This window comes from Streptomyces sp. NPDC001568, assembly GCF_042893755.1.
Classification (GTDB): domain Bacteria; phylum Actinomycetota; class Actinomycetes; order Streptomycetales; family Streptomycetaceae; genus Streptomyces.
Window position 1 is genome coordinate 283,828 of sequence record NZ_JBIAVF010000004.1, and the last position, 112,679, is coordinate 396,506.

The following is a 112,679-nucleotide window of genomic DNA, read 5'->3' on the forward strand; positions in this document are numbered from 1 at the left end:
GGCCGCGACGGCCCGGCTCGCCGGGCGGCTGGTCGGGCTGGACGGAGTCGTCGAACAGCAGGACAACTACCGTGCGTCCGGCTTCCGTTCGGCGTGGACCAACATGCGCTACCAGGGGGTTCCGGGCGGCGGTGACGAGCCGGACGCGGGTGCCGGCGACGGAATCGGGATCATCGACGCGGCGGCCCTCCCCTTCGTCCGGCTCGCCGCCTACGACCGCCGCTTCTTCCCCGAGTCCCGCGACGCCTTCCTCTCGCTCTGGACGGGACTCCCCGGCCACACCGCCCGCGCCGCCGTGCGCGACGGGCGGATCGAGGGCCTCGGCGTGATCCGCCCGTGCGGTTCCGGCGCCCCCCGGATCGGACCGCTCTACGCCGAGACCCCCGAGGTGGCCGCCGCTCTGCTGCGGCGGCTCGCCGGGTACGCCCCGGACGGGGAGGTCGTCCTGGACGTACCCGACGCGAACCCGGCGGCAACCGCCCTGGCGGCCGGTCTGGGCCTGGCCCCGGTCTTCGAGACCGCCCGCATGTACACGGGCCCCGTACCGGAGCTCGACCTGGCCCACCTGTACGGGATCACCAGCCTCGAACTGGGCTGATGGCCGGGAGGGTGGGCCGGGCGGACGGGCCGGGCAGTCGGGTCGGGCAGTCGGGTCGGGGCGATGGTGGGGCCCCGTCGCCCCGGCCCGTACGGCCGGCCGGGCCTCAGATGCCGAACAGCACGCCGTTGCTGGCGCGCAGGCCGCACGGGTTGCCGAAGGTGTAGGTGTAGCTCAGCTTGCGGCCCTCCCACACCCCGACCGCGGTGACGGTCACCGGGTCCCACTCCCTGGTACACGCCGCGTCCGGCCGGGGCTCGGCGAGTGCGTCCAACACGGGTCCGTTCGCCCGCAGTTCGGCGCATGCGGCAGCCGGGTCGGGGTGCGTGCCGCCGGGCGTCGGCGAGCACGTCAGCGTCGCCGCGCGCAGCACCGTGCCGCTATCCACGTCCTCGCCGGCCGTCAGGCTGACCACGAGCGCGGACGGCGCGAACAGGCTCTGCGTCCCGGCCGGCGCCGCACCGGCGGCACCCGTTCCGGCGAGCGCGGTGACGGCGGTGAGCGCCATGGCGCCGGAGGCCAGCCCCAGACTCCTGGTGATGGACCGCATTTCGAACACTCCTCGGGTCGGCGTTTCGGATAACGGACGGGAGTCTTGCCCATCCGCGACCGGAACGCCCGTGCGTACCCCCATTTCTCGTCACTGATCGTAAGCGCATGTGTGCACTCCGCAGCGGTGGCGGCATGCGTGACCTGTGGGGGAGCGGCCCCGTGAATCGGCCGAACACCCACCCCGAAACCTTTCTTCTACGGGTTCCGGGGGCTCACCGGGTCGCACCGGTGCGCGGGGCGTAGAGGTCCAGGAGCCGGGTGCGGGTCTGCTGGAGCCGGACGGCGAGGACGCGTCCGACCCAGTGTCCGACGGCGGACCCGAAGGCCGGATCGGCGTCCATGAGCAGGCGCACGGTCGGTCCGTCGAACTCGTACGCCCGCACCGGGGTCATCGCCTCGGCGCTCAACTGCCAGACGTACGGCGGGAACAGCCAGGACCAGCCGACGAGTTCGCCGGGTCCGAGGCTCTCCACGGGAGCGGCTCGGTGACCCGGCATCGGTATCTCCAGGGTCACCGTGCCCGAGCGCACGATCCAGAAGGAATCGGCCCGACCGCCCTCGTCGAAGATCCGTGAACCCTCGGGGAAATTGACCTGCCGGGCGTGGGACATCAACCGTCCCCGGTACTCGGTGGACAGGACGGCGGCGATTCGAATAGGGGAAGGTGTGCTCACGACGGCCTCCGATCACGACCCCCCAGAGCCTTCTGCTCATCCCAGTGTCGCCGAAGCGGGCCGGGATGGCGCCGACGCGTCGTGGCGGATGTGCGCGGGCCCGCGGTGGCCGCCGCCCGCAGGGGCCGTGGACACCGCGGGCAGCGGGCCGTCACCGCTCGGCTACTCCTCCGCGGCGGCCTCCAGGCAGGCCAGCTCCATGGCGTCGAGCACCGCCTCGTGGCTGCGCCGGCTCAGCTCGGCGACGTTCTCGATCTGTGCCGTCGCCCAGGCGGCCAGGGTCATCGCCAGGACCCGCAGACCGTCGGTGCCGTGGTCGGCGAGGATCCCGTCCGCGACGATCATGGCGTCCTCCGGCACCTGCTCCGGTGGCTCCAGCCCGGCGAGGCCGCGCAGCATCGTGAGGGTGCGCCGGGAGATCTCCGGAGTCATCCTCGCCAGCCGCATGTCTTCTTCTTCGTCCATCCGCCCCGCCCTTCGGTGCCATGGCCCGTCCCCCGCATTGAGGGCACGTTAGAGGGGCGCGGCGCCGCACGGGGCTGTTTTCGGCGGGTGACCGTGTGCGAAGGGGTGGCCCGTGATTCGCGCGGTTGACGCGCCCCGCCGACCGCCGCCGACCGCCGCCGCGCGGGGCCGGCATGGGGCCCGGCCGGATCCGCCGCCGGGCCGTGCGTCCCCCGTGGCATGACCGCACCCGGGCGTGGAGGACGCCCGGGACGGCTCGCGGCTGAGGATTTTCGACCGGTTCTGCGCCTGATAGGTCAATTCTGATGACCGGCCCGCGGATTCGCCCTAAGGTGCGCCCGTACGTACGTCCGCTCGGCCGTCCCGCGGTCACGCGGGCGTACGGCCGTGCCCCGGGCACCCCGCGCGGCGCACGGGCAGTACCACGCGCGAAGAACTGGGGGGTTCATGCACAGATCCAGAGGGCCGGCGGCCGCTCTCGCCCTGTCCCTTGCCGGTACCGGGGCGCTCGTCGGCCTCGGGCTCGCCCCGCCGGCCGCGGCCGTCACCCCGCCCGTGGCCTTCACCGCCGACGCGCTGCCCACCTGGCAGCCCAACGGTGTGGTCTGGGCCCTCGCGGAGGCCGGCGGCACGGTCTTCGTCGGCGGCACCTTCTCCGCCGTACGCCCGCCCGCGGGCGCCGGGGGCAGCGAGAAACCGGTGGTGAACTTCGCGGCCCTCGACGCCGCGACCGGCGCCCCGACCGCCTGCAACCTGTCGTTCACGGTCGGTTCGGGAACCGCCACCGTCCGCGCGCTCACCGTCTCGCCGGACAAGAAGACCCTGTACGCGGGCGGCTACTTCGGCGCCGTCAACGGCACACCGGTCTCCAGCATGGCCGCGATCGACGTGGCGACCTGCACGGTGAAGCAGTCCTTCCGCCCCGCGTTCGCGGCCACGGTCCGCGCCATCGCCGTCACCGGCGACACGGTCTACGCGGGCGGCGACTTCCTCGCCGTCGCCGGCCAGTCCCGGCAGCGCTTCGCGGCCGTCGCCGCCGCCGACGGCGCCCTGCGCCCCTTCACGGCCAACGCCGACGAGCCGGGGCGCGCCGTCGAGGTCACCCCGGACGGCCGGAACGTCCTGCTGGGCGGGGACTTCTTCACCGTCAACGGGACGAACACGCACGCGCTGGCCGTCGTCGACGCCGACAGCGGCGCCCTGACCAAGTCCTACGCGGGTTTCATCGAGACCAACTCGGTGGTCAAGGACATCGCCACCGACGGGACGGGCTTCTACACCGCGAACGAGGGCACCGGCGGCGGTGTCTTCGACGGCCGCATCGCCCTCGACCTCGCGGGCTTCGGCCAGCGCTGGCGCGACACCTGCCTGGGCGCCACCCAGGCCGTGCTGCCGTACCAGGACGTGCTCTACAGCGCCTCGCACGCGCACGACTGCGCCAGCGTCGGGGAGTTCCCCGACGGTCAGCGCCACCACCTGCTGGCACAGCCGACCGCCGGTGTCGGCAAACTGGGTTGGGCCCCCGACACCAACGACGGCATCGGCGAGGGCATCGGCCCGCGCGTGATGACGGTCGGCTCCAAGGGCGGCGCGCAGTACCTGTGGGTCGGCGGTGAGTTCACCACCGTCAACGGGGCGGCGCAGCAGAGCCTGACGCGCTTCTCCTCCACCGGTGACACCGGCGCTCCGACGGTGCCCGTCGCGAGCGCCTCCGCCTTCGGACCGGGCGGGGTCCAGGTGCGCTGGCGCACCAGCCTCGACCTGGACGACAGCGCCCTGACCTACCGGATATACCGCAACGGTTCCGCGTCGCCGATCGCGACGGTGACCGCCGACTCGCTGTTCTTCCGGCGGCCGCAGGCCTCCTGGACGGACACCACCGCCCAGGCCGGCCAGTCGTACACCTACCGGGTCACCGCCACCGACGCGGCGGGCAACACCAGCGCCCTGTCGGCGACGGCGGCCGTCACGGTACCGACGTCGGCGCAGGCGTACCCGAGCCGGGTCCGCGCGGACGGCGCCCAGCTGTACTGGCGTTACGACGAATCGGCGGCGCCCTACGTCGCGGACTCCTCGGACGGCGGGAACCAGGCCGGAGTGCACCAGAACGGGCCGGCCCTGCGCCAGACGCCGGCCGCGGTGACCGGCGCGAGCACGGCGATCGGCTTCAACGGCACGAACGCCCACGTGTACGGCGACCAGCGGCAGTCGGTGGGCAGCGCCTACAGCGTGGAGACCTGGTTCAGGACGAACACCACCCGCGGCGGCAAGCTCGTCGGCTTCGGCAACCAGCAGGTCAACGGCAGCAACCGGTACGACAAGCACGTCTACATGACCAACGACGGCCGGCTGGTCTTCGGCGTGTACACGGGCGCCACCCGCACCATCACCACCCCCGGCGCCTACAACGACAACCAGTGGCACCACGTCGTCGCCACCCAGGGTCCGGGCGGCATGACCCTGTACGTCGACGGCGTCCGGCGCGGCACCCTCAACGTCACGACGCACGAGAACTTCTCGGGCTTCTGGCGCGTGGGCGGTGACGGGCTCGGCAACTGGCCGGACCGTCCCACCAGCGATCACTGGGCGGGTCAGCTGGACGAGACCGCCGTGTACCCGTCCGTCCTGAGCGCGGCGCAGGTGCAGAACCACCACGCTCTCGCCTCCGCCCCGGCGGACTCGGTGGTCCGCGTGACCGCCGCCGAGGACACGTACGCCAACGCGGGCGCCCCGGCCACTAACTACGGCGCCTCGGGCTCCCTCGCCGTCCGCGGGACCTCGGCGTACGCGAGCTACCTGCGCTTCGACCTGCCCGCCGCGCCCGCGGGCACGGTGCTGAAGTCGGCCACGCTCGGCGTGAAGACCAGCACCATGGCCGGCGCGGGCACCACGGACGCCGTCCAGGTCGTCCCGGTCACCGGGGCGTGGACGGAGGGCGGGACCACGTACAACAACCGTCCGACCCTCGGCTCCCCGGCGCTCGGCACCTTCGCAGGCATCCCGGACGGTTCGGCCGTGCACACCACCGGGCTGAACACGGCCGCGGTCGCGGGCGCGCTCGGCGGCGGTTACGGCCTGGCGCTGACCGCCTCCGGCAGCGACGCGCTGTGGTTGTGGTCGTCGGAGGCGGCGGCGAACGAAGGGACGCCGCAGCTGACGCTGACCTTCGGCACGCCGTAACCGGCCCGCGGTCACGGGAGGGGCGCGGACCGATCGGGTCCGCGCCCCTTGGCGTGCCGCTCACGTGGCGTGTTCCGCCGCTGGTCCCGCTCAGTGTGTCCCGTCCGGGTCGTGTCCCGTTCAGGCCCCGGGGCCGTGGTGGACGTGCGCCAGTACCTGGCGGAGCAGGTCGCCGACGTGCGCGTCGTGCAGTTCGTAGACCACGCTGCGACCGTCCCGGCGGCCCGTGACGAGGTCGAGGTGGCGCAGCAACCGCAGGTGGTTGGAGACGGTGGGCTGGCCGAGGCCGAGGTCGTCGGCCAGTTCGCCGACGGAGCAGGGCGCGTGCAGCAGGCGGGCCAGGATGCGGATCCTGGCGGGCGAGGCGAGGCCCTGCATGACCTCCGCGGCCGCGGCCGCGGCGGGCTCGGTGAGCAGGCGGGGCGCTGCGGCGGGGTCCATGGCCGGTTCCATGGTCGTCACCCTAGATCAGAAGATCAGGATGTGCACAGGTTCACATATTTAGAAGTCTTGATATATTGATGTCATGAAGAACGTCATGCGGAACGCCATGCGGAACCTCATTCAGCAGGCCGGAGAGCGCGCGGAGCTGGTCAGCGCCCTGCTCGCCCTCACCGTCTACCTCACCGGACTGACCCTCCAGCTGACCGGCAACGGCGGCGCCGCGTCCCTGGCCCTCTTCCTGGCCGCCTACGTCTTCGGCGGCCTCTTCACCCTCCGCGAAGCCGTCGCCACCCTGCGCCGGGGCCGGTTCCAGGTCGACTTCCTCATGCTCGTCGCCGCCGCCGGCGCCGCCGTGATCGGCCGCTGGGAGGAGGGCGCCGTGCTCCTCGTGCTGTTCAGCCTCGGCCACGCCCTGGAGGAGTACGCGATGGGCCGCGCCCGGCGCTCCATCGAGGCCCTCGGCGAACTCGCCCCCCGCACCGCCCTCGTCCGCCGCACCGGCGGGGAGCCCGTCGAGGTGCCGGTGGAGGAACTCGTCGTCGGCGACACCGTCCTGATCCGCCCGCACACCCGCGTCCCCGCCGACGGATTCGTCGCCGCGGGCCGGAGCAGCGTCGACCAGTCGCCCATCACCGGCGAGAGCGTCCCCGCCGACAAGGAGCCCGTTCCCGACCCGGCCGCCGCCCTCGCCGACCCGGCGGGCGTCGACGCGGCGGCCCGGGCCTACGCCGGCACCGTCAACGGCTCCGGCACCCTCGACGTGGTCGTGACCCGCCTCCACCAGGACAACACCCTGGCCCGCGTGGTGCGCATGGTCCAGGACGCCGAGGAGCGCACCTCACCCACCCAGCGCTTCACCGACCGCTTCCAGCGGGTGTTCGTCCCCGGCGTCCTCGTCCTCGTCGCCGGCCTGTCTGCCTACGGCGCCCTCAGCGGCGAGCCCTTCGCCGACACCCTCTACCGGGCCATGGCCGTCCTCGTCGCCGCCAGCCCCTGCGCGCTCGCCATCGCCACCCCCGCCGCCGTGCTCAGCGCCGTCGGCCGGGCGGCGCGCGGCGGAGTCCTCGTCAAGGGCGGGGCCCCGCTGGAGGAGTTCGGCCGGCTGCGCACCATCGCCTTCGACAAGACCGGCACCCTCACCGAGGGCCGCCCCCGCCTCACCGAGGTCGAGACCGCCGACGGCGCCTCCCGCGAGGACCTCCTGCACACCGCCGTCGCCGCCCAGCGCCTCAGCGACCACCCGCTCGCCCAGGCCGTCGTCCGCGACGCCCCCGCCCTCCTGACGGGCGCCGGCCCGGCACCCGCCGAGGCCGTCAACCTGCGCGCCGTCATCGGCCGCGGCGTCAGCGCCGAGGTCGACGGCGAGACCGTCCACATCGGCAGCCTCTCCTACGCCGACACCCTCCCGGGCGTCCCCGTACCCGCCGCCCTGCGCGCACGCACGGAGGCACTCTCCAGCACCGGCCGCACCACCATGGTCGTCCGCCGCGGGGACCGCTGGCTCGGCACCCTCGGCCTGATGGACGCGCCCCGCGCCGAGGCCGCCGCGACGGTGGCGGCCCTGCGCGCCCTCGGCGTCACCCGCACCGTGATGCTCTCCGGCGACGACCAGCGGGTCGCCGACGCCGTCGGCCGGACCCTCGGCATGGACGAGGTCCGCGGCGGCCTGATGCCGCAGGACAAGGTCACCGAGGTGACCCGGCTGCGCCGCACGGCCCGTACGGCCATGATCGGCGACGGGGTGAACGACGCCCCCGCGATGGCCGGTGCCACCGTGGGCGTGGCCATGGGAGCCGCCGGCTCGGCGGTGGCCCTGGAGACAGCGGACATCGCCCTGATGTCCGACGACCTGCGCCGGCTGCCGTTCATCACCGGACTCAGTCGCCGCGCCGCCCGCGTGATCCGGCAGAACCTGTGGCTGAGCCTCGGCATCGTGGCCGTGCTCGTACCGGCCACCGCCCTGGGCATGGGCATCGGCCCCGCCGTCCTCGTCCACGAGGGTTCCACGCTCGTCGTCGTCGCCAACGCCCTACGACTGCTGCGCCACCGCGACGAGGCCTGACGGCGCGGCGACCGGGGGGTGGGCCGAGGGCGAGGGGCGGCCGTGGGTCAGCGGGGTGGTTCGACCTCCAGGAAGCGTCGGCCGCGCGGCCCCCGGTACAGCAGGCACTCCCACCCGTGCCGTTCCAGTTCCGCCGCGCAGGCCGTCAGGCGCTCCCGTTCCTCCTCGGCGGCGCCCGAACCCGGCGGACCGGGCCAGGTCACCGTCACCGTCGTCGGGGCGGAGGTCGGGCCGCCCGCGCCGGCGCCACTGCCGACCGGACCATCGGCGACCCGGTATCCCGTTCGGCTGCGCCGGCCCTCGGCGTCCACTGCCGACGGCGGGAAACCCGCAGCCTCCAACACCAGGGCCACCGCCCGCGGCGCGGCCCGCAGCTCCCACGGGGCGGGGGAGTCCGCGCCGTCGCCCAGCAGGCGGCGGATCTGCAACAGCCCTTCGTACGCGGTGCGCAGCTCGCCCGCCCGCGCCCGTGGATCCGTCGGCGGACCGTCGCCGTCCGCCGGTTCGAAGCCCTCCCCGTGCGGACCGGCCATCGCGCACCCCTCTCCACCCACGTCCGAATGAGTACCTCACGCGCAACGGCCTGAGTATCCGCCCCGATTCCCCGGAGCGCCGCCGTTGATGGAATGACGGCATGACCTCAGCACTCCCTTCGGACGCCGTGACCACCGTGTGGCGTCCCCGCATGCGGCACGTGACCACCGCCGGCTCGGCGCTCGCCGTGGCGTTGGTGCCGCTCGTGGTGGGCGTGCTCGTCGCCAAGGGCGTCGCCGCCGATCCGCACGCCCCGGTCAACGCCCTGATCAGCGGCGGCGGCCAGCGCGCGGGGCTGCCGGTCACCGAGTGGCGGCGGCGCGGGCACGGGGCGCTGCGCCGGCTGCGGACCGCCCGCGAGGGAACGGCCCGGCGCTGCGCGTCCGTCCGCGACCGCCGCCGTCCCGTCAGGAGGCCAGCGGTTCCTGCAGCTCGGTGACCCACTGCTCCGGATCGTCCGGGCAGGCCAGGGTCAGCTCGCGGGCGTAACCGGCCGAGCGGTGGCCGTGCGCGTCGATCCACCGCGCCAGGACCTGCGCGGTCGGCAGTACGCCGTCCATCGGACCCCGGTGCACGACCGTCGCCGCCCGCTCGACCCCGGGCAGCTCCACGATCAGCACCCCGGCCCCGAGGTGTTCGCGGCGGACGCCCGCCGCGACGGGCAGCCCGGCGTGCACCAGGACGGTGCCGGGCTCGGCGTCCGGAGCGTCCTCGTAGCGGGCCAGACCCGGCCCCGTCGGGGCGACTCCGGCGCTCTCCAGGCGGCGGCACAGTTCCTCGTACAGGGGGCCGATCACCGGCCCGATGTCCTGGGGGGCGTAGCTCGCCGCGACCCCGGTCAGTTCGGCCAGCCGGACGGGCGGCAGGCTCTTGACGACGATTTCGTCCGTGGGCATCGTTCCCTCGCTCTCGATGGTCCGGAGCCTCGTCCCGACCCGGTTCAGACGGGCGGTCGCCTCGGCCACGGCGCTCTCCAGCTCCGCCCGGCGCAGTCGCAGCATGCCGCGCAACTGCTCCGGGGTCACCTTCTCGTCGAGGACCGCTCCCACCTGTTCCAGGGTGAAGCCGAGGTCCTTGAGCGCGATGACGCGGTTGAGGCGGGCCAGCTGGCCCGCTTCGTAGAAGCGGTAGCCGCTGGACGGGTCGACACGTGCCGGGCGCAGCAGTCCGAGGGCGTCGTAGTGACGCAGCATGCGGACCGATACCCGGCCGTGCTTGGCGAAGTCTCCGATGGTGAACATGACGCCTCCACTGCACGGCCTGACACGGTGTGAGGGTCAAGTCTGCGGGGCGGGCGCGCCGGCGGGTGCGGTGGGGCGGGCGTCGCGGGGGGTGCGGTCAGTGGCCGTACTGGCGGACGCACAGGTCGACGACCGACGGAGGGACGGCGCCCTCCGCGGCCGCGCACAGTTCCTCGCCCCGGGGCAGCCGCGGCGCCGCGGGGCGGGGCGCGCGCGGCGGTGTGGGCTTCGCCGGCCGCACGCGCCGGGGCGTGGCCGGCTTCGCGTGCCGGCGGGCGGGCGGGTCCGCCTTGCGGGCGCGGGGGGTGGCCGCCGGGGCGTCGCGGGTGTCGTCGCGCACGTCGTCCGGCGCGTCCCGCTGCTGCCGGTCGTCCGGCCCGGTGCCGGAGGGCGGGGTATCGGACTCCGCGTCGGGCAGCACGCTCAGGGGGAGGGGCGGTTCGGCCGGCCCGTCGTCGGAGAGCCTCCCCTCGGCGGCGTCCTGGCGACCGAGCGGCGGCGTGGAGCCGCGTACGGGGTCGGCGGCGCCGGACTCCGGGCCGACGGAGACGCAGCCGGCGCTCGCGAGGAGGGCCAGCAGGGAGAGGGGCAGGGCGGCCCGGCGTAACTGCATCCGACCACCATGCCGTAGTCGGCGGCCCGCCGGAGCCGAACCTCACGCGTCCGGGTGAGCCCGGGGCGGAGGGGTTCCGGCGAGGGGTCGTTGCCGAATCGATTCCGCACAGGGTGACCCGAGCCGGTGGTGGTCGTCGCAGAATGAGCCCGAACGCGAGCGGTACGGCAGGGCAGTGCGGGTGACGGGGGAGGCGCGACCTCCGGCGCCCGGTGCCGCCGTGCCGCGTTCACCCCGCCGGACCGCCCACCCGTACGGAGCCCCGCACATGCCCTTCGCCGCCGCCGCGCCCAACAGCCCCGACCCGGAGCCCGATTCCGGGCCCGACCCCGATACCGCCGGCGGGCCCGGTCCCGATTCGGGCCTTGCCCCCGACGCCGACCTCGGCCCGGCTCCTGGCCTCGACGTCGGCCCCGACCCGGCACCCGGCCCCGACTCTGCTCCGGCCCCCGGCCCTGCCCCGGCACCGGTCGAGCCGGATTCCGGGGCCGGGGCGGTGAAGGGGTGGGCGGCCGTGGCGGCCGTGTCCCTGGGGATCTTCGGGCTGATCACCTCCGAGTTGTTGCCCGTCGGCCTCCTCACGCCGGTCGGGGACTCGCTCGGGGTGTCCGACGGGACAGCCGGACTGATGGTCACCGTCCCCGGCCTCGTCGCCGGCTTCTGCGCCCCGCTCGTCACCGTCGGCGCCGCCCGCGTCGACCGGCGTCACGTGCTGTGCGTGCTCATCGCCCTGATGGCCGTCGCCAACCTGGTCGCCGCCGTCGCGCCGAGCTTCGCCGTGGTCCTGGCCGCCCGGGTCCTCGTCGGCATCAGCGTCGGCGGATTCTGGGCCGTGGCGGGCGGACTCGCCGTCCGGCTGGTTCCCGCCCGCCACGTCGGCCGGGCCATGGCTGTGATCTTCGGCGGCGTCCCGACCGCTTCGGTGCTCGGCGTGCCCGCGGGGACCCTGCTCGGCGAACTCGGCGGCTGGCGCACGGCCTTCGCCGCCATCGGCGCCCTCGGCGTCGTCACCCTGGCCGCCCTGCTCCTCCTGCTGCCCGCGCTGCCCCCGACCCGGCCCGTCGCCCTGGCCGAACTGCCCTTCCTGCTCCGCCGCAACCGCGGCGTCCGCGCCGGGGTCATCGTCACCTTCCTGTTGGTCACCGGCCAGTTCGCCGCCTACACGTTCGTCACCCCGGTGCTGCGGGACGTCTCCGGCGTCGCGCCGGGATCCGTCAGTACCCTGCTCCTGGGCTACGGAGTCGCCGGGGTCGCCGGGAACTTCCTGGCCGGGCCGCGCGACGCGCGTCGTACGCTGCTCGCCGTCAGCGCCGGCCTGACCGTCGTCCTCACGCTGATCGCCCTGCTGCCCGGTGCCGCCGCCGGAACCGCCCTGTTGCTCGTCTGGGGCCTCGTGTACGGCGGGGTCTCCGTGAGTCTCCAGGGCTGGATGCTCAAGGCCGCGCCGCAGGCGTCCGAGGCGGCCTCCTCCTTGATGGTCGCCATGTTCAACTTCGCCATCGCCGCGGGCGCGCTCGCCGGCGGCTTCGCGGTGGACGGCGTCTCCGTCGCCGCCGCGCCGCTGACGGGAGCCGCCCTCATGCTGCTCGCGGCGCTGACCGTCGCCGGTGCCCTCCGCCACCCGGCGGCCCCCGTGGCCGAGGTCCCCGACCACCGGCTCGGCGCAGCGGCCGATCCGGTGCGCGAGCGGCCCGGGAAGGAGTCGCCGGCCGACCGTTGACGAACCCCGCCGACAGGCAACTGGGCGTCCGGGCGGTGGAATCGGGACGCCGACGGCAGGTGTCGGAGTCGGGTCCGTCCCCCACACAACGGATGAATCGGGTGGATCGGGCATCCGGCTTGACCGGAGCGGTCCCGGAGGGAAAGAGTCCGATCAAGAACCGCCGTAAGGGCTGCCCTCGGAGATACCCCAGATGTCGATATCCGTCCGTTCCACGCTCACCTCCACCCTCCTCGGCGGCTCCCTCGTCCTCGCTCCGACCGGCGCGCGGGCGGCCACCCCCCTGGACGGGGCCGGCCGGGCGGTCCGGTCGGGTGCCCAGTGCCCCGACGTGCTCGGGGTAGCCCGCCTCCACGCCGAGTTCATCGAGGACGACGCCCGGCACGCCCCCGGCGCTGACGGCGCCGTCGAACCGAACGCGGGCCCCTCGGCCACCGAGTTCACGGCTCTGCGGGAGGCCTCGGCGGCTCTGGCCGGGGTGCGCGCGGACGAGGTCGGCCCGAGTCCGCGCGGTGGACACCTGTGGCTGATCGGAACGGACGCGCGGTACAACGCGTTCTCGGTCCCGGCGGCCGAGTTGGAGAAGTCCCGGAAGGTGCATCTCGACGTCCCGGAGGGCGCGGTCACGGTGGTCAACGTCACCGGAGCGACGTACGACCAGGGCGCGACGCGCGTCGGCGGATTCCTCTTCCTGGACGAGAACGCCGACGCGGCCGAAGGCGCGAGAGCCGAGGCCGACGGCGGAGCGGACTCGTTCCGGTCGAGGCTGCTCTGGAACTTCCCCGCGGCCACGAAGATCGTCAAGCGGGGTGCCAACTCCTGGCCCGGTACCGTCCTGGCACCCCACGCCGCCGTCGACCTCGGCGAGGGCGGGCCGCTCGAAGGCGGTGTCATCGCCCGCTCGCTCAGCGGCCAAGGCTCCGCCGGGACGCGCCACCACCCCTTCACGGGCTGCCTGCCCACGGCCCCGGGCCCCACCGGCGACGCCGGCGGATCCCGCACCCGGGCGGAATCCGGCCCGCCGCGCCCGCCGACTCCCGTGTCCAGCGCCGCGCCGACTTCCGGTCCCACCGCCGCTCCGACTCCCGTGTCCAGCGCCGTGCCGACTCCCGGTCCCACCGCCGGGTCGAGCACCTCCGTCGCACCGACGGGCCCCGGGCCCGCCGCGCCGACCGCCTCCCGGGATCGGGGGCCCTCCGCGGTGCCGGCAACCGGGGCCGCCGGCCCGGGCGGGCCCGACGGCGGTCTCGCGCTGACCGGCGCGGGCAAGGCGGTCCCCCTCGCCATCGGCGGGGCCGCGGTACTGGCCGCCGGTGCGGCCATGGTCCTCGTCGCCCGGCGGCGCAGGGCCTGACAGGCCGGACGGGGGTCGGTACCGCACCGCCGCGCCGACCCCCGTCCTCCTTCTCCTCCCTTCCCCCGCTGCCGGGGCAACCGCCCGGGCAACGCCCCGGCGGGCCCCCGTCGGCCCGTCGGCAAGACGCCCCCCAGTCCGGAGACCAGCGTGTCGCACCACACCGAGGAGAGCGGGACCGTTCCCGACGACCGCCTCCTCGTACGCCCGTACGTCACCCCGCCCGCGCACCCCGCCCCCTTCACGACCCCCGCCTGGCCGCTCGGCCCGTCGGCGGTCGCGGTACGGGCGCCGGCCCCGGCGGCGGGCGCCCCGGCGGCTCCCGCGTCCCCCCTCGAGGGGCGGCGCGGGAGCCGCCGGCCGCTGGTGGTGCTCGCGTTGCTCGCGCTCGCCGCCGCGGGCACCCTCGTCGTGCTGCTCCGTTCCCCCGAACCGGAGCCCGCACGGGCCGTCCCGCCGCCGGAGCTGTCCGTACCCGTACTGCCGGCCCGCAGCCCGGGCACCGACGACACCACCGATCCGCACACCCCCGCCGGGACCGCTCCTTCCCGATCCGCGTCCGGAACCCCCACCCCCGCCACCACCCCGGTCGGATCCCCGACGCCGACGCCGACGCCGCCCGCGCCGACGCCCACCCCGACCCCTACGACGCCCCCGACGCCGCCCGCCCCGGCGGCGAAGCCGTCGCCCGCGACCTCCGGCACTCTGCGCCCGGGCGACCGGGGGGGCGACGTGCGGCACCTTCAGGAACGGCTCCACGGGCAGGGGTTCACGTACGTCTCGACGACCGGCGTCTACGACGCGCAGACCGAACGCGGCGTGGCCCAGTTGCAGCGGGACCGCAGCATCAAGGGCGACCCGTACGGTGTCTACGGCCCGGCGACCCGCGCGGCCTTCGGCTGACCGCCGCCGGCCGGTCCTACGCGGCCGGTGCGGTCGCCCCGGTGCCGCACAGGGCTTGGCGGTGCAGCGCCGACAGGGGGGCCGGTGGGGCGGGGGAGCGGCCGGGGACCGGGGCTCAGTCGGTCAGGGCGCGGCGCAGGACGGCGCCGAGTTCGGCGTTCTGCCGCTGGGAGACGTCGGCGGACAGGATCGCCTGCGAGCCGTGGAAGGTGCCGGGCCACTGGTGGACCTCCACCGACACGCCCGCCTGGAGCAGGCGCAGCGCGTGGGTGAGGCCCTCGTCCCGGTCCGGGTCGACGCCGAGGTCGGCCGCGTGCTCGACGGCCCAGGACAGTACCGCGCAGGCGTCGTCCAGGGCGGCCGGGAAGGGGTGTTCGGGGGCGAGCGGTAGTCGACCGAGATCACGACGGCCCCGGAGCCGGCGGCGATCCGACCGGCCCACGGGTGCTCGGTGTCCAGGTCGCCCAGGAGGAATCCGCCGCCGTGCATCCGGACGACGGCGCCCCGGGCCCGGCGCGGGCGGTGGATCCGCACCCGCACCGGCGGATCGGCGGGCACCGTACGGTCCTCGACGTCCATGTCCGCGAGGTCCGCCGCGGGTACGGCCGCGGCCGGTTCGGCGAAGTTCTTGCGCGCGGCCACCGGATCGGTGAGGTCGGTGCGCGGGAACAGCGGTAGGAACGCTTCGAGTTCGGGGTCCATGGCGACCATCCTCACGGGGCCGCCGGCCCCGCGTCGCCCGCCGTCCGTCGGGCATCGGCCGCCGCGCACGCGCCGAACGGCGCCCGCTCGCCGGGAGCACCCCGGCGCGGTCGCCGGCGCCGGCGCGGTGGGCGCCGGCCGCGCGGCGACGCGGTGGTCATTGCTGGGCGATGAGGCCCGGCAGGTCGCGCATGTCGTCGAAGACGACGGTGCCGGGGCCCTCGAGCTGCTCGGCCCGGGTCAGCCCGCCGGCGTAGCCGAAGGAGCGCATGCCCGCGGCGCGGGCCGCGAGGACACCCGGCCGACTGTCCTCGACGACCACGCACGCGGCGGGGTCGACGCCCATCCGCTGCGCCGCGTACAGGAACAGGTCCGGGGCCGGCTTGCCGCGGGACACCTCGGAGGCGCTGTGGATGCGGCCGGCGAACCGGTCGTGGAGGCCGGTGCGGCCCAGGGTGTGGCGCATCTTCTCGTGGGACCCGCTGGAGGCGACGCACATCGGCAGGGTGATCGCGTCGAGCGCCTCGGGCAACCCCTCGACGGGGGCCAACGCCGTGTCCACGGCCTCCCGGTGGAGCTGCTCGAACCGGTCCCACCACAGGGTGGACGTCTCCTCGCCGAGCCGTGCGGCGACCTGCTCGCGGATGGAGACGCCGGAACGGCCGATGAACCGGTCGATGACCTCTTCCTCGGTCAGCGGCCAACCGAGTTCCGCTCCCAGAGCGACCTGGACGCGTACGGCGATGCGTTCGCTGTCGACCAGCACTCCGTCGCAGTCGAATATCACGAGTTCAATGGGCTTGATCATCCCCGCAGCATAGGGCTGCCCGATCACTCGTGGTCGGGCCCCTGGGCTCCGACCACCGGTCATCTGCCGCCGGCCACCCGCAGGACGGCGCCCGTCGTGTACGAGGCGTCCTCGGACAGCAGCCAGGCGATGGCCCCGGCGATCTCGTCGGGCCGGCCGGCCCGGCCCAGCGGGATGTCGGCGGCGGCTCTGGCGGGCCGGTCGGGGTCGCCCATCGTCGCGTGCATGTCGGTCTCGATGATGCCCGGCGACACCGCGTTGACCCGGATCCGATCCGGGCCGAGTTCCTTGGACAGGCCGATGGTGAGGGTGTCGACGGCGGCCTTGGTGGCCGCGTAGTGGACGTAGTCGCCGGGCCCGCCCAGGGTCGCCGCCGCCGAGGACACGTTGACGATGGAGCCGCCCCCGCCGTTCGCCATGTCCCGTGCGGCCCGGCGGCAGCAGAGCAGGTATCCGAGGAGGTTCACCTCCACCACGCGCCGCAGGTCCTCCGTCCGGGTGTCCACGAGACGGCCCAGGGGCCCGGTCACCCCGGCGTTGTTCACCAGGCCCGTGACCGAACCCAGTTCGGCGCCCGCGATGTCGAAGAGCCGTTCCACGGCGCACTCCTCGGATACGTCCCCGCGCACCGTCACGCACCGTGCTCCCGCCGCCCGTACGCGCTCGGCCGTGGCCTGCGCGGCGGCCTCGTCGCGGGCGTACCCGAGCACCAGATCGTGGCCTGCGCCCGCGAGCCGCAGACAGGTCGCCGCACCGATGCCTCGGCTGCCTCCGGTGACGACCGTGACGGGACGACGTGTCATGCGAACCTCCTGTGCGAGCCGTGCGGAGCCGCGAGCCCCGGGGGCGCGCAGGCTAACACCCGGATATCCGCTGGACCAGCGGAAATGGTGGCGCGGAGAGTGGTGCGGCGGGAGGGAAGAGCGCGTCCCGACCCGATGTCACCGACCGACCTGCCCGCTCCCGCCCTGCCCATCCCCATGCCCATGCCCCGCCCAGATCCGGAACCGAGGAGCCGCTCCATGTCCACCTTGCGCGTCACCGTCGAAGAGCTGACCGTCCACGACCACCCGAACGCCGATGCGCTGGAACTCGCCCAAGTGGGCCTCTACCGTGCGGTCGTCGCCAAGGGCGCCTACCGGACCGGCGACTTCGCCCTGTACATACCCGAACAATCGGTGTTGCCCGCCGAGTTGATCGAGGAGTTGGGCCTGACCGGGCGGCTCGCCGGGAGCTCCGCCGACCGGGTCAAGGCGGTCCGGTTGCGGGGCGAACTCTCGCAGGGGCTGGTGTGCCGCCCCCGCGCGCTGGACGGCGTGGACCTCGACGCGGCCGCGAAGGAAGGCACCGACTTCGCCGAGCTGTTGGGCGTCGTCAAGTGGTCGCCGCCCGTGCCCACGACGATGGACGGTGACGTGGACGCGGCGCCCGACCTGCTCCCGTGGGTGGACATCGAGAACCTCCAGCGCTACCCGCAGATCTTCGAGCCGGGCGAGACCGTGGTCCTGACCGAGAAACTCCACGGCACGGCCTGCCTGTTGACCTACGTGGTCGAGGGGGAGCGGGTCATCGTGTCCTCCAAGGGCTTCGGCTCGAAGGGGCTCGCGTTGAAGGAGGACGGGCGCAACCTGTACTGGCGCGCCGTACGTGGTCACGACGTGCCGGAGGTCGCGGCCCGGCTGGCCGAGCGGCTCGGGGCGACCCGGGTCGGCGTCTTCGCGGAGGTCTACGGCACCGGCGTGCAGGACCTGCCGTACGGGGCCCGGGCCAACGCCGCCGACGCGCCGCCCGGCTACGCCGTTTACGACGTGTCGGCGGAGATCGACGGGCAGGTGCGCTGGCTGGATCCGGCGCAGGTGCTGGAGGAGGGCGAACTGCCTCTGGTCCCCAGGCTCTTCGAAGGGCCCTACGCCCCGGAGACCGTGCTGGAGCTGGCCTCCGGCCGGGAGACCGTCTCGGGTCGGAACCTGCACCTGCGCGAGGGCGTCGTCATCCGCCCCGTACCGGAGCGCTACAGCCCGGTGGTCGGCGGCAGGGCCATCGCGAAGGTGATCAGCCCCGGCTACCTGACCCGCAAGGGCGGTACGGAGTTCGAGTGAGGAGGTCGGCGCCCCCGGCGGCCGGTCGCAAGTGGTTTCCGGGACGGGGACCCACGGAGCGACCGGTTCCGGCCAACCTCCGGGGTCGGGCGGCCCGGCGGCACGGCGGGGCCCGGATGTGATCAGCGGCAGCGCCAAGGGGGTCGTCGCGGCGAGGTCGGCCAGATCCCGCTGCTCCGGCCGGCGGCCTGCGCTGTACTCACTCCTCCAGTTCCCGCGACCGCGCAACCGCCCCTCCACACCACCGTGGACCCGGGCTTCCCCGGCATGCGCGCGGTCGCCCGAACCGGGCTCCACTGCACGCCAGTTGAAGGAGATCGGGCATGTCCGAGCAGCAGGCCGCGAAAGAGAAGTCCGCCGTACCACCCCAGCCGGTACCACCCCGACCGGTCCCACCCGTCGCCGTGCCCCCGGCGCCCGCGCCCCAGGGCTCCGCGCCCGCCGCCGTCGCCTCCGCCCCCGCCCCGCCGGAGTTCACGTACACCTGGGGCCGGCACAGCGGCACCATGGAGGCCCTGTCGCTCGGGCAGATGGCCCGCCGCGTCCCCTCGGCCCTGCGGCAGACCGCGCGGCTCGCGCTCGCCGTCAACCGCACCGCCTTCCACGTCCTCGTCGTCGCCCAGGTCCTCGGCGGGATCTGCACGGCGGCGGCCCTCGCCGCGATCTCCCGGGCGATGGTCCCGCTCCTCGCCGGCGACGGCGTTCAGGAACGGATCGCCACCGCCGCCCGACCGCTGGCACTCGCCGCCGCGATGACCGCGCTCGGCGCCCTGGCCTCGATCACCGCGGGCAGCGCGGCCCGTCGTCTCAACCCCGGCATGGCCACCCTCGCCGACCTCGCCATGGTCGACGCCCACATGGACGTCGAACTCGCCGCCTACGACGCCCCCGACTTCACCGAGCGCTCCGAGGCCGCCGAGACCGGCTCCGCCCGCTCCGCCATGCTGCTCCAGGACGCGCTCGGCTTCACCGGGGGCCTGATCGACATGCTCGCCGTCGCGTCCGTCCTGGCCGTCGTCCATCCCGTGCTGCTGCCGCTGCTGCTGCTGTCCGTGGTGCCCCGCGGCCTCGGCTCGGTGCACGCCGCCCGCCTCGACTACCGCCTCCACAACCAGACCATCGCCTCCCGCAACATCAAGCACATGATGCGCTGGCACCTGACCACCCCGAAGCTCGCCGACGAGCTGCGCGGCAACGGCATGCGGCCGTACGCCCACCACTGGTACGCGGCCGTCTGCGAACGCATCGACTCCAGGATGGTCGCCTCCGCTCCCCAGTACCTCACCGTGTACCTGGCCGCCGCCGCCGCGTCCGGGGTGTTCGTCGTCGCGACGTACGGGGCCCTCGCCGGGCTCGTCGTCGGCGGGTACATGGCGATCGCGGCGGCCGGCACGGCGATCGTCGCCATGCGCACCTCCACCGCGGCGCTGTCCCAACTCGTCGTCTACGGTGCGGCCATGTTCCAGCACGCCCTCTACCTCGGCGACTACACCGCCTTCGTGCGGGAGGCCGCCGAGAAGTCCGGCCCGCGGGGGCCGCAGGTGATGGCCGACGCCCCGCAGGAGATCCGGCTCGAAGAGGCCGGCTACACCTACCCCGGCAAGGACAGGCCCGCGCTCGGCCCGATCACCCTCACCCTGTCGCGCGGGGAGGTCGTCGCCGTCATCGGGGAGAACGGCGCCGGGAAGTCCACCCTGATCCGGCTGCTGACCTCGTTGACGGCGCCGACGTCCGGCCGCGTCACCTGGGACGGCGTCCCGACCTCGGACGCCGACCAGCGCACCGCCTGGCGGCACGTCGGCCTCGTGACCCAGTCGTACGGGCACTGGCCCTTCTCGGCCCGGGAGAACATCACCCTCGGCCGGCCCGACCCGCGCGGCGAGGCGGCCGTCTGGGACGCCCTGGACGCCGTCGGCATGCGCTCCCAGGTCGAGGAGTTCCCCGACGGCCTCGACACCCTGCTGGCCCGCTCGCTGTGGGGCGGCCACGAACCCTCGGGCGGTCAGTGGCAACGCCTCGCCTGCGGCCGGGCGTTCCACCGCAAGCCCGGCCTGCTGGTCATGGACGAGCCGACCTCGGCCATGGACCCGCGCGGTGAGCACATGGTCTTCTCGGGCCTGCGCGACATGAAGGACGATCGGATCACGGTGATCGTCACGCACCGGATGGAGAACTGCCGACTCGCCGACCGGATCGTCGTCCTCGACGCCGGCCGCATCGCCGAGCAGGGGACGTACGAGGAGCTCGTACGCCTGAACGGCTCCTTCGCGGAACTCCTACGACTCTCCCAGGACCGGTAGCCGGCCGACCCCCGGGCCCCCGGGGGCGGACGCGCCCGCCCCCGAGGGTCCCGTACGCGCACCCCCCGCGCCGCGTTCAGCCGCTACGGGAGGACCGAGTCCACGTACCCACCGTCCACCCGCAGCGCGCCGCCGGTGGTGGCGGACGCGTACGGAGAGGCCAGGTAGACCACCATGTGCGCGATCTCCTCCGGCTCGATCAGGCGTTGGATCAGCGACTGCGGCCGGTGCAGGCGCATGAACTCGCGCTGCGCCTCGTCCCAGGGGAGGTTCCGGTCGACCAGTTCGTACACGAAGTCCTCGACGCCGCCGGTGTGCGTCGGGCCCGCGATCACCGAGTTCACGGTCACCCCGGTACCGGCGGCCTCCTTGGCGAACCCGCGCGCCACGGCGAGCAGGGCCGTCTTGGACATTCCGTAGTGGATCATCTCGGCCGGGATGACGACGGCCGAGTCGCTGGCGATGTTCTGGACGCGCCCCCAACCGCGTTCGATCATGCCCGGCAGGTAGTGCCGGGTCATGCGGACGGCCGTCAGGACGTTCACGTCGAAGTAGCGCCGCCACTCCTCGTCGGGGATCTCCAGCGCGGACTGCGCGCCGAAGATCCCGAGGTTGTTGACGAGGACGTCGGCGTGCGGCACCGCGTCGAAGACGGCCCGGGCCCCGTCCTCCGTCGAGATGTCACCCGGGGCGGCGACGAACTCACCGCCCCGCTCGGACAGGCGCGCCACCGCCTCGTCCACGGACTTCCGGCTGCGACCGTTGACCGCCACCCGGGCGCCCGCGCCGGCCAGCCCGGACGCGACGGCCGCGCCGATTCCCTGCGTCGATCCGGTGACCAGTGCGGTCCTGCCGGAGAGGTCGATGAGCACGCCTGTACCTGCCTTGCCTGCGGTGGTGCGCGATGGTGCCCGCGGTCGTGCGCGCTCGCGCGCGGAGGTGCCTGCCGGGGAGCGGCTTCCGTTGCCGCCACCCCCTACCGACTTCCCCGTCGTGCCGGATTCATCACCTCTGAGAGGATCCGTCCTGTGAACCCGCGTTCCCGATCAGCCGGCCGGTCGCAGGCCTGCCAGGAGGACGTCGAGGGCCAGATCCGTCGCCTCGGACAGCGGGGTGTCGTCGAGGAGGGCGGCGACGGCGAGCGTCGCGAGTCCGTGCACGGTCGAGAACGCGACCTGGGCGAGCCGTACGGGATCACCCGTACGGACTCCTCCCGCGCGCTGCCCCTCCTCCAGCAGTCGGGCGACGATCAGCAGGCTCTCCCGACCGAGTTCCCGGAGCTCCTCGCTGGAACCCTCGGCGTGCTTGACGGTGAACATCAGGTCCAGCAGGGCTGTGTGCCCGACGGCGAAGTCCACGTAGGCACGGCCCAGTTCGGTCATGCGCGCCCCGATCGGGCGGGGTGCGCCGGGGTCGGCGGCCGTGCTCATGCGCGCGTTGAGGGTGGTGAAGCCGCTGACGGCGAGCGCGTCCATGAGGGCTTGGCGGTCGCGGAAGTGGCGGGAGGGCGCCGCGTGGCTCACGCCGAGGTCGCGGGCCAGGCCGCGCAGGCTCAGGCCCTCCGCCCCGGACTCGATGAGGACGGCCTCCGCCCGTTCCAGCAGGGCGGCCCTGAGATTGCCGTGGTGGTACGACCCGTCGGCGGCCAAGACGGTCTCCCCTCGCTCGGTGGTGCGTTCTCCCAATGAGCCAATGTTGTCATTGACTACAATGATGCCGATGCCTACATTGAGTATGACGCACCCCTTCCACGGACCTGAACCGGAGAAACCGACATGTCGATGACCTACAGGGGCACGGTGGCCCTCGTCACCGGGGCGAGCGCGGGACTCGGTGTCGAGTTCGCCCGCCAATGGGCCGAGCGGGGCGCCGACCTGGTGCTGGTCGCCCGGCGCCTGGACCGGCTCGAAGAACTCGCGCGGGACCTGGAGAAGCGCTACGGCATCCGGGCCACACCCCTCGCCGCCGACCTGGCCCTGCCCGGTGCGGGCGCCGCGCTGCACGCGGAGCTCGAAGCCCGCGGGATCCGGGTCCACACGCTGATAAACAACGCCGGCTTCGGCAGTCACGGCGCCCTGCTGGAGCAGGATCCGGCGGAGGTCGACCGGATGATCCAGCTGAACGTCGCCGCGGTGGCCGGCCTGACCCGCGCCTTCCTGCCCGACCTGGTGGCCGACGGCCGGGGCGCCCTGATCACCCTCGCCAGCGTCGCGGCCTACCAGCCGACCCCGGCGATGGCGGTCTACGGAGCGACGAAGGCGTTCGTGCTCAGCTTCACCGAAGCCGTCGCGTACGAGACCCGCCGCTCCCGGCTGCGCGTCCTCGCCGTTTCCCCGGGACCGACGAGCACCGAGTTCTTCGACGTGGTCGGCAGTCGGGACGCCATGGTCGGCAAGGTCGCCACCGCTGAGCAGGTCGTCACCACCGCCCGCCGCGCCCTGGAGCGCGGCACGACCCCGGCGAGCGTGGTCGCGGGCCTCGGCAACCGGCTGTCCGCCATCGCCTCCGGGCTCGCACCCCGCCGCCTCGCCCTCACCGTCGCCGGCCGGGCCCTGAAGGCCTGAACCTCGCAGGCGGTCGCCGGGCGGGGAACCGGGCTCCGGCCGGCCGGTCCCGCCCCCGCACGGGGCGGCCGGAACGCTCCGGCACACCGACTCCGAGCCCATGGGAGACCATGGGAAGGTGCCGGAAGAACCTGCCGGCCCCGACGATCCGGCGGCCGGGCGACCCCTGGAGACGGCCCTGCACGCCGTGGTCCGCGCCACGGGCGCGTCCACCGGCATGCTCTACCTGGCCGAACCCACCGGACGGGTCCTCCACCTCGCCCTGACCTGCGGAGTCGCCCGCGACTTCGCGGCCCCCTGGTCGCGGGTGTGGCTCGACGACCGGATCCCCGTCGCCGACGCGGTCCGCGACGGGCGGCTCGTATGGCTCGGTGGACGCGAGGAAACGGCCCGCCGCTACCCGCGCCTCGCCCTCGTCCTGCCCTACGCCTTCACCCTGGCCGCCGCCCGGATCCCGACCCCGACCGCCGGAGCGCCCGTGGGTGAGCCCCCGCCGGCCGGGCTGGTGCTGCTGTGGCCCGGTTCGCACCCCCCGCGCCTCGACCCGGGAGAACGGGACGCCATCGAGGCCGGTTGCGGGAGCCTCGCGCGGATCCTGCGGGAAGCGGCCGAAGCCGGCAGCCCGATCACCCCCGCCGCCCAGCCCGTGATCATGAAACCACCGCCCCCGCCGACCCCCGGGCCGGTGGAGGCGGCGGCCGGACTGGCCTTCGTACGCCGCCTCCCCGGCGGCAGCTGCGCCCTCGACCTCAACGGGAAGATCACCTTCCTCACCGCCGATGCCGCCGCCCTGCTCGGAGCCCCGACAGCCGACCTCATCGGAACCCTCCCCTGGGAGGCGCTGCCCTGGATGGACACCCCGGTGATCGAGGACCACTACCGGGCCGCCGTCATCAGCCGCATGCCCCGCACCTTCCTCGCCGTACGCCCGCCCGACCGGACCCTGCGCTTCGAGCTGTACCCGGACGGCTCGGGCATCAGCGTCCGGATCACCGCAGTGGTCGCGCGGGAGACGCTCGCCCCGGACACCGCCGCCGACGAGGAACACCTGCCGAGCCGCGCCACGGCCCTCTACCAACTCATGCACCTGGCTGCCACCCTCACCGAGGCGGCGCACGCCCAGGACGTCGTCGACCAGGCCGCCGACCAACTCGTCCCCGCCTTCGGCGCGCAGGCCATGGCGCTGCTCGTCGTCGACGAGCAGCGGCTGCGCATCGTCGGCCACCGCGGCTACAGCGACGAACTGATGGCCCGCTTCGACGGCGAACCCATGGCCTCCGGTACGGCGACCACCCGTGTGCTGCGCACCGGCAGCGCCCTCTTCTACGCCACCCCCGACGAACTGCTGGCCGCGTACCCGGCCGCGGTCACCCAGGACGGCATGTCGGCCTGGGCCTTCCTCCCGCTGATCGCGTCGGGTCGCCCGGTGGGCTCGCTCGTCGTCGCGTACCGGCACCCGCACCCCTTCGTCCCCGGGGAACGCGCCGTCCTCACCGCGCTGGCCGGCCTGATCGCCCAGGCCCTGGACCGGGCGCGACTGTACGACTCCACGCGCCGGCTCGCGCGCAGCCTGCAGACCAACCTGCTGCCGCACACCCTGCCCCGCGTCCCCGGTCTGGACGTGGCCGCCCGCTACCTGCCCGCCGCCCACGGCCTCGACGTCGGCGGGGACTTCTACGACCTCATCCGCGTCGACGGCACCACCGTGGCCGCCACCATCGGTGACGTCCAAGGGCACAACGTGAACGCCGCCGCGCTCATGGGACAGGTCCGCACCGCCGTCCACGCGACCGCCGGGGCACCTCCGGGCGAGGTCCTCGCCCGTACCAACCGGCTCCTCACCGACCTCGACCCGGGACTGTTCACGAGCTGCCTGTACGTCCAGATCGACCTCGCCCGCCACACGGCCTGCCTGGCCACCGCCGGCCACCCGCCGCCCCTCCTCCAGCGCCCCACCGGACCCGCCCGCACCCTGGACCTGCGCCCGGGCCTCCTCCTCGGCATCGATCCCGACGCCGTCTACGACAGCACCGAGATCCCGTTCCCGCCCGGCACGCTCCTGGCGCTCTACACGGACGGGCTGGTCGAAACCCCGGGACGCGACCTCGACACCTGCATCCGCGAAGCCGCGGCCCACCTCTCGCCGGCGCAGCCGGTCGGCGCACTCGCCGACGCGCTCGTCGCCCACGCCCAGCACACGGCCCCGCGCACGGACGACATCGCCCTGCTGCTGCTCCGGCGCACGGACACGCCGGAGTCGGCGCGCGAGCGCGCGGGCCGGGCGGGGTAGGGGGCCGCGGCCGGTCCGGCTCGCCCGGCCGGTCGCCGTTCCCCGTTCCCCGGTTCCCCGTTCCCCGGTTCCCCGTCCCCCGGTCCCGGTTCCACCCGTCGCGTCGCGGTCCTGGGGCCGGCGTTCCGTACGGACCCCGCCGGCGGACCTCGACGCACCCGCACGCGCCTGGCCGTGTTGCCGGGGGAGACGTCGTGTAATGGATCATCCGGGTTCGCGGCGACGGCAGGGCGTCGCACTCGGCTCACGGAAGGACACGTGCATGAAGGTCACGGTCATCGGCGGTACCGGACTGATCGGCTCCCAACTCGTCACCGCGCTCCGTGCGGCCGGCCACGACGTGGTGCCGGCCGCCCCGTCGACGGGGGTCGACCTGCTCACCGGCGTCGGCCTCGACGAGGTCATCGAGGGCGCGGACACGGTGGTGAACGTGAGCAATTCCCCCACCTTCGACGAGGCCTCCCCGGCCTTCTTCCGCACCACCGTGGGGAACCTGCTGGCGGCCGGCGAGCGCGCGGGCGTCCGCCACCAGGTGGCCCTGTCCATCGTCGGCGTCGACCGGGTCCCGCAACTGGACTACTACCGCGCCAAGACCCTTCAGGAGGAGCTGCTGCGCGGTGGTCCCACGCCCTACTCGATCGTGCGCGCCACCCAGTTCTTCGAGTTCATGGACGCGGTCATGTCCTGGACCGCCGACGACCGGACCGTACGGTTGCCCGCCACCCCGGTGCAGCCCATCGCGACGGCCGACGTGGTCGCGGCCCTCGCCGACGTGACCACCGGCCCGCCGCTGAACGGCATCCTCGACGTGGCCGGCCCCGACGTCTTCCCCCTCGACGAACTCGGCCGCCTCACCCTCGCGGTCCGGCAGGACGCCCGCACCGTGGTCACCGACGAGCGGGCCGGCATGTTCGCCGCCGTCGAGGGCGACGTCCTCACCGCCGGCCCCGACGCCCGCCCGGCGCCGACCCGCTACGAGGACTGGCTGCGCACCGGGTGAGGTCGGCGCCGGCGCCGCGGCGCCGCGACGCCGACCGGGGTCGACGCCGCGGCGCGGTGGCGGGCCGCGGTGCCCCGGATCCGGGGCCGGGGTGTCAGCCCAGGGGCAGGGCCAGGTGGGCGGGGTTGCCCCCGTCGGAGGTGATCGTGGTGGTGCTGCCCTCGACGCCCGCGTCGGAGTAGAGCGGGTCCTTGCCGGTGATGACGAGCATGAGCCGGTGGTCGGCGGCCAGGTCGTAGCCGGCGGCCTGGAGCCGCCAGGTGACGTCCACGTCCTGATCGGGGGTCAGGTCCGGCAGGGTGAGGGGTTCGTGCGTGATGATGCGGGCGGTGTCGTCCGGGGCGAGGTCGAAGAGCAGGGCGACCAGGGTCGCGGAGCCGGCCGTGCTGCGGACGGTCAGGGCGAGTTCGGGAACGCCGCGGATCCGACGGGCGGATTCGAGGGGCGCGCCGGCCCAGACGGCGAGGTGCCGGCGGTCGAACTTGCCGGTGGGGTAGGTCTTCGGGTTGCCCTTCCACTCGGCCTGACCGGTGGTGATGGGGGCGTCGACCGCGACGGCCTCGGTGGCCTCACCGGCGGTGAACTCACGCTGCCAGCCGCTCTCCGGCTCCGCGCCGAGTCCGCCGTCGCGGCTGCCCGGGGCGACGGCGGTCAGGTACCAGCGCTCCGTGGAGGTGGTGACCTCGGCCCAGGACGGCTTCGTCTCGCGGACGGCGGGCTCGGTGATCACGTCCTTCCCGGTCTCCGGGTCGGTACTGGTCCGGTACGTGAACATGATCTGGGTGCTGACCGCGGGCCAGTCGGGTACGCCGTTGTCGGTCCCGAGCAGGTGGTGGTCGAGCCAGGCGAAGGCCTCTTCGACGGGCGCGTTCGGTCCGCTGAACGGGATGGTCAGCCCGGCGCCCTCGGGTGCGGCGTGGTCACCGATCCACAGGTTCAGCCGCTTGGGCACGGTCAGGCGATCGAAGTGCTCGATGACCTGGTTGGCGGGGAAGAGCGTCTCGTGCCAGGTGTTGGAGAAGAACGTGGGGACGCCGCGCGCGTTGGTCGCCGCGACGTACTCCGACGGCGCCCGCACCGTGCCCCAGGCGGCCACCCCCTCAAGATTTCGGCCGGCGTCGAAGTCCGCCAGGATCTGCTGCGTCGCCGCGTCGAACTTCCGCTCGACCGGACCGCCGGTGAAGCCGACCAGGGCCTTCACCGCTGCCAGGTGCCGGGTGTCGTGCTGGTACAGGCTGGTCGCGAGGTTGCCCCAGGTGCTGAGCGCGACGACCGCGGCGACGCGTCCGGCGGGGTCGTGCGCCGCGACGAGCTGGCTGATGCCGGAGCCGTACGACTCGCCCAGGAACGCGATCGCACTCGGTTCGAAGTACCGCTCGGCGTAGTCGATGACGCTGGAGCCGTCCGCCCAGTCCGCGGGGCCGGCCACGTCGATCGTGCCCTCGGAGGTGAACGGACCGTCCACGTACCCGCCGCCCGGAAGGCCCACCGTGGTGCCGATGCCGCGCGGGGTGTAGGCGAGCACGTGGTAGCCGCGGAGCGCCAGTTGGAGGTAGGCGTACTCGAACAGGGCCCAGCCCAGGGGTGTCCAGCCCGAGGGCACGATCACCACGGGCCGGGGCTCCGCGGTGTTGAGCTTGATGGTGTGGGCCGAAAGTCGTACCCCGTCCAGGGCGGAGGTGATCCGGGGGAACCCGATGGTCGCCCTCTGCCGTACCCGCTCGATCAGTTGCTGTGGATCGGGGGGCAACAGGGAGATCTCGGCCGAGCCGTTGAGCGTGGCGACCAGGGCCTCGGCCAGGTTGGTGGCGGTCGGGTCGAGCGCGGTGGGGGAGGCGTAGACGCCGTCCTGGGCGATGCGGTTCAACTGCGCTGCGGTGACCGCGCCGATCGCGCCGTCCTCCTGTGGATGGCTCACGAAACCGTCCTCTCGTCGTGCCGGTCCAGTGGGGTGGTGTTCCGCATCGTTCCAGCTCAGAAGGGTGCATCGGCAGCGCTTAACTGGACATACCAGATGGTTTCGGAATCAACTGGTTGCCACCCTGACGGGTGGTTTGGGATCGACTCCGTACCGCTTCTCGCAGGCGATGGTCATCTGTGGGAACTCGTTGGGCGGGGGCGGTCGGAAACGCTCGGAACCGACAGGCTTGGAATCACCGGTGACCGGATGGTCGGCCGGTCGGCCGGGTGCGGATGACGTGCGGTGAACGCCCCTTCGTGCCGCGTCCGTTGACAGCGCCGCCGGCTGCTCGGGATCATGCGGGAGAGCGCTCTCCCATCGGCGATCGGCGACAGGCGTGAAGAGGTCGGTACATGAGTGGCAGTGACGCGGAACGACTCGTCGACGGACTGGACCTGCGTCGGCGGGTCCGGCTCCTCACCGGCTCGGACACCTGGCGCACCTCCCCCGAACCGGCCATCGGCCTCGCGGAGATGGTGTTCTCCGACGGCCCGGTCGGGGTGCGCGGACCGGGCTGGGACGAAACCCTCCCCTCGGCCCTGTTGCCCTGCCCGAGTGCGCTCGGGGCGCTGTGGGACGAGGAGCGCGTCCACCGCCTCGGCCGGCTCCTGGGGGACGAGGCCCGCCGCAAGGGGGTCCACGTCCTCCTCGCGCCCAACCTGAACCTGCACCGCAGCCCCCTCGCCGGGCGGCACTTCGAGTGCTTCTCCGAGGATCCGCTGCTCACCGGCCGGATCGGGGCCGCCCTGATCGCGGGCGTCCAATCCAGGGGGGTCGCGGCGGCCGCGAAGCACTACGTCGCCAACGATTCCGAGACGGAGCGGCTGACCCTGGACGCCAGGCTCGACGAACGGGTCCTGCGCGAGCTGTACCTGCCGCCCTTCGAGGCCGCCGTACGGGCCGGGGTCTGGCTGGTGATGTCCGCGTACAACAGGGTGAACGGGACGACCATGAGCGAGAGTTCCCTCCTCGCCGAGCCCCTCAAGGGCGAGTGGGGCTTCGACGGCGTGGTCGTCTCCGACTGGGGCGCCGTCCGCTCGACCGCGGCTTCGGCGGTGTCCGCGCAGGACCTGGCCATGCCCGGTCCCGACGGGCCGTGGGGAGAGGCGCTGGCGGTCGCCGTCGAGGACGGCCGGGTGCCGGCCGAGGCCGTCGCGGACAAGGTGCGCCGGCTCCTGCGGCTGGCCGCCCGCGTCGGCGCCCTGAGGGAGGCGTCCTTGGAGGGCGGCGGCGGGGGAGGGGCGACGGCGGGGCGGGCCGGGCCGGGCGCGGACCTCGACCTCCCCGACGCCTCCGATGCCGACGCCCCCGACACCTGCGACGTCCCCGATGCCGACGCCCCCGGGAGTGGCACAGGTGTCGATGGCGCCGACCGGCGGCGCCGCCTGTTGCGCGAGAGCGCTGCCGCGAGCTTCGTGCTGCTGGAGAACCGGGCCGGCGGGCTGCCGCTCGACGCCGCCGGGCTGGGCAGCCTTGCCGTGATCGGGGTGCACGCCACCGAGCCCCGGGTGCAGGGTGGCGGGAGCTCCGAGGTCTTCCCGGTCGGGGTGGTCACCCCCCTGGCCGGGCTGCGGGAAGCCCTGCCGGACCGGGTGCGGGTGGTGTACGAGCCGGGGCCGCGGCCCGCCGGAGCCGCCGAGCCCGGGCCGCTGGGAGCCCGGTGCGCCCGCGACCCGGACACCGGGCTGCCCGGCGTGCGGCTGAGGGTGCTCGATGCCGCCGGGGCGGTCCTCCACTCGCAGGCGCAGCCCTCCGGCCGCGTCCTGGAGCCCGGGCTGCCCCCCGGTGCGGCCACCGTCGAACTGGAGGCGGTGCTCCACCCCGATGTGACCGGCCCCTGGACCCTGGGGCTCGGCGGCTTCGGGCAGATGACCCTCCATGTGGACGAAGTCGCCCTGATCAAAGGGGAGTTCCCGCCCGAGACCGACGACCCCGCCGTCGTGCACGTCCGCCCGCCCCAACACACCGCGCGGATCCGCCTCGAAGCCGGCCGGCCGGTCCGGGTCGTGGCCCGCCGCGCGCTGGCCCCCGGGACCGGCCGGGCCACCGTGCTGACCGCCGCGCCGCCCGAGCCCGATCCGGTGCGGGCGCGCGCCGACGCGCTGGGCGCCGCGCGCGCGGCCGACGCCGTCGTGGTGTGCGTCGGCAGCGGCGAGGGCGGGGAATCGGAGGGGCGTGACCGTGACACCCTCGAACTGGACCCCTCTCAGGGGCGGTTCATCGGGGAAATCGCCCGGGCGAATCCTCGTACGATCGTCGTCGTCAACTGCGGCGGGCCGGTCGTGCTCCCGTGGCGGAAGGACCCCGCCGCGGTTCTGCTCACCTGGTTCCCCGGCCAGGAGGGCGGCGCCGCCCTCGCCGACGTGCTCCTCGGCCGCGCCGAGCCCGGCGGCAGGCTCCCCACCACGTGGCCCGACGCCCTCGCCGACGCCCCCGTCCGCACCACCCGGCCCACCCGCGGGGTCCTCCCGTACGAAGAGGGGCTGCACATCGGCCATCGCGGCTGGCTGCGCGCCGACCGGCGGCCCGCGTACTGGTTCGGCCACGGACTCGGCTACACCACCTGGGAGTTCGAACGGATCGGCACGCCCCTGCCGCTGCCCGGGGGCGGGTACGAGGTACCGGTCGAGGTGCGCAACACCGGGAGCCGGCCGGGCCGTGAGGTCGTCCAGGTCCACCTCGCCCGCCCGGGGTCGGCGCTCGAGCGCCCCGTCCGCTGGCTCGCGGGCTGGGCGGCCGTACGGGCGGAGCCGGGGGAACGGGCCACGGCCCGGGTACGGATCCCCGAACGCGCCCTCCAGCACTGGTCGCCGCCCGCCGGCGGCTGGGCGACCGAGCCGGGCCGCTTCACGCTCCTGGCCGGGCGCAGCGCCGGCGACCTCCCGCTGCGGGCGGCCCTCGACGCCTGATCCCGGACGGCTACAGTGCGGCCATGGACACAGGGGGGCGCAGGGGAGCGGGGACCGGGACGGCCCCGACGCTGGAGGACGTGGCCCGCGCGGCGGGCGTGTCCCGGGCGACGGTGTCCCGCGTGGTCAACGGCGTCCGGAACGTCGACCCGGGCATCCAGGACGCGGTCCGGCGGGCCGTCACCGAGACCGGGTACGTCCCGAACCGCGCGGCCCGCTCGCTCGTCACGCGACGCTCGGGCGCGATCGCCCTGGTGGTCTCGGGCGCCGGCACGGACGCCGCCACGGATGGGGACGCGGACGCGGGCGTCGCGACGGAGGGCGCGGCGCCCGGGTTCTTCCAGGACCCGTTCTTCGGACGGGTGGTCACCGGAGTGGTACGCGCCCTGCGGCCGCGCGGGGTGCATCCGGTGCTGATGTTCGCCGACTCCGCACGGGACCGCGCGCAGGTCGTGTCGTACCTGGGGGAGGGCGGCGCGGACGGCGCGCTGCTCGTCACCACCCGCGGCGACGACCCGCTCCCCGGGCTGCTCGCGGCGGCAGGGCTGCCGGCGGTCCTGTTCGCCCGCCCGGTGGCGTCCGCCGCGCCGGCCCTGGACCGGGTGGACCTGCGGCACCACGACGGCGGGGCGCTCGCGGCCCGGCACTTTCTGGAGCGGGGACGCGGACGGCTCGTGGCGATCGGCGGGCCGCAGGACGTGACGGCGAGCCGGGAACGGATCGCCGGGTTCGCGGAGGCCGCGGGCGGGGCCCTCGGAGCGGTCGCGGAGGCCGACTTCACCCTCGACGGGGGCGAGCGGGCGATGCGCCGCCTGCTGGCCGGACGGCCGGACCTGGACGGGGTGTTCGCGGCGAACGACCTCATGGCCCGGGGAGCCTGCCTGGTGCTGCGCGAGCACGGCCGGCGGGTCCCGCAGGACGTGGCCGTGGTCGGCTTCGACGACTCGAGCGCGGCCACGGCGGCGCGGCCGAGGCTGACGACGGTGCGCCAGCCGGTGGAGGACATGGCGGCGGAAATGGTCCGGCTGCTCCTCGACCGCGTCACGGGCGAAGGCCCGCCGGAACCGGCCGAGGTCCTCTTCGCCCCCCGCCTGGTGATCCGCGACTCCTCCTGACCCGCGCACCCCGACCCCCCGACGTTTCCAGGCGCCCGCCCCGACGTTTGACGCGACGCCCCGCCGCCCCCGGCCCGCCGCCCCCCGGATCCGGGCGGGCTCCCGGGCCCCCGCCGGCGCGGCCTGCGGGGGCCCGTACGGTGGGGGCTCGTACGGTGGGCCGCCGGGTGCCGGCCCCGCAGGGGCGGGGCCGTTTCGCCGGTGCCTGCCCGTCGGTGCCTGCCCGTCGGTACCCGCCGCCGGTGCTCAGCCCCGAGCGGGGTGCGTCGCTCCGCGGACCTCCAGGGCGGTCTGCCAGCCCGGCGGCTGCGCCGGGGGCTCCGGCAGGGCGCGGCGGCCGCCCGCCGCGAAGAACGCCGACAGCGGCAGCGTCGCCGCACCCACCGTGACCGCGTCCGGTCCCAGGGATCCCAGGTCGATGGAGACCCGGGCGGCGGGGTGCCGCAGCGAGTAGCGCGTGGCGTGCTCCCGGACCGCGGGAAGGATGTGCGGGCCCAGCAGCAGGCCGGCCCAGCCGCCGATCAGGATCCGCTCCGGCCGGAACAGGTTGATCACGTCCGACAGGCCGGCGCCGAGGTACTCCGCCGTCTCCTCCAGCACGGCCAGGGCGAGCGCGTCCCCCGCAACCGCCGCGTCGAGCAGCGCCGACAGGGCCTCCTCCTCGTCGGCCTCGATGGCCTCGTCGGCTCCGAGCGCCTCGCCGGTCCGACCGGTCCCGATGACCGCGCCGGCTCCGTCGTGCCCCTCACCCGCGACCGACCCGGGACTCCCCGCCGTCCCGCCGCGCCGGATCTCCCCGCCGCCCCGCGGACCCACCCCGCCGCCCCGTTCCGCCCAGCGGGCGAGGACCGACTCCGCCCCGGCGTAAGCCTCCAGGCAGCCCCGCGCCCCGCACCGGCAGCGCCGGCCCCCCACCGACACCGTCAGGTGGCCCCACTCCAGGGCGGTGCCCGAACCGTCGGTGATCAGGCTCGCGCCGACGCCCGACCCGAAGAGGACCACGACGGCCTCCCGCGCGCCCCGACCCGCCCCGAACCACATCTCGGCCTGGCCGAGCGTCCGCGCACCGTTGTCGATGAGGTACGGGACCTCCTCCGGCACGGCCTTCGTCGCGCGGAGCAGCGCCTCCAACGGGACCGCGTCCCAACCGATGGTCTGCCCGTGCACCACCGTCCCGCCGGGGGCCTCGCGGTCGATGATCCCGGGGACACCGACGCCGACGCCCAGCAACCGCTCGGTGCCCACCCCGGCGTCGGCGAGGACGGTGGCGATGCCGGTCCGTACGTGGTCCACGATCGGACCGACGTCGTAGCAGCCGCGCGGCAGCAACGGCATTTCCGTGCGCGCCAGTTCGGTGAGCGTGAGGTCGAACAGCTCGACCCTGACCCGGGTTTCGCCGACATCCACCCCGATCATGTGTGCGCTGCCGGGGGTCACCCGCAGCAGGGTGCGCGGCCGGCCGCCGTCGGAATCGACGATCCCGGCCTCCTCCAGCAGCCCGTCGGCGACGAGCTCGCCGACGACGTTGCTGACCGATCCGGAACTCAGCCCGGTCGCGGGCCCCAGTTCCTGACGGCTCATCGGCCCGCCGAAGTACAACCGCTGCAGCACGGCGCTGCGGTTGCCGCGCCGCAGGTCCCGCACCGTACGTCCGCTACGCCCCGTGGTCATCTGGCCCCTTCCGCCGTGACATGGTTCGCAACATACCCCTGCGCGACCCCTTGACGCGACCCTTTCCCGAGGCTTAACTCACGTCCTAAATTAAGGCCTGTACGCAACAGGTGCAGGCGAGGTTCCGGGCGGACGACACCCGAGCCCCGCTCCCCGGCCTTCCCACGACCCTGCCGAAAGGGGCCGATCCGCCATGCGCAGAACCCGAGCCGCTGCCGCCGCCGTGACAGTCTCCCTCCTCGCCGTAGCCGCCACCGCCTGCGGCGGCGGTTCCGCGGACAGTGGGGGTGGTACCAACACCGCGCCCAAGGAGCTCACGTACTGGGCGTCCAACCAGGGCTCCGACATCGCGGCGGACGAGGCGACCCTCGGCCCCGAGCTCAAGAAGTTCGAGCAGCAGACCGGCATCAAGGTCAAACTCGAAGTCGTCCCCTGGGCGGACCTGCTCAACCGGATCCTCGCCGCCACCGCCTCCGGGCAGGGCCCGGACGTGCTCAACATCGGCAACACCTGGTCCTCCTCCCTCCAGGCCACCGGCGCCCTGCTCCCCTGGGACGCCAAGAACTTCGACGCCATCGGAGGCAAGGACCGCTTCGTCCCCTCCGCCATCGGATCGGCCGGCGCCACCGGCCAGGACCCGGCCGCCGTCCCGCTCTACTCCATGTCGTACGCCCTCTACTACAACAAGAAGATGTTCCAGGAGGCCGGCATCGACAAGCCGCCGGCCACCTGGGACGAGATGGTGAGCACCGGCCAAAAGCTCTCCAAGGACGGAAAGTGGGCCCTGGGCGCCGAGGGGTCCAACCTCTCCAACAACATCCACCAGGTCTTCGCGCTCTCCCAGCAGCACGGCGCGTCCTTCTTCGACGCCGCCGGAAAGCCCACGTTCGACAGCCCCGGCAACGTCGACGCCGTCAAGCAGTACGTCGACCTCATGGCCAAGGACAAGATCATCGCCCCGGGCAACGCCGAGTACGACAAGAACCAGTCGCTCCAGGACTTCGCCAACGGCCGTACCGCGATGGTCCTGTGGCAGAGCGCGGCCACCAGCTTCAAGGCCAACGGAATGAAGGAGGGCGACTGGGGCGTGGCCCCCGTCCCCGTACCGGCGGGCGGGACCCCCGGCGCCGGCAAGAACACCAACTCGATGGTCGCCGGCATCAACCTGGCCGTCTTCAAGAACACCGACAACATCGACGGCGCGCTGAAGTTCGTGAAGTTCATGACCAGCGACGAGGAGCAGAAGGTCCTCAACAAGGCGTACGGGTCCATTCCGCCGGTCAAGGCCGCCCAGAGCGACGCCGCCTTCGCCACCGACGACCTCACCGTGCTCCGCGACACCCTCGGCACCAGCGCCGCGCCGCTCCCGCAGGTACCCGAGGAGTCGCAGTTCGAGACGGCGGTCGGCACCGCGGTCAAGGAGCTGTTCGCCGAGGCCGCCGCAGGACGCCCCGTCACCACCGAGTCGGTCAAGGCGAAGCTCACCAAGGCCCAGCAGCAGATGGCGAACTGAGCCGGCTGCCATGACCGTGTCGCCGTCCGCGCCCCCCGCCCCGGCCGCCGCCCCGCCCCCTCCCGCGGTCGGGCCGGTGCGGCGCACCACGTCCCGGATCCGCCGCCCCGGCCGCGTCCGCCGCATCGCCCTGCCCTACCTGCTGCTCCTGCCCGCGCTCCTCCTCGAACTGCTCATCCACCTGATCCCCATGGTCATGGGCATCGTGGCGAGCTTCCGGGAACTGACCCAGTTCCACATCCGGGACTGGACCGGTGCGCCCTGGACCGGCTTCGACAACTACGAACTCGCCGTCGACGTCAACCGGCCCGTCGGCGAGGCGCTCCTCGGCTCCTTCGTCACCACCTGCCTGTTCACCCTGCTCTCCGTGGGCCTGTGCTGGTTCATCGGTACGGCCGCCGCCGTGTTCATGCAGGAGAGCTTCCGAGGTCGCGGTTTCCTGCGGGCCCTGTTCCTGGTCCCGTACGCCCTGCCCGTGTACGCCGCCGTCATCACCTGGTCGTTCATGTTCCAGCGGGACAACGGCATGATCAACCACGTCCTGCACGACCAGCTCGGCATCGGCGGCGCCGAGCACACGTTCTGGCTGCTGGGCGACAACAGCTTCTGGGCGCTGCTCATCGTTTCCGTCTGGAAGGGCTGGCCGTTCGCCTTCCTGATCGTGACGGCCGCGCTCCAGAACGTTCCCCGGGACCTGTACGAGGCGGCGGCCCTCGACGGCGCCGGTGTCTGGCAGCAGATCCGGCGGATCACGCTGCCGTCCGTCGGCGCGGTCAACCAGGTCCTGCTCCTGGTCCTGTTCCTGTGGACCTTCAACGACTTCAACACGCCGTTCGTCCTGTTCGGGAAGTCCGCCCCCGAGGCCGCCGACCTGATCTCCATCCACATCTACCAGTCCAGCTTCGTCACCTGGAACTTCGGCACCGGCTCGGCCATGTCCGTCCTGCTGCTGCTCTTCCTGCTGCTGGTCACCGCCGTCTACCTGCTGGTCACCACGCGCGGCCGGAGGAAGTCCGATGCCTAGAGCCCACACGCCGGCGGAGGCGACCGCGCCCGGCCGCCCGCCCGCTCCCGCCGCGGTCCGCGAGCCGGCCGGCGCCCGCGAGCCCGGCGGCGCCCGCAAGCCCGCCAAGGCCAGGAGCCCGCTCGATCCGCCCGCCTCGTTCCGTGCGGTGCGGGCCGTGTTCCTCACCCTGCTCGCCGCTTTCGTCCTGGTGCCCGTCTACGTGATGGTCACCAGCTCCCTCAAGCCGCTCCAGGACGTCGCCGGTCAGTTCCGTTGGATTCCCAGCGGGCTCACCTTCCGCCCGTACGTCGACATCTGGCACACCATCCCGCTCGCCAAGTACTTCCTCAACTCCCTGATCGTCGCCGGCGCCGCCACCGTCTGCTCGGTCGTCATCGCCGTCTTCGCGGCCTACGCCGTCAGCCGCTACCGCTTCCGCGGCAAGCGCCTGTTCACCGTCACCGTCCTGTCCACGCAGATGTTCCCCGGGATCCTCTTCCTGCTGCCGCTGTTCCTGATCTTCGTGAACATCGGCAACACCACCGGGGTGGCCCTCTACGGCTCCCGCGGCGGGCTCATCCTCACCTACCTGACCTTCTCCCTCCCCTTCTCCATCTGGATGCTGATCGGCTACTTCGACTCGGTGCCCCGCGAGCTCGACGAGGCGGCCACCGTGGACGGCTGCGGCCCGCTCGGCGCGCTGTTGCGCGTCGTCGTCCCGGCCGCCGTGCCCGGCATCGTCGCCGTCGCCGTGTACGCCTTCATGACCGCCTGGGGAGAGGTGCTGTTCGCCTCCGTCATGACCAACGACACCACCCGCACCCTCGCCGTCGGCCTGCAGGGCTACTCCACGCAGAACGACGTCTACTGGAACCAGATCATGGCCGCCTCGCTCGTCGTCAGCATTCCCGTCGTCGCCGGATTCCTGCTGCTTCAGCGGTACTTGGTGGCCGGACTCACGGCAGGAGCCGTCAAGTGACCCTTTCCGAAACCCGTTTCGCCGCCGCCCACCAGGCCATCGACCTCGCCGCCCTGCCGCGCGACTTCGCCTGGGGCACCGCCACCTCCGCCTACCAGATCGAGGGCGCCGTCGACGAGGACGGCCGCGCCCCCTCCATCTGGGACACGTTCTCCCGCACCCCCGGCGCCATCGACGGCGGCCACAACGGGGACACCGCCTGCGACCACTACCACCGGTGGCAGGAGGACATCGCCCTCATGAAGGAACTCGGCACCAACGCCTACCGCCTCTCCGTGGCCTGGCCCCGGGTGCTCCCCGGCGGCGACGGCCCCGTCAACGCCAAGGGGCTCGACTTCTACGACCGACTCATCGACGGACTCCTCGCCGCCGGCGTCACCCCCTCCGTCACCCTCTACCACTGGGACCTGCCCCAGGTGCTCCAGGACCGCGGGGGCTGGCCCGAGCGGGCCACCGCCGAGCACTTCGCCGCGTACGCCGGGCTGGTCGCCGGACGCCTCGGCGACCGCGTCACCGAGTGGGCCACGCTCAACGAGCCGCTCTGCTCCGCCTGGATCGGCCACCTGGAGGGCCGGATGGCACCCGGCGCGAGCGACCTGACCGCCGCCGTCCGCGCCTCCTACCACCTGCTCCTGGGCCACGGCCTGGCCACGTCGGCCATCCGCGCCGCCGCCCCGGGCGCGCGGATCGGCATCGTCAACAACCTCTCCACCGTCGAGCCCGCCACCACGAGCGAAGCCGACCGGGCGGCGGCCGACCGCATGGACGGCCACGTCAACCGCTGGTGGCTCGACCCCGTCCACGGCCGCGGCTTCCCCGCCGACATGCGTGAGGTCTACGGGGTGGACCTGCCCGAACGCCCCGGCGACCTCGCCACCATCGCCGCGCCCCTCGACTGGATCGGCCTCAACTACTACTTCCCGCAGTTCGTCACCGCCGACCCGACCGGCCCCGCCCCCTACGCCCGCCAGGTGGAGCGCCCCGGCGTCCCGCGCACCGGCATGGACTGGGAGGTCGACGCGAGCGGCATCGAGACCCTCCTCATGCGCCTCACCGAGGAATACGGGGCCCGCCGCATCCACGTCACCGAGAACGGCTCCTCCTACCCCGACACGCCGGCCCCCGACGGCAGCGTCCACGACCCGGAACGCGCCGCCTACCTGACCGGCCACCTGGCCGCCTGCGCCCGCGCGGCCCGGCGCGGCGCCCCCCTGGCCGGCTACTACGCCTGGTCGCTGCTCGACAACTTCGAATGGGCCTACGGCTACGACAAGCGCTTCGGCCTGGTCCACGTCGACTACCCGACCCAACGGCGCACCGTGAAGTCCAGCGGCCGCCACTACGCGGAGGTGATCGCGGCCCACCGGGCCCTGTGACCCCCGCCGCCGCGCGCCGCGCCGTGCCCGCCCCGCCTGCCGGGGCGGGCACGGCCTTTCGTGGTGGGATGCGGAAAGGGATCCTTCCATCGGTACGCGGAGAGGCGAGGCGCATGTCCGACCACACCCAGGACACCATGCGGGCGATGACGTACGAGACGTACGGCGGGACGGAGGTGCTCTCCGAGACCCGGCTGCCGGTCCCCAAGGTCGGCCCCGGCGAGGTCCTCGTCCGGGTCCGCTGCGCGTCGGTCAACCCGGTCGACTGGAAGATCATGTCGGGCGGCCTCGACGCCCTGATGGACGTCGTCCACCCGGTCGTCCCCGGTTGGGACGTGGCCGGCACCGTCGAACGCGTCGGCATCGACACCCCCGAGTTCTCGGCGGGCGACGAGGTCATGGCCTACGCCCGCAAGGACTGGGTGCACGGCGGCACCTTCGCCGAGTTCGTCACCGTGCCCGTACGGGCCCTCGCGCCGAAGCCCGCCTCGCTGACCTGGCAGCAGGCAGCCGGCCTGCCGCTGGCCGGGCTCACCGCCTTCCAACTGCTGACCCGTCTCGCCACCCGCGAGGGCGACACCGTCCTCATCCACGGCGCCGCCGGCGGCGTCGGCTCCCTCGGCGTGCAGATCGCCCGCGCGCTCGGCGCCCGCGTCATCGGCACCGCCTCCCCCCGCAACCACGACCGGCTGCGCGAGCTGGGCTGCGAGCCCGTCGCGTACGGGGACGGCCTCGCGGACCGCGTCCGCGGCCTCGCCCCCGACGGGGTCGACGTCGTCGCGGACTTCGTCGGCGGCGTCCTCGACGTCACCCGCGCCGTCCTCGCCGACGACGGGCGGCACGCCTCCATCGCCGACCAGACGGTCCTCGGCTCCGGCGGCCAGTGGATGTGGGTACGGCCCGTCGGCTCCGACCTCGCCGCCCTGGGCCGCCTCGCCGACGAGGGCCGCCTCACGGTCACTGTCGCCGAGACCTTCCCGCTCTCCGAACTCGCGGCCGCCTTCGCCCTCAGCCAGGACGGCCACACCGCCGGGAAGATCGTCATCGAACTCTGAGCGCCGCCGCCGATCCGCGGCCACGCCCCACCACCCGTCCGGACACACGACCGCGCGCCGCCCGGCAGGGATCGGGCGGCGCGCGGGGTGTGCGGGGCTGCGGTCAGGCGTAGACGCCGAAGTGGAACAGCGAGTACCCGTAGCCCGTGCCGCGTTCGGTCAGCTCCAGCCGTACCCAGCGGCCCGACGCGGAGATGTCGAAGTCGTCGATCCCGCCGTCACCGGAGGACGTGGCGTACGCCGTCCGCCAGTTCCGGCCGTCGTCCGACACCTTGATCGTGTACGCCTTCCCGTACGCGGACTCCCACACCAACTGCGCGTGACGCAGCTGCCGCACCGCGCCCAGGTCCACCTCGAGCCACTGCGGATCGGCCCAGGTGCTGGCCCACCGGGTGTCCGTACGACCGTCCGTGGCCAACTGCGGGGTGCAGGGGCAGCCGCCGTACCCGTCGTTCTGGTAGGTCGAGGCGGTCGTCGGCCTGCCGCGGGCCACGTCCGTGCCCGCCACCGGCGGCGGCACCACCCGTACCGACCGCTGTTCGACGCCCACGTTGCCCCGCCCGTCCTTCACCTTGACGTACAGCTTCCACACCCCGGTCCGCGCCGGAGCCGTGGCCTTCAGCGTGCCGCCGCCCAGGTGGGTGGACGGTACGGAGACCAGCCCGCCGCCACCGTCCACGTACTTGCCGCCCCACAGCACCTCGTACGCGAGCGGGTCGCCCTCGGGATCCGTCGCCGGGGCCTGGATCGTCACCTCCTTGCCCGCGGGGACCGCCCCCGCGTCCGGTACGGACGGCACGGACACGGTCGGGGGCAGGTTGTCCCCGGCCGTACTGCCTCCGTACGCCCGCTTCACGGCGTGGTACATGTGGCGGCGCTCCCCGGCGGGGGTCAGGTTGAACCAGTGGCCGCCGAAGTCGTACTCGGTGCCGTAGTGGAACACCGTCGCGCCCAGCGCCACCCCCCGGTGGCCCGTGACGCAGTTCCAGGCGTTCGTGTACCCGTCCGCCTTGGCCCGGTCGCCCGGCTCCAGCGGGACCCCGTTCGCGTCGTTCGGCACCTCCCACTCACCCGCCGGACCCGTCTCGGTGATCAGGTACGGCTTGGTGTGGCCGCCCTGCTCCCAGGCCTGCCGGACCCCGCACACCTCCTTGTAGGCGTTGACGGAGTACAGGTCCAGGTCGGGGGAGTTGCGCTTGTAGTACGTCCACGCGCCCACCCAGGCGTCGGTGGAGGTGACCGGATGGTTGGCGTCGATGCGGTGGACGGCCTTCGCGACGTCGTTGACGAAGCCGGTGTAGGCGTTGCGCTGGTTCTCCAACTCGGCTCCGGACCAACAGTTCTGCAGGCCGAGCACCGACTCGTTGCCGACGTTCCACATGAGCACGGCCGGGTGGTCGCGGTAGGCCTCCACCCAGCGGGAGAACTCGGCGAGCATGGTGTTCTTGTAGCCGGTGTCCGTCACGTAGTCGGTGCAGCCGCCACTGCCCGGGCCGCCGCCCGGTTGCAGCCAGAACCCGGCGACCACCTTGAGCCCGTTCGCGGCGGCCGCGTCGAACAGCTGACGGCTGCTCGCGTCGGTGCCCCAGGTGCGGATGGTGTTGGCGCCCAGCGACTTCACGTCGGGCAGCAGCCGGCCGGCGTCGGCCGGGGACGGGCCCCAGGTGACGCCCTTGACGAGGTACGGGGAACCGTCCACCGTCAGCTGCCAGTTGCCCTGGGAGCCGGTCACCTTCACCACGCTGCCGGCGGCCTGCGCCGGCGGGGTGGGCAGTACGGTCACGGCGCCCGCGAGGAGCGCGGCCGTGACGAGGGAACGCATGCGGGAGGGCACGCGGAGACCTCCAAGGGGGGTGGGGGAGGGAAGGGGAAGGGTTGGTGCGGTCAGGGGAGTCGGTGGTCCGGGCCGAGGGCGGCACCCGCCTCGGGGTGGGTCTCGTCGTAGCCGCGGGAGTCGCACTGGAGCCCGCCCTTGACGCAGTGCTCGACGAGGGCGGCCAGGGTCCGGTCGTCCCAGGCGTTGAAGAAGTCGTAGTGGAAGGAGTGACCGCTCCCGCTCGACAACCTGACCTGCGACATGTCCCCGCTGACGGGGAACGCCATCTTGAACTCGACCATGGGGAGCGCCACCGGGTGACTGGCCGGGCAGACGTTGTCGTTGTTGCCGGGCTTCACGACCGGATAGGCCATGTGCGCCTTGTGGTCGGGGGTGTCCAGGAACTTTCCGTCCCAGCAACTGGGCGACTGCATACGGATGTTGAGCTGGGTTCCGGCCGGGCAGTTCGCGGGGAACTCGGTGTTCTTGAAGCTGTCCCCGCACTCCCAGCCCTCGACCCAGCCCTTGTGGCCGCGGAACTCGGCGGCCGTCTGGGTCGGACTGCCGACCACGAAGCGCAGCCCCTTCGGGAAGGGCCGCACGCTCTTGTAGTCGGTGACCCCGGTCTTGTAGTAGATCACCTGTGGTCCGGTGGGCAGGACCGGTCGGCTGCCGTTGTAGAGGGTCGGCATCCAGTAGCCGGAGAGGTCGCCGGGCGCGGTGCAGGCGGTGCCGCCCGCACTGAGCGAGGCGGTGGTGCTGAAGGCGTCGGTCGTGGTGTTTCCCATGAAGGTGTGGTCGTGGGAGGCGCCGGGTCGGCCGGCGAAGACGATGGGGTCGTCCGGAGCCGTCCGGCTGACGGCGCAGTTGGCCTGGAACTCGTGGAAGTACCGCTCGGGCGGGTTCGCCCACGACGGGGTGACCCCCGTGACCTGGGGTACGGCCGGAATCCAGCCGTCGCCGTCGGGGTCGTCGCCGGTGGCGAGCGGGGCCGCGTTCGCGTGCGCCGCGTGCGGGGACGCGCCCGCCTCGGGGACGGCCTGGGCGGTCAGCGAGAGGCCGCCCAGGCCTGCCGCGGCGGTCACGGCGAAGGCCGCCGAGACCAGTAAGGCGGAGAGGGTCCGCGATCGGATCTTCATGTGTGCCGCTCCTCGGGTGTCTGCCCTCCGCGCGATGGGAGAGCGCTCTCTCGGATGGCCCGGAAAACGCGGGGCGGCCGCCGGGCCGCCCCGCGCCTTCCGGGGGTCGGGGGATGGGGTGGGATCAGGGGTGGTGCGGGTGGATCAGGGGAACGACAGCACCGTCGACGGGACGGTCGAGGTGCCGGAGGTGGGGGCGCCGATGCCGTTGATGACGTGCTCGTACTGGCCGTTGCCGCCGAGCGAGACCACCAGCAGGTCGTGGAACCGCACTCCGGGCTTCACCGGCGCCTGGAACCCGTGTTCCTGACGGATCGTCGGATCGACGTTGTAGTAGCAGTAGCTGCCCAGACCCCACCCCTCGTGGGTGTTCACCGAGTCGGCGACCTTGTAGGCGGCGAAGCCCTTGACGGCGCCGTTCTGGATCGCGGCCTGGTTGGGCGCGTCGTACGCCTTCTCGTTCTGGAAGAAGATCGTGCGCCCGCGCTCGCCGTTCCACTCCACGTCGTACTTGTTGAAGTGCTCGACGAACAGTCCGGTGGCCAGGACGTCGTCACCGTTGACGCGGAACCCGTAGTCGGAGCGGTTGGTCTCCCAGCCCACCCCGTCCCCGTGGTCGGCCCGCCAGATCCAGGTGTGGTCGACGATGGTGTCGTGGCTGTTGACCGCCATGCCCAGGGTCGCCTTGCCCGCGCCGGCCCCGCCGACCCGGATGAAGACGTCCTGCACGGTCGTCGGGTTCGCGGCGTGGTCGGTGGCGGAGCCCGCCGGGCCGACCTCCAGCAGCGTCGGCGAGTTGACCGGGCCCGCGTCGATGAGGAAGCCCGCGAGCCGCACCCCGTCGACGTCGGCCACCTTCATCGCGGTCACCCCGTTGTCCGGGATGATCGTGGCCAGGCCGAGACCCAGGACGACGGTGTCCGGACGGTTCACCTGGATCGTCCGGTCGACGTGGTGGACGCCGGGGGTGAACAGCAGGTGCAGGCCCTGCGCCAGCGCCTGGTTGATCGTCGCCGCGCTCGCGCCCGGCTTGACCACGTAGAACCGGTTCAGCGGGATCGAGGTGCCCTGCGGCGCCCCGTTGCCCCACGACGTGCCGCGGGCGTTGGTCCGCTTGGCGGGGACGAAGACCTTGTACTCGTTGCCGTCCAGGTACAGGAACGGCTTCTCGCGGGAGACGGGGGTGGTGTCGAGGGTGGTGTACGGCGGGTTCGGGTACGACTGCGCCGGCGCGCCCTGGGTCCCGGAGAACACCTGGTTCCACACCGCGTTGGACCAGCCGCCGATGGAGCTGTCCCGGGTGTACCACTGCTGCTGCGAGTAGTTGCCGACCTGACCGTCGATCTTCGAGTCGGCGATGTAGCCGCCGGAGGCCCAACCGTAGCCGTTCGGTGCCAGGTTGAGCCCGCCCTTCACGTGCATGCGACGGAAGGGCGCGGCCTGCGAGACCGCCCAGCGGTTGGTGCCGTTCACCGGGTTGAGCGCGAGGTTCTCGGCCGAACGCCAGAAGTTCTGGGTGGCGTTGCCGCCGAACCAGCCCGCGTCGACGGTGACGTCACCGTTGATGGTGGTGTCGTCGGGGCTCAGGCCGAGACCGGAGATGGAGGTGTAGAAGCCGATCTGCGCGTTCAGCCCGTTGTAGGTACCCGGCTTGAAGAGGAACTGGTAGCGCCCGGAGCCGAACTGGGCGGACTCCTGCTGGGCGAAGACCTGGTCCAGCTTGCCCTGGATGTTCGGCGTCGACGGGTCGAAGACGATCACGTTCGGACCGAGGTCGCCGCCACCGGGGATGACGGGCCCGGTGCCGTCGGTGCCGTAGACCTGGAACTCCCAGAGGGAGTAGCCGTAGCCGGTGGTGCGCTCCGTGCCGTGCACGCGCACGTACCGGGCCGTGCCGGTGATGTCGTGGGTGACGCTCCCGCCGACGCCGGCGGAGGTCGAGTACGCGGTGGACCAGGAACTGCCGTCGTTGGACAACTCGATCCGGTACGCCTTGGCGGCGGCGGTCTCCCAGCGGAGCACCACCTGACCGAGTTGGGCGGGCGCGCCGAGGTCGACCTGTATCCACTGGGGGTCGGCGAACCCGCTGGACCAGCGGGTGCCGTTGTCGCCGTCCACGGCCGCGCCGGCCGGGGTGCCGGCGTTCTCGACGGAGGAGGCGGTGGCGGGCTTGCCCTGGGAGAGGAGCGTGGGCGCCGCGCCGGCGGCGGTGCCGGGGAGCAGCACGAGCAGGGCCGCGACCAGGGCGGCGGCGAGGGCCGCGACCGTCAGTCGAGGCGGATGATCGGAGAGGCGTGGCATGGGGGGCACTCCTGACGTCTTGGATCCAGGGGGATCGAAGCGTGAGTGAACTGCCCGCCACGGGGGCCGTCAAGGGGTTCAGCGTTCATGAATCGAAGATCCAACGATGTGTCAATTGGCCACGAGGCCTGTGAACTTGGAGTTTCTTCAATCCTTGTGAAAAGTGTTGACGAAAAATCCCCGCGAGGCTCTACTGAGGCTCCTGACCGCTCCGTTCCGCCGTGCCCGCTGAGGCGGGACGGAGCTTCGGGCAGGCTTCGGCGGCGTTGGTCCCGGCTTCGGCCCGGTGTCGTCGCGGCCGGGTCCGGATCCGGCCCGGTTTCGGGAAGTGTTCGTACGGGGGGAGCGGATGGCGCCGTGCGTTCGCTACTCGTCGCCATCCGCCGGGCCCCGTCAGCTCAGGTCCGGCACCTCGCCGCCGGCGACCAGGGCGACCTCGACACCGGGCAGCGTGGCCGACCACGCGGCGGCGAGCGCCTCCCCCCGTCCCCCGTCGCTCGGCCCGGTCCCCAGGCCGACCGCGTACCGGGCCAGGGTGTCGCCCCGCTCGAAGGGGCGCGGCCAGGCGTGCGCGTCGGCCACCCCGGCCTCCTCCAGCGCGCCGAGCAGGGCGCGCACCCGGCCCCGGGCCCGACCCAGGTTCTCCTCGAACTCCCGTGTCCCGCCACCCCGTACGGTCACCACGGCCCACGCCGCGTGCCGACGGTGCAGCGGCGGGCCGGACAGCAGCCGCTCGAAGCCGCCCGGGTCCGCTTCGAGGACCTCCCACGCCCGGTACAACTCCCGCACGAGCAGATCCCGCATCCCGACCCCGACCTGGGCCGTGCAGCTGCGCACCGGTGCGGACGGGGTCAGCACGGTGACCGGCGCGGGCGCCTCCCCGTGCCGGCCCACGGGTTGCGGCGCGTGGATGCCCGCGACCCCGTCGGGCTCACCGCCACGCCCGACGGCGCGGCCGTGTCCGGGCCCCGCCCGCGCGGGCAGCGGACCGGGGGCCCCGGCCGGCAGCAGTTCCACCGGCTCGTTCCAGTCCCAGGCGGCCCACGTCCCGAAGAACTCCCGCAGCAGCGCCGCCGGTTCCATGTCGCCGGCCGCGCGTACGGTCCTGGCCGCCAGCACCGCCCAGGCCAGCCCCGGCAGACCACCGAAGGGCGCCGAGTCCAGGCCGCGGGCCCGCGCCCAGGCCTTCACCCGCACCGCCAGCCCGGAGAACGCGGCCCGCTCCGCGCCCACGGAATCCCGTACGGCGTCCGCGTCGCTCAGCGCGCTGAGGGCCACCGCGGCCGCCGCGCCGAGCTCCGCCCGCCACGCGACGGCCGAGGCGGGGTCCGTCCCGCCGGTGGCGACCACCACCAGGTCCACGTCCCGCTGCCCGAGGCGCAACCGTAGCCCCGGCACCCGCGCCCCGGTCACCTCCCGCAGCCGCTCGGCCTCCGGCAACGCGGCCGCGACCCGCTCCCGCAGCCCACCGACGCCGGGGGAACCCGGTACCAGCGCCACCAGGTCCAGATCGGCCCACGCAGGCGCGCACGCCATCCGCCGCGACCCGGCGACCCGGACGACCGCGCCCTCCCCGAGGGCCGCCGTCACCCGCGCGACGACCTCCGCCACGGACCGCTGCCGCTCCTCGCGCGGCGGCCGCTTCGGCAACGCCGGCGCGGCCCGCTCCGGCGCCGGCGCGTCCCGCCGCGGCGACAGCACGTCCCGCCCCGGCACCGAACCGGCCCGTGCGGGCACCACCCCGATCTGCTCCGGCTCCGCCCCGTCCCGCCCCGCCGGTACCCCGCCCCGCAGGTCCGTCCGGTACGCGGCCAGGGGCGACGGTTCGGGCAGCAGGCACACCTCGCCCGTGCCGAGTTCCACGGTCGCCCGGACCACCATCGGGCCACCGCCGCGCCGCGACAGCACCGCGAGCCGCCCGACCGTCACATCCCGTCCGTGGGTCAGCCGTGTCCCGAACTCCCGCTCCGCTCGCCGCGGATCACGGCTGCGCCCCAGGGTCAGGTGCGGGGTGTACCCGGCTCCCCGGGCGCGCCCCGCACATCCCGGGAAGCGTTCCACCAGCGCCCGCCGCAACTCCTGCCACGGGGCCTCGCCGGCCGCCGCCGGGTCCAGCCACAGGGTGGCGTCCTCCCGGGGCCCGAAGGAGCGCACGCCCTCCCATCGGGCGGCGAACGGCTCGATCGCGGCCGCGGCCTGCGCCAGCAGGGGCAGCGCCTCGTCGAAGGAGGACTCCGGCACGAAGCCGAAGAGCAGGTTCACGTGCGCGGGCCACCGCCCGTACGCCGGATCGTGGCGCTGCCGCAGCTCCGTCACCGCGGGGTCCTCCGGCGGCAGCCAGGCCACCGCCGTCCGCGCGGTCGCCGCCACGTCGAGCCGCGCGGGCCCCGCGTCCGCGGCGGCGTACTCGAGGGTGGCCTCCACCCCGTAGTGGTCCGAGATGAACAGCCCCTGCGGCGCGGGGGAGTCACCGCGCAGAGCCACCGACCGCACCCGCGCCGCCGACGACCGCAACAGGATCCGGTCCAGCCGGCCCGGCCGGCCCGTCAGGGAACCCACCGCCGCCAGGGGGTTGCCCACCGGATCGAAGGTCGGGGTGTCGTCGCCCGCGCCGCGCACCTCGCTCCACGCGTCCCGCAGGCCCAGCGTCGCCGCCGGACCCGGCGCCCCGGACCGACCGTCGTTGAAGTCGCCGAGCAGCGCCAGGTCCGCGTCGAGGCCGGCTGTTCCCTCGGCGATCCGGGCCAGTTCCTCCTCGCGCCGTCCGGCGCCGTTCTCGGTGTGGTCGCTGGTCAGGTGGGTCGCGGCGACGACGAGCGGCCCGGCCGCGGTGTCGACGGTGACGGCGGCGACCCCCTTGTGCCGCCGCAACACGTGCAGCCCGGCCTCCCGCACCGGAAGCCGGCTCAGCAGGAGCAGCCCGCAACCGGACACGTCGCCCCCGTACGGATCGGTGCCCAGGACGTAACCGTCCCGGACCCAGGGCGCGGCCAACACCATTTTCAGCAGGGCCGGTTCGACCTCCTGGAGGGCGATCACGTCTGCATCGGCGGTCGCCAGGTCGGCCAGCAGCAGAGGCCTGCGCAGCGCGGTGGAGATGAGCGGGGCGTCGTAGCGGTCCCACAGGGTGTTCCAGGTCAGCAGCCGGACCCGCCGCGGGGCCGCAGCGACGGGGCCCGGCCGCACCGGGCGCCAGGCGCCACCGCCCGCCGGATCCCAGGCGTGCGGGGTCCGCACGTCGAAGAAGGGGGCCTCCAGCAGGCGGCGTTCGCGCACCCGCCCGGCCGGGCTCGTGTCGATCAGGTCCACGCCGGTCGCCCGGTCCCACACCAGCTCGCCGTCCGCCTCGACGAACAGCACCCGGTGCCACGGGATGTCACCCCCCGGTACGAACGACGGCAACGGCACCCGTTCGGGAGCGGCCCCGCGCTGGAGCAACCCGAGCGTGAACCGCGCCGGATCGAACCGCGGGTCCCAGCGGACCTGGTGGTAGAGCTGCTCACTGGTCCGCATCAGAGGTACCCTCCCGTGCCGTTGCCCGCCGTACCGCTTCCGGCGCCGCCGCCACCCGACTCCGCGAGACCGCCCGCGTACGGCCCGTGCCCCGGGCCGCCCAACCCGCCCGCCGTGTCCTCGACGGTGCCGCCCGCGCCGATGTACCAGGTCCGGTGCGCCTGACCCGGATAGGGCGGGCTGAACCGGCGCACCTGCCCGACGAGTACGGCCTCCGGTACGGGATGCGTCCGCACGCCGTTGCGGCGGCGCAACTCCGCCTCCTCGACGAGCACCACCGCGTGCGTGACCAGGGCGTCCCTGCGGGCCGCCACGCCGCCCGCCAGGCCGCGCTGTTGCCCGGTCAGCGAGGTGGCGTCCCACACCACCGTTCCGCCGGCGGCCAGGGCCCGGTCCAGCCGGTCCAGGCCCTCCCGCAGGACCTCCGCATTGGCCCGCTGGTCGGCGCGCGCACCCCGGCCCGCGCGCAGGTCGTCGAGGCTGACGTACGCGGCCACCCCCGGCAGGCTCCGGGCGAAGGTGCTCTTGCCGCTGCCCGAGGGCCCGCACAGCTGCACCAACCGCGGCCGGGACGCCGCGTCCCGCCAGCGCCAGGTCGCCGCCACCGCCTCCTGCGCGGTGGAGACGGCTCCCCGCCCGAAGGCCTCACGGGCCTGCGCCCAGCACCGGTCCGCCGCATCCCCGTCCAGGCCGGACAGGGCACGGCGCAGACCGGCCCGGAGCTCGCCCAGCGGGTCCGCGCCGAGCAACCCCGCCTCCTCGGCGCACAGTGCGGACCACTCCGCGCACTCCCGCGCCGCCGTGCCGTCCGTCCCGTCCGGAACCGAGAGCGCCAGCGCGTGCAGCACCCCGAGGTCCGCCGCCGCCGCCATGCTCACCAACCCGGCCCGCCGCCGCTCGTCGGGGAACGGCTGCCGCACCGCCGGGTACAGCCCCACCAGGTCCGCGACCCGGCGGGCCGCCGCCATTCCGAGCGGCCCCGCGGCCAGCCGCGCCGCGAGGGCCGCGCGCGGCTCCCGGTGCAGGGCGGCGGCCAGGATGCCGGTCAGTCGGGCCTCACCGGTCCGCCCCGCCCCGTCGAGCCGCGCCGCCACCTCGGCGGTGGCCTGCCGGGCCCCGGTCGCGGGCGTCGGGTCTTCCCCCAACGCGGCCAGCAACCCCGGTACGTCCGGCTCGGACCCCGACGCGGCCGCCCACAGCGGAGCCGCCGGGCCGAGCCCGTTCGGCACCACGGGCGCGTACATCCAGTGGGTGTCGGTCCGCACGTGGCCGCCGCGCACCCACTTGGCCACGTACCGCCCGAAGTCCTCGCGTTCGAAACCCGCGACGGTACGGACGACGTAGCCCTCCTGGCGGGTGGTGTCGACGCGGAGCCTGCGCAGCGCGCGTTCGTCGTGGACGCCGCGCCACAGGACGCGCGGGGAGGGGACGCCGAGCCGGCGCAGGAAGCGTACGGTCCGGTCCCAGTCCAGGCAGTGGTCGCCGTCCCACACCGAGAACCCGTAGAACCAGCTGTCGAGGTCCTCGTAGGCCAGCGAGTGACGGGCGTACACGTTCTCCCCGCACACCCGCCGGCCGGCCGGGATCCCGGCGCCGATCCGGCTCTGGAGGCCCTTGACCCAGGCCCGCGAGGGGTGGTGCGCGGAGTCGAGCGAGCGGGCGTGCAGACCGTCCCGGTACAGGGTGGTGTTCTCGCCGTCGAGCTTCTCGGTGACCACCACCTCGTGCCCGGCGAGCGCCGAGGGGCCGTGGGCCCGTACGTCGTCCGAGGTCGCACCGGGGGACCAGGGCAGGTGCGCCGTACGGGGGTAGTGGGTGCGCATGTTCGGCTCCTGCTCGACGACGGCCTGCCCGGTCACTCTAGGTATCCGGATCGGGTGAATCCATCCGATTAACCACCGCCGGGGTGCCTGCGGGGTGCGGTCGCCCCCGCGCCCGCACCCGGGGAAACCCCGGCGTCGGCCATCGGGACGGCCACCGCCAGCCGGCCGCCCGCCGGGAACAACAGCCGGTCCAGACGTGCTCCGTACGGCCACTCCCGCGCCCGGTGGAAGCACACCTCGCTCGGGATCGGCGCCGCCCGCAGGTCCGCCGCGTACGCCCCCTCCGGCAGGTCCGCGGCGGCCGTCGCGAGCAACGGGTCGGCGGCCCCGGCCCACTGGGCCAGGGGGCGGGGACGCGGCCACGGGTGCCCGGCCCCGGGCAACAGCCGGGTGGGGTCGTGGCGCACCTGCCCGGCGAAGTCCGGTCCGGCCGCAGCCCGCCGGGCCAGCCGGAGGTACTCCAGCAGCAGCCCCGGCAGGGACTCGGCGACCAGCGCGGCTTCGGGGAACTCCCGCAGCCGCTCCGGATCGGCGGGCACACAGACCACGTGCCCCCACTGCCCGGCCGACGGGTCGATCCGGACCTGGAGCAGCGCCTCCGAGCGGCCGTGACGCAGCCGGGCCAACGGCCGGTACGTCCCGTCGCCGCCCAGCATCCGGTGCAGTTCCGGGTCCACCTCGGGCTCCGCGGCTCCGGGCAACAGCGCCAGCCGGGGCAGCCCGGCGACGTCCACACCACCGACGGCGCGCAGCACCGTACGGATCTCCTCCGGGACGGCAATGTCCCAGGCGTCCATCGCGGAGTCGTTCGCCCCGGGTGTCAGGCGTACGAACTCGGGCCGTCGCGCGGCCAGTTCCCGCAACCCGGTGACCGCCCGCTGTGCCGCGTCCGCGGGCTCCCGATGGCGGAGCACCGGCCGGCCGAGGAAGTCCCCGCTCACCACACTGCGCAGGAACAGCACGCTGCCGTCCGGGGCGAACCGGAACTGGACGTCGCTGCTGCCGGTGTCGGCGGTCCCCGAGGAGGTGGAGAAGTACGGCTCCCAGTCCACCCCGCACGGATAGCCGGGCAGCGCACGCAGGTCGACGACGTCGGTGAGCGAGTCCCCGGGTCCGGCCGCCGCGGCGAGCGCGGCGTCCGATCCCCGGGCCGCCGCGATGCTCGGCACGGCCGACACGCGCACCCGGGGGTCCGGCGGTCCGGTGACGTCCCCGGTGGCCAGGGATCGCGCGAGGCGCGCGGTGAGACCGGCCAGCCAGTCGAGGAAGTCGGGGGCCTCGACGGTGACGTTCCGCTCGTCGCGGAAGGGGAACACGGTCACGACCGGCCCCCAACCATCGCCCGCCGTACCGCTGCCGACGGCGACGATGAGCGAGCCCTCGCCGAAGTCCGGCGCGCCCAGGGTCCAGTACCCGTCCGCGAAGACCTGCCGGCCGCGCGGCCCGAAGGCGTACTCGTCCTCCTCGGTGCGCACGCCGCCGATCTCGCGCAGCACGATCCGTACGGGCTCCGGCACGACGACGGCCCAGGAGTCCATCTCGGCGTCCGGGAAGCCCGTCAACAGCTCGGCGCCATAGGGCTGTTCACGCGCGAGCTCCCGCAAAGCCCCGACGACCCGCCGTGCCCGTCCGCCCGCATCCGCGTCGGCCATGCCCGCATCCTCCCCGCCCGCCGCCCGCCGGCCCGGCGCCGGACGTGCCGGGATCGAACCTAACCGAAACCGCCGGCTCCGCACGCAGGGGCGCCCCGTACGCGCTGCTCACCGGGCCTCCGCGGGGTCCGTTGTCGGCGCGGGCGGCCGGAATCGGGCACGCGGGGCAGCGCGGTCGGCTCGGCGTACCGCAGGCCGGGGCGAGGGCGTCGGCCGCCGAACACCCCCCCCGGGCGTCGCGCGTTCTCCCGAGCCGCGGCTGTCCCTCGCGGGTCCGGGGCCGGGAGCCGGCCGACGATCAGCGCGTTTCCGCGCCACGGGCGTGGACGCGCAGGCGTCGACCCGCTCGGAGTCCGCACCGCGTGGCCCAGCCGCCGCTCGGCGTCAGCGGCTCCCCGCCGCCCGCCCGCACGACGATCAGCGCGTCGCCCTCGAAACGGATCCGGTCGCCGACCGCGAGGAACAGCGGCTCGGCGAGCTCGAAGGCGTGACCGTCCTCGGTCTCCAGGTCGTTGACCATCACCAGCCGCGCGATCGGCGTGGCCCCGTCGGCGATCAGGCGCATCCCACGATGATCCCACCCCGTGCGGCCCACCGAGGGCGCCACCGGCCGGCGCAGCCCGGGTGACCTACCGACACAGGGCGACGATGGTCGGGTCGACGCGGCCGCGGGCCGCCGCGCAGAGGGGGGCCATGTCGAACGTGCGCTGCGGGGCGGGCCGCTGCCGGGGCGCCTCCTGGCGCGGACGCGGTTTCGGGGCCGGGGCGGGCGCACGGCGTACGGCCTTCGGGGGCCGGACCGGTCGTGCGGGGGCGGTGCGGCGCGGCGGACGGTCCCCGGCCCGGCGCGGGGCGGGCCGTTCCGGTGCGGCGGCGGGCACCGCGCGCTCGGCGGGGGCTGCCGCGCCCGTCGCCCCGACGGGAGTCGGCGGCGGCCCGACGGGAGTCGGTGGCGGTGCCGTCCCGACCTCGGGCAGCGGACCCAACGACCAGGCGGCGGAAACCGGTTGGCGTGGCGCGGGGCTGGAAACCGCGGCCCCCGTGCCCGGCGCCCCGGCCGGCGCGGGCGGCCGTACGGTCACGCATCCCGTGACCAGCATCAACGCCGCCGGCAGCACCACGCCGAGGACCAGCGGCAGCAGGGGCCGGGCCCGCAGCAGGGTGAAGGGCGCGATCACGGACGGGGACGGAGCTCGGCGCGGCTGCATCCGCCCAGCCTGCCGCACGACCGTGCCCCGTTACGTCCACCGTCACACTGATGGGTGAGATGAGGAACGGACCACGGCCCCCCCGCTCAGGTCGCTCCACGGCGCGGGTGACTCTAGCGACCCAAGCGACCCCAGCGACTCGGGCGACCCCAGCGACTTGAGCGGCCCCCGACTCACATGCTCAAGCACCGCAGGTGACGGTGTCGCGCGGCGTGTAACGGGTCTTCAGCGTCTCGCGCTTCACCTCCTGGCCGCCCTTCACGAATATCCGGTCCACGGCCACGTCGAAGCCCTCCAGCGGGGACTGCGGCTCGCACTTGGGGCCCGTACCGGTGCGGGTCGCGGGCGGTTTGACGTTCGTGCGCGGCCCCTTCTCCGCCTTCACCTCGTCGTACTTCTTCGTCCCGAAGAAGGTGATGGTGACGGAGGAGTCGGTGGCTTCCGCCTGGATGTACAGGGCCTTGCCCGAGTCGTTGGCGAACCTCAGGTCCAGGCTTCCCCAGGCGACCGTGGCCTCGCGGCCCTCCGGGTAGCGCTCGATGTAGAAGGAATGCGCCCCGTACTCCACCGGTTTGACGCCCGCGAAGAACATCGCGTTGAAGACGGTCGTCGCGACGGCGGAGACGCCGCCGCCCGCGGCCTTCTCGTACACGCCGTTGTTGATCATGATGCCGTCGACGAAGCCGTTCTCCTTCGTGCGTTCGCCGACCCGCTGGTTGAAGCTCCACGTCTCGTCGGGCAGGACCACCGAGCCGTTGATCAGCTCGGCGGCCCGACCTATGTTCGTCGTCCGGTACGCGGCCCGCTCGAACGGCACCGTGAACGTGGACACCTGCTCCTTGAGTCCGAGCCGCGCCACGCTCTCCCGGGTCAGCCGCGGCTGGACCTCCTCGGTGGCGACCTCCCCCGTACGGGCTGCCGCGCCACTGCGCGTCAGCAGCGGCAGCACGGCCTTGCCCAGCGTGGCGGCGGTGACCTGGCGGCCCGTCCGGCCGTCCTCGGCGACGGTGACCTGCCCGGCGGCGTCGACCCGCAGTTTCGCCTCGACCGGGCCGGGGGAGGCCTGGCGCAGCGGCCCGCCGACGGCGGGATCGGCCAGCAGGGCCTTCTCGTCCAAGGCCGGCGCCAGCCGGCCCGTGCCGTCGTCCTTCATCGACAGGTGCTTGCCCAGCGCCGCCGGGGCGACGGGTATGCGCTTGCCGGCCACGGTGAGGGTGACCGGCGCCGACATGGCGGGCTCGCCGAACTCCTTCAGGGCCCGGTCCGTCTCCTGCTGCCCGACACGGGGCTCCGTGCGCCGCACGGGCAGCTCCAAGGGGCCCGCCGTGCCCGCGGCGCGCGGGTACGCGGCCTGCAACGCGTCGAGCGAGCGGTCCACGTCGAGGGCGATCCCCGCGGCCGGCGCCGTGGCCTTCGCCTTGCCCTTCTCGAAGGCCACGGCGCCCTCGCGGGCCCCCTGGCCGGTCTTCTTGCCGATGCCGTCGAGCGCGGCGCGGGCCGCCTTCTCGTCGAACCGGACCACCGGTCGCACGTCGGGGTCGCCGGAGGCGAAGAGCCTGCCGATCACCGTGAACGGGTCGGAGCCGGCGCGCGCGGCGCGGTCCACGGTCCCGGCGGTGTCCAGCGACAGGCCGAGCGTGGCCGGCGCCGCCTGCTCGGTGCGTTCGCCGATCCGCAGCCCGAGCGGGGCCGTCGCGGACGGCCCCAGGTCCCGGGCCAGGGCCTGGCGGGCCTCGGCGCGGGACATCCCGCCTATGTCGACGCCGCGCACCTTCGTGCCCGGCGCGACGTCCTCCCCGGCGAGGAGCAGCCCGGCCGCGTACAGCCCGCCGAAGGCGAGCACCGCGGCGCCTCCCGCGACCCCCGCGACCATCGGCGCGGTCCACCGCTTCCCGGTGGCCGCGCGGGTCTCCGTACGGGGTGCGCGTCGCATGGCTGTGCTGTCTCCTCGGTCCGGGTACGTGGTCGGACCGGCGGTTTTCACGCCGCCAGTCCGCAACGCGGACGGTATCAAGATCGACATAACCAGGTCATAAGGAGGTATAGCGAGGGTAAAGCCGATCCGCGTGTTCCGCCCGGTGTGCGCCGTAACCAGGGGACCGCGCCCGCTGTTGCACAGCCCGGCGGGTCCACCCACGGTGAACGGAGTTCCGATGCCGCAGCTGACCGACGATCCCGGACGGACGGGCACCTGGATGACCCCGCAGGAGTACGGCGCCTCGCGCGCCACGCTCTGGACCGCGGCGGTCGTCCTCGTCACCGACCCCGACGGACGGGTGCTCGTCCAGAGCGTCGACTACCGCGCCGACCGGCTGCTGCCCGGCGGAGCCGTGGACGCGGGTGAGTCACCGGCCGCCGCGGCCGCCCGCGAGATGCGCGAGGAACTCGGTGTCGAGGGCCACTACCCGTACGGCCTCGCCGTGGACTGGATCCCGGCGGACACCCCCGGCTTCCCGCCCGAGATGGGTTTCCCCGGCGAGATCCTCCACGTCTACGACGGGGGTACGTGGACCCCGGAGCGGATCCGGTCCGTCCGGCTCCCCGCCCAGGAGGTCACCGGCATCGACTTCGCCGAGCCCGCCGACCTGACCGCCCTGATGGAGCCGGCCGACGCCCGCCGCGCCCTGTCCGCCCTGCGCGCCCGGATCAGCGGCGGCGGTCCCGCCCTCCTGGAGGCGGGGCGCCCCACCACCCCCAGCGCCCTCGACCGGCTGGGCGTCCTGCGCAGCCCCCGCACCCCGCAGCACGGCGCCTGGACCCCCGGCCCCGTCCCCGCACACCTGCCGGTACGGGAACGCTCCGGCTGGCTCTTCGCCCCCGACGGTCGCGTCCTGCTGCTCGTCGCCCGCGCCACCGGCGCCGTACACCTGCCGTCGCCCACCGCCGAGCCGGCCGTCGCGGCCCTCGCCCTCGGCTACCGCCGCACCGACCGGGGCGCCCTCGCCCGCACCGCGGCCCGGCTCACCGGGGTGTCCCCGACCGCCGACGCGGCGTACGCGCGCCTGCTGGCCACCCCGGAACAGGTACGGGAGCTCAGCGACTGGGGTCCCGCGGGCCACCACGAACTCGCGGCCGTCCACACGGCCCGCGCCCGCCTCTCGCTGCCCGCCCCGCCCCGCACCCCGCCCACGGAACTCCCCGAGCACGGCGTCCGCTGGTGACGGCGCCCGCCGCGACCCGACCAATCCGCCGGCGGGGGCGGCCGGTCCCGCAGCATGGGCCCATGACCGACAGTGACATCACGTACACCCTGTACATCCAGGCCGACCCCGCCCGGGTCTGGCAGGCCCTGACCGAGCCCGCCCTCACCCGTCGCTACTGGGGCCTGAGCTTCGAGACGGACTGGGCGGTGGGCTCGCCCATGGCCTGGGTCGAGCGCGGGGCGCGCACCATCGACCCCGAACAGGTGGTCCTGGAGTGCGTACCGGACCGCCGGCTCTCCTACACGTGGCACACCTTCACCCCCCGGTGGGCGGCCGCCGTCGGCATCGAGGAGGAGCTGCGCGCCGAGCTGGCGGGCCAGCCGCGCACCCGGGTGACGTACGAGATCGAGCCGGTCGGCGACACCCTGACCCGGCTCACGGTCCACCACGAGGGGTTCGTGCCGGGCGGCACCCTGGTCGGCATGTGCGGGCGCGCCTGGCCCCTGCTCGTCTCCAGCCTCAAGACCCTGTTGGAGACGGGCGCCCCGCTGCCGGAGACCGGCCACGACGAGGAGCAGGGCTCCGGCGGCCACGAGGCCCACGACGGCTGAACCGGCTGGACGCCGGGCTCCGCCGAGGCCGCCCCGGGCGGCCCTACGGGACCCTGCGCGCCATCCGTTCACCCCGGTCGTGTGGAATGGTCGTATGGGGATACGCGAGGAGCAGACGATCCGGGAGCAGGGCGGCGACCCGGCGGACCAGGCCGGGCGACCGCTCGCGGCACCGCTCCCGGCCTCCGCCGCGCCTCCGGTCCCGCCACGGCCCGCCCCCGGCCGCTCCGGCTACGCCGGGCACCTCGACCGCCTCGCCGCCGCCGCGGGCACACCGGCCGAGGCCGACGCGGTGGCCGCGGTACTGAGCGACCCCGACCCCGTCATGGCCGACAGCGCCGTCGTCACCCACCTGGACCGGCGGGCCGTGCGGCTCCCCGCCGACGCCGCGTTCTCCGGCTGGGCGGGCGCCCTGCGGCCCGCCGTCGCCGGACGGCCCTTCCCGGCCCGCCGACTGCGCGAGTGGACCCTGCTGAAGGCGATGCAGGCCGGTGGTCCGTGGTCGGCCGACGAACTGGTCGCCGCCTCCGACTGGTGCCAGCACGCCGCCGCCCTGTCACCGGCCCCGTACGAGGCGCTGGTCGTCCTCGCGGCCCGCGCCCGGACCGGTCGCGCCCGCAACGCCGCCGCTCAACGGCTGCGCCGCCTCGCCCTGCCGAAGGACCCCTGCGCGAGGTAGCCGAGGACACCCCGGGACGGTACCCGTCGGGGGTGTTGCCGGGTGCCCGGGGCGGGCCCACACTCATCCCCGAGAGCCGTACACCGGGGGGTAATCGTGTGGCTTGCGTTCCTTTTCCTGCCCGCCGCCGTCCTGCTCGTGGTGGCCGACCTCGTACGGATCCTGGCCCACCGGCGCATGACCCGGCCCCGGGTGTGCACACCCCGGCCGGCCCGGGAACCACTGACGATGTACGAGGTCGCCTACCTGCGCAACGGCAACGCGGCCGTCGCCGAGACCGCGATGGCGGCGCTCCACCTCGCCGGGCGGCTGACCATCACCGCGGACCACCGCATCGACCTGACCGGTCGACGTCCGCGTGATCCGGTGCAGGCCGCCGTCCTGGCCCGCAGGAGCGCGGGCGACGTCCGGCCGGCCGCGGCCGTGCGCGACGAGACGGCCGGGTCGGCAGCCGTGGCGCGCGTGGCCGCCCGGCTCGTCGAACAGGGACTGGCCATGGACGGGGCCCGGGAGGAGGGGGCCGCCGACGCGAACGACTTCGAAGGGGCGGTCGGGTGCCTGGCGGTCATCGCCGCCATCGCGGCTGTGATCCGGTCCGCCGCCGTCGACGGCCCCTGGCACTGGCTCCGCCCCCTGGGCGCCTTCGCCCTGCTCCTGCTCGTCTGGGCCTGTCGGTACGACGGCCGCGACCGGTGGCCCCGGGCCCGCGGGGCGAGCCCGGCCGGCCGGGCCCGGTACGAACAGGTCCTCGCGGACGAGGCCTGGGAACCGCGCCCCGACCGGGGTTCCCGCCTGCCGGCCAGGAACCGCACCACCGTCGCGGACGTCAGCCGGCACGGACTGAGCGCCCTCACGCTCCCCGCACTCGCCCTGGCCGTGGTGGGCGGGCCGGAGCCCGAGGCCGCCCCCTCGTCGAGCTCATCGAGCTCATCGAGCTCATCGGGTTCCGCCGGTTCCCCGACCGGCGACCGGAACGTCGCGGACCCTCCGTCCCTCGGCGCGGGATGCGCGGGCTGCGGCGGTTGCGGGGGTGGTTTCTGAGGGCCGCGAACGGTGTTCGCGGCCCCGTCCCGGCACGGAAAGGGAAGCAAGCCCTGTTGCGAAGTCTCGTCAGACGCCAGTACGAGGGCTTATGGTCCTCACTACCTGGCCAGGTATCAGCGTTGAACCGATGCCACTCCACTGGAGGATGACTCTCCGTGTCGCACGTTTCACAGGCCCCCGTCACCACCCCCGACGGCGAGCCTGCACCGCCCGTCCCCCGAACGTTCGGCGAGGTCAAGGGCTGGTTCTCGGCGCATGACCAGGTCCTGTTCGACTGGTTCCTCACCCGACAGAACCAGGACGCCGAAACCCCGGGTGACATCCTCGAACTGGGCGCCTTCATGGGTAAGAGCGCCATCTTCCTGGGCGGATACCTTCGCGACGGTGAGGAGTTCACCGTCTGCGACCTCTTCGATTCCCCCGCGCCCGACGACTTCAACCTCGCCGAGACGCGTGACTCCTACCCGACGCTCACCCGGCGCGGGTTCGAAACGAACTACCTCGCCTTCCACGAGGCGCTGCCCACGGTCATCCAGGCACCGACCTCGGTGGTCTCCGACCGTGTACGGCCCGGGAGTTGCCGCTTCGTCCACATCGACGCCTCGCACCTGCACGAGCACGTCGTCCAGGACATCGACTCCTCGCGCCTGGTCGCCGGCGAGGACGCCGTCGTCGTCTTCGACGACTACCGCTCCGAGCACTGCCCGGGCGTCGCCGCCGCCGTCTGGGCCGCGGTCGCCACCGGCGAACTGCGGGTGATCGCCGTCTCGGCCCTGAAGCTGTACGCGACCTGGGGCGACCCCGCGCCCCACCAGGCGGCCATGCTGTCCTGGCTGGAGGGCCGCACCGACCTGTGGCACGGCGTGGACATCGTGCACGGCCGGCCGCTCGTGCGGATCGGTGGCGAGAGCGCGACGGCGCCGCCCGAGCCGAAGCCGCTGAAGGAGCCCGAGCCCGTGGAGCCCGTCGTCGCCGCGCCGCCGGCCGCCCGGCCCGCGCCCCGGCCGGGCCGCGCCTGGCGCAAGCTGGCGAAGGACCTCCTGCCGCCGCTCGTCACCCGCGCCATAGTCGCCCGGCGGCGACGCCGCCGCGCCTGACACGGGAGCGGTACGACGCCGGTCCCGCCCCGCGGGTCCGGCGCCCGCGCCTCAGAGGCCCTTGCGGACCCGGGCCGCCCGGCGGGCCTCGGCGGCCTGGCGCGCCTCGATGGTCTTGCGGGACTCCTTGCCCTTGCCGGGGCGGCCCGGGCGGGTGCCGATCCCGCGGAACCCGAGGTCGGAGCCGCTCGGCCGGCCCTTCGCGTCGGTCGGCGCGGCGCCGGACAGCGGAACCCCGGACGGCGCCTTCGCGCCGGTGATCCGGCTCAGCGCGGCCTCACCGGAGCGCACCTGGGTGATCGTCGGCCGGATCTTGGCGTCGGCCATCAGTCGGACGATGTCCCGCCGCTGGTTGGGCGTGACCAGGGTGACGACCTTGCCGGACTCGCCCGCGCGGGCGGTCCGGCCGCCCCGGTGCAGGTAGTCCTTGCTGTCGGCCGGCGGATCCACGTTGACCACCAGGTCGAGGTCGTCGATGTGGATGCCCCGGGCGGCGACGTTCGTCGCGACCAGGACGGTGATCAAGCTGTCCTTGAACTGCCCGAGGGTGCGGGTGCGCTGCGGCTGGGACTTGCCGCTGTGCAGCCCCTCCGCCCGGACGCCCATGGCCCGCAGGTGCTTCACGAACTGGTCGACGCCGTGCTTGGTGTCGAGGAACATCAGCACCCGGCCCTCGCGGGCCGCGATCTCGGTCGCCGCCGAGATCTTGTCGGCGGCGTGGATGTGCAGCACGTGGTGGTCCATCGTGCCGACGGACGCCGACTGCGGGTCCACGGAGTGCGAGACCGGGTCCTTCAGGTACCGCCGCACCAGTTGGTCGACGTTGCGGTCCAAGGTGGCCGAGAACAGCATCCGCTGCCCGGCGTGGTGGCACTGGTCCAGGATCTCGGTGACCTGCGGCATGAAGCCCAGGTCGCACATCTGGTCGGCCTCGTCCAGCACCGTGATCCGCACGCGCTCAAGGTGCACGTCCCGTCGACCGACCAGGTCGCTCAGCCGCCCGGGCGTGGCCACCACGACCTCGGCGCCGGTGCGCAGCGCACCGGACTGGCGACCGATCGACAGCCCGCCGACGACGGTGGCCATCCGCAACTTGAGGGCCTGCGCGTACGGCGCGAGGGCCTCGGTGACCTGCTGCGCCAGCTCGCGCGTCGGTACGAGGATCAGCGCCAGAGGCCGCTTCGGGTCGGCCTGCTGCCCCGCGGTGCGGGCCAGCAGGGACAGGCCGAAGGCCAGGGTCTTGCCGGAGCCGGTACGGCCGCGGCCGAGGATGTCGCGGCCCGCGAGGGAGTTCGGCAGGGTCGCGGCCTGGATCGGGAACGGCTCGCGCACCTGCTGCTCGGCCAGGGTCCTCACCAGCTCGGCGGGCAGGTCGAGCTCCTCGAACGAGGTCACCGGGGGCAGCGCCGGGGTGCCGCCGGTCCGGGGCATGGTGAACTCGCCCTGGGGGCCGAGGGTGCGGGGGGTCTTGCCGCCGCCCTTGGCTCCGGGCCTGGAGCCGGCCTTCGCTCCGGCCTTGATGCCGAAACGCCCGTGAGCTGACGGGTTCTTCATGCAGAACCTTCCGTGAGGAGAGCGAGCGCGCAGGGCGGACGGGACGGTGAACGGCGACGAGCCGGGGCCCGTACCCCTTCGGTACGGGCCCCGGCTCGTCGTACGCGTCCGCATCGGGTGGAAACACCCCGCGCCTCAAGTTTCCCGCCCATTTTACCAGTCGGTCATCAGGCGGGCGGGGGGCCGATCTCCCCGGCCCGCACGCGGGTCAGGTGGGCCTGCATCTCGGCCGTGGCCCGCCCGAACCAGTCGGCGATGACGGCGACCTCGGCGGGGGAGTAGTCGGCGAACAGCGCCCCGAGCCGGGCGTAGAACGGCTCGTACACCGCGACGACCCGAAGGGCGGCGGCCGGGTCGGCCACCACCCGTACCCGGCGGCGGTCGCTCGGGTCCGGCCGGCGGTGCGCGTATCCGGCGCGCTCCAGCCGGTTGATCACCCCGGTGACGGCTCCCGTCGTGAGGTGGGTCAGTTCGGCGAGGTCGCCTGCGGAGAGCGGGGCGTCCCCGGCGCCCAGGACGTGGCCCAGGCAGGTGAGGTCGGTGACGTTCAGTCCGAGCAGCTGGGCCACTTCCTGCTGGCCGATGAGGCCGAGGGCCACGTACTGGTCCATGCGCGCGATGGCCTCCCCGGCGGTGGCCGGGGGGCGGGACTTGCCGTGCACCCACACTCTCCTTAGTATCTAAGTTACTTAGCTCGTGAGATAAAAGATCCTGCTCCGAGCGTACTGGCGCCCGTACCCCCAGGGAGAATCATGAGCGCGCACGGCGATGTCGACCTCGGCCACACCGTGGCCGGCTGGACCGGAACGACCCTGGCCCTGCTGGGCTGCGCCGGAGCGGGCGCCGCCCTGTGCGCGGCCTGGGCGCCCGGCATCTGGCTCGGCCTCGGATTGGTCCTGGTGGCGGGAATCGTCACCTGGCTGCTCCACCTCGCCGGCTGGGGCAAGCCGAGCGGCCCCCGGCCGCGCACCGCATGGGACTGGCGGACCCGGGACACCGCGGCCCGCGCCGGACACGCCCACTGCCTGGGCTGTCGGGTCGGCGGCTCCCGTCGGGCGGCGGCGGCCCGCGCCCCCCGTCCGGCCGTGCCGCTGCCCGTCGGGGACGGCGCGATGTGACCCGCGGATGGCGCGGTCATGTGTTCGAACTGCCATGGTTGGCCGCGTCCGGAGTGTGCCGCGAGCGGCGGGTGGGCACTATCGAGACGGCTGCACGTGCGGCCCGCGTGGAACGTTGAGAAGGATCAGTACCCATGGCAACTGGCACCGTGAAGTGGTTCAACTCGGAGAAGGGGTTCGGTTTCATCCAGCAGGACGACGGCGGCCCCGACGTGTTCGTGCACTTCTCCGCGATCCAGACGACCGGCTTCAAGGAGCTGGCCGAGGGCGCGAAGGTCGAGTACGACGTCACGCAGGGCCCCAAGGGACCCCAGGCCGAGCAAGTGGTGACGCTGTAGCGCCGCTTCGCGAGACCAGCCCGTGACGAGGAGCCCCCGCCGGTGAACGGCGGGGGCTCCCGCACGTGCGGGGCGCCCGCCCCGATGTCGTCGGGCTCAGGCGGTCGGCGGCAGGGCCCGGTGGAGGGCCAGCAGCAGGGCCCAGATCCGGTCGGCGAGTACGCCCGGGTCGGTGTCCGGAAGCAGCCCGTGCAGCCAGTCCGCGAGGATGCCGGTGAAGGTGCCCGCCACCGCCGAAGCGACGAGTTCCGCGTGCGGCGCCCCGACGGCCGACCGCTCGGCCCGCGCGCGCTCGGCCAGCTCCCGGTGCAGGCGCTCGCCGAGCGGGCCGCCACCGCCCTGCAGGAGCAGGCTCCGGTACAGGGCCGCGTGACCGGCGACCGATGCGAGGTACTCCGCCAGCGCGGCCGGCGGGCGGAGCGGGGCGAGCGAGCCCGGGCCGGTCTGCCAGGCGTGCAGGGCGTCGACCGCCGCGTGCACCACCTCCGCGCAGGCGTCCACGGCGAGTGCGGTGAGGTCCTCGTAGTGCAGGTAGAAGGTGGCGCGACCGACGCCGGCCCGGCGCACCACCGCGGAGACGCCCACCTCGGCCGGCTCGCGGCCCGACGCGCACTCGGCGAGCAGGCTCTCGCGCAGTCGCGCCTTGGTCCGCGCGGTTCGAGGGTCCTCGGCGCGGGCCCGCTCGGGACCGGGGTCCGGCGGGTTCACGCGGCCGCCAGCGCGGCGCCCAGGGCGAGCGCGCCGGGCAGGGCCTGGGCGAGCAGGATCCGGCGGTTGGCGGTGGCGGCCCCGTACACCCCGGCGACGATCACGCAGATCAGGAAGAAGACCTGGGTCGCCAGGGAATCGATGACGAGACCCCAGACCAGTCCGGCGGCGAGGAAGCCGTTGTAGAGCCCCTGGTTGGCGGCGAGCGGGGCGGTCAGTCGGGCGGTGTCCGCGTCGAACCCGGACAGTGCGCGTCCCGGCGGCCGCTGCCACAGGAACATCTCCAGGACCAGGAAGTACGCGTGCAGGGCGGCGACGACGCCGATGAGAACCTGAGCGACCGTGTGCACGGCCACCTCCACTTCGTCCCGGACGGCCCCCGGCGTCCCCGACGGCCTCGATTTCCTGGACAACTGTACAGGAAATCGAGGTGTCGGATCGTCCGCCCACCCGGCCCCGGCGGCGCTACCCCTCCCGCGCCGGCAGGACGGAGATCGCCGCGACCGGGCAGGCCCGCGCGGCTTCCCGTACGAGCGGGCTGCCGTGGCCGTCCTCCCGGCCGGCCAGCACCTCCCCGAAGCCGTCGTCGTCCTGGGTGAACACCTCGGGCGCGGTCAGCGCGCACTGCCCGGCGCCGACGCAGACGTCGTGGTCGACGGAGATCCGCACGCCGCTCACCAGGCCACGGGGAGTTCGACCATGCCCTGGATCGTGTCCCCGGGCTTGAACGGGATCCGGTCCGGATCGTCCGCCAGGCGCAGCCCGGGCAGCCGCTCGAACAGGACCCCGAGGGCGATCTCCATCTCGGCGCGGGCCAGGTTCTGCCCGAGGCACTGGTGGATGCCGAAGCCGAACGCCAGGTGGTGCCGGGTCGGCCGGTGCCAGTCGAGGGCATCGGGCGCCTCGAAGACCGACCCGTCGCGATTGATGACGGAGGTGGCGAAGACCACCCCGTCGTCCGGGCGGATGGTCACGCCGCCCACCTCGATCTCCTCGGTCGCCACCCGCAGCATGCCGTCCGCGATCGACAGGAACCGCATCAGCTCCTCCACCGCCTCCGACATCAGGGACGGGTCGGCGCGCAGCTCGGCCAGCTGCTCGGGGTGGCGCAGCAGGGTGAAGGTGCCGAGCGAGATCATGTTCGCCGTCGTCTCGTGTCCCGCGACCAGCAGGATCACCGCCAGGGCGACCAGTTCCTCGACGTCGGTCCCCCCGGTCTCCAGGCGCGTCGCGATCAGCTCGTCCAGCAGGCCGTCGCCGGGATCGGCGCGCTTGCGCCGGATCAGCGCCTCCAGATAGGAGTCGAGTCGCTGCCGGGCGTCCTCGACGTCGGCCGGTTCCGGGCCGCGCAGCAGCCGCCGCGACTGCCCCTCGAAGAACTCGTGGTCCTCGTACGGCACGCCCAGCAGGGCGCAGATGACCGTGGACGGCACCGGCAGGGCGAAGGCGGAGACGAGTTCGGCTCCCGGCCCGCGGGCCACCATGGCGTCGATCAGCCGATCCACGGTCTCCCGGATGCGGGGGCGCAGAGCCGCGGTCCTCTTCAGGCTGAAGCTGGGGATCAGCATCCGGCGCTGCGCGTTGTGCTCGGGGTCGTCGACCCCGAGGAGGGCGGTGCGGCGGTTCCGCAGGCCCTTGAACCGGGGGGTGGGAGTGGGGAAGGCGGCGTTGGTGCGGTCGGTGGACAGCCGTCCGTCGGAGAGCAGGGCGCGGGCCTCGGCGTGGCCGGTGACCACCCACACGGAGCGTCCGTCGAACAGGGTCACCCGGGACAGCGGCCGCGCCCCGCGCAGGGGCTCGTACGCGGTGGGCGGGTGATAGGGGCAGGTCCGGTCCTGGGGGAACGCGATGGCTTCGGACACGGCTTCGGACATGAGAACAACACCTCGCAAGCGATGGTTCCGTAGCGCCGGACTCCATTACATGCCTGAGGCACCTATCCCACCTATGCCACTTTCGGCCAGACTGCCCGGGTTCACCCGTGGGGAGGCACGCGCACCCCCACCGGGCGGACGGGCCGCGGGAAGGAGACTTCGCCGACCTACAGGTGGGCGTCCAGGAAGGCGCGGAACGCCTCGCGGTCCAGCGGTCCGGCGTGCGAGGCCACCGCCTCGCCCGCCTCGACGAGCACCACGGTCGGGGCGCCGGTCACGCCGAAGCGCCGGGTGGGCCCGGGACAGCGGGTGATGTCGGTGCGGACGGCCGTCAGTCGCGTTCCGTACTCCTCGGCCAACTCCGCGACGAGGACGTCCATCGTCCGGCAGGCCTCGACGACCTTGGGCCAGGTGCCGGTGAAGTAGGCGAGGACCGGGCCCTGTGTCATGCCGACGATGAAGTCGAATTCCTGGTCCTCCAGTGGCCGGTGTACCCGACGGGCCATGGGTGGTGCTCCTCAGTTCGCGTTGCGGTGATCGACAGCGTAGGCGGTCCGGCCCGCGCCGGGCCCGGACCCCGTTGTCAGTGGGGCCTGTGAAGCTGGGCCCATGGACGACAGGATGCTGCGGCGCCGGGTCTACGGCGCCGACCACGACGATCCCGATCCGGGCCCGCGCCCCGGTCACGCGTACGGCGAGCTCGTGGGCGGCCCCCTCGACGGTCTCCTCCTCGACGTCACCGGCTGGAGCGCTCCGCAGCTCGCCGAGGAGGCCCGGCTGCCCACCGAGATAGGGCGCTACGGAGCGGGCGGCCGCACCCACTACCGTCGCCGCGCGGGCGACCCCTCGCGCTGGGACTGGACGGGGGACAGCCCATGACGGGGGACGGCCCCTGAGGGCGGGCGGCCGGTTCGGGTGCCGGAGCAGGGGATTCGGCCGGGGGGCGGGTCTCGGAGATCATGGAGATCCGTCATGTGGGGAAGGAAGTGCCAGTGGGTCACCTGGTGATGAGTACCGGCAACATGCGCAGCGCGATGAGGCTGCTCACCGCCGTCGAGCGCACGCCCGAGCAGGAGCGTTGCCTCGGTTACGTCCGCGCGGAGTGCGCGCGCAAGGACGAGAGGCTGCAGAGCCGGGGGATAGAGCTGGAAGTGTCCGTGGCGCGGGCGCTGGAGCAACTGCTCGACGGAGAGGTCAGCGGGCAGGAGGGGCCGGAGTGGACCTACGCCCTGCACGCCCTGATCGCCGCGCACTTCTCGGACACCCACGACCTCGGCGACTGGGCGCGCCAGTCGTGGTTCTCGACGGTCGACGAGGAGCTTTCGGCGGCCGGTGTCCCCTCCCACCTGAGCATCTCCGAGATCGTCCTGTCCGGACCGCCGGTGAGCGTGCCCTTCCCCGGTGACACCACCCCGTGGATGGGTACCTTCCCGACCGCGGCCGCCGCCGCGTTCGTCGCGGCCCACGAGGCCGTGCTCGACCTGGTGGAACCGGAAGTCCGGGAGACCGCCGAGTACTTCGTCAAGGCCATGCGCTTCGAGGCCGAGGAGTGGGAAGCGGCCGAGGAGGGCGATCGCGTCAACGACACCCTCTTCTTCTGGTGTTCCTGACCCGCCACGGGCCCACCTGACGTCGCCCCCGCGCTCAGGGCGCGGCCGAGCCCCCGGTCCGCCGACGAGCGACCGGGGGCTCTGTGCGACTCTTCCGCCGTCCCCGCCCGATCGGATGCGGTGCGGGGGGCGGACGCGGGCGGAAGGCGGGCGGCGTCGGTTCAGCCGGCTGTCGCCGTACGGCTCACCTTGCGCGCCCACAGCACCAGCGGGACCTGGAGCGGGAGCCTTCCGATGGCCGCGGCGAGGTGGGCGGGGGAGCTCCGGCGGGCGTCGACGGCCATCTTCACGTTCCCGGGGAGGACGCCCACGAAGAACGCCGCCGTGGCCATCGCCGCCACCCGGCGGGTCCGGGGGTGCGCGACGCCGACGGCGAGCGCGAGTTCCACCACGCCACTCGCGTACGTCCACCCGCGCGGGGTTCCGGGCAGCGATGCGGGGACCATCGCGTCGAACGGCTTCGGCGCGACCGCGTGCAGCACCGAGGAACCGGCCAGGAGACCGGCGAGCAGCATCGGCGAGGAGGGGGTGCGGGGCATCGGGAATCCTCTCGGAATGGCCAGGGGCCGCGATCCTACTCGTCGGTAGGGCCGGTGGGCAGGGCCCGCGGCATGGGTCCGCAGCGCGTCGGCCGGCCGCTCCGGAAAATTCCCCGAAGAATTTCCTCCGGAGCTGTCGATCCGGGCGGCCCCCGTTCGACGCACAGGTGAGAGCGGGGAAAGCCCCCGCCCTCCCGACCGAGGAGTCACCATGCCGCGCTTCCTGACGATGATCCGCATCAACGAGCAGGCCCTTCCGCCGGAGGAGTTCCCCGCCGACTTCCAGGAGCGCATGGGCGCCCTGCTGGAAGAGATCACCAAGGCGGGCGTCATGCTCGACACCGCCGGCCTGCTCCCCACCTCCGAGGGCACCCGGGTCAGCTGGTCCGACGGGAAGATCAGCTACACCGACGGCCCCTTCACCGAGACCAAGGAGGTCGTCGGCGGCTACTCCCTCTGCCAGTGCAAGGACAAGGCCGAGGCCGTCGAGTGGACCCGGCGCTTCCTGGAGATCCACCCCGCGCACTGGAACGTGAGCGCCGAAGTCCGGCAGATCGACGAAATGTGATCCCTGCGGCCCCGCGCCGCGTTTGCCCTGCCTCGTCACGGCTGCTCTGATGGGTGGCCGTGACGGCAGTGAGTACGACCCGAGCGGTCGAAGCGGTGTTCAGGATCGAGTCCGCACGGATCATCGCCGGTGTCGCGCGCATCGTGCGCGACGTCGGCATCGCCGAGGAACTGGCGCAGGACGCCCTGGTCGCCGCACTCGAACAGTGGCCGGTCGCCGGCATCCCCGACCGGCCCGGGGCCTGGCTCATGGCCACCGCGAAACACCGCGCGATCGACCTCGTCCGCCGCAAGGAGACCTACGCCCGCAAGCTCGCCGAGGTCGGCCGAACCCTGGAAGATGCGCCGGCCCCGGAGGAGCCCGCCGACCCGCAGGACATCGACGACGACCTGCTCCGCCTGGTCTTCACCGCCTGCCACCCGGTCCTCGCCACGGACGCCCGCATCGCGCTCACCCTGCGCCTCGTGGGCGGTCTGACCACCCAGGAGATCGCCCGCGCCCACCTGTCCTCCGAACCGACCGTCGCCCAGCGCATCGTGCGCGCCAAACGGACCCTCGCCAAGGCCGCCGTGCCCTTCGAGGTGCCGTACGGCGCCGACCGCGAACAGCGCCTCGCCTCGGTCCTGGAGGTCATCTACCTCATCTTCAACGAGGGCTACTCGGCCACCGCCGGGGACGACCTCGTACGCCCCGCCCTGTGCGAGGACGCCCTGCGCCTCGCCCGGGTGCTCACCGGGCTGATGCCGGGCGAACCCGAGGTGCACGGCCTCTGCGCCCTCCTGGAGTTCCAGGCCTCCCGCATCGCCACCCGGACCGGCCCCGACGGCGAACCGGTCCTGCTCGCCGATCAGAACCGGGCCCGCTGGAACCGGCTCCTGATCCGGCGCGGCGTCGACGCCCTGCACCGGGCGGGCAGCGGCCCGTACTCCCTCCAGGCCGCCATCGCCGGCTGCCACGCCGCGGCCGTCCGCTACGAGGACACCGACTGGGCGGCCATCGCCGCGCTCTACGGGCGCCTCGTCCTCCTGATCCCCTCACCGGTGATCGAGCTGAACCGGGCCGTCGCCGTGTCCATGGCCGAGGGACCCGGGGCCGCCCTGCCCCTCGTCGACGCCCTCACCGAGGAGCCCGCGCTGCGCACCTACCACCTGCTGCCGAGCGTACGGGGCGACCTGCTGGAGCGGCTCGGACGCGGGCCGGAAGCCCGCGCCGAGTTCCTGAGGGCGGCGTCCCTGACGCGCAACGCACGCGAACGGGACCTGCTGCGCCGCCGCGCCGACGCCCTCTGAGGCCGGGCGCCGCGCCGACGCCCTCTGAGGCCGGGCGCCGCGCCGACGCCCTTGTCCCGCCGACGCCCCCGGTCCCGCCGCCGATCCGTGTCAGACCCTGACGCGGCCCGGTTCCGGCCGGCGGGGCGCCGTGAGGGCCACGGGCCGACCGAAGCCACCGGAGCGGGCGACCGTCTGCACCGTCCGGCGCAGCGCCTCCTGGAAGTCGCCCATCGTGCGTCGCGCGGCCGGGGTGTCCACGTACAGCGAGTTCATGTGCAGCCCGTCCGTGTCCCGCTGGAACCACGAGCAGGCGCCGTTGGCGCGGGCCGACCACACGTGCGTGGTGGGCCGCCACTCGTCGTGGCGTTCGGCGCCCCGACACCTGCGCATGTCGATGTACGAGAAGAAGTTGACCGGGTACGGCCACGCCCGGGCGGCGAACTCCCGCGGCGCCAGCAGCTCCCAGGCCCTGACGAACGGCACGTCGATGTGCCCGATCATCTCACCGAACCCGGCCCGGACCGAGGCCATGACCTGCCCGAAGTCCAGCCCGGGCGAGGCGTCGAACTCGATCGGCATGGTGTTCACGAACCAGCCCACCGAATCGCTCCACGCCTCGCGCCCGCGCTCGCTGACGGGCATGAACCCCCGGTAGACGCCCGGCCCGCCGGCCTCGCGCAGACATACGCCGACGGAGCCGAGCACCCCCATGAACGGCTTCGCGCCCGCCTCCAGGCAGACCTTCTCGAAGACCTCGGCCTCGGCCGCGTCGAGCAACGAGGAAGCCTCGTTGACGATCGGGTACATGCGGTCGGGCTCCACGCCCAGGTCGAGGGGGAAGCGGGGGAAGAACTCCCCGTTGCGCTCGATGAAGGACTTCCAGTAGCCGAGCCGTTCGTCCCCCGCGTCGATGGACAGGTAGCGGCGGCGCTGCTCCTCGGCGAAGTCGAGGTAGCTGGGCGCCGGCGGCAGCACGGCCGGCACGCCGTCGCGCAGGGCCTCGTAGGCGGTCAGCACCTCGTTGACGACGATCGGCATCGACATGCCGTCGCACACGATGTGGTCGAAGGCGAGGTAGACCGTCGACGACTCGGGACGCAGCACGGCGCCCATGGTGAACAGCGGCCACGACAGGGTGTCGATGCTCCGCTTGAACCGCTCGACGAGGAAGTCCCTCACCAGGACCGCGTCGTCGAAGGTGGCGATGTGCTCGGCCTCCAGGGCGAGTTCCTCGGGCGCGATCGGCTCGCACGCCAGCTCGCCCGCGAGTCGTCGGAACTCGCACCGCAGTACCTCGTGCCGCTGGACGAAGCCCAACAGGGCCTGCGCCAGGAGCGGTTCGTCGAGAACTCCGTCGATCTCGAAGGTCACGGCGACCCACGACGCGACCGGGTCGTCGGCCGCACGGCTCGCCTCGGCGACGGTGAAGTGCTTGTCCTGGTTGAAGGAGGCCCTCCTGCCCGGGGTGTCGCTCCGGTCCCCGGCCGGCGCCGCAGTGGAGCGCAACCGCCACTCGACCACTCGCCCCGGCGCCACGTCGTGCATCTCCAGAGGAAACTGCCGCATTCCGTCATCCCTTCGCCCCCGAGTCAACCCCGTGCGCCTAACGACACCCGGACCGAGGAAGTGACGCACGCGCCGTCGCCGCAGGTGGGCGGGGGCGGACAACGGCGGGAAGGGGCGCTCCGGGAGCGCGGTGGCGACCGGACGGGGCCGTCGAGCCGCCGGCCCTATCGCGGCCCGGAGCCGGAGCCGGAGGCGGCTCCGGGGTCCGTCGTCTCCTGCGCGTCGTGCCGGCGGACCTCGATGTGGTCGGGGGCCAGGTCCACCGCCACCCGGTCCTCCATGCCCAGCGCCTCCAGGAACTTGGGCGGCAGCTGGACCCGACCGCTGCGGTCGAGCATGACGTACTCGCGTTCGCTGATCGACTCCGCGCCGTGCTCGTCGGTGACCGTGCGGCGCAGGACCTCGCTGCTGGTGCGGCCGTCCCTGATGGCCACCGTACGGCGGACCTCGCCCGCAACCATCGGGTCGTGTGTCACGATGACCACGGTCGCGCCCAGCTCCCGGTTGACCGAGCGGAACGCCTCGAAGACGGTGGCGCCGGTCTCGGAGTCCAGCTCGCCGGTCGGTTCGTCGGCCAGGAGCACCGCCGGGTCGTTGGCCATGGCCACCGCGATCGCGACGCGCTGCTGCTGCCCGCCGGACAATTCGGCCGGTCGGCGGTCGCCGAGACCGCCGATCTTCAAGGCCTCCAGCAGCATCCCCACCCGCTGGGCGCGCTGGGTCGCCGCCTTGCGTCCGCCGCCCTTCAACTGCATCGGCAACGCGATGTTCTGAGCAGCTGTCAGGAACGGCAGGAGGTTGCGCGAGGTCTGCTGCCAGACGAATCCCACCGCCTCGCGGCGGTAGCGCAACCGGTCGCGGGCCGACATCTCCAGCAGGTCGTAGCCGCCGACGGCCGCCTTCCCGGCCGTCGGGACGTCCAGCCCCGCCAGAATGTTCAACAGCGTGGACTTGCCGCTCCCGGAGGCGCCGACGAGGGCCACCAGATCACCCCGGGAAACCGTCAACTCCAGCCCCTGGAGCGCCTGCACCTCCACCCCGTCCGCGCTGAAGATGCGTACGAGACGGTCGCAGACGATGGCGGTGCCGGCGTCCCGGGCGCGCGGTTCGGCGGCGGCCAGCGCCTGCCGGCGCAGCTCCTCGTACGTGGGCGCTTCGCTGTTCAACGTTGGTCTCCCGCTCTCAACTCGGTGATGATCTGGCGCCGGCCGGACACCGCCGCCTCGGCGAGCACGGCCAGCGCCGCCAGCAGCGCCATGCCCAGGGCGGGGACGAGGACCGGCGCGGCGGTCAGCCGCAGCCCGGTCGGCACGGCCGCGCCGACCAGCGCCGACAGGTCCACGGACACGCCCAGCACGCGGACGGCGACGGCCGCGGTCAGGATCCCGCCGACCGCGGCCGCCAGCACCTGGGGCAGCGCCTCCGTCAGGACCAGGGCGATGCCCTGCCGGGGCCTCAACCCCATGGTGCGCAACCGGGCCAGCAGCGCTCCTCGTTCGGGGGCGGCCCGGACCAGCCCGAGCAGGACGGCCAGCAGCGCGAAGCCGGCGGCGCCCGCGAGGGAGGCCAGGAACAGCCGCCCGGCGGCGTGCTGGAGGGGGCTGGAGTCCAGCCGCGCGGAGACCTCGGCGCTCGTGTGGACGAGGTAGCGGTCGGCCGAGCCGGGCGCGCTCGTACGGAGCAGTTCGCGCACCCGGTCCGTGTCGGCCCGGCCGACGGCGAACCAGTGGGTGGCGTTCGCGGCCTGCGGCGCCCGCGCGGTGACGGGGCCGGCCGGCAGCACGATCGTGGCCGCCGCGACGCCCGGCCGCGCCGGGGTGCCGTCGACCACGGCCACCGGCTTCACCCGGAGGTCCCTGCCGTCGCGCAGTCGCACCCGGTGGCCGCCCTCGGGCGCCCGCCCGGACAGGTCACCGCTGACCAGGGCGGGAACCGGCGCGCTCGCCTCGACGGCGCCGCCGAGGAGCGCGGCGTCGAACCCGCCGCGGCCCACCGTACGGGCGAGTTCGGCGTAGGCCTCCGGCTCGGCGACGACCACCGTGACCGGCGTGGCGACACCGCCGGCGTCGACGACGGCGGCCTCCCCGTCGATCCACACGCCCAGGGAGGTCCGTACGCCGGGCAGCGCGCCCGCGGCCCGGGCGAACTCCGGCGGCACCGACTGCCCCGCAGGGGCGACCACCTGGACGTCGCCGCCCGCCTCGGCCCGCGCCACCCGGGCTCGGGCCGCGTCCACACCGGTCAGCACGGCCGCCCCGAACCCGCCCGTGGTGACGGCCAACAACAGCGCGATCAGGGGCAGTACGGAGGGCCGGGCGCGGCCCGCGGGTCCGCGGGCGGCCCGGGCCAGACCGAGGAAGCCGACCACCCCGGCCCGCCGGGCCCCGGCCACGGCCAGCGCCCGCACCACCAGGGGTTGGACCCTGGCCAGCAGCAGCGCCCCGGACAGGGCGATCAGCAGCGGGGCGGCGACCAGCAGCGGGTCGAGGCCCGCACCGGCCGGGGCGACGCCGCGCCGGCGGGCCTCCGCGACGGCCGCGACCGTCGCGGCGACGACGAGCAGCTCGGCGACCAGCCGGCGGCGCGGAGCCGGCTCCCGGGGGGCGGACAGCAGCGCGAAGGCCCGTACGGGGAAGGCCAGCAGCGCCACGAGGGTGACGGCCAGGGCGGCGCACAGGGCGGCGCCCAGCCGTGGGGTCGGCAACAGCGCCAGGGCCGGGGCGGCCCCGAGGGCGGAGGCGGGCAGGACGGTCAGGGCGCCCTCGGCGAGGAGGCGGCGGACGATGCCCGCGCGCGAACCGCCACGGGCCCGCAGCAGCAGGAGCTCCGCCCGGCGCCGGTCACCGCCGAGCCCGGCGGCCAGGCCGAACACCACCAGTGCCACGCCCGCCACCCCGGCCGGTCCGATCGCCGCGAGGGGGGCGGCGGCCTGCTGTTGGGTCCGGAACTCGCCGAACAGACGGGGGAGGTCGGAGGTGATCCGCAGATCGACGCGGCCGCTCTCGTGGGACAGCGCGGTGGAGGTGGGGCCGGCGACGTAGGCGGAGATCTCGCGCGTGACGTCGGGCAGCCGGTCGGCGCGCAGGGGGGTCGTGTCCACGGGAAGTCGCCAGAAGTCCGCGGAGCCGCCGCCCCAGGGGGCGAGCCGGTCGAGTGCGTCCGGGCCGACCAGGGCGGAGGCGAGCCAGCCGCCGTTGTTCGGGTAGCAGGCCCGGGTCGCGCAGTTGAGGTCGGTCCAGAACGCGTCGGAGGGGTCGTCGACGGTGTAGAGGCCGACGACCTCGGCGGTGATCGGCGCGGAGAGCGTGTCCGCCGGCTTCAGGACGGTGCCGACCTCGGCCTTGAGCGTGTCGGCGGCGCTCTTGGACAGGGCGACGGGTACCGGCCCCTCGGCGCGGCCCCCCGGCCAGCGGCCCTCCACGAGCCGGGCGTGCGCGCCGGCCTGAGGGAGGAACAACAAGTTGATCTGGGGCGGCAGTTCGTCGAGTACGGCGAGTTCCTTGTTGGCGAGGGCGCGGGGCTTGACGCCCTGGGCCCCGTACACCGGCCCGGAGCCGGCGATCCGGAAGGCACCGCCCGTGCGGGCGCGCAGGATGCCCAGCGAGGCCTCCAGGTCCTGCTGGGACGCCATCGCCGGGCGGGACTTGGCGGACGCGTACAGGCTGGTGGGACCCGGTCCGGCGGCGTGCAGGAACTCGCGCAGGGCCTGGTCGGCGCCCCGGTCCAGGGCGCGCGGCAGGGCGGTGGCCAGCAGCACGGACACGAACACCAGTACGGCCGTGAGCAGCGCGGCGGCGGGGGCGGCCCGCAGCCTGGTCCACACCCAGGTGGTCTCCCGGCGCCGGCGTGCGGCGGTCGTGGCGGGGCCCGGTTCGGGTCGCTCGTCCCGGCGGCCGGGGAACGGGCTGGTCACATCTCCTCCACGTGGCGCAGCCGGGCGGCCACTCCTCGATCGCGCCGGCCGCCGAGCACGGCCGACAGCAGGGGCACGACGGCGATGGTGGCGGTCAGCGCCAGCATCCGCAGCTCCGGCAGGTCCACCAGCACGTGCGGGACGGGCCGGGCCGCACTCGGGGTCAGGACCATCAGCGGCACCGTCGTGTGCACGATGAACGCGCCGAGGCCCAGGCCCACGGCCGTACCGATGCCGACCAGGACGCAGCCCTCGGCCGCGGCGGCCCCGGACAGGGCCCGCCGGGGCGCCCCGAGGGCCAGCAGGATCGCGGACTCCCGGGCGCGGCGGCGTGCGGCGGCGGTCGCGGCGGCGGCGAAACCGATCGCGGCCAGCACCGCGCAGGCCACGGCGAGTGCGGCGAGGGCCGTCCGCGGCCCGGCGCTGAGCGGGTCGTCGAGGAGTTCGGCGGCGACGTCCTCGCGCAGCAGGACCTGCTGCGACCCGGCGGACGCGCGCAGTTCGGCGGCGGCCCGGGCCGGGGCGGGATCGTCGGCGGAGGCGGCGGGCAGCCACCACTCGTCGGGGGCGGGCAGCGCGTGCCCGTCCATGGTGGCGAGCAGTCGGCCGGCGGTGGCGAGGTCGACGGCGATCGCCCGGTCGCCCGCCACGGGCAGCGAGGCGACGGTCCCGGTGATCCGGACGGGGAGGACGTCCATGCCCAGCCGGACCCGGATCACGTCGCCGGGCTCGGCCCCCACGCTGCGCAGGTAGCCGACCGTGGCGAGGCCGGGCAGCTCCGCGGCGGCGCTGCGGGCCGGGGTCAGGGTGAGGGTGAGTCCGCCGGTCGCGGACCCGCCCTGGTAGCGCAGGCCCATCAGGGCCCCGGTCGACTCCTCGGCCGGCGTCGACCGGCCCGCGGGCACGCCGTCGCCCAGCATCGGGGTCGCCAGGTCCCAGGCGGGCGCGGGCGTCGTGACGGGGACCGCGGGGCCACCGGCGGAGTCGGTCACCGCCACCCGGCGCAGCGTCACCTCCCCGGCGACCGGCCGGCCCGCGCCCGACGGGGCGAAGTAGCCGGGTTCGGTTCCGTAGGCCAGTGTGAACCCGGCGATCGTCAGGGGCGGGGCGACGGAACCGAACGGGGCGCCGGCCAGGGCCGCGACGTCCACGGAGACGGTGCCGTCGCCCTCGGTCAGGGCCACCGCCGGCGCCCGGTGGGTCAGGCCGAACCGGTCGCGCAGCAGTACGCCCAACCGGGGGTCGCCGCCGTTCCCGCGGGTCCGAAGCGATACGTCGAGGTCGATCCGCCGGGGCGCTCCCGGCAGTTCCATCCCGGCGCCGCCTTCCGGGGGTACCGAGAGCGGCCCGAAGAGTGCCCGCATGGGCCGTCCGTCGCGCAGGTCGGCGCGCAGCGGCACCGTCCGGGCGACGGCGGCGGAGTCCAGCGCGAGGAGTTCGCCGACGCCGGTGTCCGGCAGCGCGTGCTGCGCCCGGAGCACCGGGGTGCTCCGTTCGCCACCGGGCAGGGCCGCGTACCGGCCGCCCTGGCCCAGGGGCGCCAGGTCGCCGCCGGTGATCCGCAGCCCGCCGGCGGTGGTGAAGTCGGCCTGGTCGCGCTGCGAGTCGGACCAGGCGGAGTGCTGGCCCAGCGCGAGGACCCCGCTGGACACGGCGAGGACCAGCAGCAGGACGGGCCCGGTGGCCGCCGCGGGACGGCGTGCGAGCTGCCAGCCGACGAGGGCCCGGCCCAGCCCCCGACCCCGGGCCGCGAGCCACCCGCCCAGCAGCGCGGCGAACGGCAGCACGCGCAGGACGAGGAGGGTGCCCGCGCACAGGGCGAGGGTGGGGGCGGCGACCAGGAGCGGGTCCACGCCGAGCCCCCCGGCGTCCCCGCCCCCGGTGGACCCGGCGCCGCCGTACCGGTCGAGTTGCCGGTAGGCGAGGAAGGCGAGCGCGACCACCGCCAGGTCGAGTCCGGAGCGGGCGGCCGCCGAGACGCGGCCGCGACGGCCCCCGACGCGGGCGAGGACGCCGGCGGCCGAGCCGCGCAGCACGGAGGGCAACGCGGTCAACAGGACGCACAGCAGTGCGCACCCGGCCGCGACCGGCCACAGCACCCAGCCGCCTCCGGTCTGCGTCGGTGTCCCGGCCGGCGGGCCGTGAGCGGCGGCGACGCGCAGCAGCGGTGGGGTGAGCAGCGGCGCCAGGGCGGCGGCGGGCAGGGCGAGCAGCAGCGCCTCGGTGGCCGTGAGCATCCCCAGGCGCCGACGGGAGGCACCGCGCGCGGTGAGCAGGACCCGTTCGGGTTCCTGGCGTTCCGTCAGCAGCCGGGCGACCAGGAGCAGGGTCGCCGCCGCGAGTACGGCCAACTGGAGCGCGCCGACGGCCAGGGTGGAGCGGGCCACCTGCCGAGCGGTGTCGAGCCCCCGCAGGTACTCCGGTAGTTCGGTGCTCGGCGTCAGCCCGGACACCCTCGCGCCGGGGGCCGGAGCGCGCTCGCGGACCCCTTCGACCTGCGCGGCGCTCGCGTTCGAGAAGTCGGCGGTCAGCAGTGTCGCGCGGCTGTTCTGCACCAGGGCGCCGGCCGTGAAGGCGGAGTCGTGGACGAGCATCGGGCCGTAGGTGGCGAAGGCGGCGACCTGGAGTTCGCGGCCCCCGAGCGGGTCGAGCCGCCAGTAGGGGGCGTCGCGGTCGGTGGCCCGGTAGACCCCGGTGACCAGCACCGTCAGCGGGGCGCCGCCGTAGCGGTCGTCGAGACGGACCTCGGCGGGCAGGGCCGCCGCGTCGAGCCGCAGCCGGCTCAGCGCCGCCTGCGGCACGGCCACCGGTATCCCCTCGGGCCGCCCGGCCACGGCTTCGGGCCACCGGCCCGCGAGGAGACGTACGCGCCGCTGGTCGAGCGCGGCGAGAACGGTCAGGTCGGCGTCCCCGCCGGCCGCGCCCGGTCCACCGGGCAGCCCGTACGAACGGCTGCGTGCCACGCTCTCGACCTCGAACGGCAGCGGCCCGAACAGAGCGGCGCCGAAGGCGCGCGTGTTCTCGTCGTCCCCGGCGCGGGTGTCCAGGCCGTGTTCGGCGGAGAGGAGGACGGAGGTCCTGGCTTGTCCCGGGCCGGTCAGCGCCTGTCGCATCGCCGCGTCGCCCACGTTCCGGGTGAAGGCGAGCAGCGCCGTCAGCGTGGTCGTGGTGATCAGTGCGGTGAGCAACGCGGCGGCCGCGAGCGGCAGTCGCCCGCGCATCCGGCGCACGACAAAGCCGATCATGTGCCTTCCTTCCCCCCATCCGGACCAGTGGCACCGGATAGCGGACGATGCTGTCAGATTCGATCCGACAGTGGAAGGGACTTGTATGTTTGACGTGACAGATGAGCATATTCGGAATTGAAAGTGCGCAAGCGAGCCGGCCCGAAGGGAAGTCCGCCATGAAGCAGCAGGAGAACGCGGCCACCGTGACGTCCATGATGGTGGTGCGCGACCTGCGCAAGAGCTTCGGTACGGGAGAACACGCCGTACACGCCCTGAGAGGCGTCACGTTCGAGGCGCGACGCGGTGAACTCACCGCGCTCAAGGGACGGTCGGGCTCCGGCAAGACCACCCTGCTGAACCTGGTCGGAGGACTCGACACCCCGACCGGCGGCACCGTCGAACTCGACGGAACCGACCTGGCCGGGCTGGACGAGGACGGACTCCTCGCCCTGCGCCGCGACCGGATCGGCTTCGTCTTCCAGTCCTTCGGACTGATCCCGGTGCTGAGCGCCGCCGAGAACATCGGCGTCCCGATGCGGATGCGCAAGGTCCCGGCGAAGCAGCGCGAGGAACGGGTGCGCACGCTGCTCGCCCTGGTCGGCCTCGCCGACCACGCCGAGCAGCGCCCCGGCGAACTCTCGGGAGGTCAACAGCAGCGCGTCGCCGTGGCCCGCGCGCTGGCCAACGAGCCCGCCCTGATCATCGCGGACGAGCCCACCGGCCAACTGGACTCCGACACCGGCCGCTCCATCATGCGGCTGCTGCGCGCCGTGGTGCGCAGCGAGGGCGTCACCGCACTGGTCGCCACCCACGATCCGACGATGATCGAACTCGCCGACCGGGTGGTGGAGTTGCGTGACGGGCGGATCGTGGAGGAGTCGACGGACTGACGGTCGGCCTCCGGCGTTCCGCAGGCGGCGGCAACTGCCGGGCCAGAGCGAGGGCCAGCAGCAGTGGGATCAGGGTGAGCGCCGCGAAGGTCACCGGCCCACCCCCTGGGGGACGCCGTTCGCCGACCGGATCCGTTCCTCCAGGGACAACAGGAGCCGGACGGAACGGGAGGCGCCGGCAAGCTCCCAGGAGCGGCCGCTCAGGACCCACCGGTCCAGCGCGTCCAGCAGGGCGGAATCGCAGAAGGAGACCAGGGTCGCGTCGAGGACGAGGTGGTGTGCGCCGCGCATGGCCCCTTCGTCGAGGAGCCCGCGCAAGGGGGCGCAGGTGTAGTGGTCGAACTCCCCGGCCAGGGCGACGGTCAGGACGCCGTCGCGGAACGTGGACCGTATGCGGGGGAGCGGGTCCGGACCGGCATCGGCCCCCGCGTCGGCGGACCCGGCCGGTGCGCGCGGATCTTGGGGCTCCGGCGGCCCCGGCGGGACGGTAGGGGCGGCTGAGGCGGTCGGTGCGGACGGGGCGGTCAGATCGCGGGCCGCGGGCAGTATCGGGGCGTCTATGGGAGCGTTCATGCCCCCTCCAACGGGCCGTGCCCCGGTCGGGGAAGCGGCCCCGGCGCACACTTCACCCGCGCGGGGCGACCCGCTGACCCGTTCCGGCGATCTTCCTCACCCGCCCGGGGCACCCCGTGCGCCCGCCCGGCGGCGCGGGGCGGACGCGGTACCGCGCGGCCGGCCGGTGATGGCCGACAGTGGGGCGGGTGGACGTGGACGAGGTCATCGACGCGCTGTACGCGGCGCACCCATCGGGCTTCACGGCGGCGCGGGCCGAGGCCGCGGCCCGCGCGAAGAAGGAGGACGGACCGCAGGCCGCGCGACGCATCACGGCCCTGCGCCGGCCCACCCTGGCCGCCTGGGCCTGCAACCTGCTCGTACGGTCCCAGCCGGCGGAGGCCGAACAGTTCCTCCAGCTCGGGCAGGCCCTGCGCACCGCGCACCACGCGCTGGACGGCGAGCGGCTGCGGGCCCTGTCCCACCAGCAGCACGTGGTGATCGGAGCCCTCGCCCGGGAGGCCGGCCGGCTGACCGGGGAAGCGGGCTCGCCGATCTCGGAACCGGTGGTGCGGGAGGTGGAGCGGATCCTGTACGCGGTCCTGGCCGGACCGGAGGCGGCCGCGCAGTGGGCCTCGGGCCGGCTCGTACGGACCCCCGAGCCCGAGTCGCGGTTCCCCGCCGTCGACCCGGACGCCGTACGGGCGGAGGGTCGGCGTCAGGACGCCGACGGGGCGGCGGCGGGCGGCGGGGCCGACGGCGATGGTGGCGCCGGTGGTGGTGGGGCCGGTGGTGGTGGGGCCGACGCCCGCGCGGACCCCGACGCCGGCCGCGACGGGCGCCTGGAGGCGGCGGGGGCGGCCTTCGAGGACGCCGAACGGGATGCCACCGCCCGCGAGGACGAGCTGCGGGAGGCCGACGAGGCCCGCCGGAACGCGGTGGCCTCGGCGGCCGACGCCGACGGCGAGGCGGCCCGCCTGGGACGGGAGGCCGAGCGGGCGAGGGACGCACGCGACCGGGCCTACACGGCGGTCACCGAGGCCGAGGCCCGTCACCGGGACGCCGGCCGGGCCGCGAAGGAGGCCCGGGACGCGGCCACCGCGGCGCGGGACCACCTCCGTACCGTCCGGAAGGGCGATCCCGGCTGACGGACCGACCCCTCCTCGGCGCGGCCCGACCACCCCCACGCCCGCGACCGAGGCACGGCGCCGCTCCCGGGCGTTCAGCAGCGCCGTGGTGAAGACCCCGGGGGGCGTCCCCCCTGACCGGCAGGGCCACGATCCACCGCCGGGGTTGCCGCCGCCGCGCTCGCGGACAGGGCGGCCGTCAGGGCGTTCGCGTACGGCTCCGGTGAGGGTCTGCGCGGGGTGACCATGCCGATGTGCCGGGCGGGGCCCGGTGGTTCGAGGGGGACGACGGCGCAACCCGCGGCCGGGGCCAGGCCGATGTGCGGGATCAGGGCGACGCCGACGCCCGCCCCTACGAGGGTCTGCGCGAAGAAGTAGTCGGTGGTGGAGGCGGCGATCCGCAGCTCGAACCCGACCCGTTCGGCGTACCGGCGCAGGTGGGCCTCCGTCTTGAGGCAGCCGAGCACCCAGCGGTCGGCGGCGAGTTCGGCGGGCTCCAGGGCGTCCCGGCCGGCGAGGGGGTGGCCGGGCGGGAGGACCGCGTACAGCGGATCCTCCGCCAGCGGTACCCAGTTCACCCCGGTCGGGCCCCGGCCGTCCGGCGCGCCCGAGGGCAGCGGGCCGTCGAAGCGGTAGGTCAGCGCGAGGTCGGCCTGGCCGCCGCGCACCATGGGCAGCGCGTCCTCCGGCTCGGCCTCCAGGACGGTCAGTTCCACCTCGGGGTGGGCGGCCACGAAGGCGGTCAGCGCCGGCGGCAGCAGGTGGCGGCCCCCGCTGGTGAAGGTGGCCACCGTCAACCGCGGCCGGGGGGCGGCGAGCCGGTCGATGCGGTGGCGCACCTGGTTCAGTTCGGCGTCGATCGTCCGCGCCGTCTCCGTCAGCAGTCGGCCCGCCTCGGTGAGGGTGACCCCGCGCGTGCTGCGCACGGCGACCGGCCGGCCGAGCCCGCGTTCGAGCGAGGCGATGTGTTGGGAGACCGCCGAAGGCGTCAGGCCCAGGGCGGAGGCGGCCCGGTTGAAGCTGCCGTGCTCGGCGACGGCCAGCAGGACGCGCAGCCGGTGCACATCGATCAACAGTTTTCCTTACGACGCGTTCAGCAACTGATCTGTTCCACCGGGGACGATACGCGGGCAGGGTCGACCGCATGGATCGCATGCTCGTCATCGGCGGAAGCCGATATTTCGGTAAGCACCTGGTCACGCTCCTGCGTGATGCCGGGAACGAGGTCACCGTCCTCAACCGGGGCTCAGCCCTCCCGCCCGAGGGGGTCGGCCGGCTGGTGGCCGACCGCGACGACGAACGGCAACTGCGCGCGGCACTGGGCTCCCGCACGTTCGACGCCGTCGTGGACCAGGTCTGCTACACCCCGCGGCAGGCGGCCGTCGCCCGCCGGGTCTTCGGCGGGGGGCGCACCGGCCGCTACGTGATGACCTCGACGATGGAGGTGTACGACCCGGCGACGTTCCCCGGGCCCGACCCGAACGGAGGCTCCGCCCGGCCGCCGAGTGCCCCGGCCCCCTCGGCGCCGGCCGCCGTGGTCGAGGAGAGCATCGACCGCCTGATCTCCTCCCCGGTCCTCCCGACGGCCGCCGGCGCGGACGTGCCGCCGGGTCCCGCCGCCGGCTACGCCGAGGGCAAGCGGCGGGCCGAGGCGGTGTTCCTGAACGATCCGGCGTTCCCGTACGTCAGTGTCCGCGCCGCGCACGTCCTGGGCGGCGGCCGGGCCGAGTTCACCGGGCGCCTCGCGCACTACGTCGGACGGATCGGCGCAGGGCTGCCCGTCGAGGTGCACGAACACCCGTACCCCACCTCGTTCATCCACCACCGGGAGATCGCGGAGTTCCTGGCCTGGACGGTGGCCGGCAGCTTCACCGGCCCGGTCAACGCGAGCTCCGAGGGCGCGCTGACGGTCACCCGGCTGTGCGAGCTGGTCGCCGCCCGGGCCGGCCGGCCGGCGCGCTACCGGACCGTACCGCGAGGGCGGGAGGCATCCCCCTTCTCGTTCGACCGGCCCTACGCCCTGGACAACGGCCGCGCCGCACGACTCGGCTTCGCCTTCACCCGGACCGAGGACTGGCTGCCGGCGGCGATCGACGAAGCGGTCGCCGACACGGCCGAGGCGACCGCGACAACCACCTGCTGACGCCGCGTCGGGCCGCGTCGGGCCGGTACCGGGTCCCCCTGCCCGCTGGTGGTCGACGAGCGCCGTCCGCGTTCAGCGTTCGGTGCCGTGGTGGCGCTCCAACGGCGTTGCTACCGCCGAGTTGCTCACACTGAAGGTGACGCTTCCTGCCAGGTAGCGGTCGTCGGACCACTCGATCGGGCGTCCGGTACGGGTGGCCGAGACATGCCGTTGACGCAACAACGGGCTGCCGCGCCGGATCCCGAGCAACCGGGCGTCCTCGCTGCCCGCCGGGAGGGCGTCGATGAGGTGCTCGCCGTACTGGGCCACGACCCCGGAATCCGCCTCCAGACCGTCCATCACCGAGCGGCAGTCCGGCGGCAGCGCCTCCACGGCCTCGGCGACCCAGTCGGCGTACGCGGTCCGCTCCACCATGGTCGGCTCGCCGTCGAGCAGGCGCAGCCGCAGCGCGGCGAGGATCTCCGTACCCGGCGGCAGGGCGAGCCGCTCCGCTTCCTCGGCCGTCGCGGCCCGGCGCGTGCGGGACAGGAAACGGCTGCGGACCTCGTGGCCGATCCCCTCGGCCCACTGTGCGAAGCTGTTCAACTCGCCGAAGCTGTGCCGCCGCTCCTGGCGCAGGACGATCCTGCGCGCACCCTGGCTGGAGCCGACGAGCCCCTCGGCGGCCAGGGTGGCGACCGCCTGGCGGACGGTGCCCCGCGAGGCGGACCAGCCGGCGGCCAGGTCGCTCTCCGACGGCAGCCGGCTGCCGACCGGGTGGGCGCCGGAGAGGATCTCCCGCCGCAACGCCTCCGCGATCTCCAGGTACCGGGCCGTCCCGGACCCGGAACCGGCACGGCCACCGCTGCCCGCACTCCTGCCCGTGCCGCTGCCCGTGCCGCTTCGGGTGCTGCCGCCGGTACCGCTTGCCGCGCTGGTCCCCATGCCGTTCCCCTGCCCGCCGACGCCTGCGACCCCCCTGGGCCACGCCCATCATCGATGATCATCCGGGCCGTTCTGTCACGACCCCTTTCGGTCATTCTCCGCTCTTCCTCGAAGCGTGCTCCGGCGGACGGCCGCCGTTCACCGTCCGTACAGCGCGCCCGGGCGAACTGGAGCCAACTTGTTCAGACAAGTGAACGACCCCCTTGTTGGATCTGTCTCCGGGAGAGACCGTGCTCAGTTCCTCCGCCCGTCGCGGCGCGGCCGTACTGCTCAGTGCCGCCGTCCTCACCACGCTCAGCGCGTGCGGCGCAGCGCCCGATCCGCAGCAGCCCGCCGGTGCCGGCGGCGACGCGAAGGGCAAGGCCCAGCCGGGCACCGCGACCTCGCTCGCCGAGCTCGGTGGCATGGAGGCCCTCGTCGCCGCCGCCGAGAAGGAGGGGAAGCTGAACGTCATCGCCCTCCCGCCGGACTGGGCGAACTACGGCGAGATGCTGAAGGCCTTCCAGGCCAAGTACCCCAAGATCAAGGTCAACAGCGAGAACCCGGACGCCTCCAGCTCCGACGAGATCGCGGCCGTGAAGTCCCGCAAGGGCCAGGACCGCGCCCCCGACGTCCTCGACCTGGGCATCGCCTTCGCCCGCAGCGGCGCCGCCGAGAACCTCTTCGCCCCGTACAAGGTCACCGCCTGGGACAAGATCCCCGGCTCGCAGAAGGACGCGGACGGCCGCTGGTACAACGACTACGGCGGCTACGTCTCCATCGGCTGCGACGCCGCCCGCGTCCCCACCTGCCCGCAGACCTTCGCGGACCTCCTCAAGCCCGAGTACAAGGGCAAGGTCGCCCTCAACGGCAACCCCACCAAGTCGGGCTCCGCCTTCGGCGGCGTGTACGCGGCAGCGCTGGCCAACAAGGGCTCCTTCGGGGACATCCAGCCCGGCATCGACTTCTTCGGGCAGCTCCGCAAGAGCGGCAACTTCATTCCCGTCGAGTCCACCCCGGCCACCGTGGAGAAGGGCGAGACGCCCATCTCCATCGACTGGGACTACCTGAACGCCGGCTACGCCGAACAGTTCAAGGGCAAGGGCGTCGACTGGAAGGTCGCCGTACCCACCGACGGCGTCTACGCCCAGTACTACTCCCAGGCCATCAACAAGGACGCCCCCAACCCGGCGGCCGCCCGCCTGTGGATGGAGTTCCTGTACAGCACCGAGGGCCAGAACATCTGGCTGCGCGGCCACGCCCGCCCCGTCCTGCTCCCCGGCATGACCCAGGACGGCACCGCCGACAAGGCCGCGATCGGCGCGCTCCCGCAGGTCCAGGGCACCCCGACGTTCCCCGCCTCGGAGGAGCTCGACAAGGCCAAGGCCGCCCTCGCCGAGAAGTGGGACAAGGCCCTCAGCTGATGTCCACCCCCACCACCTCCCCCCTCACGGAGGGGACCGCCGGCGGCAGCACCACCCGCCGCCGGCGGCGCGGCCCGCGCACCTGGCTCGCCGCCCTCCCCCTCCTCGCCTTCACCGGGCTCTGCTTCGGCGTCCCGCTCGGCGCGATCGCCTTCGGCGCGGTCACCAGCACCGACCCGGCCACCGGCGCCACCCGGGCCACCGGGGAGCACCTCGCGCGCTCCCTCCAGGGGCCCTACCTCGGCTCGCTCGTCGGCAGCGTCCAGCTCTCCGCGCTGACCGCGTTCCTCGCCGCCGTGCTGGGCGTCCTCATCGCCCAGGCCCTGGTCACCTCCCGCTCCACCGCGCTGCGCTCGGCTGCGCTGACCGCCTCCGGGGTGCTCGCCAACTTCGGCGGGGTGCCGCTCGCCTTCGCGTTCATCGCCACCGTCGGGATCTCCGGGGTCGTCACCCGGCTCGCCGACCTCACCGGCCTCGGCTGGAACCTGTACTCCTTCACCGGCCTGGCCGTCGTCTACCTGTACTTCCTGACCCCGCTGATGGTCCTGGTGACCGTCCCCGCGCTGGACGGACTGCGCCCCCAGTGGCGCGAGGCCGCCCAGAACAGCGGGGCCACCGCGGGCCAGTTCTGGCGCCACGTGGGCCTCCCGGTGCTCGCACCCTCCCTGCTCGGCGGGTTCGTCCTGCTCTTCGGGACCGCCTTCGCCGCCCACGCGACGGCCGCGGCCCTCGTCGGCGGCTCCGTCCCGCTGGTGACCCTGAAGATCGCTGACGCGCTCTCCGGCAACGTGCTGACCGGCCAGGAGAACGTGGCGCTCGCCCTCGGCCTCGACATGATCCTGATCGCCGGCCTGGTCATGGCCCTCTACCTGCCCCTCCAGCGACGGAGCGCCCGATGGCTGCGATGACCCCGACCCTGCCGCAGACGGACGACGACGCCGTCACCGCCCCGGGAGCCCGTCCGACGGCACGCCGTCCCCGCCCGCGCCCGCGGATCTGGCGCGGAGCCGTGCTCGGCCTGGCCGCCGCGTACTTCCTCGTACCGCTCGTCGCCTCCTTCGTCTTCACCGTGCACGTCCCCGGGCAGGGCGTCACCTTCGAGGCGTACACCGAACTCCTCGCCGCCGAGGGGTTCACCGAGAGCCTGCTGCTCTCCCTCGGCCTGGCCGCCGCCACCATCGCGCTGTCCCTGCTGCTGGCCGTGCCCGCGCTGGTCGCCGTCCGCATCGGCTCGCCCCGGCTGCGCCCCGTCGTCGAGGTCGTGTGCATGCTGCCGCTCGTGGTGCCGCCCATCGCCCTGGTCACCGGCATCACCACGGTGCTGCGCTGGGGACCCGAGCACCTGTCGCGGACCCCGCTCTACCAGACGTTCATCGCCGTGCAGAACGAGAGGTTCCCGTTCGTCCTGGTCCTCGCCTACACGGTGCTGGCGCTGCCCTTCGTGTACCGCTCGCTCGACGCCGGCCTGCGCGCCGTCGACGTACCGACGCTGACCGAGGCCGCCCGCAGCTGCGGCGCGAGTTGGCCGTACGTCGTCCTGCGGGTGCTGCTCCCCAACCTTCGGGCCTCCCTCGCCGGAGCGGCCTTCCTCACCCTCGCGCTGGTCCTCGGCGAATTCACCATCGCCTCGCTGCTCGGCTTCCGGCCCTTCGCGGTGTGGATCGTGACGATCTCCGGGGCGCAGGCCCGGATGTCGGTGGCCGTCTCCGTCCTCAGCCTCCTCATCACCTGGCTGTTGCTGCTCCTCCTCTCGCGGGCCGGAACGAACGCCTCCGGCGCCTCGCCCGCCCCCACCACCTCCCGCAAGGAGTCCTGACCCCATGTCCACCACCCCTGCCGCGGTCGGGACGCCGGCGGACCGCGGCGCCGCCGCGGGCGCCCTCGTCGAATTCCGCAACCTGCGAAGGGCGTTCGGCTCCACCGTCGCCCTCAACGGCCTCGACCTGACCGCCCGCCCCGGTGAACTCCTCGCCCTCCTCGGACCCTCCGGCTGCGGCAAGACCACCGCGCTGCGCGTCCTCGCCGGCTTCGAGCAGCCCGACTCCGGCGAGGTCCTGGTCGACGGCGAGGACATCACCCGCGTCCCGGCCAACCGCCGCGACGCCGGGATGGTCTTCCAGTCGTACAGCCTCTTCCCGAACCTCACCGCCCGCGAGAACGTCGCCTTCGGCCTGCGCGTGCGCAAGGTACCGGCCGCCCGGCGCACCGAGCGCGCGGCCGAACTCCTCGACCTGGTCGGCCTCCCCGAGCACGGCGACCGCTACCCGCACCAGATGTCCGGCGGCCAGCAGCAGCGCGTCGCGCTGGCCCGCGCGCTGGCGCTGCGCCCCCGCGTACTGCTCCTCGACGAACCGCTGTCGGCCCTGGACGCCAAGGTACGGGCCAACCTGCGCGACGAGATCCGGCGGCTCCAGCTCTCCCTCGGCATCACCACCGTGTTCGTCACCCACGACCAGGAGGAGGCCCTCTCCATGGCCGACCGGGTCGCGGTCCTGAACGCCGGCCGACTGGAGCAGTGCGCGGCCCCCGCCGAACTGTACGAACGGCCCGCGACGGCCTTCGTCGCCGAATTCGTCGGCACCATGAACCGGCTCCCCGGGCGGCTCGGCGACGGCGGCCTGGTGGAGGTCGCGGGCACCCGACTGCCCGTCGACGGACCGGTCCCGACCACCCCGGACGTCGAGGTCCTCGTCCGCCCCGAGAACGTCACCGTGGCCGCCGACGAGGCGGGCACCGCCGCCGTCGTGTCGGCCTCCTTCTTCGGCGCCGTCACCCGGCTCCACCTCGACCTGCCCGGCGGCAGCCGCGTCAAGGCCGACCTGCCCTCGCGGGACGCCGGAGCCCTCGTGCCCGGCGCGCGGGCCACCGTCGGCCTGACCGAGCGGCCGGTCCTGGTCGTGGCGAGGACCGCGTGAACGGTCCCGGGGAGGGCGCGGTGCACGATCCGGGGAAGGTCGGCGTGAACGGTCCCGGCGAGGACCGCGCGGACGGATCCGGCGCGGACCACCCGAGCGGGCCCGCCGCCGTCCTCTTCGACATGGACGGCACCCTCGTCGACACCGAAGTGCTGTGGTGGCGGGCCACGGAGGAGGTCGCGGACCTGCTCGGTCACCGGCTCGGTCCCGCCGATGCCCCCGAAGTGGTGGGCCGCGCCGTCCAGGACACGGCGGAATACCTCGTACGCCTCACCGGCGGCGCGGACGCCGCCACGGTCGCCGCCGCCCTCACCGACGGGTTCTTCCGCCGGGTCGCGGCCGGCGCGCCCCTGCGCCCGGGAGCCCAGCGGCTGCTGGCCGCCCTCGCCGCCCAGGACGTGCCCTTCGCACTGGTCAGCGCCTCACCGCGCGTCGTCGTCGACGAGGTCGTCGGGGGCGCGCTCGCCCACGTCCCGTTCGCCTTCACCCTCTCCGCCGACGACACCGACCGTACGAAGCCGCACCCCGATCCGTACCGCGCGGCCGCCGAGCGGCTCGGGCTGGCGCCGGACGAGTGCGTCGCCGTGGAGGACTCCCCGGACGGGGCGGCCTCCGCCGAGGCGGCGGGCTGCGCGGTCCTCGTGGTGCCCTCGCTGCTCGACGTACCGCGCACGCCGGCCCGGACCTTCGCGACCTCCCTGGAGGAGGTCACCCCGGCCCTGCTGCGCGCCTGCGGGCGGGCCGGCGCCGGGGATCAGACGGAGAGGTCCAGGAGCGCCAGGATCCCGTCGGCGTAGGCGGCGGCCACCGAGCCCGGGGCCGCCGCCCGCTCGCGGTGCAGCCCCGGCAGGCCCGTACGGATGAAGGCGGCGCACTGGCCGTACAGGCCGGCCTCGTGCGACGAGCCGTCGTCCTCCGTGTTCAGCAGGGCCAGCAGCGTCCACAGCAGCGCCTCGCGGGTCGCCAGCCGGGGCGGCCCGGCCGCCCACACGGCCATCAGCACCCCGCAGGCCGCCGGCGCGGGCGCCCGCAGCCGCGACCCGGCGAACACGTGGCCCTCCAGGGCGTGGAACGCCGCCGGATGCCCCTCGGCGGCATTCCACAGGGTCTCCTCCAGATGCTCCGCCGGACGGCCGCAGCCACACTCGACGGACCCCCAGTCGTGCCGGAGGATCTCGGCGCTCACGGCGTCGGGCACCAGGGGGCTGTTGCGCGGCTTGTCCATCCCTCTCATGAGCCCCAAGTATGGGATCCGCCGGAGCCCGGGCGGCCCGACCGCGGCCACTGCCGGGGCACGGAACGGCCGCAGTTTGATCGCGCCCGCATGACGACGGCTCCACGGCCGCCGTACGCCGCTCCCCGGACCGCCGCCGCCGTCCGGGAACCGCGCGCTCCGCGCACCCATCGCACGGGCCGGCGTCGGCGGGACCCTGGCACACCGGCCCCCGCCCCGGCGACACTGACCGGATGCGCATACGAGCAGCTGTCCTCGCGGACCTCCCGGTCTGCCAGGACATCGAACGGGCCGCCGGCGAATGCTTCCGCGACATCGGAATGCCCGCCGTCGCCGACGACGACCCGCTTCCCCTGGAGGAGCTCGCCCGCTACGCCGGCAGCGGCCTGGCCTGGGTGGCCGTCGGCCCGGACGACCGTCCGCTGGCCTACCTCATCGCCGATCCCGTCGACGGCGCCCTCCACGTCGAGCAGGTTTCGGTGCATCCCGCCGGCGCCCGCAGGGGAGTGGGCCGGGCCCTGCTGGAACACGCCGCGCTGCGCGCGCTCGCCCGGCGCGACGCCGCGCTCACCCTGACCACCTTCGCGGCCGTGCCCTGGAACGCCCCCTATTACCTGCGCTGCGGCTTCCGGATCCTGACCGACGAGGAACTCACCCCGGGCCTGCGCGCGATCCGACGGCAGGAGGCCCGACACGGCCTCGACCGCTGGCCCCGCGTGTGCATGGGGCGGGCCCTGTGACACCGGTCGGGGAAACGGAACCCGTTTGAACAGGAGGGAAGTTGACGGCGTGCGACGGCAGTGGCGCTCACGGATCCTGATGCGTGCCCATCGATCAGGAATCGAGAAGCGCGCCGCACGCAGTCGCCCCTAGCCTGCCCCCATGGACATCACCATTCACATGACCTCGCTTCCGCACGACGACCCGGACGCGTCGCTCGCCTTCTACCGCGACGTCCTCGGCTTCGAGGTCCGCAGCGACGTCGGGCAGGGCAGGATGCGCTGGATCACGGTCGGCCCGGCCGGCCGGCCGGACACGTCCATCCTGCTGGCGCCGCCCGCCGCCGATCCCGGCATCACCGAGGACGAGCGCCGCACGATCACCGAGATGATGGCCAAGGGCACCTACGGCTGGATCCTGCTGGCCACCCCGGACCTCAACGCCACGTTCGAGAAGGTGCAGGCCGGCGACACCGAGGTCGTCCAGGAGCCGACCGAGCAGCCGTACGGCGTCCGTGACTGCGCGTTCCGCGACCCCGCGGGCAACCTGATCCGCATCCAGGAGCTGCGCTGATCCGTGCGGGTGCCGATGCGGCCGTGCGGGCCGGCATCGCGACCACCCCTGAGGCCGTCGGTGGAAGGGGACGATGAAGGACGAAGGGGAGGGCCCTCATGTGCAAGCCCGAATGGCGGCGCGCGCGCGTCGAGGCGCAGCGGCTGGCCGATCTCGCACGGCTGCGCCGCGTCCGCGACCGGATCGACCGGGAGTACGAGCAGCCGCTGAACGTGGAGGCGCTCGCCCATGATGTGAACATGTCCGCCGGGCACTTGAGTCGGCAGTTCCGGGCCGCGTACGGCGAGTCGCCGTACGCGTACCTGATGACGCGTCGCATCGAACGGGCGACGGCGCTGCTGCGGCGGGGCGACCTCAGCGTCACCGAGGTCTGCTTCGCGGTCGGCTGCGCGTCGCTGGGAACGTTCACCACCCGTTTCACCGAACTGGTCGGCATGCCGCCCGGGGCCTTCCGGCGTCAGGCGGCGGATGCGGCGACCGACCATGCCGATGCCGCGGGCACGGCCCGCGACGGGGGGCCGGCGATCAACGTGGAGGGGATGCCGGCGTGCGTGGCGAAGCAGGTCTCAAGACCGGTCAGGAATCGAGAAGCCCCGAGTGCCCCGCGGCCCCTAGCGTGATGGTCATGGCAACCACCGCTTCCACCGCAGCCCTCACGTCCCTCACGTCCGTCACCCTCGAGGTGGCCGACCTCGAGGCCGCCCGCCGCTTCTACAGCGCCTTCGGCGTGGACGCGTACCTCCGTCTGCGGGCCTCCGAGGCGCACTCCACCGGATTCCGCGGCTTCACCCTGGGGCTCACGGTGTCCGGTCCGGCCACCGTCGACGGCTTCCTCGGCGCCGCCGTGGACGCCGGCGCCACCGTCCTGAAGCCCGCCACGAAGTCCCTGTGGGGCTACGGCGGCGTCGTCCGGGCCCCGGACGGGACGATCTGGAAGATCGCGACCTCGGCGAAGAAGGACACCGGCCCCGACACCCGCGAGATCGACGAGGTCGTCCTGCTGCTCGGCGTCGAGGCGGTGAAGGCCACCAAGCAGTTCTACGTCGATCGGGGCCTGACCGTGGCCAAGAGCTTCGGTGGCAAGTACGTCGAGTTCGCCCCGGGCCGGTCCAGCCGGGTCAAGGTGGCGCTGTACAAGCGCCGTGCCCTGGCCAAGGACCTCGGCGTCCCCGTCGACGGCGCCGGCTCGCACCGCATCGTCCTCGGCGGCGCCGCCGACGCCTTCACCGACCTGGACGGCTTCGTCTGGGAAGCCTCCGGGTCGCTCGCCCCCACGCAGTCCTGAATCCCGTCCCCGTCGTACCGATCGACCGGCGAACACCCGCCGTCGTGGCCTACGGGCAAGGGCCCGCATGCCCGGAACGCATCCACCCACAGTGCAAGGAGCAGGACATGAAAGCGCACGTCAGCTCGATCCTTCTGGGCGTCCGGGACATGGACCGGGCCAAGCGGTTCTACTCCGAGGGGCTCGGCTGGAAGATCAGCGACGACTTCGGCATCTCGGTGTTCTTCGCATCGGACGGGGCCTCGCCCGTCGGCTTCTACAGCCGCGAGGGCCTGGCCGACCAGGTGGGCACGGACCAGGAGGGCAGCGGCTTCAGCGGACTGGTCCTGACCTACGTCGTCCGCAGCGAGACGCGGGTCGACGAGATCATGGCGGAGGCCCGGGAGGCGGGCGCCACGGTCCTCAAGCCCGCCGGCGCCCTGCCGTGGGGCGGGTACGGCGGCACCTTCGCCGACCCGGACGGCTACGTGTGGAGCCTCGGATACAGCGCCCGGGGAACCGACCAGCCCTACGCGGAGTAGCCGCGGTCCCCGGGCGAGGGCGTCACCGGGGCGACGTCGGCAGGATGACGGTGACCCCGGCCCCCACCGCCGTGCCCATCGCGGCGAGCGCCGCCGGGGCCGCATCCAACCCGATGAGCGAGGTGACCAACAGGTCGGGCCGCAGCGTCCCGGAGCGGACCAGTTCCAGCATCGGGGGGTAGGCGTGGGCGGCCATCCCGTGGCTGCCCAGGACCTCCAGCTCCCAGCCGATCACCCGGTCCATCGGCAGCGCCGCCCGGCCGGCCGCCGCCGGGAGCAGCCCGACCTGGACGTGCCGTCCCCGCCGGCGCAGCCCGGCCACCGAGGCGGCCGCGGTCGCGGGGGAGCCCAGGGCGTCCAGCGAGAGGTGCGCGCCGCCACCGGACAACTCCCGCACCGCCCCGGCGGTCCCCCCGGGCCCGGCGTCCGCGGCGTTCACACAGGCGGCCGCCCCGAAGGCACGGGCCAGTTCCAGCGCGCCGGGCGCGGTGTCGACGGCGATCACCCGTGCCCCCGCCGCGGCCGCGATCATCACGGCCGACAGGCCGACCCCGCCGCAGCCGTGGACGGCGACCCATTCGCCCGGGGCCACCCGGCCCCGGGCGGTCACCGCGCGGAACGCCGTCGCGAAGCGGCAGCCCAGGCCGGCGGCCGTCGCGAACGAGACGTCCTCGGGGACGGCCACCAGGTTCACGTCGGCATGGTCCAGGGCCACGTACTCGGCGAAGGAACCCCAGTGGGTGAAGCCGGGCTGCGTCTGGTTCGCGCACACCTGGTGCTCGCCGGCGGCGCAGTCCGCGCAGCTGCCGCAGGCGCAGACGAACGGTACGGTCACCCGGTCCCCGGGCCGCCAGGCGCTGACCGCGGACCCCACCGCCTCGACCACCCCGGCCAGTTCGTGGCCGGGTACGTGCGGCAGCACGATGTCCTGGTCGTGACCCATCCAGCCGTGCCAGTCGCTGCGGCACAGGCCGGTCGCCTCGACGCGCACGACGACGCCGGTCGGAGCCGGATCCGGATCGGGCACCTCCCGTACGCCGGCCAACTCCCCGTACCGCTCGAAGACCACCGCGCGCATGGCACCACCCTCGTCTCGACTGTCCGCAGACCAAAGCGTCCGCCCGGGCCTTGCCGCCCGCCGGGCCCGGTGGGAGGCTTCGAGGGCCGCGGGCCGTCGAGGGCCGCGGACCGTCATGACGCAGGGGGAACCGTGAACCGCAAGCGTAAGGCCGCCGTCGCCGCCGTCCTGTTCGCCGTGGTCGCCGTGCTGGGCGCCGCCTCGCAGGCCGTCGCCTCCGCCGGGGACAAGAAGGTCGAGGTCATCAAGTAGCCCTGGCCCGGCGCAGGACCAGGTCCGCCAGGGCCGGCGGCGCGCCGGCCTGGCCCCGGATCCCCGGGAAGGCGTTGACGTCCACGATCAGCGGGGTGCCCTCGACGGTCTCGATGACGTCCACGCCGTAGATCTCCAGGCCGAAGACCTCGCCCACCCGCAGCGCCGACTCCGCCCACCGCGGGGGCGGTCCGTCCCGGGTCGCGGCCGGTTCCCGCGCATCGGGAGCCAGTTCGGAGCGCCGAAGGCCCGCGAAGACCTGGGCCCCGACGACCCACAGTTTGTGGTCCCAGCCGTTGTTGGGCGCGAAGTCCTGGACGACGACGGGCTCCTGGCCCCAGGTCGGCGCCAGCGCCCGCAGCCCGTCGGATCCGTCCACGCGGGCGACCAGGTCGTGCTTGCGGCTGCGCCGGCTCTTGACCACGAGCGGCCGGTCCGGCCGCTCGGCCGCCCAGGTCACCAGGTCCGCCAGGGTCGCGAACGCCCGGGTGCCGGCGAAGGGCAGCCCCGCCGCGCGGGCCACTTCCGCCATGGTGATCCGGTCCTGGCACCGTTCGGTGGCCGCCGCGGAGTTCAGCACCACGCAGCCCCGCCGCTCCAGCTCCCGCGCCAGTTCCAGCGCCGCCGGGGTCCGCGCCTTGAGCAGGCAGACGTCGGGCGTCGCCCCTCCCGCGCCGGCGGCCCCCGCCGCGGGGTCCAGGGGCAGCACCGTGTGTTCGGCGGCGAGCAGCTCCGCGGTGGCCGCGAGCAGCGGATGCCCGGGGTCGGGGGCGATCAGGGCGACCCTCACGCGCCGTCCCCCGCCCCGGCGGAAGCCTGCGCGGGGATCGTCAGGGGGAGCGCGGAGTACGCCGCCGCGGAACCCCCGGGCAGCGGGCGCGGCGGCACGGACGCCCCGGGGACGATCTGCGTGGTCGTGGTCGTGGACGCCGCCGGCCCGGACCGGGCCGGCAGCGCGGCGCCGCCCGCGCCGGCCAGCGCGAGGACGGCGCGCGCCACCCGGGCCGCCGCGTCCGGTACCTGACGGAAGCTCGGGAAGTCGTTCACGTCCACCACCACCGGCCCGTCGGGACCCAGCAGGACGTCCACCCCGTACAGGTCCAGCCCGTACACCTCGCCCACCCGGGCCGCGATCGCCGCCACTTCGGCGGGCAGCGGCACCCGGCGCTCGCGCACGGCCGGGTCGGGGTGCAGGGGGGAGCAGCGTTCGGTGGCGAACAGGTCCCCGTCGACGCAGTACACCTTGATGTCGGTGCCGGCGTTGGGTACGTACGGCTGGGCGATGAGCATGCCCTCGCCCGCGAGTTCGGGGAGCAGTTCCGCGAGCCGGTCCGGTGACGGTACGAGGTGCACCGCGCGGCCCGAGCTGCCGTCGGCGGGCTTGACGACGAGCGGGTACTCCGAGTCCGGTACCTCCGCCAGGAGTTCGGGCCGGGCCACCGCCCAGGTCGTCGGCATCGGCAGGCCGTGCGCGCTGCCGAGGGCGGCGGCGAGGGCCTTGTCCCGTACGCCGCGGATCGAGCGGGCGTCGTTGACCGTGGTCGTGCCGGTGGCCGCGGCTGCCTCCAGGAGGGTGAGCCCCGGGCCTCCGGACACGGTCTTGAGGACCCAGGCGTCGTGCACGCCGGTCCTTACGACCTCGGCCATGCGCAGCAGCGAGCCGCCCGGTCGAACGACGTCGACCTGGTGCCCCCAGGCGGTCAGTTGCCGGATCACCTCGTTCGGCATGCCGTCGTGGCGGTAGTGCTCCTCCACCAGGAAGCAGAGCCTCATGGACCTTCCCCATATTCACCGGACGTCCGCCGCCGATCCAGTCCGGCGAGTTGTGACGTCACAGGATGCCATGCCATAGCCCCGAAACCGCTCCAGACCTGTCCTTAGTGGGCGCTACGCAGCGTAACTTCCTTCAAGACCTTTCCTAAACGATCAGCAATCCTCATATAGTTATCCCTCGTTGCCACAGGAACCCTCTCTTCCATATACGCCCGGTTTGAGGCTTTGATTGATGACGGCGTCGCCTTCCCCCCTTCGCCCCGCTGTGCTCGCCCTGCTGATCACAGCAGTGGCCACCGGCGCCCTCTCCATGGCGGCGGTGGCCGCGGCCCCGGCGTCCGTCCGCGAACCACTCGGCTGGTTCTCGGCGTCCGGCTCGCTGGCGCTCTCGGTCGCGGCCTGCGCCCTCACCTGGACGGCGCGCTCGTCCCGGCTGCTGCGGGGCCGGCTCACCGCCCTCGGCCGTGAACTCGCCGACCGCGACGCCCACCTCGCCCGCCTCACCGCCGAGGCGACCCGCGAGACGGCGGGCCGCACCGCCGAGCGCACCCGCCTCGTCGCCGAGCACGCCGCCGAGGTGGAGCGGCTGACCACGGCACGCAACGCCGACCGCGAGCACCTGACGGCCTCGCACGCCGCCGAACTCGACCGCATGACCTCCGCCCAACTGGCTTCCCGCGAGCGGCTCGGTGAGGAGCTGCGGCGAGCCCGCTCCGGCCGCGCCGCCGCCATGGCCGCCGCCGCGAACGCCGCGGGCCGCATGCAGGCCCTCGCCACCGGAATGCTCGCCGACCTGCGGGACATGGAGCACCGGCACGCCGCCGAGGACGTCCTCGGCGACCTGCTCCACCTCGACCACCGCACCGCCCAGGCCGGCCGCCTCGCCGACTCCATCGCGGTCCTCACCGGAGCCCGCTCGGGCCGTCGCTGGGCGAAGCCGATCGTCATGGAGTCGATCCTGCGCGGCGCCATGGGCCGCATCGGCGGCTACCAGCGCGTCCGGCTGCATTCCACCAGCGAGGCCGCCGTCGCCGGGCACGCCGCCGAGGGCGTCATGCACGCCCTCGCGGAACTCCTCGACAACGCCGCGAACTTCTCCCCGCCCAACGCCGAGGTCCACGTCTACGTGGAAGAGGTCCCGGCCGGCGTCATCATCACCGTCGAGGACAGCGGACTCGTCATGAGCGAGGTCCAGCTGCGCCGCGCCGAACAGGCCGTGACCGCCGAATCGCTGGACCTGGCCGGCCTCTCCGGCACCCGCCTCGGGCTCGCCGTCGTGGGGCGCCTGGCCCGCAAGCACGGGCTGACGGTGTCCTTCCGGCCCTCCGCGCGCGGCGGTACCGGCGCGCTCATGATGCTGCCGCAAGAGCTGATCAGCCGCACCGCGGCCGAAGTCCTGCCCACCCCGGCGCTCGTGGCCGCACCGGCCGCCCCCGCGCTCGTGGCGGCGCCCGCGGTCGTCCCCGAGGCGGAGCCCGCCCACCACGGCCCCGCCGACGACGACGCCACCGTGCCCGCGCCGGCGCCCGCGCGCGGGCACGAGCCCCGGACGGAGGGACCGGCCGGCGCCGACGCTCCCGCCGCCGGCACGGAGGACTCCGAACCCACCGGCCGGAACCCGGTGATCGGCGAGAGCGGACTGCCCCAGCGGCGGCGCGGCCGGACCCTGGCCGCCGCCCACCCCGAGGGCCCCGACGCCGCAGGAGCGGCGGCACGCAACCCGGCCGCCCCCACCGGCGCCTCCCAGTCCGCCGCCCGCTTCGGCAGCTTCCGCCAGGCCGTGCGCGGCAACTCGGCGCAGCAGCCCCCGAACCCCCCGCACCCGGAAGGCAACACGCGATGACCGGCACCACCACCGACGAGACGCTCAGCTGGCTCCTGGAAGGACTCCTGGAGCGCACCCCCGGCGCCCGGCACGCCCTCGTGCTGTCCCGGGACGGGCTGAAGCTGTGCCGTACCCCCGAGCTGTCCGTCGACCAGGCCGACCAGCTCGCCGCCATCGCCGCCGGCATCCAGAGCCTGTCCCACGGCGCGTCCATCGAGTTCGGTGACGGCACCGGCGGAGTGCGCTCCGCGATGGCCGAGTTCTACGGCGGGATCCTCTTCATCGTCGAGGCGGGCGAGGGCGCGCACCTCGCGCTGGTCGCCGACGAGGAGGCCGACGCGGGCTTCGTCGGCCACAACATGTCCGAACTGGTCGAGCAGCTGAGCGAACATCTGATCGCCAGGCCCCGGGGTTGAGCCGCGGCAGGCCGGGCCGGGACGACTCCCCGGACCGGCTCTACACCCTCACCGGCGGCCGCAGCAGCTCCGGTTCGGACGCGTTCGACCTCGTGACCCTGGTGGTCACGGAATGCGACCCCGTGCCGGGCATGCAGTCCGAGCACGTCGCGATCCTGCGGATGTGCCGGTTCCCGACCGCCGTCGTGGAGATCGCGGCCGAGCTCGGGCTGCCGGTGTCCATCGTGCGGATCCTCCTCGCCGACCTCCTCGGGACCGGACGCATCAGCGCCCGGCACCCGCGTTCGACGTACCTCCTTCCCGACCTCGACATCCTGGAGCAGGTGCTCGTTGGACTCCGCAACCTCTGACCGGGGCACGACCCGGCAGACCCTCAGCAGCACGGCCGACAACGGCCTGAAGATCGTCATCGTGGGTGGGTTCGGGGTCGGCAAGACCACCATGGTCCGCTCGGTCAGCGAGATCCGTCCGCTGAACACCGAGGAGACGATGACCAAGGCGGGCGAGGCCGTCGACGACACCTCCGCGGTCGGCGCGAAGACCGCGACCACGGTGGCCTTCGACTTCGGACGCATCACCCTCGACGCCCACAACGTGCTCTACCTGTTCGGCGCTCCCGGGCAGGAACGGTTCTGGTTCCTCTGGGACCGGCTGTTCTCCGGCACTCTCGGCGCCGTCGTCCTCGTGGACACCCGCCGGCTCGCGGACTCCTGGTACGCCATCGACCGCCTGGAACACCACGGCACGCCCTTCGTGGTCGCCTGCAACGACTTCGGTGGCCCCGCCCACACCCCCGAGCAGATCCGCGAGGCGCTCGACCTGCCCGCCCAGGTGCCCCTGCTGTTCTGCGACGCCCGCTCGCGCAGCTCCAGCCAGCAGGTGCTGATCTCCCTCGTCGAGCACCTCCAGCACCTCCAGCGCCACCAGACGGCCGTCCTGCACACGATCCCGGAGCCCACCCCGTGACCACCCCCGAGCCCCAGCCCGTCTACCTCGGCGGCCCCCGCTTCCAGACCGACCCGATCGAGCTGTACCGGGAGATGCGCCGCGACCACGGCGCCGTGGCCCCGGTGGTGCTCGACGGCGACGTACCGGCCTGGCTGGTCCTCGGGTACCGCGAACTGCACCAGGTCACCAGCGACCCGCAGCTCTTCTCCCGCGACTCCGACCTGTGGAACCAGTGGGACCGCATCCCCGCCGACTGGCCGCTGCTGCCGATGATCGGCCGCAAGCAGCCGTCGATCCTCTACACCGTCGGTGAACGCCACCGCGAACGCGCCGCCGTCATCTCCGGCGCCCTCGAAGCCGTGGACCCCTTCGAACTCAAGGGCCACGCCGAACGCTTCGCGGACGAACTCATCGACGGCCTGTGCGGCCGGGGAGCCTGCGACCTCGTCGGCGAGTACGCCATGCTGCTGCCGCTGCGCGTGCTGGCCCGTCTCTACGGGTTCTCCGACGAGCAGGGCCCCGGCCTCGTCACCGCCATGAACGACATGATCAACGGTCGGGCGGGCGCCCTGGAGGGCCAGCGCCACCTCGGCGAGTCCATGTACGCGCTGCTCGCCGCGAAGCAGGCCGCCCCGGGCCCGGACGTCGCCTCCCGGATGCTCGCCAACACCGCGGGCTTCACCGTGGACGAGATCGCGCAGGACCTCATGGTGATGATGGCCGCCGGGCACCAGCCCACGGCCGACTGGATCGGCAACACCCTGCGCCTGATGCTCACCGACGACCGGTTCGCCGCCTCCCTGGCGGGAGGCCGGCACAGCGTCGGCGAGGCCATGAACGAAGTCCTCTGGGAGGACACCCCCACCCAGAACGTCGCCGGACGCTGGACCACCCGCGACACCAAGCTCGGCGGACAGCACATCGGCCGCGGCGACCTGGTCCTGCTGGGCCTGGCCGCCGCCAACGGGGACCCGCACGTACGCACCGACGCGGGGTCCCTCACCGGCGGGAACAACGCCTTCTTCTCCTTCGGTCACGGCGAACACCGGTGCCCGTTCCCCGCGCAGGAGGTCGCCGAGGTCATCGCCCGGACCGGCATCGAGGTCCTCCTCGACCGGCTCCCGGACGTCGACCTGGCCGGCCGGGCCGACGGACTCACCCGCCGGCCGTCGCCCTGGTTGCGCGGACTCACCGACCTCCCCGTGACCTTCACCCCGACCCCCGCGCTTGGAGCCACCCGATGACGTGCCCGATCGACCACACCGGCCCCGCCCCCCTCGTCCTGGACCCCTTCGTCACCGACCTCGACGCCGAGAGCGCCGCGCTGCGCGCCGCCGGCCCGCTGGTCCCCGTCGTCCTGCCGGGCGGTGTCGGCGTGTACGCCGTCACGCACCACGCCGAGGCCAGAAGACTCCTGACCGACTCCAGAGTGGTCAAGGACATCAACGTCTGGGGGGCCTGGCAGCGCGGCGAGATACCCGCGGACTGGCCGCTGATCGGCCTGGCCAACCCCGGCCGCTCCATGCTGACCGTCGACGGCGACGAACACCGCCGGCTGCGCACCCTGGTCGCCCAGGCCCTGACCGTCCGCCGGGTGGAGAAGCTGCGCGCCGGCATCGAGGCGCTGACCACGCGGATGCTCGACGCGCTGGCCGAACGCCCCGCCGGCGAGCGCGTCGACCTGAAGGCCGGCTTCGCCTACCCGCTCCCCATGAACGTCATCAGTGAACTCATGGGTGTGGACGCCGCCGAACACCCGCGCCTGAAGGCCCTCTTCGAGAAGTTCTTCTCCACCCAGACCCTGCCCGAGGAAGTCCCGCAGATGATGGCGGACCTCGGCGCGCTGTTCTCCCGGATCGTCGAGTCCAAGCGGGAGAACCCCGGCGACGACCTGACCAGCGCCCTCATCGCGGCCTCCGAGGACGGTGACCACCTCAGCACCGAGGAGATCACCAACACCCTCCAGCTGATGGTCGCGGCCGGCCACGAGACCACGATCAGCCTCATCGTCAACGCCGTCGTCGCCCTGGAGACCCACCCCGAGCAGCGCGCCCTCGTGCTGAAGGGCGAGGTCTCGTGGGAGAACGTGATCGAGGAGACCCTGCGTTGGTCCACCCCGACCTCGCACGTCCTGATCCGTTTCGCCACCGAGGACATCGAGGTCGGCGACCGGATCCTGCCGCGCGGCGCGGGTCTGATCGTCTCCTTCGGCGCCCTCGGCCGTGACGAGGCCCAGTACGGCTCGACCGCCGGTGAGTTCGACGTCACCCGCACCCCGAACCGTCACATCTCCTTCGGCCACGGCCCCCACGTCTGCCCCGGCGCGGCCCTGTCCCGACTGGAGGCGCTGGTGGCCCTCCCCGCGCTCTACGCCCGGTTCCCGGACCTGCGCCTGGCCGTGCCCCGTGAGGAACTGCGCAACAAGCCGATCCTGACCCAGAACGACCTCTTCGACCTGCCGGTCCACCTGACCGCACAGGCGCTCTGACGGTCCCGGCCCCGCCGCGCGAGCGGGGCCGGCTCCCTCGCCCACACCGACCGGCCGCGCTCCGCGGAAATCGAATGGTGATCGTACGAACCGAGTTGCTAGGTTGACCACGTGCCGAAGCTGAATCAGATCATCGCAGTCGAAAAGGGCGTCAAGTCCAAGTCCCTCCAGGAGCTCACCCAGGCTCACCACGACGTGCAGAAGCCCGCCCTGCTGGCCGGCATCTCGCGTACGTACCAGCCCAAGGACGAGGAGGGCGAGCAACTGCCGCCCGAGTCCACCCGGGTGCAGGTCAAGGCGGAGGACGTGCTGCGATCGACGGCGGCCACGCTGACGCGCCTCTTCGACGTCACGGCCACCAAGGACTGGGCGAACCGCAGCGCGGCGGCGGACGTCGTCGTCGACGGGAACGTCCTGCTTCCCCAGGTGCCTGTGCCCTACCTGCTCTTCCTGGAGAAGCAGCTGACCGACCTGCACACCTTCGTGCGGAAGCTGCCGGTCCTCGACGCCTCGGAATCCTGGAACCTGGATCCGTCCACGGACTCCTGGAAGACGGAGGCCGTGCGCACCATCCGCACCAAGAAGGTTCCGCGCAACCACGTCAAGGCCGAGGCCACCGAGAAGCACCCGGCCCAGGTCGAGGTGTACTACGAGGACGTCGCGGTCGGCTACTGGACCACCGTGAAGTTCTCCGGCGCCCTGCCCGCCCGCCGCGTCAACGAACTCCTCGACAAGGTCGAGCGGCTCCAGCAGGCCGTGAAGTTCGCCCGCGAGGAGGCCAACAGCGCCGAGGTCACCGACGAGCGGGTCGGCGACGCGGTGTTCGGCTACCTGTTCAGGTAGCCCCGAGATCGCCCCCTGTGTCGCAGGGGGTGCGCGAGAGCGCAAGCTGAAACTGATGTTGAAGCTGAATCAGGGGTGTCATTTGGGGGTTCGAATCCCTCCCCCGGCACCACATGCCGGGGTGGCCCAAGCTGGTACAGGCGGCCCCTCTTAATTTCAGATTATCGCTCCAGTCTCAGTATTCGCCGCCGAACACCGGATCGACCGGGCCGGGACGATCACCGACGGATGGGGGTTCAAGTCCCTCCTGCGCCTCTTTCGTGGCGCGGTAGTTCAAAGGTAGAACACGTCGGCCTCAACATGATCCTGGCTCTTAAACGCAGCCGGTGTGCGCAATTGGGTGGCAAACAGGAGCCCGGGAGCTGGACATGCTCCCGGGCTCCGTCACGTCCCCGGCCCGTCGGCCGGGGCGCCCCCGCCCCCGTTACGCGGGCGCGGGTACGGGTACGGACACGAAGGTCCGTCCCGCCTCGTTCTCGACGAGGACCTCCCGCACCTGCGCGGGATCGACCGCCGCCGTACCGTCCAGCGAGGCGCCCTTGCCCTCGCCGTGCTCGGCCGTGCCCACGACCCAGCCGCCCGCGATGGTCCGCGTACCGTCGCGGGCGACCACGACCAGCCGGCAGCGCTCGCCCGGCGGCACTCCGGTGACCGCCGCGTGCACCCGCACCCACTTCGGCGCCGGCGTCACCTTCACGGTCATCCGCGCGCCCGTGCCCCGGTCCGTCGCCGAGGCGACCCGGGTGCCCGCCACCGGGGGAGAGGGCGCCGCGGACACGGTCGGGGCCGGCGGCGGAGGCAGCGCGACGCCGGGACCGGCGTCCCCTCCGAGCCGGGTACCGGCCCAGAACACGGCCGCCATCGAAGCCGCGGCAGCCACTGAGACGAACGCGATCCGCCGCCGCGAGGCCGCGGACCGCTCACCGCGCACCTGCCGCAGGGTCCGCTGGAGCAGCAGGTCGCCGCCCTGCGGGGGACCGTCGAGGAAAGCCTCCTCGGGCACCTCGCCCAGCACGCTCTCCAACTCGCGCAAAGCCGTCACCTCCTCACGGCACCCCGAGCAGGTGCCGAGGTGCTCCTCGACCCACCGCACGTCCTCCTCGTCCAGGACACCGAGCACGTACGGTCCGAGCAGTTCCTCCTCGTGCCGCTGCCGGTTCATGCCACCACCTCCCGCAGTCCGCCGGGCTGCTGGGGCGGCCGGGCTGATCGTCTGTCCTTGCTGTCGTCCCTGCCGCTGTCCGAGAACACCTCGCGCAACGCCTTGAGGGCGTAGTGCGCGCGCGACTTCACCGTTCCCGCCGGAATCCCCAGGCGGTCGGCCGCCTCGGCGACACTGCGCTGCCGGTAGTACAACTCCGTCAACACGTCCCGATGTTCCGGGGTGAGCCGGTCGAGCGCGCCGAGCACGGTCATGGAGTCCACCACCGAGTCCGCGTGGTCGAGCTCCACCGGCGGAGCGGCCGACGAGCCGGACACCTCCGCGGGCCGGGCGGCCTTCGCCCGGTACCGGTCGGTGATGATGTTGCGGGCCACCGTGAGCAGCCAGCCGCGTACCGAACCCTTCCCGTTGACGAGGACCTCGGAATGCCGCCACGCCCGGATCAGCGTCTCCTGGACGACGTCCTCGGCGGCGGCCCGGTCACCCGTCAGCCGCGTCGCGTACGCGAGCAGGGCGTGGCCGTGCTCCTCGTAGACCGTCCTGATCAGTGCTTCGTCGGTCGAGCCCCGCCGAGTGCGGGGCCACAGTGGTCCGGCCATCTCACCCTCTCCGTCCTCCTCGTGTTACGTGGTGCGGTCGGAACACGCCGGGGGCGGACGAATGGTTCAGGTGAGGTGCGTCACTTTCGCGCGCGCCGGTGGAGGAGGGCGCTCACGTGCGGCACGCGCGGCCCTCGTTGAGGCAGCCGACGACCTCCCGCATCCGCTCGTCCGTCATCACGTTGACGAACATGGCGTGGTCGGTCCGGGGACTGTGCCGCTGCTCGGGGAAGGAGTCGAGCGCGAACGGGGTCCCCGCCCTCACCGCGTAGGAGAGCGAGACGCGCAGCTCGGGCACGGGGAAGGTGCCCTGCGGGCACACGCCCTGGGCGGAGGGGAAGCGCAGGTGCGAGCGGTGCCCCGGCGCGCTGGTGTCCAGTCCGTTCCAGCAACTGGGGAAGACCAGGGTCCGGGTGACCAGGCTCCCGGCCGGACAGCGCGGATAGTCCGTCGTCGAGCGGTCGGGGAAGCCGGAACAGCCCCAGCGGGCCCGTACGTCCGCGTCCGTACCGGCCGTGTACGCGACGGCGTCACCGGTGATCGCCCGCAGGAACCGCGGCATCGGCACCACCTTGCTCACCGGACTGCCGCGGAACTCCACGCTCACCCCCGCCTCGGGGAGGATCTCGCCGGCGTTGCCGTGCCCGGCGGAGGTCTCATGGGCGAGGGTGCCCGGGCGGTCGAGGCGGCGCAGCACCGGCCAGTAGTAGGTGGAACGGTCGCCACCGGCGCAACTCGTGGCCGCCGCGGCCAACGAGGCGTCGTCCGACATGGCGTCGGTGGACAGGTTCCCGACGTACGCGTGCGTGTGGTGGGCGCCGGCCCGCAGGCCCGGCGAGACCACCAGGTTGTCCTCGTTCCAGTGGCCCTCCGCGTTGCGGCCGCACTCCACCGTCACGGTCCCCGAGGAGCCCTCGGAGCCCGCCGGGGCGGGGGGCGCGGCGGCGCGCGGCACCTCGCGTATGTCCACGTACGCGCCCGCCACCTCCCCGTGCTGCGGTCCGGCGGCCCGTGAGGCGCCCAGGACGGCGGCGACCAACCCGGTGCCGAGCACCAGGCAGACGAGGGGCCACAGCAGGCGGTGTTCATTCCCCATGGCGGTCACGGTTGCCGGTGCTCCGTACGGTCGTCAACGGGGCGTCCTCGCGACGGGAGCCCGGTGTGATTGTAGGCGTCGGCCGGGCCCCTCCCGAAGTCACCGCGACCCGTCGCACCGGGGCGTCCGGCGCTGCGCGCCGCCCTTCCCGAGCCCTCGACGCCGCACCTGCCCCGACGGCCCCTCACCGGCCCGGACGCCCCCGTACGCCGCTCGGGGGCCCCGGACCCTCCCGGGCGGACCCGGACGGCCGGAGAGTGCCTTGCAGGGCCGCCGGGCCGCCGCGCAGAGTTCTCCCATGACACCGGCTGAACTCCTCCACGACTTCGCCCGCACCCGCGCCTCCCTCGACGGAGCCGAGGTCACCTTCCGGTGGACCGGCGACGTCCACTCCTGGGCCCCCGACGAGCCCTACAGCAGGACGTTCGGCTTCGAGGGCCTCAACGTCGCCCGACTGGAGGCCGACGAGGCGACCGGTGGCTACCGGATGCTCTCGCGCGAGGCGGCCTTCTACCTCGACCCGACGACTCGAGAGATCCTGGAGACCTGGCAGGACAAGCCCGTGGTCCACGTGTGGAACGACCCGGCGAACCTCGCGCTGCGACCCTTCCCCGTCCCGCGCACCGAACTCGGCGACCAGGTCTGCTTCAGCCTGGAGATCCCGCTCGCGTACCCCTCGCCCCTGCCCGTCGCCGACTACCCGCTGAACTCGGCCGGGGACACCTACCGGGCCCTGGAGCTCTTCCAGTTCTTCGCCCCCGCCGCGGCCCTCGCCGGCGACGCGCCGAGCGTCCCCGCGACCATGTCCTGGATGCGGATGTCCCCGTGGCTCCCCTGGATGGAGCAGGGACAACGCCCCGGCGGGCTCGCCTTCCACTGCCGCGGCACGAAGCTGGGATCGTACGACGAGGTCCCCGAACGCACCCGCGCGTACATCGCCGCCCGCCACCCCGAATTCGCCTCGGCGCCGGAGAAGTGGACCGAGCCGAACGAGTCCAGCTGGACCTACTTCCGCCGGCTCAACCCGCGGTGAACCCCGGCGGGCCGGCGCCCCGCACCCGCCCCCGCCCCGCCCCCGCACCGACCCCGCACCCGCCCCCGTCCCCGGCCGCACCGGGGGCGGGGGCGGGCGCGTAGGGGTCCGGACAAGGGTTTTCCCCGTATCGGGTTCATCTCCGCGTTGCCTACTGTCTGCCCACCGGCGATCCACCGGACCCGAACCGCCCCCGCACCAACCCCACATGGTGCGAAGCGGAACGGGGACGCGGATCGCCGGGATCGCCGTTGCCCTGCCCCGCCGTCGCGGCCGGGCAACGCGGCGCGCGGCGGTGGCCGGGGCGGGGACTGACCAGTCCGCCCCGGGCCCCGCGGCCGCCGGTTCACCTCCCACACTGCACCGACCGGCCGCTCCGGCCTGCCCGGAAACGGCCCTCGAAAGGGAACACCGTGCACGCATCCAGACGCAGCAGGCTCATATCCGTGGTGGCCATGTCCGTCACCCTCCTCGCCGGCTCCGCGACCGCTTCGGTCGCCGTGACCGCCGAGAACGACCCGGCCACCTCCCTCCCGGCCGCCGCGGCCCCCGCCGCGCCCGCCGGTGCGCCGGTCGAGAACCTCATCGTCGGATACAAGTCCTCGGCCTCCGAGGCCAGTTCCAACACCGCGGCCGCCGATGACGCCGCCGCGAAGGGCAAGAAGGCCGGCAAGAAGGCGAAGTTCGACCGCCGCCTCGGCACCGGAGCCGCCCTCGTCAACCTGGGCGGATCGGTCGCCCCGGCCGACGCCGCCGGCGTGATGGCCCAGTTCCGCGCCGACCCGGACGTCGCCTACGTCGAGCCGGACACCCGCGCCTACGCCATGGCCGTGACCCCGAACGACACCGAGTACGCCAAGCAGTGGGACCTCTTCGAGCCCACCGCCGGCATGAACGTGCCCGCCGCCTGGGACAAGACCACCGGCTCCGGCGTCACCGTCGCCGTGATCGACACCGGCTACGTGGCCCACTCGGACGTCGCCCCGAACGTCGTCGCCGGCTACGACTTCATCTCGACGTCCTCCGAGGCCCGTGACGGCAACGGCCGTGACAACAACCCCGCGGACGAGGGCGACTGGAACGCCACCGACGGCGAGTGCGGCGTCGGCTCGAAGGCCAGCACCTCCTCCTGGCACGGCACCCACGTCGCGGGCACCATCGCCGCGGCCACCAACAACTCCAAGGGCGTCGCCGGCATCGCGTACGGCGCGAAGATCCAGCCCGTCCGCGTGCTCGGCAAGTGCGGCGGCGCCACCTCGGACATCGTCGACGCCATCACCTGGGCCTCCGGCGGCGCCGTCGCGGGCGTCCCGACCAACGCCACCCCGGCCAAGGTCATCAACATGAGCCTCGGCGGCTCGGGCACCTGCGGCACCAGCTACCAGAACGCCATCAACGCGGCCGTCGGCCGCGGCACGACCGTCGTCGTCGCCGCCGGCAACAGCAACGCGAACGCGTCCGGCTTCTCCCCGGCCAGCTGCAACAACGTGATCAACGTGGCGTCGACCAACCGCGCCGGTGACCGCTCGTACTACTCCAACTTCGGCACGATCATCGACATCGCCGCCCCGGGCGGTGAGACCCGCCGCGCCACCGACACGCCCGGCACCGTCACCACCCCCGAGAACGCGATCCTCTCCACCCTGAACGCCGGCACCACCACCCCCGGCGCCGAGTCCTACAAGCCCTACCAGGGCACCAGCATGGCCGCCCCGCACATCGCGGGCCTCGCCGCCCTCATGAAGTCGGCGAAGACCTCCCTGACCCCGGCCCAGATCGAGGCCGCGATCAAGGCCAACGCCCGCCCGCTGGCCGGCACCTGCACCGGCGGCTGCGGCGCCGGCCTCGCCGACGCGAGCGCGACGGTGAACGCCGTGACCTCCACGACGCCCACCACGCCGTCCTTCGAGAACACCACGGACGTCACCATCGGTGACAACGCCACGGTCGAGAGCTCCATCACGGTCAGCGGTGTCACGGGCAACGCCCCGGCCGCCCTCAAGGTCGGCGTGAACATCGCCCACACCTACATCGGTGACCTGAAGGTCGACCTCGTCGCCCCCGACGGTTCCGTCTACACGGTCCACAACCGCGCCGGCGGCAGCACCGACAACATCAACCAGACCTACACCGTCAACGCCTCCTCCGAGGTCGCGAACGGCACCTGGAAGCTGCGCGTCAACGACAACGCCGGTGGCGACACCGGCAAGATCGACTCCTGGAGCCTCGGCTTCTGACCCGCACCGGACCCCGGTCCCCCCGGCCCCGACGGAGCCCCCCAACTCCGTTCTGACGGGCCGATGGTACGGACCATCCCAGCGCGCGGACCTGCCGGTACCTCCCGTACCGGCAGGTTCGTCGTGCTTTCCTGTCGCCCGACTGAATTCTGCGTCACAATCCGGGTCCGTCCGGCGGCCGACCTCGTATTGTCGCGTCTCACAGGAAAGGCACAGGACCGGGGACCGAAAGGCTGGTGGCGTGGCGGCGACGGGGAACGCTGACGCGAACGTCGGACACGGCGAGTTGATCGAGGCGGTCGACCGGGCGCTGACCACGCACGGCCGCGCCGTCCTCGTCGGACCGGCCGGAGCGGGCAAGACCGAGGTGGCGCGCGCCGTCGCGGCCGCCGCCGAGGGCCGGCGCGAAACCGTGCTCCGGCTCGCCCCCGAAGCCGCGGACCGGTGGATACCCGAGGCCTCCGCCGCCGCCCTCCTCGCCACCGTGCCCCGCGCCGTACTGGAGCGGCTCGCCGGACCCCAGCGCACCGCCATCGCCCTGCTGCGCCGCGAGACCGACGCCCCCGGAGCGGGCCGCGACCACGTCGCGCTGCGGCTCGCCCTCGTCGAGGTGCTCCGCACCCTGGCCGCGTCCGGCCCCGTCCTCCTCGTCCTCGACAACGCCCAGTGGCTCGACGCGGAAACCACCGATCTGCTCCGGTTCGCCCTGCGCCTGACCCCACCGCGGGTACGGGTCCTCGCGGCCGAATGCGTCCACGCCGGAACTCCCGTCGCCGAACCCCTCTGCGGCCCCGGCACCCCGGCCGTCCGGGTCCCCCCGCTCGGCGCCGACGAGGTGGCCGAACTCCTGCTGCGCCACGACCTGCCCGCCCGGCTCGCCGGCCGCATCCACCAGGCCAGTGGCGGCAACCCACGACTCGCCCTGGCGCTGGGGCACTCCCTCGCCGAAGCCGCCGGGACCCGCGACGGCGGCGCCCACCACGCCGACACCCTGCCCGTCTCCGGCCAAGCCCGCGACGTCGCCCGCCGGCTCCTGGCCGAAGCCCCCGCCCGGGCCCGCCGCACCCTGCTCCTCGCCGCCCTCACCGCCCGCCCCACCACCGCGCTGCTGCGCCGCGCCGGCAGACCCGACGCGGAGGCCGAGCTAGCCGAAGCCGAACGCGCCGGGCTGATCACCGTCGGGGAGGACGGGGCGGTCGCCTTCACCGCGGGCGCCGTCGCCACCGCGCTCGCCGCCGACTCCGGCTGGCCCGAACGCTCCTCCGGGCACGCGGCCCTCGCCGACGCCGTCGACGACCCGGTGCAGGCCGTTCGCCACCGGGCGCTCGCCGTCGACCTCCCCGACGCCCGGCTCGCGGCCGAGATCACCGCCGCCGCCGACTCCTGTCGCCGCCGGGGCCAGCGTGCCCTCGCCGCGGAACTCGGACTGCTCGCGGCCGAACGCACCCCCGCCGCCCTGCCCCGGGAGGAGCTCGCCCGCCTCGTCGGCGCCGCCGAGGACGCGGGTTGGGCCGGCCGCGCCGACCTCGCCCGCCGGGCCACCCGCGCCGTGCTGGCGCGCGACGCCTCGCCCGCCCAGCGGGTCCGCGCCCGCCTCGCCGTCATCGACGCCGCCGGCCAGGCACTGGCCGACCTCGACGAGACCTTCGCCAACGCGGTGGCCGACGCGGCCGGCGACCCCTCACTACGGGCCGCCGTCCAGCTCCGCATCGCCTGGAAGCTCAACCTGAGCGACGGGGACCCCGTGCGCTCGCGCGACGCCGCCGCCGAGGCGGGGGCCCTCGCCAAAGCGGGCGGCGACCAGGTCGCCGAGGCCATGGCACTGACCGTACGGGCCAGGATGGGACGCATCCTCGGGGACCGCGACGCCGAGGACATCCTCGCCGAGGCCCTGGCCCTGCCCGCCCCCGAAGTCCCCCTCGGCATGCGCAACGCGCCCCAGTACCTCGCCGTCCGGCACGCCCTCTTCGACGACCGGCTCGGCGACGCGCACGGCCAGCTCCTCGCGCTGCTGCCCGCCGTCCAACGGACCGGATCCGCCGAGGACGTCTTCGAGGTGCTGCGCAGCCTCACCGAGGTCGAGCTGCGGCGCGGCCGGTGCGCCGCAGCCGCCGCGCACGCGCGCCGGGCCGTGGAGCTGACCATCGAGGCGGGCCTGTCGCCCGGCCCCGCCTGGTACGTCGCGGCCACCGCCGAAGCCGCGGGCGGCAGTTTCGCCCGGGCCGCCGGGTACGCCCGCCGCGGCATCCGGGCCTCCGAGGAGGAACAGGACCAGGTCTTCCTGTCCCGGGGCCTGTACGCGCTCGGCACCGTCGAACTGGCCACCGGGGAGGCCGCGAAGGCGGCCGCCACCCTGTGCCGGGTCGCCGAGCTGGAGGAGGCGCAGCAGGTGGTGGACCCGTCGATCCTGCGCTGGCACGGGGAGCTCGCCGAGGCCCTGGTCGCGGCCGACGATCCCGCCCGCGCCGCGGAACTGCTGGACGGGGTCGCTCCGGTGGCCCGCTCCCTGGGACGCACGCCCGTGCTCGCGGCCCTGGACCGGGCCCGGGGCCTGTGCCTGTCGGCGCGGGGGGACGCGGAGCCCGCCGTGGCCCTGCTGGAGGAGACGGCCCGGCGCTTCGAGGGCCTCGGACTGCCGTTGGAACACGGCCGGACCCTGCTGGCCCTGGCCCGGGTCGAGCGCAGGCGCCGCCGGCGGGCGCCCGCGCGGGCGGCGCTGCTGGCGGCGGCCGAGGTGTTCGAGCGGGCCGGGGCGAAGCCCTGGCTCGGCCTGGCGCGGGAGGCGGCGCCGGAGGCCGCCGCCCCGCATCCGGGGGTGGCGGCCCTGACCGAGGCGGAGGCCCGGCTCGCCCTGCTCGTCGGCGCCGGGGCGAGCAACCAGGAGGCCGCCGCGAAGCTGTTCCTGAGCGTGAAGACCGTCGAGGCCCGGCTCACCCGGATCTACCAGAAGCTCGACGTGCGCTCGCGGGCCCAGCTGGCCACCGCGCTGCGCGGGCACTGAGCCCGGGCGGCGCGGCGGCCGGAGCGGATCAGCAGGTCAGGTTGTTGCCCGGGGTGACGCCCAGCAGCTGGGTGAAGTTCTGGTACTTGCTCACCCGGCTCTGCACCTGGGCGGGGTTGCCGCCGTTGCACTCCAGAGCCCCGTTGATGGAACGGATGGTCTCGCCGAAGCCGGCGCCGCCCGCCATGGCCGCGTGGGCGGTCATGGTGCCCGGACCGTTCTGGGTGTTCCAGTACCAGAGCGCCGTCTTCATGGCGACGGCCGGGTCCTGCTCCACGAGGTACGGGTTGGCGAGCAGGTTGATGCCGAGGGCGTCGCCCGCCGCCTTGTAGTTGAAGTTCCAGCTCAGCTGGATGGGCCCGCGGCCGTAGTACGCGGCCTGCCCCGCAGGACAGCCGTAGGGCTGGGTGGCGTCGCAGTAGTGGGGGTAGTTCGCGGTGTTCTGCTCGACTATGTGCACGAGCCCGCCGGTCTCGTGCGAGACGTTCGCGAGGAAGGCGGCCGCCTCGCGGCGCTTGGTCGTCTCGTCGCCGCTGTTGGCGAAGGCGGGGTAGGCGGACAGCGCCGCCACCAGCCCGTTGTAGGTGTAGAAGGGGTTCCGGTTCGGGAACATCTGGTTGAACTGGGCCTCGCTGACGACGAAGCCGGACGGGTCGGGGTCCTGGCCGCCACCGCCACCACAAGCGCCCTGGTCGGACCAGACGCCCCACTGGCCGGTGGTCCCGGGCGTCTCGCCCTGGGTCCACCACTTCGCCTTCCAGTTGCGACCGTTGTGCGAGGCGGTCCCGCCGCCCGTGTAGACGGCGGAGGAGGCCCACGCGCCGGCGCAGGCGGGGGCGGCCGAGGCGGAGGAGGCGGGCAGGGCGACGGTGAGGCCGAGGGTGACTGCGGCGGCAGCGGCGAGGGAGAGGGCGCGGCGTCGGGCGGCACGAATCACGTAACTGCTCCTGGAGTGGGGGGAATTGTCGCGGGGTGTGGGGGCGACGACTACCGCCACTGAACCGAAGTGGTCTGGACCTGTCAAGGTCTAGACCAAATATTGTCCGCAGCTGCCAAACGGGGTGCGAGGGGCCGCCGTGGGCCACAAACGCCGAACCGGCGTGACGACCTGGGTCGTCACGCCGGTTCGGATGCCGACCGGGTCAGCTGCCGGCCGAGAGGTTGCCCGAGAGGACCGGGATGTTGTCCACGATGTGGGACAGCGACTCGTCACCCTTGGCCTGGGTGGAGTTCTCGGCGCACTGCTGGTTCTGCGGGTTGGACAGGACGTTGACGTCCTGGACGCCGACGTTGGCGAGGACCGCGACCAGCGACTGGGCGTTGACCTTCGCGGGCAGGCCGACACAGAGCTTGTTCAGCGAACCCTGGATCGCGCCGAGCTGCGGGCTCATGGCGCCCTCGGTCGACTGGTTGCCGTAGACCTGCGAGGCGCCGTTGCCGTTGACGGTGTTCACGCCGTTGTCGTTGCCGATCGCCATCGCCGGGGACGCCATGACGGCACCCGTGCCGATGACGGAGGCGGTGACCGCAGCAGTGGCCATGAACTTCTTGAGCATCGTTGATCCTTCTGTCGCATGAGCTGTCCCCGGCGGGACGTCCTGATCAACTGCGTCCGGCGCCGGTGGTTATCGCGCGTCACCCA

The 112,679-nt window shown here is 74.0% G+C and carries 100 protein-coding genes and 1 pseudogene (1 of these 101 running past the window's edge); 54 read left to right on the top strand and 47 right to left on the bottom strand.

The window, feature by feature from the left end; genetic code table 11:
- On the top strand, positions 1-598 hold the 3' portion of the coding sequence (locus ACFY0I_RS09405; protein ID WP_388892450.1) for a GNAT family N-acetyltransferase. 266 nt of this gene lie to the left of the window's left edge; 598 of the gene's 864 nt are visible here — the last part of the coding sequence; the start codon falls outside the window, past its left edge; the stop codon is at positions 596-598.
- Between the two features lie 106 nt (positions 599-704).
- Here the strand turns inward: ACFY0I_RS09405 and ACFY0I_RS09410 are convergent, their stop codons facing one another.
- The 3 genes from ACFY0I_RS09410 to ACFY0I_RS09420 all read right to left on the bottom strand — a co-directional run bounded on the left by ACFY0I_RS09410 (position 705) and on the right by ACFY0I_RS09420 (position 2,289).
- The gene (locus tag ACFY0I_RS09410) at positions 705-1,148 is read right to left on the bottom strand and encodes a subtilase-type protease inhibitor (RefSeq protein WP_388892452.1); all 444 of its coding nucleotides are present in this window, start codon (positions 1,146-1,148) and stop codon (positions 705-707) included.
- 214 nt (positions 1,149-1,362) lie between these two features.
- Entirely contained in the window at positions 1,363-1,824 is a 462-nt protein-coding gene (locus tag ACFY0I_RS09415; protein ID WP_388892454.1) for a Crp/Fnr family transcriptional regulator, read from the bottom strand.
- Positions 1,825-1,986: 162 nt separating this feature from the next.
- A complete protein-coding gene (locus tag ACFY0I_RS09420; protein WP_281211262.1) occupies positions 1,987-2,289 on the bottom strand; it encodes a hypothetical protein in 303 nt (100 codons plus the stop codon).
- Positions 2,290-2,736: 447 nt separating this feature from the next.
- On the opposite strand from ACFY0I_RS09420, the gene ACFY0I_RS09425 reads away from it, so the two are divergent.
- Positions 2,737-5,469 (top strand): DNRLRE domain-containing protein, encoded by a 2,733-nt coding sequence (locus ACFY0I_RS09425; RefSeq protein ID WP_388892456.1) that lies wholly within the window; start codon positions 2,737-2,739, stop codon positions 5,467-5,469.
- Between the two features lie 120 nt (positions 5,470-5,589).
- Here the strand turns inward: ACFY0I_RS09425 and ACFY0I_RS09430 are convergent, their stop codons facing one another.
- On the bottom strand, positions 5,590-5,922 hold the full coding sequence (locus tag ACFY0I_RS09430; protein WP_388892458.1) for an ArsR/SmtB family transcription factor: 333 nt from the start codon (positions 5,920-5,922) through the stop codon (positions 5,590-5,592).
- A gap of 73 nt (positions 5,923-5,995) precedes the next feature.
- On the opposite strand from ACFY0I_RS09430, the gene ACFY0I_RS09435 reads away from it, so the two are divergent.
- A complete protein-coding gene (locus tag ACFY0I_RS09435) occupies positions 5,996-7,975 on the top strand; it encodes a heavy metal translocating P-type ATPase (protein WP_388892459.1) in 1,980 nt (659 codons plus the stop codon).
- Between the two features lie 47 nt (positions 7,976-8,022).
- Here ACFY0I_RS09435 and ACFY0I_RS09440 read toward each other — a convergent pair whose 3' ends face one another.
- On the bottom strand, positions 8,023-8,508 hold the full coding sequence (locus ACFY0I_RS09440) for a hypothetical protein (protein WP_388892461.1): 486 nt from the start codon (positions 8,506-8,508) through the stop codon (positions 8,023-8,025).
- A 101-nt stretch (positions 8,509-8,609) separates the two neighbouring features.
- On the opposite strand from ACFY0I_RS09440, the gene ACFY0I_RS09445 reads away from it, so the two are divergent.
- The gene (locus tag ACFY0I_RS09445; RefSeq protein WP_388892463.1) at positions 8,610-8,948 is read left to right on the top strand and encodes a hypothetical protein; all 339 of its coding nucleotides are present in this window, start codon (positions 8,610-8,612) and stop codon (positions 8,946-8,948) included.
- Here ACFY0I_RS09445 and ACFY0I_RS09450 read toward each other — a convergent pair.
- Together ACFY0I_RS09450 and ACFY0I_RS09455 are read right to left on the bottom strand one after the other, a co-directional pair.
- Positions 8,917-9,750, bottom strand: a complete 834-nt coding sequence (locus ACFY0I_RS09450) for a MerR family transcriptional regulator (RefSeq protein WP_388892465.1) — start codon at positions 9,748-9,750, stop codon at positions 8,917-8,919. The two genes, ACFY0I_RS09445 and ACFY0I_RS09450, sit on opposite strands and share 32 nt — an antisense overlap.
- Before the next feature lie 97 nt (positions 9,751-9,847).
- Positions 9,848-10,363 carry a hypothetical protein gene (locus ACFY0I_RS09455; protein ID WP_388892467.1) on the bottom strand — a complete coding sequence of 172 codons (516 nt, stop codon included), beginning with the start codon at positions 10,361-10,363 and terminating at the stop codon, positions 9,848-9,850.
- A 514-nt stretch (positions 10,364-10,877) separates the two neighbouring features.
- Between ACFY0I_RS09455 and ACFY0I_RS09460 the strand changes: the two genes are divergently transcribed.
- From ACFY0I_RS09460 to ACFY0I_RS09470, 3 genes are all read left to right on the top strand, one after another.
- The gene (locus tag ACFY0I_RS09460) at positions 10,878-12,083 is read left to right on the top strand and encodes an MFS transporter (protein ID WP_388892804.1); all 1,206 of its coding nucleotides are present in this window, start codon (positions 10,878-10,880) and stop codon (positions 12,081-12,083) included.
- Between the two features lie 193 nt (positions 12,084-12,276).
- On the top strand, positions 12,277-13,437 hold the full coding sequence (locus tag ACFY0I_RS09465) for a choice-of-anchor A family protein (protein WP_388892468.1): 1,161 nt from the start codon (positions 12,277-12,279) through the stop codon (positions 13,435-13,437).
- Between the two features lie 150 nt (positions 13,438-13,587).
- Positions 13,588-14,340: a peptidoglycan-binding protein gene (locus ACFY0I_RS09470; RefSeq protein ID WP_388892470.1), complete on the top strand. Its 753-nt coding sequence runs from the start codon at positions 13,588-13,590 to the stop codon at positions 14,338-14,340.
- Between the two features lie 115 nt (positions 14,341-14,455).
- Here the strand turns inward: ACFY0I_RS09470 and ACFY0I_RS09475 are convergent.
- Positions 14,456-14,829, bottom strand: a pseudogene (locus tag ACFY0I_RS09475) (alpha/beta hydrolase).
- On the opposite strand from ACFY0I_RS09475, the gene ACFY0I_RS09480 reads away from it, so the two are divergent.
- Positions 14,785-15,018 (top strand): hypothetical protein, encoded by a 234-nt coding sequence (locus ACFY0I_RS09480; RefSeq protein ID WP_388892826.1) that lies wholly within the window; start codon positions 14,785-14,787, stop codon positions 15,016-15,018. The pseudogene ACFY0I_RS09475 and the gene ACFY0I_RS09480 sit on opposite strands and share 45 nt — an antisense overlap.
- 181 nt (positions 15,019-15,199) lie before the next feature.
- Here ACFY0I_RS09480 and ACFY0I_RS09485 read toward each other — a convergent pair whose 3' ends face one another.
- Complete coding sequence (locus ACFY0I_RS09485) at positions 15,200-15,850, bottom strand: HAD family hydrolase (RefSeq protein WP_388892472.1); 651 nt, start codon at positions 15,848-15,850, stop codon at positions 15,200-15,202.
- A 59-nt stretch (positions 15,851-15,909) separates the two neighbouring features.
- The gene (locus tag ACFY0I_RS09490) at positions 15,910-16,653 is read right to left on the bottom strand and encodes an SDR family NAD(P)-dependent oxidoreductase (RefSeq protein ID WP_388892474.1); all 744 of its coding nucleotides are present in this window, start codon (positions 16,651-16,653) and stop codon (positions 15,910-15,912) included.
- A gap of 219 nt (positions 16,654-16,872) precedes the next feature.
- Here ACFY0I_RS09490 and ACFY0I_RS09495 point away from each other — a divergent pair, with 219 nt between their 5' ends.
- Positions 16,873-17,949, top strand: a complete 1,077-nt coding sequence (locus tag ACFY0I_RS09495; RefSeq protein ID WP_388892476.1) for an RNA ligase (ATP) — start codon at positions 16,873-16,875, stop codon at positions 17,947-17,949.
- 323 nt (positions 17,950-18,272) lie between these two features.
- Positions 18,273-20,249, top strand: a complete 1,977-nt coding sequence (locus ACFY0I_RS09500) for an ATP-binding cassette domain-containing protein (protein WP_388892478.1) — start codon at positions 18,273-18,275, stop codon at positions 20,247-20,249.
- An 83-nt stretch (positions 20,250-20,332) separates the two neighbouring features.
- Here the strand turns inward: ACFY0I_RS09500 and ACFY0I_RS09505 are convergent, their stop codons facing one another.
- A complete protein-coding gene (locus ACFY0I_RS09505; protein WP_388892480.1) occupies positions 20,333-21,121 on the bottom strand; it encodes an SDR family NAD(P)-dependent oxidoreductase in 789 nt (262 codons plus the stop codon).
- A 174-nt stretch (positions 21,122-21,295) separates the two neighbouring features.
- Complete coding sequence (locus ACFY0I_RS09510) at positions 21,296-21,934, bottom strand: TetR/AcrR family transcriptional regulator (RefSeq protein WP_388892482.1); 639 nt, start codon at positions 21,932-21,934, stop codon at positions 21,296-21,298.
- A 90-nt stretch (positions 21,935-22,024) separates the two neighbouring features.
- On the opposite strand from ACFY0I_RS09510, the gene ACFY0I_RS09515 reads away from it, so the two are divergent.
- The 3 genes from ACFY0I_RS09515 (at position 22,025) to ACFY0I_RS09525 (ending at position 26,103) form a co-directional block, all read left to right on the top strand.
- Positions 22,025-22,813, top strand: coding sequence for an SDR family NAD(P)-dependent oxidoreductase (locus ACFY0I_RS09515; RefSeq protein WP_388892484.1), 789 nt, complete (start codon positions 22,025-22,027; stop codon positions 22,811-22,813).
- Between the two features lie 118 nt (positions 22,814-22,931).
- Positions 22,932-25,103: a SpoIIE family protein phosphatase gene (locus tag ACFY0I_RS09520; RefSeq protein ID WP_388892486.1), complete on the top strand. Its 2,172-nt coding sequence runs from the start codon at positions 22,932-22,934 to the stop codon at positions 25,101-25,103.
- Positions 25,104-25,365: 262 nt separating this feature from the next.
- Positions 25,366-26,103, top strand: coding sequence for an SDR family oxidoreductase (locus ACFY0I_RS09525; protein ID WP_388892488.1), 738 nt, complete (start codon positions 25,366-25,368; stop codon positions 26,101-26,103).
- 94 nt (positions 26,104-26,197) lie between these two features.
- Here the strand turns inward: ACFY0I_RS09525 and ACFY0I_RS09530 are convergent, their stop codons facing one another.
- Positions 26,198-28,021 carry a CocE/NonD family hydrolase C-terminal non-catalytic domain-containing protein gene (locus ACFY0I_RS09530; protein ID WP_388892490.1) on the bottom strand — a complete coding sequence of 608 codons (1,824 nt, stop codon included), beginning with the start codon at positions 28,019-28,021 and terminating at the stop codon, positions 26,198-26,200.
- A gap of 395 nt (positions 28,022-28,416) precedes the next feature.
- Between ACFY0I_RS09530 and ACFY0I_RS09535 the strand changes: the two genes are divergently transcribed.
- The gene (locus ACFY0I_RS09535) at positions 28,417-30,972 is read left to right on the top strand and encodes a glycoside hydrolase family 3 C-terminal domain-containing protein (RefSeq protein WP_388892492.1); all 2,556 of its coding nucleotides are present in this window, start codon (positions 28,417-28,419) and stop codon (positions 30,970-30,972) included.
- Between the two features lie 23 nt (positions 30,973-30,995).
- The gene (locus ACFY0I_RS09540) at positions 30,996-32,087 is read left to right on the top strand and encodes a LacI family DNA-binding transcriptional regulator (RefSeq protein ID WP_388892494.1); all 1,092 of its coding nucleotides are present in this window, start codon (positions 30,996-30,998) and stop codon (positions 32,085-32,087) included.
- 246 nt (positions 32,088-32,333) lie between these two features.
- Here ACFY0I_RS09540 and ACFY0I_RS09545 read toward each other — a convergent pair whose 3' ends face one another.
- Positions 32,334-33,758: an ROK family protein gene (locus ACFY0I_RS09545; RefSeq protein ID WP_388892496.1), complete on the bottom strand. Its 1,425-nt coding sequence runs from the start codon at positions 33,756-33,758 to the stop codon at positions 32,334-32,336.
- Between the two features lie 193 nt (positions 33,759-33,951).
- On the opposite strand from ACFY0I_RS09545, the gene ACFY0I_RS09550 reads away from it, so the two are divergent.
- The 5 genes from ACFY0I_RS09550 to ACFY0I_RS09570 all read left to right on the top strand — a co-directional run bounded on the left by ACFY0I_RS09550 (position 33,952) and on the right by ACFY0I_RS09570 (position 39,687).
- Entirely contained in the window at positions 33,952-35,271 is a 1,320-nt protein-coding gene (locus ACFY0I_RS09550; RefSeq protein WP_388892498.1) for an ABC transporter substrate-binding protein, read from the top strand.
- A gap of 10 nt (positions 35,272-35,281) precedes the next feature.
- Positions 35,282-36,295 (top strand): carbohydrate ABC transporter permease, encoded by a 1,014-nt coding sequence (locus ACFY0I_RS09555; RefSeq protein WP_388892500.1) that lies wholly within the window; start codon positions 35,282-35,284, stop codon positions 36,293-36,295.
- Positions 36,288-37,256, top strand: a complete 969-nt coding sequence (locus ACFY0I_RS09560) for a carbohydrate ABC transporter permease (protein ID WP_388892502.1) — start codon at positions 36,288-36,290, stop codon at positions 37,254-37,256. Before ACFY0I_RS09555 ends, ACFY0I_RS09560 begins: the two co-directional genes overlap by 8 nt.
- Positions 37,253-38,632: a GH1 family beta-glucosidase gene (locus ACFY0I_RS09565; protein WP_388892504.1), complete on the top strand. Its 1,380-nt coding sequence runs from the start codon at positions 37,253-37,255 to the stop codon at positions 38,630-38,632. The genes ACFY0I_RS09560 and ACFY0I_RS09565 overlap by 4 nt, the downstream gene beginning before the upstream one ends.
- 137 nt (positions 38,633-38,769) lie before the next feature.
- Entirely contained in the window at positions 38,770-39,687 is a 918-nt protein-coding gene (locus tag ACFY0I_RS09570; RefSeq protein WP_388892806.1) for an NADP-dependent oxidoreductase, read from the top strand.
- Between the two features lie 103 nt (positions 39,688-39,790).
- Here the strand turns inward: ACFY0I_RS09570 and ACFY0I_RS09575 are convergent, their stop codons facing one another.
- The 9 genes from ACFY0I_RS09575 to ACFY0I_RS09615 all read right to left on the bottom strand — a co-directional run bounded on the left by ACFY0I_RS09575 (position 39,791) and on the right by ACFY0I_RS09615 (position 55,072).
- The gene (locus ACFY0I_RS09575) at positions 39,791-41,509 is read right to left on the bottom strand and encodes a discoidin domain-containing protein (protein ID WP_388892808.1); all 1,719 of its coding nucleotides are present in this window, start codon (positions 41,507-41,509) and stop codon (positions 39,791-39,793) included.
- A gap of 62 nt (positions 41,510-41,571) precedes the next feature.
- Positions 41,572-42,642 (bottom strand): DUF1996 domain-containing protein, encoded by a 1,071-nt coding sequence (locus ACFY0I_RS09580; RefSeq protein ID WP_388892506.1) that lies wholly within the window; start codon positions 42,640-42,642, stop codon positions 41,572-41,574.
- Between the two features lie 144 nt (positions 42,643-42,786).
- Positions 42,787-44,943: a discoidin domain-containing protein gene (locus ACFY0I_RS09585; protein WP_388892508.1), complete on the bottom strand. Its 2,157-nt coding sequence runs from the start codon at positions 44,941-44,943 to the stop codon at positions 42,787-42,789.
- Between the two features lie 393 nt (positions 44,944-45,336).
- Positions 45,337-48,456 carry a poly(A) polymerase gene (locus ACFY0I_RS09590; protein WP_388892510.1) on the bottom strand — a complete coding sequence of 1,040 codons (3,120 nt, stop codon included), beginning with the start codon at positions 48,454-48,456 and terminating at the stop codon, positions 45,337-45,339.
- Positions 48,456-50,279 (bottom strand): RNA ligase family protein, encoded by a 1,824-nt coding sequence (locus ACFY0I_RS09595; RefSeq protein ID WP_388892810.1) that lies wholly within the window; start codon positions 50,277-50,279, stop codon positions 48,456-48,458. The genes ACFY0I_RS09590 and ACFY0I_RS09595 overlap by 1 nt, the downstream gene beginning before the upstream one ends.
- Positions 50,280-50,347: 68 nt before the next feature.
- Positions 50,348-51,931: a hypothetical protein gene (locus ACFY0I_RS09600; RefSeq protein ID WP_388892512.1), complete on the bottom strand. Its 1,584-nt coding sequence runs from the start codon at positions 51,929-51,931 to the stop codon at positions 50,348-50,350.
- Positions 51,932-52,229: 298 nt separating this feature from the next.
- Entirely contained in the window at positions 52,230-52,496 is a 267-nt protein-coding gene (locus ACFY0I_RS09605; protein ID WP_388892513.1) for a hypothetical protein, read from the bottom strand.
- A gap of 64 nt (positions 52,497-52,560) precedes the next feature.
- Complete coding sequence (locus tag ACFY0I_RS09610) at positions 52,561-53,139, bottom strand: hypothetical protein (protein WP_388892515.1); 579 nt, start codon at positions 53,137-53,139, stop codon at positions 52,561-52,563.
- Between the two features lie 181 nt (positions 53,140-53,320).
- Positions 53,321-55,072: a VanW family protein gene (locus ACFY0I_RS09615; protein WP_388892517.1), complete on the bottom strand. Its 1,752-nt coding sequence runs from the start codon at positions 55,070-55,072 to the stop codon at positions 53,321-53,323.
- Between the two features lie 220 nt (positions 55,073-55,292).
- Between ACFY0I_RS09615 and ACFY0I_RS09620 the strand changes: the two genes are divergently transcribed.
- The 5 genes from ACFY0I_RS09620 (at position 55,293) to ACFY0I_RS09640 (ending at position 59,713) form a co-directional block, all read left to right on the top strand.
- Positions 55,293-56,300 (top strand): NUDIX domain-containing protein, encoded by a 1,008-nt coding sequence (locus tag ACFY0I_RS09620; protein WP_388892519.1) that lies wholly within the window; start codon positions 55,293-55,295, stop codon positions 56,298-56,300.
- A 62-nt stretch (positions 56,301-56,362) separates the two neighbouring features.
- Positions 56,363-56,893, top strand: a complete 531-nt coding sequence (locus ACFY0I_RS09625; protein ID WP_388892521.1) for an SRPBCC family protein — start codon at positions 56,363-56,365, stop codon at positions 56,891-56,893.
- Between the two features lie 94 nt (positions 56,894-56,987).
- Entirely contained in the window at positions 56,988-57,572 is a 585-nt protein-coding gene (locus tag ACFY0I_RS09630) for a hypothetical protein (protein ID WP_388892523.1), read from the top strand.
- A 96-nt stretch (positions 57,573-57,668) separates the two neighbouring features.
- Positions 57,669-58,613, top strand: a complete 945-nt coding sequence (locus ACFY0I_RS09635; protein ID WP_388892525.1) for a TIGR04222 domain-containing membrane protein — start codon at positions 57,669-57,671, stop codon at positions 58,611-58,613.
- Positions 58,614-58,771: 158 nt separating this feature from the next.
- Entirely contained in the window at positions 58,772-59,713 is a 942-nt protein-coding gene (locus tag ACFY0I_RS09640) for a class I SAM-dependent methyltransferase (protein ID WP_388892527.1), read from the top strand.
- A gap of 51 nt (positions 59,714-59,764) precedes the next feature.
- On the opposite strand, the gene ACFY0I_RS09645 is transcribed toward ACFY0I_RS09640, so the two are convergent.
- Positions 59,765-61,267: a DEAD/DEAH box helicase gene (locus ACFY0I_RS09645; protein ID WP_388892529.1), complete on the bottom strand. Its 1,503-nt coding sequence runs from the start codon at positions 61,265-61,267 to the stop codon at positions 59,765-59,767.
- Between the two features lie 167 nt (positions 61,268-61,434).
- A complete protein-coding gene (locus ACFY0I_RS09650; RefSeq protein ID WP_388892531.1) occupies positions 61,435-61,929 on the bottom strand; it encodes a MarR family winged helix-turn-helix transcriptional regulator in 495 nt (164 codons plus the stop codon).
- 90 nt (positions 61,930-62,019) lie between these two features.
- On the opposite strand from ACFY0I_RS09650, the gene ACFY0I_RS09655 reads away from it, so the two are divergent.
- Both ACFY0I_RS09655 and ACFY0I_RS09660 read left to right on the top strand, forming a co-directional pair.
- Positions 62,020-62,385 (top strand): HGxxPAAW family protein, encoded by a 366-nt coding sequence (locus ACFY0I_RS09655; protein WP_388892533.1) that lies wholly within the window; start codon positions 62,020-62,022, stop codon positions 62,383-62,385.
- Between the two features lie 134 nt (positions 62,386-62,519).
- Positions 62,520-62,723, top strand: a complete 204-nt coding sequence (locus ACFY0I_RS09660) for a cold-shock protein (protein ID WP_383996267.1) — start codon at positions 62,520-62,522, stop codon at positions 62,721-62,723.
- Positions 62,724-62,819: 96 nt separating this feature from the next.
- Here ACFY0I_RS09660 and ACFY0I_RS09665 read toward each other — a convergent pair whose 3' ends face one another.
- The 5 genes from ACFY0I_RS09665 to ACFY0I_RS09685 all read right to left on the bottom strand — a co-directional run bounded on the left by ACFY0I_RS09665 (position 62,820) and on the right by ACFY0I_RS09685 (position 65,811).
- A complete protein-coding gene (locus ACFY0I_RS09665; RefSeq protein ID WP_388892535.1) occupies positions 62,820-63,431 on the bottom strand; it encodes a TetR/AcrR family transcriptional regulator in 612 nt (203 codons plus the stop codon).
- Positions 63,428-63,781 carry a DUF1304 domain-containing protein gene (locus ACFY0I_RS09670; RefSeq protein WP_388892537.1) on the bottom strand — a complete coding sequence of 118 codons (354 nt, stop codon included), beginning with the start codon at positions 63,779-63,781 and terminating at the stop codon, positions 63,428-63,430. The genes ACFY0I_RS09665 and ACFY0I_RS09670 overlap by 4 nt, the downstream gene beginning before the upstream one ends.
- 115 nt (positions 63,782-63,896) lie before the next feature.
- Positions 63,897-64,100 carry a ferredoxin gene (locus ACFY0I_RS09675; RefSeq protein WP_388892539.1) on the bottom strand — a complete coding sequence of 68 codons (204 nt, stop codon included), beginning with the start codon at positions 64,098-64,100 and terminating at the stop codon, positions 63,897-63,899.
- Positions 64,101-64,105: 5 nt separating this feature from the next.
- Positions 64,106-65,305 carry a cytochrome P450 gene (locus ACFY0I_RS09680; RefSeq protein WP_388892541.1) on the bottom strand — a complete coding sequence of 400 codons (1,200 nt, stop codon included), beginning with the start codon at positions 65,303-65,305 and terminating at the stop codon, positions 64,106-64,108.
- 167 nt (positions 65,306-65,472) lie between these two features.
- On the bottom strand, positions 65,473-65,811 hold the full coding sequence (locus ACFY0I_RS09685; RefSeq protein WP_388892543.1) for a thioredoxin family protein: 339 nt from the start codon (positions 65,809-65,811) through the stop codon (positions 65,473-65,475).
- Between the two features lie 103 nt (positions 65,812-65,914).
- On the opposite strand from ACFY0I_RS09685, the gene ACFY0I_RS09690 reads away from it, so the two are divergent.
- Both ACFY0I_RS09690 and ACFY0I_RS09695 read left to right on the top strand, forming a co-directional pair.
- Positions 65,915-66,184 (top strand): hypothetical protein, encoded by a 270-nt coding sequence (locus ACFY0I_RS09690; RefSeq protein ID WP_388892545.1) that lies wholly within the window; start codon positions 65,915-65,917, stop codon positions 66,182-66,184.
- A gap of 113 nt (positions 66,185-66,297) precedes the next feature.
- Positions 66,298-66,915, top strand: a complete 618-nt coding sequence (locus ACFY0I_RS09695; protein WP_388892547.1) for a hypothetical protein — start codon at positions 66,298-66,300, stop codon at positions 66,913-66,915.
- A 161-nt stretch (positions 66,916-67,076) separates the two neighbouring features.
- On the opposite strand, the gene ACFY0I_RS09700 is transcribed toward ACFY0I_RS09695, so the two are convergent.
- Positions 67,077-67,454 carry a hypothetical protein gene (locus ACFY0I_RS09700; protein ID WP_388892549.1) on the bottom strand — a complete coding sequence of 126 codons (378 nt, stop codon included), beginning with the start codon at positions 67,452-67,454 and terminating at the stop codon, positions 67,077-67,079.
- 211 nt (positions 67,455-67,665) lie between these two features.
- Between ACFY0I_RS09700 and ACFY0I_RS09705 the strand changes: the two genes are divergently transcribed.
- Positions 67,666-68,022, top strand: coding sequence for a YciI family protein (locus tag ACFY0I_RS09705; protein ID WP_388892551.1), 357 nt, complete (start codon positions 67,666-67,668; stop codon positions 68,020-68,022).
- Positions 68,023-68,090: 68 nt separating this feature from the next.
- Positions 68,091-69,311, top strand: coding sequence for an RNA polymerase sigma factor (locus tag ACFY0I_RS09710; RefSeq protein ID WP_388892553.1), 1,221 nt, complete (start codon positions 68,091-68,093; stop codon positions 69,309-69,311).
- Positions 69,312-69,401: 90 nt separating this feature from the next.
- Here the strand turns inward: ACFY0I_RS09710 and ACFY0I_RS09715 are convergent, their stop codons facing one another.
- The 4 genes from ACFY0I_RS09715 to ACFY0I_RS09730 all read right to left on the bottom strand — a co-directional run bounded on the left by ACFY0I_RS09715 (position 69,402) and on the right by ACFY0I_RS09730 (position 78,017).
- On the bottom strand, positions 69,402-70,859 hold the full coding sequence (locus ACFY0I_RS09715) for a condensation domain-containing protein (protein ID WP_388892555.1): 1,458 nt from the start codon (positions 70,857-70,859) through the stop codon (positions 69,402-69,404).
- Between the two features lie 164 nt (positions 70,860-71,023).
- Positions 71,024-72,025 (bottom strand): ABC transporter ATP-binding protein, encoded by a 1,002-nt coding sequence (locus ACFY0I_RS09720; protein WP_388892557.1) that lies wholly within the window; start codon positions 72,023-72,025, stop codon positions 71,024-71,026.
- Entirely contained in the window at positions 72,022-74,772 is a 2,751-nt protein-coding gene (locus ACFY0I_RS09725) for a hypothetical protein (RefSeq protein ID WP_388892559.1), read from the bottom strand. Before ACFY0I_RS09725 ends, ACFY0I_RS09720 begins: the two co-directional genes overlap by 4 nt.
- Positions 74,769-78,017 carry an FtsX-like permease family protein gene (locus ACFY0I_RS09730; RefSeq protein ID WP_388892560.1) on the bottom strand — a complete coding sequence of 1,083 codons (3,249 nt, stop codon included), beginning with the start codon at positions 78,015-78,017 and terminating at the stop codon, positions 74,769-74,771. The genes ACFY0I_RS09725 and ACFY0I_RS09730 overlap by 4 nt, the downstream gene beginning before the upstream one ends.
- A 158-nt stretch (positions 78,018-78,175) precedes the next feature.
- On the opposite strand from ACFY0I_RS09730, the gene ACFY0I_RS09735 reads away from it, so the two are divergent.
- Entirely contained in the window at positions 78,176-78,889 is a 714-nt protein-coding gene (locus ACFY0I_RS09735) for an ABC transporter ATP-binding protein (protein ID WP_388892562.1), read from the top strand.
- Between the two features lie 90 nt (positions 78,890-78,979).
- Here the strand turns inward: ACFY0I_RS09735 and ACFY0I_RS09740 are convergent, their stop codons facing one another.
- On the bottom strand, positions 78,980-79,462 hold the full coding sequence (locus tag ACFY0I_RS09740) for an STAS domain-containing protein (protein ID WP_388892564.1): 483 nt from the start codon (positions 79,460-79,462) through the stop codon (positions 78,980-78,982).
- Positions 79,463-79,650: 188 nt separating this feature from the next.
- On the opposite strand from ACFY0I_RS09740, the gene ACFY0I_RS09745 reads away from it, so the two are divergent.
- Positions 79,651-80,589 (top strand): hypothetical protein, encoded by a 939-nt coding sequence (locus ACFY0I_RS09745; protein WP_388892566.1) that lies wholly within the window; start codon positions 79,651-79,653, stop codon positions 80,587-80,589.
- A 74-nt stretch (positions 80,590-80,663) separates the two neighbouring features.
- On the opposite strand, the gene ACFY0I_RS09750 is transcribed toward ACFY0I_RS09745, so the two are convergent.
- Positions 80,664-81,641 (bottom strand): LysR family transcriptional regulator, encoded by a 978-nt coding sequence (locus ACFY0I_RS09750; RefSeq protein ID WP_388892568.1) that lies wholly within the window; start codon positions 81,639-81,641, stop codon positions 80,664-80,666.
- A gap of 71 nt (positions 81,642-81,712) precedes the next feature.
- On the opposite strand from ACFY0I_RS09750, the gene ACFY0I_RS09755 reads away from it, so the two are divergent.
- Positions 81,713-82,711 (top strand): NAD-dependent epimerase/dehydratase family protein, encoded by a 999-nt coding sequence (locus ACFY0I_RS09755; RefSeq protein ID WP_388892570.1) that lies wholly within the window; start codon positions 81,713-81,715, stop codon positions 82,709-82,711.
- 72 nt (positions 82,712-82,783) lie between these two features.
- Here ACFY0I_RS09755 and ACFY0I_RS09760 read toward each other — a convergent pair whose 3' ends face one another.
- Positions 82,784-83,635 carry a GntR family transcriptional regulator gene (locus ACFY0I_RS09760; RefSeq protein WP_388892572.1) on the bottom strand — a complete coding sequence of 284 codons (852 nt, stop codon included), beginning with the start codon at positions 83,633-83,635 and terminating at the stop codon, positions 82,784-82,786.
- Between the two features lie 230 nt (positions 83,636-83,865).
- Between ACFY0I_RS09760 and ACFY0I_RS09765 the strand changes: the two genes are divergently transcribed.
- From ACFY0I_RS09765 to ACFY0I_RS09785, 5 genes are read left to right on the top strand one after another with little or no spacing between them, the layout of a single operon-like run.
- Complete coding sequence (locus ACFY0I_RS09765; RefSeq protein ID WP_388892574.1) at positions 83,866-85,038, top strand: extracellular solute-binding protein; 1,173 nt, start codon at positions 83,866-83,868, stop codon at positions 85,036-85,038.
- Positions 85,038-85,946: an ABC transporter permease gene (locus ACFY0I_RS09770; RefSeq protein ID WP_388892576.1), complete on the top strand. Its 909-nt coding sequence runs from the start codon at positions 85,038-85,040 to the stop codon at positions 85,944-85,946. The genes ACFY0I_RS09765 and ACFY0I_RS09770 overlap by 1 nt, the downstream gene beginning before the upstream one ends.
- On the top strand, positions 85,934-86,854 hold the full coding sequence (locus tag ACFY0I_RS09775; RefSeq protein ID WP_388892578.1) for an ABC transporter permease: 921 nt from the start codon (positions 85,934-85,936) through the stop codon (positions 86,852-86,854). The genes ACFY0I_RS09770 and ACFY0I_RS09775 overlap by 13 nt, the downstream gene beginning before the upstream one ends.
- 4 nt (positions 86,855-86,858) lie before the next feature.
- Positions 86,859-87,953: an ABC transporter ATP-binding protein gene (locus tag ACFY0I_RS09780; RefSeq protein WP_388892580.1), complete on the top strand. Its 1,095-nt coding sequence runs from the start codon at positions 86,859-86,861 to the stop codon at positions 87,951-87,953.
- Between the two features lie 44 nt (positions 87,954-87,997).
- Positions 87,998-88,750, top strand: a complete 753-nt coding sequence (locus ACFY0I_RS09785; protein ID WP_388892812.1) for an HAD family hydrolase — start codon at positions 87,998-88,000, stop codon at positions 88,748-88,750.
- On the opposite strand, the gene ACFY0I_RS09790 is transcribed toward ACFY0I_RS09785, so the two are convergent.
- Positions 88,708-89,187, bottom strand: coding sequence for a hypothetical protein (locus ACFY0I_RS09790; protein WP_388892582.1), 480 nt, complete (start codon positions 89,185-89,187; stop codon positions 88,708-88,710). The two genes, ACFY0I_RS09785 and ACFY0I_RS09790, sit on opposite strands and share 43 nt — an antisense overlap.
- A 233-nt stretch (positions 89,188-89,420) precedes the next feature.
- Here ACFY0I_RS09790 and ACFY0I_RS09795 point away from each other — a divergent pair, with 233 nt between their 5' ends.
- The 5 genes from ACFY0I_RS09795 to ACFY0I_RS09815 all read left to right on the top strand — a co-directional run bounded on the left by ACFY0I_RS09795 (position 89,421) and on the right by ACFY0I_RS09815 (position 92,286).
- Positions 89,421-89,927, top strand: coding sequence for a GNAT family N-acetyltransferase (locus tag ACFY0I_RS09795; protein WP_388892584.1), 507 nt, complete (start codon positions 89,421-89,423; stop codon positions 89,925-89,927).
- 142 nt (positions 89,928-90,069) lie between these two features.
- Positions 90,070-90,480, top strand: coding sequence for a VOC family protein (locus ACFY0I_RS09800; RefSeq protein ID WP_388892586.1), 411 nt, complete (start codon positions 90,070-90,072; stop codon positions 90,478-90,480).
- Between the two features lie 98 nt (positions 90,481-90,578).
- Positions 90,579-91,100 (top strand): helix-turn-helix transcriptional regulator, encoded by a 522-nt coding sequence (locus ACFY0I_RS09805; protein ID WP_388892588.1) that lies wholly within the window; start codon positions 90,579-90,581, stop codon positions 91,098-91,100.
- A complete protein-coding gene (locus tag ACFY0I_RS09810) occupies positions 91,100-91,765 on the top strand; it encodes a glyoxalase (protein WP_388892589.1) in 666 nt (221 codons plus the stop codon). Before ACFY0I_RS09805 ends, ACFY0I_RS09810 begins: the two co-directional genes overlap by 1 nt.
- A gap of 107 nt (positions 91,766-91,872) precedes the next feature.
- Positions 91,873-92,286 carry a VOC family protein gene (locus tag ACFY0I_RS09815; RefSeq protein WP_388892591.1) on the top strand — a complete coding sequence of 138 codons (414 nt, stop codon included), beginning with the start codon at positions 91,873-91,875 and terminating at the stop codon, positions 92,284-92,286.
- A gap of 22 nt (positions 92,287-92,308) precedes the next feature.
- Here the strand turns inward: ACFY0I_RS09815 and ACFY0I_RS09820 are convergent, their stop codons facing one another.
- The 3 genes from ACFY0I_RS09820 to ACFY0I_RS09830 form a co-directional block, all read right to left on the bottom strand.
- Positions 92,309-93,364, bottom strand: a complete 1,056-nt coding sequence (locus ACFY0I_RS09820; RefSeq protein ID WP_388892593.1) for a zinc-dependent alcohol dehydrogenase family protein — start codon at positions 93,362-93,364, stop codon at positions 92,309-92,311.
- A 244-nt stretch (positions 93,365-93,608) separates the two neighbouring features.
- Complete coding sequence (locus ACFY0I_RS09825) at positions 93,609-94,406, bottom strand: RimK family alpha-L-glutamate ligase (RefSeq protein WP_388892595.1); 798 nt, start codon at positions 94,404-94,406, stop codon at positions 93,609-93,611.
- On the bottom strand, positions 94,403-95,389 hold the full coding sequence (locus ACFY0I_RS09830) for a RimK family alpha-L-glutamate ligase (protein WP_388892597.1): 987 nt from the start codon (positions 95,387-95,389) through the stop codon (positions 94,403-94,405). The genes ACFY0I_RS09825 and ACFY0I_RS09830 overlap by 4 nt, the downstream gene beginning before the upstream one ends.
- A gap of 232 nt (positions 95,390-95,621) precedes the next feature.
- On the opposite strand from ACFY0I_RS09830, the gene ACFY0I_RS09835 reads away from it, so the two are divergent.
- From ACFY0I_RS09835 to ACFY0I_RS09865, 7 genes are all read left to right on the top strand, one after another.
- Positions 95,622-97,232 carry an ATP-binding protein gene (locus ACFY0I_RS09835; RefSeq protein WP_388892599.1) on the top strand — a complete coding sequence of 537 codons (1,611 nt, stop codon included), beginning with the start codon at positions 95,622-95,624 and terminating at the stop codon, positions 97,230-97,232.
- Positions 97,229-97,630 (top strand): roadblock/LC7 domain-containing protein, encoded by a 402-nt coding sequence (locus ACFY0I_RS09840; protein ID WP_281210250.1) that lies wholly within the window; start codon positions 97,229-97,231, stop codon positions 97,628-97,630. The genes ACFY0I_RS09835 and ACFY0I_RS09840 overlap by 4 nt, the downstream gene beginning before the upstream one ends.
- Complete coding sequence (locus ACFY0I_RS09845; RefSeq protein WP_388892601.1) at positions 97,627-97,980, top strand: DUF742 domain-containing protein; 354 nt, start codon at positions 97,627-97,629, stop codon at positions 97,978-97,980. Before ACFY0I_RS09840 ends, ACFY0I_RS09845 begins: the two co-directional genes overlap by 4 nt.
- On the top strand, positions 97,961-98,596 hold the full coding sequence (locus ACFY0I_RS09850; RefSeq protein ID WP_388892603.1) for an ATP/GTP-binding protein: 636 nt from the start codon (positions 97,961-97,963) through the stop codon (positions 98,594-98,596). The genes ACFY0I_RS09845 and ACFY0I_RS09850 overlap by 20 nt, the downstream gene beginning before the upstream one ends.
- Positions 98,593-99,822 (top strand): cytochrome P450, encoded by a 1,230-nt coding sequence (locus ACFY0I_RS09855; RefSeq protein WP_388892605.1) that lies wholly within the window; start codon positions 98,593-98,595, stop codon positions 99,820-99,822. Before ACFY0I_RS09850 ends, ACFY0I_RS09855 begins: the two co-directional genes overlap by 4 nt.
- Positions 99,819-101,066 (top strand): cytochrome P450, encoded by a 1,248-nt coding sequence (locus tag ACFY0I_RS09860; protein WP_388892607.1) that lies wholly within the window; start codon positions 99,819-99,821, stop codon positions 101,064-101,066. Before ACFY0I_RS09855 ends, ACFY0I_RS09860 begins: the two co-directional genes overlap by 4 nt.
- Positions 101,067-101,177: 111 nt before the next feature.
- A complete protein-coding gene (locus ACFY0I_RS09865; RefSeq protein WP_388892609.1) occupies positions 101,178-101,909 on the top strand; it encodes a hypothetical protein in 732 nt (243 codons plus the stop codon).
- 424 nt (positions 101,910-102,333) lie between these two features.
- On the opposite strand, the gene ACFY0I_RS09870 is transcribed toward ACFY0I_RS09865, so the two are convergent.
- From ACFY0I_RS09870 to ACFY0I_RS09880, 3 genes are all read right to left on the bottom strand, one after another.
- Positions 102,334-103,071, bottom strand: coding sequence for an anti-sigma factor family protein (locus ACFY0I_RS09870; protein ID WP_388892611.1), 738 nt, complete (start codon positions 103,069-103,071; stop codon positions 102,334-102,336).
- On the bottom strand, positions 103,068-103,670 hold the full coding sequence (locus ACFY0I_RS09875) for a sigma-70 family RNA polymerase sigma factor (RefSeq protein ID WP_388892613.1): 603 nt from the start codon (positions 103,668-103,670) through the stop codon (positions 103,068-103,070). Before ACFY0I_RS09875 ends, ACFY0I_RS09870 begins: the two co-directional genes overlap by 4 nt.
- A 112-nt stretch (positions 103,671-103,782) precedes the next feature.
- Positions 103,783-104,766 carry a DUF1996 domain-containing protein gene (locus tag ACFY0I_RS09880; RefSeq protein WP_388892615.1) on the bottom strand — a complete coding sequence of 328 codons (984 nt, stop codon included), beginning with the start codon at positions 104,764-104,766 and terminating at the stop codon, positions 103,783-103,785.
- A 298-nt stretch (positions 104,767-105,064) separates the two neighbouring features.
- On the opposite strand from ACFY0I_RS09880, the gene ACFY0I_RS09885 reads away from it, so the two are divergent.
- From ACFY0I_RS09885 to ACFY0I_RS09895, 3 genes are all read left to right on the top strand, one after another.
- Positions 105,065-105,799 carry a DUF1838 family protein gene (locus ACFY0I_RS09885; RefSeq protein ID WP_388892617.1) on the top strand — a complete coding sequence of 245 codons (735 nt, stop codon included), beginning with the start codon at positions 105,065-105,067 and terminating at the stop codon, positions 105,797-105,799.
- Between the two features lie 455 nt (positions 105,800-106,254).
- Positions 106,255-108,036: a S8 family serine peptidase gene (locus ACFY0I_RS09890; RefSeq protein ID WP_388892814.1), complete on the top strand. Its 1,782-nt coding sequence runs from the start codon at positions 106,255-106,257 to the stop codon at positions 108,034-108,036.
- 241 nt (positions 108,037-108,277) lie between these two features.
- Positions 108,278-111,037 (top strand): AAA family ATPase, encoded by a 2,760-nt coding sequence (locus tag ACFY0I_RS09895; protein WP_388892619.1) that lies wholly within the window; start codon positions 108,278-108,280, stop codon positions 111,035-111,037.
- Positions 111,038-111,065: 28 nt separating this feature from the next.
- Here the strand turns inward: ACFY0I_RS09895 and ACFY0I_RS09900 are convergent, their stop codons facing one another.
- On the bottom strand, positions 111,066-111,974 hold the full coding sequence (locus ACFY0I_RS09900; protein ID WP_388892621.1) for a glycoside hydrolase family 19 protein: 909 nt from the start codon (positions 111,972-111,974) through the stop codon (positions 111,066-111,068).
- 205 nt (positions 111,975-112,179) lie between these two features.
- Positions 112,180-112,593: a rodlin gene (locus tag ACFY0I_RS09905; RefSeq protein ID WP_388892623.1), complete on the bottom strand. Its 414-nt coding sequence runs from the start codon at positions 112,591-112,593 to the stop codon at positions 112,180-112,182.
- Between the last annotated feature and the right edge of the window lie 86 nt (positions 112,594-112,679).

Bases quoted from the DNA above. Each gene is read 5' to 3' on its own strand.
- ACFY0I_RS09410 (WP_388892452.1), bottom strand. From the start codon at position 1,148: ATGCGGTCCATCACCAGGAGTCTGGGGCTGGCCTCCGGCGCCATGGCG.
- ACFY0I_RS09420 (WP_281211262.1), bottom strand. From the start codon at position 2,289: ATGGACGAAGAAGAAGACATGCGGCTGGCGAGGATGACTCCGGAGATC.
- ACFY0I_RS09425 (WP_388892456.1), top strand. From the start codon at position 2,737: ATGCACAGATCCAGAGGGCCGGCGGCCGCTCTCGCCCTGTCCCTTGCC.
- ACFY0I_RS09430 (WP_388892458.1), bottom strand. From the start codon at position 5,922: ATGGAACCGGCCATGGACCCCGCCGCAGCGCCCCGCCTGCTCACCGAG.
- ACFY0I_RS09435 (WP_388892459.1), top strand. From the start codon at position 5,996: ATGAAGAACGTCATGCGGAACGCCATGCGGAACCTCATTCAGCAGGCC.
- ACFY0I_RS09440 (WP_388892461.1), bottom strand. From the start codon at position 8,508: ATGGCCGGTCCGCACGGGGAGGGCTTCGAACCGGCGGACGGCGACGGT.
- ACFY0I_RS09445 (WP_388892463.1), top strand. From the start codon at position 8,610: ATGACCTCAGCACTCCCTTCGGACGCCGTGACCACCGTGTGGCGTCCC.
- ACFY0I_RS09450 (WP_388892465.1), bottom strand. From the start codon at position 9,750: ATGTTCACCATCGGAGACTTCGCCAAGCACGGCCGGGTATCGGTCCGC.
- ACFY0I_RS09455 (WP_388892467.1), bottom strand. From the start codon at position 10,363: ATGCAGTTACGCCGGGCCGCCCTGCCCCTCTCCCTGCTGGCCCTCCTC.
- ACFY0I_RS09465 (WP_388892468.1), top strand. From the start codon at position 12,277: ATGTCGATATCCGTCCGTTCCACGCTCACCTCCACCCTCCTCGGCGGC.
- ACFY0I_RS09485 (WP_388892472.1), bottom strand. From the start codon at position 15,850: ATGATCAAGCCCATTGAACTCGTGATATTCGACTGCGACGGAGTGCTG.
- ACFY0I_RS09490 (WP_388892474.1), bottom strand. From the start codon at position 16,653: ATGACACGTCGTCCCGTCACGGTCGTCACCGGAGGCAGCCGAGGCATC.
- ACFY0I_RS09495 (WP_388892476.1), top strand. From the start codon at position 16,873: ATGTCCACCTTGCGCGTCACCGTCGAAGAGCTGACCGTCCACGACCAC.
- ACFY0I_RS09500 (WP_388892478.1), top strand. From the start codon at position 18,273: ATGTCCGAGCAGCAGGCCGCGAAAGAGAAGTCCGCCGTACCACCCCAG.
- ACFY0I_RS09515 (WP_388892484.1), top strand. From the start codon at position 22,025: ATGTCGATGACCTACAGGGGCACGGTGGCCCTCGTCACCGGGGCGAGC.
- ACFY0I_RS09525 (WP_388892488.1), top strand. From the start codon at position 25,366: ATGAAGGTCACGGTCATCGGCGGTACCGGACTGATCGGCTCCCAACTC.
- ACFY0I_RS09535 (WP_388892492.1), top strand. From the start codon at position 28,417: ATGAGTGGCAGTGACGCGGAACGACTCGTCGACGGACTGGACCTGCGT.
- ACFY0I_RS09540 (WP_388892494.1), top strand. From the start codon at position 30,996: ATGGACACAGGGGGGCGCAGGGGAGCGGGGACCGGGACGGCCCCGACG.
- ACFY0I_RS09545 (WP_388892496.1), bottom strand. From the start codon at position 33,758: ATGACCACGGGGCGTAGCGGACGTACGGTGCGGGACCTGCGGCGCGGC.
- ACFY0I_RS09550 (WP_388892498.1), top strand. From the start codon at position 33,952: ATGCGCAGAACCCGAGCCGCTGCCGCCGCCGTGACAGTCTCCCTCCTC.
- ACFY0I_RS09555 (WP_388892500.1), top strand. From the start codon at position 35,282: ATGACCGTGTCGCCGTCCGCGCCCCCCGCCCCGGCCGCCGCCCCGCCC.
- ACFY0I_RS09560 (WP_388892502.1), top strand. From the start codon at position 36,288: ATGCCTAGAGCCCACACGCCGGCGGAGGCGACCGCGCCCGGCCGCCCG.
- ACFY0I_RS09570 (WP_388892806.1), top strand. From the start codon at position 38,770: ATGCGGGCGATGACGTACGAGACGTACGGCGGGACGGAGGTGCTCTCC.
- ACFY0I_RS09575 (WP_388892808.1), bottom strand. From the start codon at position 41,509: ATGCGTTCCCTCGTCACGGCCGCGCTCCTCGCGGGCGCCGTGACCGTA.
- ACFY0I_RS09580 (WP_388892506.1), bottom strand. From the start codon at position 42,642: ATGAAGATCCGATCGCGGACCCTCTCCGCCTTACTGGTCTCGGCGGCC.
- ACFY0I_RS09585 (WP_388892508.1), bottom strand. From the start codon at position 44,943: ATGCCACGCCTCTCCGATCATCCGCCTCGACTGACGGTCGCGGCCCTC.
- ACFY0I_RS09590 (WP_388892510.1), bottom strand. From the start codon at position 48,456: ATGCGGACCAGTGAGCAGCTCTACCACCAGGTCCGCTGGGACCCGCGG.
- ACFY0I_RS09595 (WP_388892810.1), bottom strand. From the start codon at position 50,279: ATGCGCACCCACTACCCCCGTACGGCGCACCTGCCCTGGTCCCCCGGT.
- ACFY0I_RS09600 (WP_388892512.1), bottom strand. From the start codon at position 51,931: ATGGCCGACGCGGATGCGGGCGGACGGGCACGGCGGGTCGTCGGGGCT.
- ACFY0I_RS09605 (WP_388892513.1), bottom strand. From the start codon at position 52,496: ATGCGCCTGATCGCCGACGGGGCCACGCCGATCGCGCGGCTGGTGATG.
- ACFY0I_RS09610 (WP_388892515.1), bottom strand. From the start codon at position 53,139: ATGCAGCCGCGCCGAGCTCCGTCCCCGTCCGTGATCGCGCCCTTCACC.
- ACFY0I_RS09615 (WP_388892517.1), bottom strand. From the start codon at position 55,072: ATGCGACGCGCACCCCGTACGGAGACCCGCGCGGCCACCGGGAAGCGG.
- ACFY0I_RS09620 (WP_388892519.1), top strand. From the start codon at position 55,293: ATGCCGCAGCTGACCGACGATCCCGGACGGACGGGCACCTGGATGACC.
- ACFY0I_RS09625 (WP_388892521.1), top strand. From the start codon at position 56,363: ATGACCGACAGTGACATCACGTACACCCTGTACATCCAGGCCGACCCC.
- ACFY0I_RS09630 (WP_388892523.1), top strand. From the start codon at position 56,988: ATGGGGATACGCGAGGAGCAGACGATCCGGGAGCAGGGCGGCGACCCG.
- ACFY0I_RS09645 (WP_388892529.1), bottom strand. From the start codon at position 61,267: ATGAAGAACCCGTCAGCTCACGGGCGTTTCGGCATCAAGGCCGGAGCG.
- ACFY0I_RS09655 (WP_388892533.1), top strand. From the start codon at position 62,020: ATGAGCGCGCACGGCGATGTCGACCTCGGCCACACCGTGGCCGGCTGG.
- ACFY0I_RS09660 (WP_383996267.1), top strand. From the start codon at position 62,520: ATGGCAACTGGCACCGTGAAGTGGTTCAACTCGGAGAAGGGGTTCGGT.
- ACFY0I_RS09680 (WP_388892541.1), bottom strand. From the start codon at position 65,305: ATGTCCGAAGCCGTGTCCGAAGCCATCGCGTTCCCCCAGGACCGGACC.
- ACFY0I_RS09685 (WP_388892543.1), bottom strand. From the start codon at position 65,811: ATGGCCCGTCGGGTACACCGGCCACTGGAGGACCAGGAATTCGACTTC.
- ACFY0I_RS09690 (WP_388892545.1), top strand. From the start codon at position 65,915: ATGGACGACAGGATGCTGCGGCGCCGGGTCTACGGCGCCGACCACGAC.
- ACFY0I_RS09700 (WP_388892549.1), bottom strand. From the start codon at position 67,454: ATGCCCCGCACCCCCTCCTCGCCGATGCTGCTCGCCGGTCTCCTGGCC.
- ACFY0I_RS09705 (WP_388892551.1), top strand. From the start codon at position 67,666: ATGCCGCGCTTCCTGACGATGATCCGCATCAACGAGCAGGCCCTTCCG.
- ACFY0I_RS09715 (WP_388892555.1), bottom strand. From the start codon at position 70,859: ATGCGGCAGTTTCCTCTGGAGATGCACGACGTGGCGCCGGGGCGAGTG.
- ACFY0I_RS09730 (WP_388892560.1), bottom strand. From the start codon at position 78,017: ATGATCGGCTTTGTCGTGCGCCGGATGCGCGGGCGACTGCCGCTCGCG.
- ACFY0I_RS09735 (WP_388892562.1), top strand. From the start codon at position 78,176: ATGAAGCAGCAGGAGAACGCGGCCACCGTGACGTCCATGATGGTGGTG.
- ACFY0I_RS09740 (WP_388892564.1), bottom strand. From the start codon at position 79,462: ATGAACGCTCCCATAGACGCCCCGATACTGCCCGCGGCCCGCGATCTG.
- ACFY0I_RS09755 (WP_388892570.1), top strand. From the start codon at position 81,713: ATGGATCGCATGCTCGTCATCGGCGGAAGCCGATATTTCGGTAAGCAC.
- ACFY0I_RS09760 (WP_388892572.1), bottom strand. From the start codon at position 83,635: ATGGGGACCAGCGCGGCAAGCGGTACCGGCGGCAGCACCCGAAGCGGC.
- ACFY0I_RS09770 (WP_388892576.1), top strand. From the start codon at position 85,038: ATGTCCACCCCCACCACCTCCCCCCTCACGGAGGGGACCGCCGGCGGC.
- ACFY0I_RS09775 (WP_388892578.1), top strand. From the start codon at position 85,934: ATGGCTGCGATGACCCCGACCCTGCCGCAGACGGACGACGACGCCGTC.
- ACFY0I_RS09780 (WP_388892580.1), top strand. From the start codon at position 86,859: ATGTCCACCACCCCTGCCGCGGTCGGGACGCCGGCGGACCGCGGCGCC.
- ACFY0I_RS09790 (WP_388892582.1), bottom strand. From the start codon at position 89,187: ATGAGAGGGATGGACAAGCCGCGCAACAGCCCCCTGGTGCCCGACGCC.
- ACFY0I_RS09795 (WP_388892584.1), top strand. From the start codon at position 89,421: ATGCGCATACGAGCAGCTGTCCTCGCGGACCTCCCGGTCTGCCAGGAC.
- ACFY0I_RS09800 (WP_388892586.1), top strand. From the start codon at position 90,070: ATGGACATCACCATTCACATGACCTCGCTTCCGCACGACGACCCGGAC.
- ACFY0I_RS09805 (WP_388892588.1), top strand. From the start codon at position 90,579: ATGTGCAAGCCCGAATGGCGGCGCGCGCGCGTCGAGGCGCAGCGGCTG.
- ACFY0I_RS09810 (WP_388892589.1), top strand. From the start codon at position 91,100: ATGGTCATGGCAACCACCGCTTCCACCGCAGCCCTCACGTCCCTCACG.
- ACFY0I_RS09815 (WP_388892591.1), top strand. From the start codon at position 91,873: ATGAAAGCGCACGTCAGCTCGATCCTTCTGGGCGTCCGGGACATGGAC.
- ACFY0I_RS09820 (WP_388892593.1), bottom strand. From the start codon at position 93,364: ATGCGCGCGGTGGTCTTCGAGCGGTACGGGGAGTTGGCCGGCGTACGG.
- ACFY0I_RS09830 (WP_388892597.1), bottom strand. From the start codon at position 95,389: ATGAGGCTCTGCTTCCTGGTGGAGGAGCACTACCGCCACGACGGCATG.
- ACFY0I_RS09835 (WP_388892599.1), top strand. From the start codon at position 95,622: ATGACGGCGTCGCCTTCCCCCCTTCGCCCCGCTGTGCTCGCCCTGCTG.
- ACFY0I_RS09840 (WP_281210250.1), top strand. From the start codon at position 97,229: ATGACCGGCACCACCACCGACGAGACGCTCAGCTGGCTCCTGGAAGGA.
- ACFY0I_RS09860 (WP_388892607.1), top strand. From the start codon at position 99,819: ATGACGTGCCCGATCGACCACACCGGCCCCGCCCCCCTCGTCCTGGAC.
- ACFY0I_RS09870 (WP_388892611.1), bottom strand. From the start codon at position 103,071: ATGAACCGGCAGCGGCACGAGGAGGAACTGCTCGGACCGTACGTGCTC.
- ACFY0I_RS09875 (WP_388892613.1), bottom strand. From the start codon at position 103,670: ATGGCCGGACCACTGTGGCCCCGCACTCGGCGGGGCTCGACCGACGAA.
- ACFY0I_RS09880 (WP_388892615.1), bottom strand. From the start codon at position 104,766: ATGGGGAATGAACACCGCCTGCTGTGGCCCCTCGTCTGCCTGGTGCTC.
- ACFY0I_RS09885 (WP_388892617.1), top strand. From the start codon at position 105,065: ATGACACCGGCTGAACTCCTCCACGACTTCGCCCGCACCCGCGCCTCC.
- ACFY0I_RS09890 (WP_388892814.1), top strand. From the start codon at position 106,255: ATGTCCGTCACCCTCCTCGCCGGCTCCGCGACCGCTTCGGTCGCCGTG.
- ACFY0I_RS09905 (WP_388892623.1), bottom strand. From the start codon at position 112,593: ATGCTCAAGAAGTTCATGGCCACTGCTGCGGTCACCGCCTCCGTCATC.